The sequence below is a fragment of the Leptospira paudalimensis genome (genome assembly GCF_026151345.1).
In the GTDB taxonomy this organism is placed as follows: Bacteria; Spirochaetota; Leptospiria; order Leptospirales; family Leptospiraceae; genus Leptospira_A; species Leptospira_A paudalimensis.
Genome location: NZ_JAMQPR010000001.1, coordinates 1426132 through 1541474, shown reverse-complemented (window position 1 = coordinate 1541474; position 115343 = coordinate 1426132). Strand labels below are relative to the sequence as shown.

118 protein-coding genes, 5 tRNA genes and 1 pseudogene (1 of these 124 running past the window's edge) are annotated in these 115343 nt (G+C 37.7%); 38 read left to right on the top strand and 86 right to left on the bottom strand.

Annotation, left to right across the window (positions count from 1 at the left end; genetic code table 11):
• From ND855_RS07180 to ND855_RS07140, 9 genes are all read left to right on the top strand, one after another.
• Positions 1-1937, top strand: the 3' portion of a protein-coding gene (locus ND855_RS07180) for a type I restriction-modification system subunit M (protein WP_265357776.1). 454 nt of this gene lie to the left of the window's left edge; the window shows 1937 of its 2391 coding nt (coding positions 455-2391); its start codon lies beyond the left edge, outside the window; it ends in the stop codon at positions 1935-1937.
• Positions 1934-3199: a restriction endonuclease subunit S gene (locus ND855_RS07175; RefSeq protein WP_265357775.1), complete on the top strand. Its 1266-nt coding sequence runs from the start codon at positions 1934-1936 to the stop codon at positions 3197-3199. The genes ND855_RS07180 and ND855_RS07175 overlap by 4 nt, the downstream gene beginning before the upstream one ends.
• Positions 3200-3212: 13 nt before the next feature.
• A complete protein-coding gene (locus ND855_RS07170) occupies positions 3213-3740 on the top strand; it encodes a hypothetical protein (RefSeq protein WP_265357774.1) in 528 nt (175 codons plus the stop codon).
• Positions 3741-3837: 97 nt separating this feature from the next.
• On the top strand, positions 3838-5322 hold the full coding sequence (locus ND855_RS07165) for a PIN domain-containing protein (protein WP_265357773.1): 1485 nt from the start codon (positions 3838-3840) through the stop codon (positions 5320-5322).
• Positions 5300-5692 carry an ASCH domain-containing protein gene (locus ND855_RS07160; protein WP_265357772.1) on the top strand — a complete coding sequence of 131 codons (393 nt, stop codon included), beginning with the start codon at positions 5300-5302 and terminating at the stop codon, positions 5690-5692. The genes ND855_RS07165 and ND855_RS07160 overlap by 23 nt, the downstream gene beginning before the upstream one ends.
• 8 nt (positions 5693-5700) lie before the next feature.
• On the top strand, positions 5701-6567 hold the full coding sequence (locus ND855_RS07155; RefSeq protein ID WP_265357771.1) for a GIY-YIG nuclease family protein: 867 nt from the start codon (positions 5701-5703) through the stop codon (positions 6565-6567).
• 95 nt (positions 6568-6662) lie between these two features.
• Positions 6663-9692, top strand: a complete 3030-nt coding sequence (locus ND855_RS07150) for a type I restriction endonuclease subunit R (RefSeq protein ID WP_265357770.1) — start codon at positions 6663-6665, stop codon at positions 9690-9692.
• Positions 9667-10398 carry a M48 family metallopeptidase gene (locus ND855_RS07145; protein WP_265357769.1) on the top strand — a complete coding sequence of 244 codons (732 nt, stop codon included), beginning with the start codon at positions 9667-9669 and terminating at the stop codon, positions 10396-10398. The genes ND855_RS07150 and ND855_RS07145 overlap by 26 nt, the downstream gene beginning before the upstream one ends.
• A 476-nt stretch (positions 10399-10874) precedes the next feature.
• Complete coding sequence (locus tag ND855_RS07140) at positions 10875-13637, top strand: SIR2 family protein (RefSeq protein ID WP_265357768.1); 2763 nt, start codon at positions 10875-10877, stop codon at positions 13635-13637.
• A gap of 89 nt (positions 13638-13726) precedes the next feature.
• Here the strand turns inward: ND855_RS07140 and ND855_RS07135 are convergent, their stop codons facing one another.
• Genes ND855_RS07135 through ND855_RS07120 form a run of 4 tightly spaced genes read right to left on the bottom strand, consistent with a single transcriptional unit; the run spans position 13727 to position 18647 of the window.
• Positions 13727-14128, bottom strand: a complete 402-nt coding sequence (locus tag ND855_RS07135; protein ID WP_265357767.1) for a C40 family peptidase — start codon at positions 14126-14128, stop codon at positions 13727-13729.
• Positions 14129-14179: 51 nt separating this feature from the next.
• Complete coding sequence (locus tag ND855_RS07130; RefSeq protein WP_265357766.1) at positions 14180-15271, bottom strand: patatin-like phospholipase family protein; 1092 nt, start codon at positions 15269-15271, stop codon at positions 14180-14182.
• Positions 15272-15280: 9 nt separating this feature from the next.
• Positions 15281-17506 carry a ThiF family adenylyltransferase gene (locus ND855_RS07125; protein WP_265357765.1) on the bottom strand — a complete coding sequence of 742 codons (2226 nt, stop codon included), beginning with the start codon at positions 17504-17506 and terminating at the stop codon, positions 15281-15283.
• Positions 17507-17510: 4 nt separating this feature from the next.
• Positions 17511-18647: a hypothetical protein gene (locus tag ND855_RS07120; RefSeq protein WP_265357764.1), complete on the bottom strand. Its 1137-nt coding sequence runs from the start codon at positions 18645-18647 to the stop codon at positions 17511-17513.
• A gap of 102 nt (positions 18648-18749) precedes the next feature.
• Between ND855_RS07120 and ND855_RS07115 the strand changes: the two genes are divergently transcribed.
• Positions 18750-19151 carry a helix-turn-helix transcriptional regulator gene (locus tag ND855_RS07115; RefSeq protein ID WP_265357763.1) on the top strand — a complete coding sequence of 134 codons (402 nt, stop codon included), beginning with the start codon at positions 18750-18752 and terminating at the stop codon, positions 19149-19151.
• Positions 19132-19737, top strand: a complete 606-nt coding sequence (locus ND855_RS07110) for an ImmA/IrrE family metallo-endopeptidase (RefSeq protein ID WP_265357762.1) — start codon at positions 19132-19134, stop codon at positions 19735-19737. Before ND855_RS07115 ends, ND855_RS07110 begins: the two co-directional genes overlap by 20 nt.
• A gap of 313 nt (positions 19738-20050) precedes the next feature.
• On the opposite strand, the gene ND855_RS07105 is transcribed toward ND855_RS07110, so the two are convergent.
• The 6 genes from ND855_RS07105 to ND855_RS07080 form a co-directional block, all read right to left on the bottom strand.
• A complete protein-coding gene (locus ND855_RS07105) occupies positions 20051-20866 on the bottom strand; it encodes a tyrosine-type recombinase/integrase (protein WP_265357761.1) in 816 nt (271 codons plus the stop codon).
• 89 nt (positions 20867-20955) lie between these two features.
• Positions 20956-23118 (bottom strand): bifunctional DNA primase/polymerase, encoded by a 2163-nt coding sequence (locus ND855_RS07100; RefSeq protein WP_265357760.1) that lies wholly within the window; start codon positions 23116-23118, stop codon positions 20956-20958.
• 1361 nt (positions 23119-24479) lie between these two features.
• The gene (locus ND855_RS07095; RefSeq protein ID WP_265357759.1) at positions 24480-24764 is read right to left on the bottom strand and encodes a hypothetical protein; all 285 of its coding nucleotides are present in this window, start codon (positions 24762-24764) and stop codon (positions 24480-24482) included.
• A 306-nt stretch (positions 24765-25070) separates the two neighbouring features.
• On the bottom strand, positions 25071-26231 hold the full coding sequence (locus ND855_RS07090) for a hypothetical protein (protein ID WP_265357758.1): 1161 nt from the start codon (positions 26229-26231) through the stop codon (positions 25071-25073).
• Positions 26232-26242: 11 nt separating this feature from the next.
• The gene (locus tag ND855_RS07085) at positions 26243-26554 is read right to left on the bottom strand and encodes a DUF2085 domain-containing protein (protein ID WP_265359357.1); all 312 of its coding nucleotides are present in this window, start codon (positions 26552-26554) and stop codon (positions 26243-26245) included.
• Between the two features lie 54 nt (positions 26555-26608).
• Positions 26609-26962, bottom strand: coding sequence for a hypothetical protein (locus ND855_RS07080; protein ID WP_265357757.1), 354 nt, complete (start codon positions 26960-26962; stop codon positions 26609-26611).
• Positions 26963-27065: 103 nt separating this feature from the next.
• Here ND855_RS07080 and ND855_RS07075 point away from each other — a divergent pair, with 103 nt between their 5' ends.
• The gene (locus tag ND855_RS07075) at positions 27066-27284 is read left to right on the top strand and encodes a helix-turn-helix domain-containing protein (protein WP_265357756.1); all 219 of its coding nucleotides are present in this window, start codon (positions 27066-27068) and stop codon (positions 27282-27284) included.
• Positions 27285-27449: 165 nt separating this feature from the next.
• A pseudogene (locus ND855_RS18875) lies at positions 27450-28174 on the top strand (IS481 family transposase); the annotation flags it as partial.
• Between the two features lie 23 nt (positions 28175-28197).
• On the opposite strand, the gene ND855_RS07070 reads toward ND855_RS18875, so the two are convergent.
• Together ND855_RS07070 and ND855_RS07065 are read right to left on the bottom strand one after the other, a co-directional pair.
• Positions 28198-28776 (bottom strand): hypothetical protein, encoded by a 579-nt coding sequence (locus ND855_RS07070; RefSeq protein ID WP_265357755.1) that lies wholly within the window; start codon positions 28774-28776, stop codon positions 28198-28200.
• A gap of 364 nt (positions 28777-29140) precedes the next feature.
• Positions 29141-36025: an RHS repeat-associated core domain-containing protein gene (locus ND855_RS07065; RefSeq protein ID WP_265357754.1), complete on the bottom strand. Its 6885-nt coding sequence runs from the start codon at positions 36023-36025 to the stop codon at positions 29141-29143.
• An 81-nt stretch (positions 36026-36106) separates the two neighbouring features.
• Between ND855_RS07065 and ND855_RS07060 the strand changes: the two genes are divergently transcribed.
• Genes ND855_RS07060 through ND855_RS07050 form a run of 3 tightly spaced genes read left to right on the top strand, consistent with a single transcriptional unit; the run spans position 36107 to position 38965 of the window.
• Entirely contained in the window at positions 36107-37015 is a 909-nt protein-coding gene (locus tag ND855_RS07060) for an LA_3334 family protein (RefSeq protein WP_265357753.1), read from the top strand.
• Entirely contained in the window at positions 37015-38385 is a 1371-nt protein-coding gene (locus ND855_RS07055; protein ID WP_265357752.1) for a kelch repeat-containing protein, read from the top strand. The genes ND855_RS07060 and ND855_RS07055 overlap by 1 nt, the downstream gene beginning before the upstream one ends.
• 10 nt (positions 38386-38395) lie before the next feature.
• A complete protein-coding gene (locus ND855_RS07050) occupies positions 38396-38965 on the top strand; it encodes a hypothetical protein (RefSeq protein WP_265357751.1) in 570 nt (189 codons plus the stop codon).
• A gap of 1502 nt (positions 38966-40467) precedes the next feature.
• Here ND855_RS07050 and ND855_RS07045 read toward each other — a convergent pair.
• The 4 genes from ND855_RS07045 to ND855_RS07030 form a co-directional block, all read right to left on the bottom strand.
• Positions 40468-40743 carry a hypothetical protein gene (locus ND855_RS07045; RefSeq protein ID WP_265357750.1) on the bottom strand — a complete coding sequence of 92 codons (276 nt, stop codon included), beginning with the start codon at positions 40741-40743 and terminating at the stop codon, positions 40468-40470.
• A gap of 48 nt (positions 40744-40791) precedes the next feature.
• Complete coding sequence (locus ND855_RS07040) at positions 40792-41712, bottom strand: hypothetical protein (RefSeq protein WP_265357749.1); 921 nt, start codon at positions 41710-41712, stop codon at positions 40792-40794.
• A gap of 76 nt (positions 41713-41788) precedes the next feature.
• Positions 41789-42289, bottom strand: coding sequence for a hypothetical protein (locus ND855_RS07035; protein WP_265357748.1), 501 nt, complete (start codon positions 42287-42289; stop codon positions 41789-41791).
• Positions 42290-43522: 1233 nt separating this feature from the next.
• A tRNA-Leu gene (locus ND855_RS07030) sits at positions 43523-43604 on the bottom strand.
• A gap of 105 nt (positions 43605-43709) precedes the next feature.
• Here ND855_RS07030 and ND855_RS07025 point away from each other — a divergent pair.
• Positions 43710-44348 carry a hypothetical protein gene (locus tag ND855_RS07025; RefSeq protein WP_265357747.1) on the top strand — a complete coding sequence of 213 codons (639 nt, stop codon included), beginning with the start codon at positions 43710-43712 and terminating at the stop codon, positions 44346-44348.
• Between the two features lie 10 nt (positions 44349-44358).
• Positions 44359-45843 carry a lysine--tRNA ligase gene (lysS, locus tag ND855_RS07020; RefSeq protein ID WP_265359356.1) on the top strand — a complete coding sequence of 495 codons (1485 nt, stop codon included), beginning with the start codon at positions 44359-44361 and terminating at the stop codon, positions 45841-45843.
• Between the two features lie 123 nt (positions 45844-45966).
• On the opposite strand, the gene ND855_RS07015 is transcribed toward lysS, so the two are convergent.
• Positions 45967-46371, bottom strand: coding sequence for a hypothetical protein (locus ND855_RS07015; protein ID WP_265357746.1), 405 nt, complete (start codon positions 46369-46371; stop codon positions 45967-45969).
• 201 nt (positions 46372-46572) lie between these two features.
• On the opposite strand from ND855_RS07015, the gene serA reads away from it, so the two are divergent.
• From serA to ND855_RS06950, 13 genes are all read left to right on the top strand, one after another.
• Positions 46573-47796 (top strand): phosphoglycerate dehydrogenase, encoded by a 1224-nt coding sequence (gene serA / locus ND855_RS07010; protein WP_265357745.1) that lies wholly within the window; start codon positions 46573-46575, stop codon positions 47794-47796.
• A gap of 24 nt (positions 47797-47820) precedes the next feature.
• Entirely contained in the window at positions 47821-48597 is a 777-nt protein-coding gene (locus ND855_RS07005) for an MBL fold metallo-hydrolase (RefSeq protein ID WP_265357744.1), read from the top strand.
• A 45-nt stretch (positions 48598-48642) separates the two neighbouring features.
• On the top strand, positions 48643-49035 hold the full coding sequence (locus ND855_RS07000; RefSeq protein WP_265357743.1) for an MAPEG family protein: 393 nt from the start codon (positions 48643-48645) through the stop codon (positions 49033-49035).
• A gap of 17 nt (positions 49036-49052) precedes the next feature.
• A complete protein-coding gene (locus ND855_RS06995) occupies positions 49053-49823 on the top strand; it encodes an endonuclease (protein WP_407658702.1) in 771 nt (256 codons plus the stop codon).
• A 101-nt stretch (positions 49824-49924) separates the two neighbouring features.
• Positions 49925-51310 (top strand): dihydrolipoyl dehydrogenase, encoded by a 1386-nt coding sequence (locus ND855_RS06990; RefSeq protein ID WP_265357742.1) that lies wholly within the window; start codon positions 49925-49927, stop codon positions 51308-51310.
• Positions 51307-52338, top strand: coding sequence for an oxygen-dependent tRNA uridine(34) hydroxylase TrhO (gene trhO / locus ND855_RS06985; RefSeq protein ID WP_265357741.1), 1032 nt, complete (start codon positions 51307-51309; stop codon positions 52336-52338). Before ND855_RS06990 ends, trhO begins: the two co-directional genes overlap by 4 nt.
• On the top strand, positions 52339-53256 hold the full coding sequence (locus ND855_RS06980; RefSeq protein ID WP_265357740.1) for an ABC transporter ATP-binding protein: 918 nt from the start codon (positions 52339-52341) through the stop codon (positions 53254-53256).
• A gap of 2 nt (positions 53257-53258) precedes the next feature.
• Complete coding sequence (locus ND855_RS06975; protein ID WP_265357739.1) at positions 53259-54029, top strand: ABC transporter permease; 771 nt, start codon at positions 53259-53261, stop codon at positions 54027-54029.
• Positions 54013-54297 (top strand): BolA family protein, encoded by a 285-nt coding sequence (locus ND855_RS06970; RefSeq protein WP_265357738.1) that lies wholly within the window; start codon positions 54013-54015, stop codon positions 54295-54297. Before ND855_RS06975 ends, ND855_RS06970 begins: the two co-directional genes overlap by 17 nt.
• Before the next feature lie 13 nt (positions 54298-54310).
• Positions 54311-54982 carry a glutathione S-transferase family protein gene (locus tag ND855_RS06965; RefSeq protein WP_265357737.1) on the top strand — a complete coding sequence of 224 codons (672 nt, stop codon included), beginning with the start codon at positions 54311-54313 and terminating at the stop codon, positions 54980-54982.
• 1 nt (position 54983) lies between these two features.
• Positions 54984-55208 (top strand): BolA/IbaG family iron-sulfur metabolism protein, encoded by a 225-nt coding sequence (locus ND855_RS06960; RefSeq protein ID WP_100727861.1) that lies wholly within the window; start codon positions 54984-54986, stop codon positions 55206-55208.
• A gap of 2 nt (positions 55209-55210) precedes the next feature.
• The gene (grxD, locus tag ND855_RS06955) at positions 55211-55519 is read left to right on the top strand and encodes a Grx4 family monothiol glutaredoxin (RefSeq protein WP_015678202.1); all 309 of its coding nucleotides are present in this window, start codon (positions 55211-55213) and stop codon (positions 55517-55519) included.
• A gap of 4 nt (positions 55520-55523) precedes the next feature.
• Entirely contained in the window at positions 55524-55766 is a 243-nt protein-coding gene (locus tag ND855_RS06950) for a glutathione S-transferase N-terminal domain-containing protein (protein ID WP_265357736.1), read from the top strand.
• Here ND855_RS06950 and gshAB read toward each other — a convergent pair.
• The 18 genes from gshAB to ND855_RS06860 form a co-directional block, all read right to left on the bottom strand.
• Positions 55759-56766 carry a bifunctional glutamate--cysteine ligase GshA/glutathione synthetase GshB gene (gene gshAB / locus ND855_RS06945; protein WP_265357735.1) on the bottom strand — a complete coding sequence of 336 codons (1008 nt, stop codon included), beginning with the start codon at positions 56764-56766 and terminating at the stop codon, positions 55759-55761. The genes ND855_RS06950 and gshAB overlap by 8 nt on opposite strands.
• A gap of 1 nt (position 56767) precedes the next feature.
• Complete coding sequence (gene gshA / locus ND855_RS06940) at positions 56768-58369, bottom strand: glutamate--cysteine ligase (RefSeq protein ID WP_265357734.1); 1602 nt, start codon at positions 58367-58369, stop codon at positions 56768-56770.
• Between the two features lie 3 nt (positions 58370-58372).
• Entirely contained in the window at positions 58373-60145 is a 1773-nt protein-coding gene (gene ggt / locus ND855_RS06935; protein WP_265357733.1) for a gamma-glutamyltransferase, read from the bottom strand.
• The gene (locus ND855_RS06930) at positions 60142-60465 is read right to left on the bottom strand and encodes a metal-sulfur cluster assembly factor (RefSeq protein ID WP_135604126.1); all 324 of its coding nucleotides are present in this window, start codon (positions 60463-60465) and stop codon (positions 60142-60144) included. Before ND855_RS06930 ends, ggt begins: the two co-directional genes overlap by 4 nt.
• Entirely contained in the window at positions 60449-60886 is a 438-nt protein-coding gene (locus tag ND855_RS06925) for an iron-sulfur cluster assembly scaffold protein (protein ID WP_265357732.1), read from the bottom strand. Before ND855_RS06925 ends, ND855_RS06930 begins: the two co-directional genes overlap by 17 nt.
• Positions 60870-62114, bottom strand: coding sequence for a cysteine desulfurase (locus ND855_RS06920; RefSeq protein ID WP_265357731.1), 1245 nt, complete (start codon positions 62112-62114; stop codon positions 60870-60872). Before ND855_RS06920 ends, ND855_RS06925 begins: the two co-directional genes overlap by 17 nt.
• A complete protein-coding gene (locus tag ND855_RS06915) occupies positions 62111-62425 on the bottom strand; it encodes a Rieske (2Fe-2S) protein (protein ID WP_265359354.1) in 315 nt (104 codons plus the stop codon). The genes ND855_RS06920 and ND855_RS06915 overlap by 4 nt, the downstream gene beginning before the upstream one ends.
• Positions 62425-63588 carry a SufB/SufD family protein gene (locus ND855_RS06910; protein ID WP_265357730.1) on the bottom strand — a complete coding sequence of 388 codons (1164 nt, stop codon included), beginning with the start codon at positions 63586-63588 and terminating at the stop codon, positions 62425-62427. Before ND855_RS06910 ends, ND855_RS06915 begins: the two co-directional genes overlap by 1 nt.
• Entirely contained in the window at positions 63585-64337 is a 753-nt protein-coding gene (gene sufC, locus ND855_RS06905) for a Fe-S cluster assembly ATPase SufC (protein ID WP_108958640.1), read from the bottom strand. Before sufC ends, ND855_RS06910 begins: the two co-directional genes overlap by 4 nt.
• A 93-nt stretch (positions 64338-64430) precedes the next feature.
• Positions 64431-65669, bottom strand: a complete 1239-nt coding sequence (locus ND855_RS06900; protein WP_108958639.1) for an EAL domain-containing protein — start codon at positions 65667-65669, stop codon at positions 64431-64433.
• Between the two features lie 117 nt (positions 65670-65786).
• Positions 65787-67070 (bottom strand): sugar phosphate nucleotidyltransferase, encoded by a 1284-nt coding sequence (locus ND855_RS06895; protein WP_265357729.1) that lies wholly within the window; start codon positions 67068-67070, stop codon positions 65787-65789.
• Positions 67071-67124: 54 nt separating this feature from the next.
• Positions 67125-67772 (bottom strand): phosphoribosylformylglycinamidine synthase subunit PurQ, encoded by a 648-nt coding sequence (gene purQ, locus ND855_RS06890; RefSeq protein WP_265357728.1) that lies wholly within the window; start codon positions 67770-67772, stop codon positions 67125-67127.
• Positions 67769-68017, bottom strand: coding sequence for a phosphoribosylformylglycinamidine synthase subunit PurS (gene purS / locus ND855_RS06885; protein WP_135592245.1), 249 nt, complete (start codon positions 68015-68017; stop codon positions 67769-67771). The genes purQ and purS overlap by 4 nt, the downstream gene beginning before the upstream one ends.
• A complete protein-coding gene (locus ND855_RS06880) occupies positions 67999-68856 on the bottom strand; it encodes a phosphoribosylaminoimidazolesuccinocarboxamide synthase (RefSeq protein WP_265357727.1) in 858 nt (285 codons plus the stop codon). The genes purS and ND855_RS06880 overlap by 19 nt, the downstream gene beginning before the upstream one ends.
• A complete protein-coding gene (locus ND855_RS06875) occupies positions 68853-69980 on the bottom strand; it encodes a PP2C family protein-serine/threonine phosphatase (RefSeq protein WP_265357726.1) in 1128 nt (375 codons plus the stop codon). The genes ND855_RS06880 and ND855_RS06875 overlap by 4 nt, the downstream gene beginning before the upstream one ends.
• A 7-nt stretch (positions 69981-69987) precedes the next feature.
• Positions 69988-70686 (bottom strand): cytochrome c biogenesis protein CcsA, encoded by a 699-nt coding sequence (gene ccsA, locus ND855_RS06870; RefSeq protein WP_265357725.1) that lies wholly within the window; start codon positions 70684-70686, stop codon positions 69988-69990.
• Between the two features lie 54 nt (positions 70687-70740).
• On the bottom strand, positions 70741-71400 hold the full coding sequence (locus ND855_RS06865; RefSeq protein ID WP_265357724.1) for a heme exporter protein CcmB: 660 nt from the start codon (positions 71398-71400) through the stop codon (positions 70741-70743).
• Positions 71384-71992, bottom strand: coding sequence for an ABC transporter ATP-binding protein (locus ND855_RS06860; protein ID WP_322113559.1), 609 nt, complete (start codon positions 71990-71992; stop codon positions 71384-71386). Before ND855_RS06860 ends, ND855_RS06865 begins: the two co-directional genes overlap by 17 nt.
• A 9-nt stretch (positions 71993-72001) precedes the next feature.
• On the opposite strand from ND855_RS06860, the gene ND855_RS06855 reads away from it, so the two are divergent.
• The gene (locus ND855_RS06855; RefSeq protein WP_265357722.1) at positions 72002-73018 is read left to right on the top strand and encodes a tetratricopeptide repeat protein; all 1017 of its coding nucleotides are present in this window, start codon (positions 72002-72004) and stop codon (positions 73016-73018) included.
• Here ND855_RS06855 and ND855_RS06850 read toward each other — a convergent pair.
• Complete coding sequence (locus ND855_RS06850; protein ID WP_265357721.1) at positions 72973-73761, bottom strand: ABC transporter ATP-binding protein; 789 nt, start codon at positions 73759-73761, stop codon at positions 72973-72975. The two genes, ND855_RS06855 and ND855_RS06850, sit on opposite strands and share 46 nt — an antisense overlap.
• A gap of 76 nt (positions 73762-73837) precedes the next feature.
• On the opposite strand from ND855_RS06850, the gene ND855_RS06845 reads away from it, so the two are divergent.
• Entirely contained in the window at positions 73838-74737 is a 900-nt protein-coding gene (locus ND855_RS06845) for a hydroxymethylglutaryl-CoA lyase (protein WP_265357720.1), read from the top strand.
• Entirely contained in the window at positions 74727-75623 is an 897-nt protein-coding gene (locus tag ND855_RS06840; RefSeq protein ID WP_265359353.1) for a TIGR02757 family protein, read from the top strand. Before ND855_RS06845 ends, ND855_RS06840 begins: the two co-directional genes overlap by 11 nt.
• Here ND855_RS06840 and ND855_RS06835 read toward each other — a convergent pair.
• The 4 genes from ND855_RS06835 to ND855_RS06820 all read right to left on the bottom strand — a co-directional run bounded on the left by ND855_RS06835 (position 75583) and on the right by ND855_RS06820 (position 78156).
• Positions 75583-75657: transfer RNA gene (locus ND855_RS06835), tRNA-Glu, on the bottom strand. The genes ND855_RS06840 and ND855_RS06835 overlap by 41 nt on opposite strands.
• Before the next feature lie 39 nt (positions 75658-75696).
• Positions 75697-75769: transfer RNA gene (locus tag ND855_RS06830), tRNA-Lys, on the bottom strand.
• A gap of 79 nt (positions 75770-75848) precedes the next feature.
• Positions 75849-77123, bottom strand: coding sequence for an adenylosuccinate synthase (locus ND855_RS06825; protein ID WP_265357719.1), 1275 nt, complete (start codon positions 77121-77123; stop codon positions 75849-75851).
• A gap of 7 nt (positions 77124-77130) precedes the next feature.
• The gene (locus ND855_RS06820; RefSeq protein WP_265357718.1) at positions 77131-78156 is read right to left on the bottom strand and encodes an ATP phosphoribosyltransferase regulatory subunit; all 1026 of its coding nucleotides are present in this window, start codon (positions 78154-78156) and stop codon (positions 77131-77133) included.
• A 122-nt stretch (positions 78157-78278) separates the two neighbouring features.
• Between ND855_RS06820 and ND855_RS06815 the strand changes: the two genes are divergently transcribed.
• Positions 78279-80297, top strand: a complete 2019-nt coding sequence (locus ND855_RS06815; RefSeq protein WP_265357717.1) for a 1-acyl-sn-glycerol-3-phosphate acyltransferase — start codon at positions 78279-78281, stop codon at positions 80295-80297.
• Here ND855_RS06815 and ND855_RS06810 read toward each other — a convergent pair.
• From ND855_RS06810 to ND855_RS06590, 45 genes are all read right to left on the bottom strand, one after another.
• The gene (locus tag ND855_RS06810; RefSeq protein WP_265357716.1) at positions 80287-82107 is read right to left on the bottom strand and encodes a PAS domain-containing sensor histidine kinase; all 1821 of its coding nucleotides are present in this window, start codon (positions 82105-82107) and stop codon (positions 80287-80289) included. The two genes, ND855_RS06815 and ND855_RS06810, sit on opposite strands and share 11 nt — an antisense overlap.
• A 114-nt stretch (positions 82108-82221) precedes the next feature.
• Positions 82222-82740 (bottom strand): 50S ribosomal protein L17, encoded by a 519-nt coding sequence (rplQ, locus tag ND855_RS06805; RefSeq protein WP_100727885.1) that lies wholly within the window; start codon positions 82738-82740, stop codon positions 82222-82224.
• A 1-nt stretch (position 82741) separates the two neighbouring features.
• Entirely contained in the window at positions 82742-83719 is a 978-nt protein-coding gene (locus tag ND855_RS06800) for a DNA-directed RNA polymerase subunit alpha (protein WP_002974165.1), read from the bottom strand.
• A gap of 25 nt (positions 83720-83744) precedes the next feature.
• Positions 83745-84377 carry a 30S ribosomal protein S4 gene (gene rpsD, locus ND855_RS06795; RefSeq protein ID WP_100727886.1) on the bottom strand — a complete coding sequence of 211 codons (633 nt, stop codon included), beginning with the start codon at positions 84375-84377 and terminating at the stop codon, positions 83745-83747.
• A gap of 9 nt (positions 84378-84386) precedes the next feature.
• Positions 84387-84800 (bottom strand): 30S ribosomal protein S11, encoded by a 414-nt coding sequence (gene rpsK / locus ND855_RS06790; protein WP_004783964.1) that lies wholly within the window; start codon positions 84798-84800, stop codon positions 84387-84389.
• A gap of 11 nt (positions 84801-84811) precedes the next feature.
• On the bottom strand, positions 84812-85189 hold the full coding sequence (rpsM, locus tag ND855_RS06785) for a 30S ribosomal protein S13 (protein WP_035983662.1): 378 nt from the start codon (positions 85187-85189) through the stop codon (positions 84812-84814).
• 6 nt (positions 85190-85195) lie between these two features.
• Positions 85196-85309 carry a 50S ribosomal protein L36 gene (gene rpmJ, locus ND855_RS06780; RefSeq protein ID WP_002974084.1) on the bottom strand — a complete coding sequence of 38 codons (114 nt, stop codon included), beginning with the start codon at positions 85307-85309 and terminating at the stop codon, positions 85196-85198.
• A gap of 9 nt (positions 85310-85318) precedes the next feature.
• Positions 85319-85537 (bottom strand): translation initiation factor IF-1, encoded by a 219-nt coding sequence (infA, locus tag ND855_RS06775; protein WP_012476295.1) that lies wholly within the window; start codon positions 85535-85537, stop codon positions 85319-85321.
• Positions 85538-85547: 10 nt separating this feature from the next.
• A complete protein-coding gene (locus ND855_RS06770; protein WP_039928997.1) occupies positions 85548-86111 on the bottom strand; it encodes an adenylate kinase in 564 nt (187 codons plus the stop codon).
• A 3-nt stretch (positions 86112-86114) separates the two neighbouring features.
• Complete coding sequence (gene secY, locus ND855_RS06765; protein WP_015678147.1) at positions 86115-87494, bottom strand: preprotein translocase subunit SecY; 1380 nt, start codon at positions 87492-87494, stop codon at positions 86115-86117.
• 7 nt (positions 87495-87501) lie between these two features.
• Positions 87502-88035: a 50S ribosomal protein L15 gene (rplO, locus tag ND855_RS06760; RefSeq protein ID WP_265357715.1), complete on the bottom strand. Its 534-nt coding sequence runs from the start codon at positions 88033-88035 to the stop codon at positions 87502-87504.
• Positions 88036-88039: 4 nt separating this feature from the next.
• Positions 88040-88219 carry a 50S ribosomal protein L30 gene (gene rpmD / locus ND855_RS06755; protein ID WP_002974048.1) on the bottom strand — a complete coding sequence of 60 codons (180 nt, stop codon included), beginning with the start codon at positions 88217-88219 and terminating at the stop codon, positions 88040-88042.
• Positions 88220-88232: 13 nt separating this feature from the next.
• Entirely contained in the window at positions 88233-88736 is a 504-nt protein-coding gene (gene rpsE / locus ND855_RS06750) for a 30S ribosomal protein S5 (protein WP_002973816.1), read from the bottom strand.
• A 3-nt stretch (positions 88737-88739) separates the two neighbouring features.
• A complete protein-coding gene (gene rplR / locus ND855_RS06745) occupies positions 88740-89108 on the bottom strand; it encodes a 50S ribosomal protein L18 (protein ID WP_265357714.1) in 369 nt (122 codons plus the stop codon).
• Positions 89109-89114: 6 nt separating this feature from the next.
• Positions 89115-89654 carry a 50S ribosomal protein L6 gene (rplF, locus tag ND855_RS06740; protein ID WP_265357713.1) on the bottom strand — a complete coding sequence of 180 codons (540 nt, stop codon included), beginning with the start codon at positions 89652-89654 and terminating at the stop codon, positions 89115-89117.
• A 14-nt stretch (positions 89655-89668) separates the two neighbouring features.
• Complete coding sequence (gene rpsH / locus ND855_RS06735) at positions 89669-90067, bottom strand: 30S ribosomal protein S8 (RefSeq protein ID WP_002973604.1); 399 nt, start codon at positions 90065-90067, stop codon at positions 89669-89671.
• A gap of 17 nt (positions 90068-90084) precedes the next feature.
• Positions 90085-90270, bottom strand: a complete 186-nt coding sequence (locus ND855_RS06730) for a type Z 30S ribosomal protein S14 (RefSeq protein ID WP_012476296.1) — start codon at positions 90268-90270, stop codon at positions 90085-90087.
• Between the two features lie 10 nt (positions 90271-90280).
• Positions 90281-90832 carry a 50S ribosomal protein L5 gene (rplE, locus tag ND855_RS06725; RefSeq protein ID WP_100721710.1) on the bottom strand — a complete coding sequence of 184 codons (552 nt, stop codon included), beginning with the start codon at positions 90830-90832 and terminating at the stop codon, positions 90281-90283.
• A gap of 2 nt (positions 90833-90834) precedes the next feature.
• Entirely contained in the window at positions 90835-91218 is a 384-nt protein-coding gene (rplX, locus tag ND855_RS06720; protein WP_012388931.1) for a 50S ribosomal protein L24, read from the bottom strand.
• Position 91219: 1 nt separating this feature from the next.
• Positions 91220-91612 carry a 50S ribosomal protein L14 gene (rplN, locus tag ND855_RS06715; protein WP_002974152.1) on the bottom strand — a complete coding sequence of 131 codons (393 nt, stop codon included), beginning with the start codon at positions 91610-91612 and terminating at the stop codon, positions 91220-91222.
• Entirely contained in the window at positions 91609-91878 is a 270-nt protein-coding gene (gene rpsQ / locus ND855_RS06710; RefSeq protein WP_012388932.1) for a 30S ribosomal protein S17, read from the bottom strand. The genes rplN and rpsQ overlap by 4 nt, the downstream gene beginning before the upstream one ends.
• A gap of 3 nt (positions 91879-91881) precedes the next feature.
• On the bottom strand, positions 91882-92154 hold the full coding sequence (gene rpmC / locus ND855_RS06705) for a 50S ribosomal protein L29 (protein WP_100721558.1): 273 nt from the start codon (positions 92152-92154) through the stop codon (positions 91882-91884).
• A complete protein-coding gene (gene rplP / locus ND855_RS06700; RefSeq protein WP_015678382.1) occupies positions 92151-92564 on the bottom strand; it encodes a 50S ribosomal protein L16 in 414 nt (137 codons plus the stop codon). The genes rpmC and rplP overlap by 4 nt, the downstream gene beginning before the upstream one ends.
• A gap of 22 nt (positions 92565-92586) precedes the next feature.
• The gene (gene rpsC / locus ND855_RS06695) at positions 92587-93264 is read right to left on the bottom strand and encodes a 30S ribosomal protein S3 (protein ID WP_100721560.1); all 678 of its coding nucleotides are present in this window, start codon (positions 93262-93264) and stop codon (positions 92587-92589) included.
• A 3-nt stretch (positions 93265-93267) separates the two neighbouring features.
• A complete protein-coding gene (gene rplV / locus ND855_RS06690; protein ID WP_100721562.1) occupies positions 93268-93618 on the bottom strand; it encodes a 50S ribosomal protein L22 in 351 nt (116 codons plus the stop codon).
• Between the two features lie 8 nt (positions 93619-93626).
• Positions 93627-93905, bottom strand: coding sequence for a 30S ribosomal protein S19 (gene rpsS, locus ND855_RS06685; RefSeq protein WP_002974021.1), 279 nt, complete (start codon positions 93903-93905; stop codon positions 93627-93629).
• A gap of 13 nt (positions 93906-93918) precedes the next feature.
• Complete coding sequence (rplB, locus tag ND855_RS06680) at positions 93919-94755, bottom strand: 50S ribosomal protein L2 (RefSeq protein ID WP_135702096.1); 837 nt, start codon at positions 94753-94755, stop codon at positions 93919-93921.
• Between the two features lie 2 nt (positions 94756-94757).
• Entirely contained in the window at positions 94758-95063 is a 306-nt protein-coding gene (locus ND855_RS06675; protein WP_265357712.1) for a 50S ribosomal protein L23, read from the bottom strand.
• A 4-nt stretch (positions 95064-95067) separates the two neighbouring features.
• Entirely contained in the window at positions 95068-95703 is a 636-nt protein-coding gene (gene rplD / locus ND855_RS06670) for a 50S ribosomal protein L4 (protein ID WP_100727889.1), read from the bottom strand.
• A gap of 11 nt (positions 95704-95714) precedes the next feature.
• On the bottom strand, positions 95715-96338 hold the full coding sequence (rplC, locus tag ND855_RS06665; RefSeq protein ID WP_100727890.1) for a 50S ribosomal protein L3: 624 nt from the start codon (positions 96336-96338) through the stop codon (positions 95715-95717).
• An 11-nt stretch (positions 96339-96349) separates the two neighbouring features.
• A complete protein-coding gene (rpsJ, locus tag ND855_RS06660; RefSeq protein WP_002974412.1) occupies positions 96350-96658 on the bottom strand; it encodes a 30S ribosomal protein S10 in 309 nt (102 codons plus the stop codon).
• Positions 96659-96663: 5 nt separating this feature from the next.
• The gene (gene tuf / locus ND855_RS06655; protein WP_100721764.1) at positions 96664-97869 is read right to left on the bottom strand and encodes an elongation factor Tu; all 1206 of its coding nucleotides are present in this window, start codon (positions 97867-97869) and stop codon (positions 96664-96666) included.
• 49 nt (positions 97870-97918) lie between these two features.
• Positions 97919-99859 (bottom strand): elongation factor G-like protein, encoded by a 1941-nt coding sequence (locus tag ND855_RS06650; protein WP_322113558.1) that lies wholly within the window; start codon positions 99857-99859, stop codon positions 97919-97921.
• Between the two features lie 78 nt (positions 99860-99937).
• On the bottom strand, positions 99938-100411 hold the full coding sequence (gene rpsG, locus ND855_RS06645) for a 30S ribosomal protein S7 (protein ID WP_015678186.1): 474 nt from the start codon (positions 100409-100411) through the stop codon (positions 99938-99940).
• Between the two features lie 14 nt (positions 100412-100425).
• Positions 100426-100800: a 30S ribosomal protein S12 gene (gene rpsL / locus ND855_RS06640; protein WP_004783543.1), complete on the bottom strand. Its 375-nt coding sequence runs from the start codon at positions 100798-100800 to the stop codon at positions 100426-100428.
• A 146-nt stretch (positions 100801-100946) separates the two neighbouring features.
• Positions 100947-105248 (bottom strand): DNA-directed RNA polymerase subunit beta', encoded by a 4302-nt coding sequence (gene rpoC, locus ND855_RS06635; RefSeq protein WP_265357710.1) that lies wholly within the window; start codon positions 105246-105248, stop codon positions 100947-100949.
• Positions 105249-105262: 14 nt separating this feature from the next.
• The gene (rpoB, locus tag ND855_RS06630; RefSeq protein ID WP_265357709.1) at positions 105263-108949 is read right to left on the bottom strand and encodes a DNA-directed RNA polymerase subunit beta; all 3687 of its coding nucleotides are present in this window, start codon (positions 108947-108949) and stop codon (positions 105263-105265) included.
• A 125-nt stretch (positions 108950-109074) separates the two neighbouring features.
• Positions 109075-109458: a 50S ribosomal protein L7/L12 gene (rplL, locus tag ND855_RS06625; protein WP_012388946.1), complete on the bottom strand. Its 384-nt coding sequence runs from the start codon at positions 109456-109458 to the stop codon at positions 109075-109077.
• 35 nt (positions 109459-109493) lie between these two features.
• Positions 109494-110027, bottom strand: coding sequence for a 50S ribosomal protein L10 (gene rplJ, locus ND855_RS06620; protein WP_135663107.1), 534 nt, complete (start codon positions 110025-110027; stop codon positions 109494-109496).
• Between the two features lie 12 nt (positions 110028-110039).
• Positions 110040-110732, bottom strand: coding sequence for a 50S ribosomal protein L1 (gene rplA / locus ND855_RS06615; RefSeq protein ID WP_100721691.1), 693 nt, complete (start codon positions 110730-110732; stop codon positions 110040-110042).
• Positions 110733-110757: 25 nt separating this feature from the next.
• Entirely contained in the window at positions 110758-111183 is a 426-nt protein-coding gene (gene rplK / locus ND855_RS06610; RefSeq protein ID WP_135604106.1) for a 50S ribosomal protein L11, read from the bottom strand.
• 39 nt (positions 111184-111222) lie between these two features.
• Positions 111223-111777 (bottom strand): transcription termination/antitermination protein NusG, encoded by a 555-nt coding sequence (gene nusG / locus ND855_RS06605; protein WP_012388950.1) that lies wholly within the window; start codon positions 111775-111777, stop codon positions 111223-111225.
• 8 nt (positions 111778-111785) lie between these two features.
• Positions 111786-111974 carry a preprotein translocase subunit SecE gene (gene secE, locus ND855_RS06600; RefSeq protein ID WP_002973751.1) on the bottom strand — a complete coding sequence of 63 codons (189 nt, stop codon included), beginning with the start codon at positions 111972-111974 and terminating at the stop codon, positions 111786-111788.
• 39 nt (positions 111975-112013) lie between these two features.
• Positions 112014-112087: transfer RNA gene (locus tag ND855_RS06595), tRNA-Trp, on the bottom strand.
• Between the two features lie 5 nt (positions 112088-112092).
• Positions 112093-112164: transfer RNA gene (locus ND855_RS06590), tRNA-Thr, on the bottom strand.
• A gap of 213 nt (positions 112165-112377) precedes the next feature.
• Here ND855_RS06590 and ND855_RS06585 point away from each other — a divergent pair.
• From ND855_RS06585 to ND855_RS06575, 3 genes are all read left to right on the top strand, one after another.
• Positions 112378-113070: a histidine kinase gene (locus ND855_RS06585; protein ID WP_100728582.1), complete on the top strand. Its 693-nt coding sequence runs from the start codon at positions 112378-112380 to the stop codon at positions 113068-113070.
• Between the two features lie 72 nt (positions 113071-113142).
• Positions 113143-113910, top strand: coding sequence for an SDR family NAD(P)-dependent oxidoreductase (locus ND855_RS06580; RefSeq protein ID WP_265357708.1), 768 nt, complete (start codon positions 113143-113145; stop codon positions 113908-113910).
• Positions 113911-114058: 148 nt separating this feature from the next.
• Positions 114059-114358 (top strand): ArsR/SmtB family transcription factor, encoded by a 300-nt coding sequence (locus tag ND855_RS06575; protein ID WP_012388953.1) that lies wholly within the window; start codon positions 114059-114061, stop codon positions 114356-114358.
• A gap of 3 nt (positions 114359-114361) precedes the next feature.
• On the opposite strand, the gene rfaD is transcribed toward ND855_RS06575, so the two are convergent.
• On the bottom strand, positions 114362-115333 hold the full coding sequence (gene rfaD, locus ND855_RS06570; RefSeq protein ID WP_265357707.1) for an ADP-glyceromanno-heptose 6-epimerase: 972 nt from the start codon (positions 115331-115333) through the stop codon (positions 114362-114364).
• Between the last annotated feature and the right edge of the window lie 10 nt (positions 115334-115343).

The following is a 115343-nucleotide window of genomic DNA, read 5'->3' as shown; positions in this document are numbered from 1 at the left end:
AAAGTGGTAAGAGTAAGGGTCAGTTTTATACACCTGCGGAAGTGAGTAGGATTATGGCAAAAATCATCCATGTGTCCTCTGCTGATAAATCTAGCAAAACTGCTTATGACCCCACATGCGGATCGGGTTCGCTCCTACTCAAAGTGTCTGCTGAGGCAGGTAAAATCACTCTCTATGGGCAGGAGATGGACGTGGCAACGTCTTCACTTGCCAGAATGAATATGATCCTCCATGACAATCCTACAGCAGAGATCAAACAAGGGAACACACTTGCCAATCCTTTATATGTAACAGACAAAGGGGAACTCAAACAATTTGATTTCTTTGTCGCCAATCCACCGTTTTCCTTTAAGGCATGGAGCAATGGTCTTGATCCCTTAAACGACCGTTATGGGAGATTTCAGGATTTTGGAATTCCCCCTCAGAAGAATGGAGACTTTGCCTTTTTACTCCATGCCATTCGGAGTTTGAAAAGCAATGGTAAGGGTGCGATCATTCTCCCCCATGGTGTTTTGTTTCGGGGGAATGCAGAAGCCGAGATTCGTAAAAAACTGATCCAAAAGGGTTATATCGAAGGGATCATTGGACTTCCTGCCAACTTGTTTTATGGAACTGGGATTCCTGCTTGTATCCTTGTAATCAACAAAGAAGACGCTGAGTCTAGAAAAGACCTCTTCATTGTGGATGCTTCCAAGGGATTTGAAAAAGACGGAAACAAAAATCGACTTCGGGAACAAGACATTCATAAGATTGTGGATGTCTTTACCAATTGCATCGAAATTCCAAAATACAGCCGTAAGGTGAGTCTGAAAGAGATTGCTGAGAAAGAATACAATCTAAATATCCCTCGTTATATTGATAGCAGTGAACCTGAAGACATCCAAAACATAGAAGCCCATTTGCAAGGTGGGATTCCTGAAATGGATGTGGATGCCCTATCTCCTTTTTGGGAAGTCTATAAAGGTCTAAAAGAGACCTTATTTGTTCCCCATGCACGGAAAGGCTTTTATAATCTAAAGTGTAGTAAGGAAGAGATCAAAACAAAAATCTACGAACATCCTGAGTTTGTAAAGTTTGGAAACCAAATTGAAACTACCTTTACCAAGTGGAAGAAGGAACAGGAAAGTCTTTGTCATTCTATTAGAAAGAATACCAAACCAAAAGAGTTTATCCATAACTTTAGTGAAAGTCTACTTTCTGCTTTTTCTAAAACACCTCTTGTGGATGCGTATGATATCTACCAACACCTAATGACATATTGGTTGGATACCATGCAAGACGATGTGTATCTCCTCGTGGACGCAGGATGGAAGGTTGGAAAGGAAACAGAATCCCTTGGCAAGTCCAAAGAGTTGGAAGGAAAACTGATTCCTAAATCAATTCTATTAGATGTGTATTTTGGAAAGGAAAAAGAGGCAATTGAAACTTGGGAGTCGGAACGAGATAGTCTCAATTTGCAATTGGATGATCTAGCAGAAGAACATGGTGGCGATGAGGGACTCTTGTCTGAGGCAAAAACCGACAAAGACACGATCACACCTAAGTCAGTGCAGGCTCGCTTGAAACAAATTCAATCGGACAAAGAAGCCAAGGAAGAAATCGAACTCCTCAACCAATATCTATCGGTGGCAAACCAAGTCTCTGAACTGAATTCCAAAATCAAACAAGCCCAATCTAATTTGCAAGCGAAACTACAAGATCGTTACCAAAGCTTAAAAGAAACCGAAATCAAATCCCTTGTGGTCGATTCCAAATGGTTTGCCAAACTTAAGGAAGATGTCCACTCCGAACGAAATCGCATCAGCCAAACACTGTCCAAACGAATCAAAGAACTTGCGGAACGGTATGAACAACCCTTGCAGGATTTGGAGAAAACAACTAAAGACCTAGAAGCAAAGGTGAAAGGTCATTTGGCTAAGATGGGGTTTGGCATATGAATGAGAAGATTAAAGAAACGGAGGTTGGTTTGATTCCCGATGAATGGGATATCGCAACTTTAAACGAAGTTTGTAAATTAATCAATGGACGCGGGTTTAAACCGAATGAATGGAGAGCCGAAGGTATTCCAATAATTAGAATACAAAATCTTAATGGCTCTGAAGATTATAATTATTATCAAGGAACATATGATAAAAAAATTGAAGTTGAGAAACACCAACTTTTGTTTGCTTGGTCAGGAAGCAGGGGAACTTCATTCGGTCCACACTTATGGAATAATATAAAGGGGTTACTGAATTATCATACCTGGAAGATAATAGTATACGAACAAAAAGTAAATAAAATGTTCTTCTTCTATTCTTTAAAAAAATTAACTAGACAGATAGAAGAAAAAGCTCATGGAGCATCAGCTTTAGTTCATACCCAAAAATGGGAAATGGAAAAATACCCAATCCCCCTTCCACGCACTATAGCCGAACAAGAAGCCATTGCGACTGTGCTATCCGACACCGATGCATGGATTGAATCCCTCGAAGCCCAAATTGAAAAGAAAAAACTGATCAAACAAGGAACCATGCAAGAGCTGTTAACGGGGAAACGCCGTCTGCCTGGGTTTGGTGCAGGGAAAGATTGGAAAGACAGTGAGGTTGGACAGATTCCAGTAGATTGGGAAGTGAAACGGTTGGGGGATATTATAAGCGAAAATCCCAAGTATGGAATTAACGCACCAGCAATTGAACATGACGATAGGTATTTCAACTACTTAAGAATCACTGATATTGATGAGAATGGAAGAATTAATCTTAAAAATCTAAGTTCGGTGGCTCACCCTTTTTCTAGAAATTACATTTTAAAAAACAATGAAATAGTTTTTGCAAGAACAGGTGCAAGCGTTGGTAAATCTTATATACATTCCGATAAGAATGGAACTTATGTTTATGCAGGATTTTTGATTAAAATAAATATAAATACAAATATTGCAAATCCACATTTAATTTTCCTTCATTTACACACTAAAAATTATAAAGATTGGATAGAAACCAATTCAGCTAGGAGTGGACAACCAGGTATAAATGGAAATCAGATAAAAGAATTCTCTTTTCCTCTTTCTAACATAATAGATGAGCAAGAAGCCATTGCGAAAGTTCTGTCCGAGATGGATGATGAGATAAAGGCTTTAGAACAGAAGGTAGAGAAAGCGAAGGGTATCAAACAAGGTTTGATGCAGGTGCTACTAACGGGGAAGATACGGTTGGTGTGAGGGGGGAATGGGGATGAAACTTTCAAATGAAGATGAGGAAAGTTTATCTTATATCTATGTCCTTTCAAATATCCTAATAGAAGCTATTCGTGCATATTCCATCGAGAAGAGCCAATTGAATATATTGAATGTTAATAACTGGCTAATGGCTTTATTTGAACTTTTTGGTGATATTTCCAAATATTTTCCTTCAATACTTCAAAAAAGTAGATTGGAAGGAAATACCTTTGGTGAATTTGAGAACAATTATACTCTCAGAAATCTAAATGTATCGATAAGACAAGACTTCCAATTAAAACTTATTCGAGACAAATCCTTTCATGGTTTGCAAAACCGATTCAAGAATAAAAAAAACTACAATCATTTATCCTGGATTTTATTAGGAAGAACTTTATCAAAAGATGCATACTTTCTAGAACTTATTGATTCAACAATATTAGATGTTCTTCCTTTCATTGAGAAACTTAAAGCAGAAATATGCAATGTCCTTGGTTATGATTTTTCAAGCAGACTCAAATCAGTAAATGAAGAAAAATTATAAGAATAGTTGGAGAAGATGAAGGGGATAAAAAAGGAATTGATGCAGGTTACATTAACGGTGAAGATATGGTAGGTGTTAGGAGGGATGGAAGAGATTTATGAGAATCCTAATCGATACAAATATACTCATCCACTTTGAAGATCACAAACATGTCTCGGAAGAATTTTATCGATTTTATAAACATGCCATTAAAAATCATTGTAGACTATTGGTGCACCCATCAGTATCTGAAGACCTAAGTAACGACTCCAATCTTGACCGACAGAAAATCATCACAGCGAAATTAGAAAAATATGAAAAGCTCGAAAACCCAGCCGAGCCTGATCAAGAATTCTACAATTTATATAAACCAAAGAATTCACATGATAAGATAGATGCAAAATTAATTTATCAAGCTGTAAAGGGTTATATAGAACTTTTAATCACAGAAGATACAAGAATTTTAAAGACTGCAAAAAACTTTAAAATTGAGAGCCGTGTAAAAAACATAAAAGAGGGATTAGATTTTTTAATTGAAACATTTCGATTTGACATACCTACACATCCTATCCTTTCGCATGGAAGTGTAAGAGAAATCATCGAAAGAAAAAATGAGACATTTTTTGATTCATTAAGGCAAGGTTATAAAAAATTCGATCTATGGCTAGATGAATGTGCAAAGCAAGATAGATTGGCATATTATCTAATCATTGAAGAAAAACTGTCTGCACTTCTGATCTACAAAAAGGAAACACCGTTTGATCATAAAATCAAAGATATATATGAAGATGTTTTAAAAATATGCACATTCAAAGTAGGTGAAACTAATTTTGGAAATAAAATTGGTGAACTTTTTCTAAGTAAAATGTTTGCATTTTGCATTGAAGCAAAGATCAATTACCTCTATTTAACAGTGTATCCCGAACATGATCGCTTAATTAGGCTTTTAGAGCTATATGGTTTTGTGAACTCCCATAGCAATGGAAACGGTGAATTTATTATGATTAGGGAAATGAAAAAGCCAGAAAATACTGAATCCTCCAATGAAAATTCATCCATTCAACATCCATACTATTCTGACAACTTCAGGTATTCGAAATTCATTGTTCCAATAGAAGAAATCTATTCAGAATCACTTTTTAAAGATTCTAGACTAAGAGAAGCAAAGTTATTTGATAAAGAGTCAATCAATGAAATTCAAGGAAATACCATCCAAAAAGCATATATCTGCAATTCTAGAGTCAAATTAGAAAAGAAAGATTTGATATTTTTCTACATATCTAGAACAATAAAAAAGGCGTCTCCCATAGGTATTGTAGACTCCTATCATCGTGTTTCAGAGATGAGTGAATTAGCAAGTTTAGTAACCAAAAGAACTGTTTATCCTATAAATGATTTACAAAGACAACTTGAAGAAAAGAAAACTTTAACTGTCATTCTTTTTCGCTTAATTACTTATATGAAAACTCCACTCCCTTACCAAGAATTGAAAAGCTTAAATTCGTGCAGAAACAATTTAACAACTATAACTAGACTTACTGAAGAAGATTACTCTAAGATCAAGAACAAAGGATTTTTCGATGAACGCTATATTATCAATTAAACCAGAATATGCTTGGGCAATAATGGAAGGCAAAAAAAAAGTCGAATTTCGGAAGAATATATTTAAGAAAAAAATAAAAAATGTCTTAATCTATTCATCTTCACCAGATCAAAGATTCATCGGCTATTTTTCAATAAAAGAAATAGATATAGATTCACCGAATAAACTTTGGAAAAAATATTCTAAAGAAGGCTGTATTTCTAAAGAAAAGTTTTTTCTTTACTATTCTAATAAAGTTGAAGGTACATCCATTATCATAGAAAAAGTAGTGAGATTTCGTTCACCTCTAGAACCAAAAAGCATATTCAAAACATTTACACCTCCTCAATCATTCATATATTGTGAAATGGATTTATCAAAGTTAAAGTAAGTCTGATCATGAAACCGTTCCCTAAAAAAATCACCTTATTCCTAATTGATGGAGATGCCAGTGGGAGGATATCTGCGGAACTTTCCAATTGGAATGGAATCACGTATAAAATCCCAAGGACTTTGATCAAAGAATCTGTGAACCGAGAGGATTTATATTCGACTGGTGTATATTTTCTTTTTGGAAAGAATCCAGAAAACGAAGAGAAAGACCTAGTTTATATCGGAGAAGCAGAAAGCATACTCGATCGGTTGAAACAACATCTAGGGACAAAAGAATATTGGATCGAAGCCGTTTGCGTCTTTAGCAAAAATTTAAACAAAGCACATGTGAAATACTTAGAAAAACGATTATTCGATTTAGCCAAAGAAGCAAATCGTTACGAACTCGAAAATGCAACGATTCCTGCAAAAACCAGTATCTCAGAGGCAGACCAAGCGGAGATGGAAGAGTTTTTAGAGAATGTAAAACTGACTATCCATACCTTAGGTTTTAAACTGTTTGAAAAAATCAATAAACGACAAACGCAAAGCATCCCTTCCCAATCCCAAGATTATACCATTTCAACCAAAGGAATCAAAGCGACAGGCTTTCTCACAAGCGAGGGATTTGTCGTAAAACAAGGGAGCCAGGCTTTATCCGTACTTGCACCCTCTATGGAAAAGTGGGCTAAAGGTTATGTTCGGCTAAGAGAAAAACTCATCGCAGAGAACATCCTAAAGAAAGAAGGTGAAAATTACATCTTTACGTCTGACCAACTTTTCTCCTCTCCGTCGTCAGGTGCTGTGATTGTCATGGGTAGAAATGCGAACGGGATGACAGAATGGAAAGACGAGAAAGGACAGTCTCTAGCGGAGAATGAAACGATTGAATAGCAAAAAAAAACTATTAAAACAAAACGGGAATTAAGCGATTGTCTATTAATGTTTGACGATTTTTTATAATAATTACGATTAAAGTATAACAGAATATGAGAATTGGCGATATCGAAAGAAAAACCCAGGAGCGGGTCATTGATCTCTTCCAAAAGGAATTAGGTTATGATTTTCTTGGAAATTGGAAGGATCTATCGAACAAAAACATTGTCCCAAACCTACTCGCCAATTTTCTTTCCAAACGAGGAATCTCGGATTTCAAAATCGCACGAACTTTAGACCTTCTCCACCAGACAAACAACCAGTATGGCAAATCTCTATACGAACGAAACAAGGAGGTCTACTCTCTACTCCGTTATGGAATCCCTGTAAAAGAATCTGCAAGTGAAAATGCCGAAACCATTGCACTATTTGATTGGGAACATCCAGACAAAAATCACTTCGCCATAGCCGAAGAAGTGACAGTCATGGGAAAATCAGAAAAACGCCCTGATCTTGTTTTGTATGTCAATGGAATAGCTCTTGCCGTTATAGAGTTAAAAAAAGCAACCACCTCAGTTTCAGAAGGAATTCGACAAAACATTCGTAACCAAAGTAAGGAAGCAATCGAAGACTTCTTTACAACCATTCAAATGGTTCTTGCAGGAAATGATACTGAAGGTCTCCGTTATGGAACAATTGGAACTGGTGAAAAATTCTTTTTAAACTGGAAAGAAGATATAGATGATCATTCTCGAAACCTTCTAGATAAATACCTCTTAAAAATATGTAACAAACAAAGATTCCTCGAAATCATTTATGACTTCGTTTTGTTTGATGGTGGAATTAAAAAACTACCAAGATACCACCAATACTTTGGAATTAAGTCTGCCCAAGATTTCGTAGAAAGAAAAGAAAGTGGGATCATCTGGCATACCCAAGGAAGCGGAAAATCACTTGTAATGGTGTTACTTGCTCGATGGATTTTAGAAAACAATCCCAATGCAAGAGTTGCCGTCATTACTGACCGAGATGAACTCGATACACAAATCGAAAGAGTTTTCAAACAATCGGGAGAAACCATCTATAGAACCCGAAGTGGAAAAGACCTGATCTCTCAGCTAACCAATGCCACACCAAGACTATTATGTTCACTCATTCATAAGTTTGGAAAAAATAACGTAGAAGACTTTGATGCCTATCTAGAAAGCATCAAATCCAATCCTCCCCAAACCAAAGGAGAAATCTTCTTATTTATAGACGAAGCCCATAGAACCCAATCAGGGAAACTCCACAGGTTGATGAAGGCAATTTTAAAAGATGCAACCTTTATTGGATTCACAGGAACACCTCTTCTTAGAAAGGACAAACAAACTTCTGAGGATGTGTTCGGACGTTACATCCACCAATATCGTTTTAATGAAGCTGTTCGGGATGAAGTTGTTTTGGATTTGATGTATGAAGCGAGGGACATTGACCAACGCCTATCCTCTCCTGAAAAGGTAGATGAATGGTTCAATGCCAAAACCAAAGGTCTCAACGATTATCAAAGAAAGGAACTAAAGAAAAAATGGGGAACCATGCAAAAGGTTCTCAGTTCCAAATCACGAATGGAAAAGATCGTCTCAGACATCTTACTCGATTTTTCGAATAGACCTGCACTCAGCAGTCAATACGGAAATGCAATGCTTGTTGCAGGTAGCATTTATGAAGCTTGTAAATATTATAAACTCTTCCAAGACACAAGTCTTCGTGGAAAATGTGCGGTCATCACTTCCTATGCACCAAAGAAAGGCGATATCCGAACAGAAGATATTGGCGAAGGAACAGACACTGAGAAAGAATTTGTATATAATACTTACCTCTCTATGCTAGGAGACAAAGATGCAGACCAATTCGAGGAAGAAGTAAAAAAAGCATTCATCGAAACTCCAGCTCTTATGAAACTCATCATCGTAGTCGATAAACTCCTTACTGGTTTCGATGCACCTGCTTGCACGGTTCTCTATATAGACAAGAATATGCAAGATCATGGACTCTTCCAAGCCATCTGTCGAGTGAACAGATTAAACGGAGAAACAAAACCTTTTGGATATATAGTAGATTACAAAGACTTATTCAAAAAGGTAGAAAATGCAATAGAAGTTTATACTTCGGAACTTGCGAATGATGAAACGCAATCTAGTCATGAAGATGGTTCCATTACAGTAAAAGATAGACTGAAAACTGCCAGAGAAAAACTAGAAGAGCATCTAGAAGCTTTAGAAACACTTTGTGAACCAGTAGAGCCACCGAAAGACAGTTTGGCATATAGACGATATTTCTGTGGGAATACAGAAAAACAAGAGGATTTAGAGGATACTGAATTCCTAAGGATTAACTTGTATAAGCTTACTGCCACCTTTGTTCGATCTTTTGCCAACATTGCAAATGAGTTTGAAGAAGCAAATTTTACGAAGAAAGAAGAAAACTATTATAAATCAAAATTCGAGTTTTATGTAAAGTTACGCCAAGAAATAAAAATCTCATCTGGTGACGTCATCGATCTGAAATCTTATGAAGCGGATATGAGACATTTGATCGACCATTACATCCAGGCAGACGAGTCCAAAATTGTTTCCATGTTTGAAAATCTCCCGCTTTTGGAATTGGTAAAGAGCCTAAGCAGTTTAAAAGATGAAAGTGCAAATACACCCAGAAATCGGGAAGCATCTGCCGAAACCATTGAAAACAACATCAGACAAAAAATCATTAGAGACCACCTACTCGATCCAGCCTTCTATAATAAAATGAGTGAACTCCTCCAGGAAATCATCATGGAAAGAAAAAAGGGAGCCACGTCATACAAAAACTACCTCAAAAGGGTGATGGAACTGGCTAAGAAACTCAGTCAAGGAAACCGATCAGATGCACCGACCGAGCTGAAAACACAAGGTCAGGTAGCCCTTTATAACAATCTGAATCAAAACTTAGAACTTGCCCTAAAACTTCATGAGGCAATCAATTTTAACCGTCCTGATGACTGGTATGGAAACCCTACTAAAGAAAATGTATTAAAAAAAACCATCTATGATTTAGTGGATAAGAATATCGAAGAAGTAGAGAGAATTTTCAAAATCATTGCGGAACAACCAGAATACAGATAAGTTTTCCCTACAGAACATTCAGATTTCTGTAACCTATAAAGAAATTAAAAACATACACCTTTCCGTTTATCCACCTAACGGGGAAGTCATGATCTCTGCCCCACTCCACATGCGAAAAGACATCATAAGGGTGTATACAATTTCCAAACTCAGTTGGATCAAAAAACAAAGGGAAAAGTTTCAAAAACAGGAACGGGAACCAAAAAGAGAATTTTTGGATAAGGAATCCCATTACTTGTTTGGCAAACGATATTTACTTAAAGTTGTTACTACAACGGGAAAACCATCCATTCAAGTAAAGGCATCCTCACTTATACTAAGTGTTCCCAAGAATACATCGAAACCGAAGATTAAGAAACTATTCGATGAATGGTATAAAGAAGAGTTACAATCAAAGACCGACAAAATAATCTACTCTGCACAAAAGAAAATGGGACTGTCAGATATCTCCCATGGGATAAGAAAAATGAAAACTAGATGGGGTTCCTATATCCCTGGCAAAAAGAAAGTCTGGCTAAACACTGAACTCGCAAAAAAACCAATAGATTGCATTGAATATATCATCTATCATGAACTCACACATTCCTTTGAAAAAACTCATAGTGCAAAATTTAAGTCGATCTTGTCGCATTTTTTACCTAATTGGAAAGAGCTTCGGAAAAAACTAAACGAGTTACCCACAGCTCATGTTGATTGGGAGTATTGAATCTCTAACACTCATTTATATATCTGAAATACGGTTTAGCAATTTCCCTCATATTTCTTCAAGATTTATTATAGTAAAATAGATTGTAAGTTAATTCAGACAATAAATTTAGATTCTCCATTAATAGTTGATTGAAGCCTTTCTAAAAAGCTTTTATACTTTTAATTTATTAGAATTTTCCAAGAATTATCATCGTGTAGTTCGGAATGCTCTGGCAACTTATTATTCAGTCACCCTCTGCAATCAAATATTAATCAGGAATCCATAATATTTTCTTGCAAATTTTTTACTAGTAAACAAATTAAAGTAATGCGTGTTACAGTATATTACGACTATTCTGGTAAGCTTTAAATTGCCCCAAAATAAGTAATATTTAAAATACTGCTTTTTTTGATTAAATCCTTTGATAATCATGTTTCTTTGGAAAGAAAAAATTTTGTGGATAATAATGGTAAAAATTGCTCCATTCTTTAATAATGAAAACAGATAGAAAATATATTGAGACAATTGTTTCGGCAAACAACGATAACAGTTTGGCAATTTTTGTTGGCTCCGGAATCTCTAAAAGTTCTGAATCTAAAGGAATCAAATTACCTTCTTGGGCAGATTTGATTGAAGAGTTTAAAGTCGAATTAGAAATTGACAATGAAAGTGATTTTCTGAAAATCGCTCAACTCTATCATTTGGCATTCGGAGAGTATACATACTATCAAAAAATAAAAAGTTACTTTCCTGATCACATACCTCCTTCTGTTATACATAAACTAATATTCGATATTTACCCTCATGTAATTATTACCACTAACTGGGACAATCTTTTAGAAAAAACAATTCAAGAGAATACCTACTTATATGATGTGATTTCTTCAGACAATGATTTGGTAAAATCATCTTTGCAGAATAAATTAATTAAGATGCATGGTGATTTCAAAAATCATAATATTGTTTTTAGAGAAGATGATTATATAAATTATAACCGACAATTCCCTTTGATTGAAAATTATGTAAAAAGCATTCTTTCGACTCACACTGTTCTATTTCTTGGTTACTCATACAATGATATAAATTTAAAACATATTGTAAAATGGATTCGAAACTACTCTACGGTAAAGCCACCAATGTATCTAGTGACATATAATCGTAACGATAACCAAATTAAATACTTGGAAAATCATGGAATTACAACACTAATTTTAGAAGAAATTGATTATAATAAAATACCTGAAAATTTGGCTTCAGATGATTATTCAAAAAAAATGTTAACATTTCTTTCAAGAATACTAACCAAAGATGAAATGAATGTAGCAAAAAATTTGGATGAAATTATAAATTATTTACTAGAGAAGCTTAATACTTTAAACGAGCTTGAAGGAATACTTGTAGAGCAGATACAAAATGCTTTAACAAATTGCGGCTTTTTTATTGAGTCTGATTCCTTACCTATTTTAGAATTCTATGGTGAGCCACATTTTGATGAAAATAGTAAATGGGTCAGAGAGATGTACGCTCAATTCATAGAATTCCTTAAAGAATCTTTAGCCCAAAAAAGAAAAATACCTGATAAAGTTCTTCAAATATTTGAAATCCTTAGAAAAGCCAGAATTAAAGGAATAATGATTCCACAAAAGGATAGCGAATCACACGAGAAAAAATATCTTAAATTTGGAGATTTCTTAGCTTTAGAAGACTCGAATAATAAAAATGATTATTTGAATTTTGACTTTAAAACTTCAATAGCTAATCCTGAAAATCTTGATGAAATGTTTGAGTCTGCCTATAAGCTTTACAATTTAGATAAAGTAGAAGATTCCTTTGCATTGATTGAGAAGGTAATAAAAATCTGCATGAAGCAGAGAAATTATGCAAAACTTTTTATTGCAATGCTTAACCGAGACATCTTATTGCAGAATTTGAAATTCGGTATTTATTCTTATGATAAAAATGAAAAATATAAAAAAATCGAAAAATATAATTTGAAAGAATTGTATTATAATCTACCTAAAGATATGAAATTTGCTTTAGAGCCGATATACGAATTTGTAAATTTTTCATTCATTTATAGATATGCCTATAGTATTTCAAAAGAAAGCAAATCACTAGATTCTAAGCAAATATTGTTCGACAATAATATTGACCAAATGTCCTCTAAACACGAAAATCTTGTAAATTTTGTTTTAATGAATAAAATCATGATAGAAAATTTCGACGAATATAAATCAATTAATGCATCTTTCGTTAAGATAGCATTGGAAAAATATTCGAAAAAAGAAATTTTCACACTATCTAAGACAGAGTTATATACTTGTATTAAGTGCATTGAATATAAGGAATTGCGTTTACTTCTAACAGATTTTTACAAAAAAGATTCCCCCAAAATAGGAAAACTAGTAATTAGTGAACCACATAAAGAATGGTTGATAAAAACTGTACTCGAGAACATTACCACTCATTTTATTAATTCAAATCACGGCAATATATTCGAAAAATATATTCAAAATACTACATTCATCTTGTCACTTTTAAAAAATGAGGTTGAAGACTCAAAGAATATATTAACGGCAATAAATAAAATTCTAAAGGAAGGGAAGAATACGCTCATTATTTTTGAATCTATCAATTTTTATCTGGGTATACAGCATAATCTTTTTAATCTTGAAATAGATAAAGAGTTTCTAATAAGTATGATAGAGACTCTCATTGAGAAATTGGTTTGCAAGAATTTAACGGGACTCGAACACATAGCTTTAACACGAAATGAACTTTCAAATCTTTATGGCTATGCGATAATGAAGGAAGTGGTTTTCGAAAATGAAGGCTTAATTGAGAAGTTAATTTCAGAAGTGAAAACCTATTCTACGAAAGATAAAATTGAAATCACGCAAAATTTCATTTTAAGAATCTATGAAATCTCGAACGTTGCAATAAAAGAAAAAATCAAGGAGTTCGCATTATCCATAGATACTTTTGAGGAAGTAGAAGTGGAGAATCGTATTCTATTCGAGAATACTTTAGTAATATATAATTTTAAATCTTTTTCAGCTGAATTGAAAAAGGTTATAGAAGTTTATTTGGAGCAATATAAGGATGGAAGAAGATTCTCCTCGCTTCTATTTTCACTAGACAGTCAAATAGACTTTTTGATTTCTAATGTAAAAGAAAAAGGTTTAGAAGATATATCAGAAATACTTAAATCTGCAATCAACCAATACTTAGAAAGTAAAAGAAGTTTGATGTTTTAATTTTCAGTTCAAAAAGATTCTCCTGGACAAAAGTCTGAACGGAGAACCTCGTTTTTGAAAAAGGGTCAGGCTTTATGTTTTTCTAAAGATTAAGAAGTCAAATTTAGTTTATTCATAAAATATGTGATACCTGCAAATGCGGCTATCGTAAGTAATCCTTTGACTGCAGATGATGATTCAAATCCATCCACAATTGAACTGCTAAAATGCTGGCAATTAAAGGTTGTCAGATTATATCTTTTGGTTTCATTTAATGCCAGCTTCATATTTTGAATGACTTCTCTAATAGGAAGACTTGGTTTGCGAATTTGAAAGATTTGTTCCCCGCCTAGAAACTCATTTAAAGTTACAATTTCAACATTATTGCGTTGATGATTATGAAGAATAAGTATGTTTCCAAAGATATCTTTTCCATATACTACACCTGTATGTCTAAATCCGAATTCCTTCGCTCTTGATATCTCCCAACCTATGTGCCAATCTATATTCATAGAATTTTTCTCCCTATTTATTTATCAGTTCTATTTAACTATCATTAAGTTTTATAATTTTAGTATTGCTTTTGCTGTTTCATATCCTTGCATCTCTATTTCTGTAAATTCTATTACTTTCATTTGAGATAATGAGGTAGGATAAAATGCGACTTTCATTCTGGATTTGTTCGTTAGAATAGAATAACCCTCTTCATTCTCATTCATCGAATAGGAGCCTATATAGACATATGCACCTCTTTGAGTTCTATCGATGAAATTCACGAATGATCTTACTCTCAGCGACCTGGTTTGATCCAATGCTAAGTTAAACAAACGATAGAACCTCAAAGGATTAAGAAATCCTGGGATTGAAGTTTTCTCGAGGGGCAATCCAGCATCTGAGACAATTAAAAAATCGATTGGTTCATTTCCCTGTAATTTTAATTCCTGTCGTCCGCAATCAAAGAGTGGTTCAATTCCTAAATTGTCATATACTCCACCATCATATAAATTGATTGTCTCATTATTTGTGATCGTTACATCTTCTTCACTTGAATCCCAACTATTTCTCTTTTGCCAATAGAAACTATTCTTTCGTAACTCTAGTGGACCAATCCCACCTGGAAAAGCAGCTGAGACTGCCATTGCATGACTCAATGGAAAATTACTTGCATCGGCATAACCTAAAGTATATTCTCCCATCTTTTGACCTTTGAATCGGAATCTTTTGCCAGTTTCAGCTGTCGTTGCATTAATAGACCATACTGGAATTGAAGGTATATCCTTAAGCTTTCCTTTAATACCCCAACATTTTTCTAAAGCCTCTGCCAATACGAAGGCTCTAGAAAAAAAATGAATCCAGTTTTGGATATTAAAAAATAGGCTCAAAAATGCAGTTTTCTGCAATGATTTACTTGTTAGAGTAGTTTTCAATTCAGTTGATATACGATCCAAATAATCTTTAGAAGTGGGAAATTTATTATTATTAAGTGAATACATTAACCCGATCAATAAACTTCCGCCAGATACCGTTGATAAATTAGTTACTTGTTCTAACTTTCCTTTCTCAGCTAAATATCGCAACAAACCCGCATGGAATGTCGCAGCCCTAACTCCTCCTCCCGATAAAGCCAAACTTATTTTCCCAATTTCTCTCGACATACTTATACTCTATTTTATATAAAATCTTATATCTTCACTGACAATAATCATTAATATTGGCATTCCTTCTGAATTCATTACTTTCGCAAATTCGTTCAACGATGTTAAATCTGTTAGGCTGGCTTCTGAAGAATGTCCTGCTGGATGAGAATGCCAATCTCCAATATAATCACAATTTTCAGACGTTCTTTTTTTTACTTTATCAAGATACTCTTTTAAGCCCTCGCAACCACGCTCGAATCCAGAAGTCGAAGACCTACTATCTCGAGGTTCATTTGTTATATCAACAATATATATGGACTTTGTTTTCTGATCTGTGTATCCTATTACGACTCCGCCAGTCTCTTTTGGTAGATTTGAAGCTCTTAACCGTTTTAATTTGTCTTCAATAAAGCTATCATAAAAAATATTCCATCCGTTAATTTCAATACTCTTTGGGCTAAAGAGTTCGACCTCATAAGTGTCCATATGCCCAGTCTCAGAATTTAATTTTAAAATACAAAGTCTTGCATTATTAGATTTAAGTTTTAAGCGAAGCAAATTTGACAGTGAAGATGAAAGTAAAATTACCCTTTCATATGATAGAACCACTGAAAGGTCACTACAACTTGCACCTACCCTTTGCATTGGAATATTATTTTGAAGAAAATTTTCACCCCATTCTTCAGTTATTAATGCTCTTAAGTAGGAGGCTTCTATAAAATCTAACCTTTTTGATCTTTCGATATCCTCTAAAAATAATACTCCACCCGTACCGATCTGATTAAAAAACAAGGAACAAGCTCGAGGAAGTTCATTTGAAAATGAGATATCTCGAAGTAAAAAGCTTGATGCACTTGCATCCACGATCAGATCAATAGATTTATTATCAGACAAAGTTTCTGCCAATATAGTTGGACTAAACCTCTTGGGAGTATAAGTAACTAATGGATTACCTGGTGAATAATTCTGGTTCATTAATTCTGCAACAAGCTCTGCTTTTTTTCTCCCAATATCCTTTTCTTTCGCCAAATGCCGAAAAACATTGTGAGGTGCTATAGAATCGTTATCAAATAAAGACCATCTTCCCCATCCTGACTTTGACCAAATTTCCGCTAGTGTGCTACCCAAAGAACCTACGCCAATTAATACTCCATCAAACGAAGCTTCGGTGAACTCAATGCCTGACATCATAGTGGCAAAATTTTGAGTTAATGGTTTAACAATCTCTACAGGTAAAATACCAATTTCGGATAATTTATCATTATTCGAAATATTTTCGATTCCAAGTAGATCAATCTTATAGTATTTATTTGGGTCTGTTGGGGAAATACTTAAAATTCCAAGCAGGTGACCCAACTCACCTATTGCTTTAGGAATATAGAATGCAAAAAAATCAGGTTTCGCTAATAAATTCCCTGAACTATCATATCTCTTAAATTTTAATAGTATAAAAGTTTGTTTGATATTTTCTTGAATTGGAAATCCAGATGAAGGAGTTCTCAATAAAATTTCCTTTTTTAGAATATCAATAACGGAGGAAGACCTTTTTTGAAATTGTTCTTCGAGCAGCTTAAGATTCGATGGTGCAGGGAATACCCTAGTATGCTCTATTGGCTTAACTTCAAGAGTTAAGAAATTGCAATTTCCAAAATTATTTGTATTTGAAATTCTTATTACTTTGGATGTCTTATCAATATTAGCAAAAGCGAATGATTTTTCTTCTTCATAGTATGTTGGAAGTAGTAGCTTATACTCACTTATAAAATATGGTCGTTCTAATTCCTGCTCATTTGAATGTAATTTGTCTTCTGAAGTTTTTATAAACCACCAACAAATTCTATTCAGAAATTTTTGTGGAGTCCAAGATCGCTCTACTTCATCCCAAGATTCTAAATACAGACATAAAGTTTTGGGAATTATTTCAAATGGGAAATTCATGTGTAAAACATCTTCTGGGAAGTTTTCTCGTATTGGTACCACTCGGAATTGATGTTCATTTAAGCCTTTAATATAAATTATTGCCAAAGGTTCTCTATTTAATATACCTATTGAATTTTTGCTTTTGATCGACGGACATTTTACGTCAACCAAAAGTATTTCTATTATTAATTCTTGGAATTGAAAAATTCGAGTCTCGTTTAAGTCAAATTCTTTGAATTCATAGATTACATTAATTAAACTATTAACTTCTTTAGAATGCTCAGAAAGTCGATTGTCTGGAGATATAATTCTAGATTTTTCAATTATTATCATAAAATTATCCAGCTTTATAATTTTTGCTTATAGCGATATTTGAAGCAGATATTTTTTTCTCCTCCTTCGCTATTCCTGCTTCATCAATGATGAACTTAATGGGCTGTGGATTACTGGTATCGGATTCCTCCATAGTCACCAAGAACATACATCCTTTTACTTTATTTAAATATTTTTCATAGCATTTCTTTGCCTGAATATGAGGTGGTTGTATCTGTTCGTAAGCATCTTTGTTATCTGGAATAGCGTGACTTGAACTTATAAGAAACGATCCTTCCTTCCCGTACAATAGTAATTCTTCAATTTTGTCCTTAGGATAAGTTATTTCTTTACCTTTTTCATCACTAAGGGCTAAATAACTTGAATGATGGGGAACGTTAAAAATATCCCATTTTAGTCTGTCTTCATTTTTCCTCTTTTGCGACTTCGTGACAATATCCTCTAAAATATCCCACTTTGAATCTCCAATAGCAAGATAATCATAAATTTCAGCTCCAATTTTAATTCTAATATTAAATATTAAAGAAGCTTCATTGCGAAATTCTTCATTCTCATCGACATGCTTTACAAATGGAGAATGACAAAAGAATTCGATGCCATCACTATCTAAAGAAAAATCAGGGACTAATTGACCCGCATCTGTGATCAGATGTTTTCTATCATCAATCGAAAGGTCATTTTCTTTAAGCCATTCCTTTAATCGATCTGGTTTTGAAAATACCCGAATACCCTCTCCCTTTTTCAAACGGTAGCGTGCTTCTTGTCTCCATATAACAAATTCATCACTTTGATTCTCGCTAGGTGCTTGTTCAAGAATCATAGAAGCTGGAACCCAAAGTGTATTAATTTTTATCCTTCCTTCACCTTGATATTTGGAAGCATGAGATAATTCAAAAAATTCGGTACTATTTTTAATGTGATCTTCATCGCCATGAGTAAAAGCCACAACGTCAAAATAATCTCTGTTAGCATCAGCCAATTCTTTACCTAACGCTTTTTTAAGATTTATTTCTGGTCCTCCATTTTCCTCCTCTGACTTTTTGATATGCCGAAAATCCATTAAAATACGCTTTTTGTTGTCTAGAATAATCTGGCTAGTATCACCATTTCCGACTGGGTAAAAAATAATTTCATGTTTCATGATAATACCTTCTATGTGAAATATTTTCCTATTTTAGGATAGATGCATTATGTCGTCAAGTAAAAGAGTTGAAATATTTTCCTATTTTAGTATATTTTACCTGTGAGCATAAATGAAATAGTTGCCCTTAAAATCCGAGAACTGCGAGAATCTAGCTTTTCTGGAAAAGGAATCTCGCAGACTGAATTAGCAAAAAAGTTAAATAAAACTCCAAATACCATTTCCAGATGGGAAACGGGAGAGTATAAACCGAAAATTGAAGATTTATATGAGTTAGCTAAGTTTTTTAAAGTCTCAATCCTTACATTCCTACCTGGAGACACTGTAGGAACAGATAAAGATCAAAAAATTGATATGATGTTCAGGGGGATGGCAGGACTTTCAGACAATGAGTTAGCCGAAGTTTCAAATTATTTGGAGTTCTATTTCGCAAAAAAGCAGTTAAACGCAATGCAAAAAAAATCTCCAGGGAGAAAGCGAAAAGATGAGTCAATCACGATTTGAATATTATGAATCCTTAAAGGTGGGAGCAAATAAATTACGGGAAAAGTACGAAATTAAATTACCAAGAGTATTACCTGGTGAGATTAAAAAAATAATGAAGTCAGAAGGTATTAAAGAGATAAATTATTGGAAAGATTTTCGTGACTTAAGAGGGGCATATATAGTAGATGATGGGATTCCACACGTTGTAGTTAACAAAAATCTTCGAAGGGATCAAAAAACATTTACTTTGGCACATGAGTTAAAACACCATTTATTTGATCGAAATCTCGGTAGCTTATATTGCACTAATGCAAATATAAATGAACAAGTTGAAATTGGTGCCGAAGTTTTTGCAGCCGAGCTTCTTTTCCCTGATCAACTTTATTTATATCATTTAAATGAGATGGGAGTTACACGAAATAATTTCACACCTGCCCATTTAGTTTTGTTGAAAAATGCAACAGATACTACTTTAAGTTATGCTGGTTTGGCGAAGAAAGCAGAATTTCTTCAGATTGCTGAAAAAGGTAGCTTGTGTAAAATTAAATGGCTAAAACTACGAGATGAAATTTTGGGTGAAAGAATATATAGAAGAAGTGCATAAATTTAATGAAATCCATTCTAAATTTTTCTTAATCAATTGAATACAAAGTGATAATTTTTTTAAGAAAAAAACAAGATTTATCCCATAATGAACTGAATGGCATATATGACAGACAGAAAAAGTCCAAGGCTATTGATTCAGATTTAATGAAATTATCGAATTGAGTTCTTCAATGATTAAGATTCTAAGCCAGCTCATAATTTTATTTTCTAAATACAGTGAATTCTTCTCTAAGTTTTTTTTTAGAAACTTTACCAATTAGAACTCTCGTTCAACTTTGCAAGATTTTACCTTACCTCCTATTAATATTTACTTAAATAATACCCGAATTTAAAATTTCTTTCGCTTCTAGATTGTTCTGCCCATACACCTTCGCCGTGAACGAAGGATCAAAATGGTTTGCAAACCTAGATACTGCGTCCAAGGGTTTCCCCTGCCGTAAAAGATGACTGATTCGACTGTGGCGGGTCTGATGCGGGTATACTCTGCGTTCCAATGCACTTAGTCCAACATCTTTGAAATTCCTGTGCACTAATTGCCTGGTATACGGTTTTCCTGTCGCAGAGTTCTCAAATAGATACTCTTTTCCACAGAAAACCTTCCCTATTCTTTCAAAGAGGTCTTTTGATATAATCAATACATGTTCTTTTCCCCCCTTACCAATCACTTTGGATTCAGTGTGGGTTTTCAAATTCTTACAGTTTGCAATCCTGATCGATAATACCTCACTTACTCGGGCACCCGTTCCATATAATACCTGTAAAATCAAGGAATACTTAAGAGGAAGCTTCCTAACTAAAAGCTTAAGGTCCCTATCACTAAGGAGTTTTGAATCACTGACCGTTACATTTGGCTTTGGAACCTTTATTTCACGAAATAAAGCCTGAATTCCGTTTCTGAAGTTTAGCTCATTTCTTTTGGAGTGAGTCTTTAATATCCAGAGTTTAATTGAAGTCTTTGCTAACCTAACTGACGCAGGAGACATGAAGGAACCTAAATATTTGAAATACTCCCTTAGTGTTTCTTCGTTGATTGGACGATTTCCAATCCAAGTAAGGAATCGATTAACACAAACCCGATATTGAGGTTTACTCGGAAGACTTACTGAACCTTTTAAAATTGCTGCCATGAAGGACAATTTTGATAATTCCTGAAAATCTGTCAAAGGACCTAGGTTACAAAATTACTACTTGTGTAACCCTAGTCTCATTATTTCTATTACATCACTGATTCCGTTTCTGGTAGCTTTTTCAAAATATCCAAACTTTGATGAATCTGAAACAATGGCTCGGCGGGATCAAATTTGAAAATATAATAAGGGTCATACTCCGTTTCTTGAGTAAAATTCGACATTAAATCTAAAAGCTTACTTCGTAATTGTATTATCTCTTCTTTACTAACTACAAAGCGGTTAAGTATTTCCATATTAAGGTCATTTATCTTGTTTACTTTTTTTTGCACCTTCCATGATTTCTTAACATGCATTAAACGCTCAAATTGTTTATCAATGGGATCAGAGATCAACTTCCTCTTCCTTTCGATATTCTCGGTTTCTATAATTTTTACGCAATCCGACATTGGTTTATCGGACACAGACAAAGTTGCATTTGAATTCAAAACAAGGAATCCATAGTCCCATAAAAGTTTTACCCTCCTCTTTATCACCTTGATCTTGTTCTTATTAGTTATATTCGGCAAAATTGAATAAATATCAGAAGCCTTCACTTCACCAATTGATTTTATCCTTAGATATATCTCTTCTCCAGTTTTGCCGACACCTTTAAGTTTGTGCAAGGGAATTCTCGATTCGATTGTAAAGGGTGTCAATATTCCTCGACTGTCTTTATCACATAACTCAAGTAACTTAGTTTCCAGTTCATCTTTACTCAAAAGCCTCACTTGATTAATATATTGATTTTTTCCATCCTTCTTTGCATAACTAACATGAATAACTTCACTCTCTATAAGCCTGCGAAAAGCCTTGCGAACGGTTTTCTCAGATATGACTACCCTGGAAGCAATCGACAATATTCCATTTGAAAGAAACTTTAATTTATAATTAGAATTTAGTATCCCCAAAGAATACAACGATTCCAATACTATCCGACACGAAGATTGGGAACCACCGAATAATCTTTTTAGATCAAACTGATGAATCAATTGAATGGATTCATACAAATCCATATCTATTCCAGAATAAACTTCTTTTCCATCCTCTAACTTATCGTAAAAAGATTCAATAAAGGAAGGATCGGAATATGAATGTGTATATATATTGAAATTGTCTCTAGCAAATTTTACTATAGATTTTCGGCTTACGCCAAAAAAGAAAAGCTTCCTTATCCAACTGCATTCAACTGGAGTCCTTCTTCCTCCGCATCCTTCCTTCAATTCTGCTTCGCTAAGTGACTTGTTCGTTAAAACTTCGAATTCTCTTGATATAACCAATCCATTATCCTGCCAACCTTGCAATAACCTAAGATGACTAATGAATTTGATTTCTCGATCATATGTTTCCAATTCAGCATCAGTTAACTCATACCATTTTCGTGAATGCAATTTGATTGCTACTTTCGAACCTAACGAGTTTTCTAATTTAATTTTTTTAATTTTAGGTGTAGGTTCTTTAAGTTTTTTAACTCGATCTCTCTTCTCTTCCTTTTTTTTCACCCCATTAAAAAATAGAAGCAACGCACCAAACTCTTCAATGGTTAGCTTTTTTACTTCGAAATTATTTTCGATAGAGTAAGATTTTCTTTTTCCTGTTATTGGGTCTTCGATAACCGAAAATGGTAGCAAAACCAATTGTTTTCCTATAAGGAAATCCGTATCGATTACGGAGGGGTTTGCTCCTCCTATTATACTTTCATATTCAGAAATTAGGTTTTGATTCCCATCCAAGTGCTCAGCTACTAATATGTTCTTTTTAAGGCTTCTCTTATACTCGCCTACCCCCTCGAATAAAAAGTAGTGATGTCTTCCACCAGATTGACTCTTAATTGTGTAGGTTTGAGAAATTAACTCTTTATATTTTTCATATTTATCAGCAAAAGATTTGGAAATTTTTGATAGAGTTTCTAGTTTCCTAATAGTCAGGTCATAATTGTCTATATCAATTACAAAGAGATTCTCACATCTACCGATGACTAACCCCCAATTTTGAACCTCGGCTCCTTCAACCATCTCGAGTATTTGCCCTTGGTCGAGGTCCGATACCCTCTTACCTTCACCAAACCTACCAGAAGCTTCCCAATTGGCTAGAAAGTGGTGTTTTGCCTCATTCTTTACTGGCACAAAAAGAAGTTTGTCCTTTATTTTTGCTAGCTCACCTATGTATGGGCTTAAATCTCCATTCTGAGTTAATTCTTCTTGAAACGTCATTTTTTTATCCTACAAATAGTTAGTGAGGGGATATTACCCTCCCAATTCCTAATATACTCTTTTTGGGAGATTCTATAGTTTTCTTAGAATTTTTTTTTCAAAAAAAAATAGCCTACTGCAGTAGGCTATTGCTTGGGGGATTGTAAGTTTTATTGAATTAAAAATAAAAAAAATTGGTTTAAAACCTTACAAATTACCCACTGATTCGATATTATATGTGGAATTTGTAAGGTTTTAAATACTTTCTTTTCTTCAATAGGAATATCCTCGGGGTAAACCTCGGGGATAAAAGATTTGAAGTATCATTCTTTTATTTAAATAAAGTAATCAACCTAATACTCCCAGCTGTAGAGTTGGTTTACCAACTCAAAGCAAAAAAAAATATCTCTTCTTCTCTCCTATATAGTATTTTAATAAACAAATACGAAAAAATCAGAGTACTTAATAAAAAGGTTAGGTCACGTTACTTAAAAAAAATGTATCCCCTAACTCTAAAAAATTGTATGTTTAGCTCATGAACTAATGGAAAAAAGAAAAATTAAAAAAAAAGATTTTTGAAAGGTCCCAGTGTAAGTTCAGTCGGAGTCCAAGGAGTCTAGACAAGAAGGAAACTTCTGTAGAAACACTAACGACTTTTAAGACTCGATCAACATCTAAAAGAGCATCCTATAGATTTAAATGAAAATTAAATAAAGCTACTTGAGAAATTCAATCCTAAATACCGAGATAGACACTTTCAGGCAGATTTTAGAGGAGATTTGGAGGCGATGGATACTTTTATTATATGAAACTTGAAAAAAATAGGAAGAGTCTATCTGCAGACAGTTATTGACTGTCATTCCAAATAGACGTAGAGAACTCTTCACACATCCAAAATGCCGATAACTGCATTACAAACTTTGAATAATAAAAAACCTCCACTCTTTGAAGTACACAATGTTCCAATTAAAACAATTATTAGAGATTAAGGACGAAAAAATATTTTCGGAAAGAAGACCGTCATCCGTATGAATTATTCCTTCAATAAAAAGTCATCGAAAACAAAATCACGAAAGTCAGAAGAACACTAAACAATAAATATATGAAAGTGCTTCATCGAACATTCCTAGAGGAACATTTTAAAGCCGCAGCAGGTAGAACAAAATTTTATAAAATTTTCGATGAGATGGAAAACGATTTTCAGGTTTATCTAAATTTTCTATAACAACGAAATACCATACCAAGGCAGAAATTTGAATGAACGAACTCACAATCAAGTTTTTACTAAGGGAATCCAAGAATTAAAAAAAGGAAGAGATCAATAATCTAAATTAAGTTAGAGGATTGTGTATGGCGAATACCGTATCTGTACAAATCAGAATTCAGTTTAATTTTGAAGATTTCTGAAGCCTTGATTGAATCTTCATAGAGAGATCGTGATCTCTTTGTCTGTCATCATCATTATGAATGATGTGGAGATTAGTGTACAGACAAACTTCTCCAAATTTCATTTTAAGTTGTATTAATTTAAAATCTGGGCGACGGTGAATTAGCAATCGTAAAAGGCGATCTAGATAAATTGTAATTTCCGAAAAATTTGATTCCACGCCACTGAATCCTTGTTCAATGGCATGACTATATTTAGAATTAAGTTCATCTACTGTCATGTATATAAATATCTCCCTGTCTAAAACTACCACCTTGTTTGCAGTTCCACGGCACAATTCAAGCAAGCCAACCAAATATCTGCCTTAACCCAGACATTTACAAAACTTTTAGAAAAAGATCACTTTTGATCCAAAAAAGCCTTTTTGGATTAGTTACAACTGTTTCGCCCCTAGAAAAAGAAAAACCACTTTTTAATATGAAAGTTCAAATAATTGCTTATGCCTCATTATATAGCTCTAAGTGGTTGATGCTAAGCTCAAATAGCCGTGCTTTCAAACTTTACATTCATTACTTAAAATAAAATCCTATTTCTTCCAATAAGAATCGATTATCTCTTCCGAAGAGTCATAAATTCTATAATTCAAAACCTTTAATTTAAATTGTTTAAATCGAATTACTTGCTCTTTAATGAAAGGAAGACCTTCGCTGTAATTAACTTTATATTTTTCAAAATTTTCTTTATTTAATATTCCACTGAATTTTGTGGATGAATATGCAGTCTCCGATTGAGTGTATACTTCATATTCCGCAATACAGACAACTTTATCATATTTCATTTCCTCATATTTTTCAATTTCCATACTGACAAAGATAGGTGGTGAATAGAATCGCTTAAATCCACCTGTGTATTCATCATGAATATCTAGTAAAAAACCTCGATTTTTAATATCGTATGGATTTTTTTTGAAATCAGTTTCAAAAACTAAATACTTTTTAGTTTTAAGTTTATCACTTTCTTTTATTTTTTTCTCATAATCTGAAAGCTTCATATCTAGATATTTATGTGTTAGCGTAAAAAAGAAATTGGGATTATCTATTTCATTTTGGTGAACCAGAATAAAGTTTAAATTGTCTTCGGAGCGTAAATCTATAATTTGTTCTATAGGAATACCTCTAACCAACCTCTGTGCATCCTCTTCCATTTGCGTATCTCGAATTACAATAGCCTCTTTGAATTTATTCAAATTCTCATCACCAATAATGAAATATATTGTTTGAAAAAGAGACAATCCATCTTTATCCAAAAACTTTACAATAGGTGCTACATCAAACCATGGATTATTAAGATTTACATAATTCAATTTGAAATCTACCAAAGAAACATACGGTCGTATAGTATAAGGAACACTATCTTTTTTAATTTTCGAATCATAATTAATGTATTTTTTTAAATCAAAATTATAATTCCCATTTTTGCAGACTAAGTAAATCTTATCGAGTTGATCATCAACATTCCATTGATTACAATGGGAAAGTGATGGAATATCAGTTTGAAATTTTCCATCTAGGGCGAGAAGAAAATGATAATATTTTTTTATTTCTTTAGTAGATAATATATATATTGGTATTCCAACTACAGTTGAAAGCTTATCTTTTGATGTTTTTAATTTCTCTATATTAGTTTGACAATTCGAAAAGATAAAAACTATTGAGAAAAGCAAAGCAAAAGTATTTTTATTCTTCATTTAAAAATTCCTCAATTTTTTTTAAAATTAAAAGCGAAAGAAACTAAGACTACACATGTCATTACATATCCAAAGCCTAAAAATGATCCAGTTACAATCCTACGAAAATTATTCGATTTAATTTGAATAAATTCTTGAAGTGACCAATCAATCAATGCAGGAAGCATTAACGATATGTAAGCTATGAACCCAAACCTTATTGGCTGAATAATTATACTTAATAGAGCAAATATTTGCCCTATAATTACTCCAGTGCATCTGGCACATACAGGGAATTGCGAACCTTTATAGTAAAAGCTCCTTTCTGAAAGTTGGTGACACATAAATGGAAACTCTGCCAAGGATATCCTACTAATATCGAGTAAATTCCTTAACATTTACTTACGTATAACAGTCGTTTTTGTCTTTCCGCTTCCGCAAAATCCACATAACAATCCGAAAGGACCTGCCAGGAAAAATCCAATACATGCTTTAATAAATCCAAATCCTTTCGTTTCGCTTTTAACAATAATAGTATCTGGACTTTTAACCTCTGACTTTTGAGAGGTAATAGAGTCTGAACTCATCGGCACCTTTTCAGGGAGGGATTTAAGCTGTTCCAGAGTAGTCAATTTTTCAATGGTAGCACGCTGGAAACAGTTAACACAAACTTTAACACCATCGAATTTCATTAACGATGTGTTTAGAAATCTTAATTCCGTTCCACAACTTGGGCATGAAGGATTACTCATTAGTTACCTTTTTACTGTTCAAAATTGGCAGATTTCCAAAAAATTTGCCTAACCCACATTATACTGCGTTCACTTAATGTCAACTAAGACGCAATATAATGTGGTGAAGTTTGAAGATTTTTTGATAAAAATTGGAAGTAATATTCGAGAGCTAAGGCTCCAAAAAGGTTTTAATCAGGAAGATTTAGATTCTGGAGATTATCCAGTTCCAGTAAGGACTTTACAGGAAATTGAGGCTGGAAGGGCTAATTTAACCATGAAATCGGTATATAAAATTGCAAAACATCTTAAAGTCCAACCTAAAGATATTATTGATGTATGATAACCTTTTTAAAAAACATTCACTTTATTGTGCTAGTATGGAATTAACTTTTATACTTAGTAAAGATATAGTGGTCACATATCCTCTCATTAGAAAAATAATTTTACCACAAAGTTATTTCTTGGTAGGGAAAATGCAAGATTTTGCAAATGAACTTAGCGTTTTTGTAAGATCATAGGCTATTCTAGATAGCAGATCAGAAGAAACTACCAAACGTTTGGTTCAGAAGAATTGATAGACAGAACTTCTGGAGCAAACTACCCTAATCAAAACTGATTGTACGAAGAACTCGAAAGCCTGGATAATAGCCTCATCAATCCAACAAAAGGATAGATAAGTGTAGCTTAACAATTGAATTTGAAAGGTTACAGTGTCAGTTCAGGAGGAGTTCGAGGTGTCTGGACATGAACAAAACTTCTTACGAAACACCAACGACTTTTAAGACTCGATCAACATCTTAAAGAACATCATATAGAATTGAATGAAATTCAATCCTAAATACCGAGATAGGCACATTCAGGCTGATTTTACAGGGGATTTAGTGGCTATGGATACATTTATGGTAGGAACCTTGAAAGAAATAGGAAGAGTCTATCTGCAATCAGTTATAGATTGCCATTCCAAATAGGCGTGGGGGTAATCTTCACACATCCAAAATGCCGATTACTGCCGTCCAAACATTGAATAATGAAGTCTTTCCTTTTTTCGAAGACCACAATGTTCCAATTAAAACGATTCTTACAGATAATCGATAAGAATACTGTGGCAGAAAAGACCAACATCCGTTTGAATTTTGCCTTCATATTGAAAATTTCGAAAAAAGAACCACGAAAGTTGGAAGGCGACAAAGCAACAGATATATTGAAAGACTTCATATTACCTATCTCGATATACAGCCTTGCTTTTTAGTACACTAAATTTTAGGTGAGACTATTTTCATCGAACTTCTTTCGTCCGAAAAATCGATAAAACCATTATCATATATAAAAAAATATTCAAGATTTGTGTTGCTTGCAGTCAAAACCCGAAAATAATTTTTACCTTTCCTTACTAAAGTCTCTTCAGTGAACAAGAGAGTTCTCACACAAGTTAGGAAGTCATCACCAGTCCTTATAGTTTTTTCATTTTGCCTGTAAGGATCATAAAAGTATAGAGGTTTGAATTTTAACAAAGAGGTACCCTTTTTTTCATAAGAATAGGGATAAATATATGAAATTACTTCATTAATTTTATTTTTATTTAGATAAAAATTATATTTCGATATATCGATTATAGGGTCAAATTTTTTGTTCTTATCGAAACAATTTTCAAATAGGATAATAATTTTACTCTGAACATCCAAATCTTCTTTCAACTTTGATGGATTACTTAATACAAAATTATTAATATCGTTAGCTACTAATAACCAATTCTCCTTATCTATATAGTAAGCCGAATTCTGATAGTAAATCCTACCGTAAAAAACTGCTTCGTCAAAATGATAATCGGTCATTGTGTACAGCTTATGGTTCGAGTTAATTCCTGGAGAAATTAAGGTCAATGAACAAGAAGACTGACTACATAAAATAAAAATTATGACTACAATATTAGTAATCTTATTAAAAATACTTCTTTTGAAAATGCTAATCACAACTTGAATCAATTCTTATTATACTTCTACAAGAAAGTACTAATGGCAATTTTTCGGAATCTGTTGCAGAATTTGCCAATAATAGACATCCCTGCAATTTCTTTTTTTGTTCAGAACAGTCACTATTCCCTGTAGATACTGACACCGAACAATTTATGATTAAGAATAGAATGAAAATAAACTTTAATTTCATAAAAATAATATCCTCCACTTTAAAAAATTATTATTAACTATTAGGACATGTTGGCTTTTCTGGATCATCTTCTTTGCATTCCTGCTGACCAAAGTTAAATCCTATCCATCTCCCTTTTTTCCCAAGATGTAATCTTACTCCAACAGAAAACTCAGCTTTAAATTGTATATCTAATTTTCCAGAATCGTCAATTTTAACATTAAAGCTTACATCTGCATCCATGGGCACTTCAAACTTTATGTAGTATGATGTTGCACTATCTATTGCTTTACTGATATCCCAATTTTGGTAAGCATGTCTACTGTTTCTATCATTTGCACGTCCTTTTCTATATGCATGATAAATAAACGCTAATTTTTGAAAAGCATGTTGATAGCCTGGATTATCTTTAACAAAAAAATATGCCGCAATTGCAAAAGCCCATGATTGACTTAGTCTATTACCACTTTTGTCCACCGACTTCAAAGGATTCCCTTCTACATACATCATCCTGTTCATCCCTTGATGTTTATCTGGGAATACCATGCTGTCGTTACTCGCAAACCTACCTAAAGCCGCATCGTAATAACGTGCCTTATAATAATACAATCCACTTTCTTGATCTTCTTCTTGTCCCGTATATTTGAATTTAGTAATGTCTGGACCATAAGAGTCAGTTCTAAGAATTTCTCCATATGGTTTGTAAGTAATATGACTTTTACCGCCCCTTTCACCACCTGCAAGAACATTGCCATTCCCATCGGTGATCATCGTAATACTTCCCAAATGATCTGGGTGGAAAAAATACATCCCAGTAACTCTCGCATTCCCTGTAGAAGAACCACCGCCCCCACCACCTTGACCAGGAGGCTCATCACCTACTGATTGCGTATCGCTAGGTATATTCCCAAGTCCTAACATCCAAATCGGAGTTCCTGATTCACCTTCAGCACCGCCGAGTAACAATGGAAAACATCCTGCCGTTGTGGTAAATGAAAATAGAACTACAAATAATGCGGTTCCATAACGAGGAATTTGTCTATGGATTCGGTATGTCAAATTAGGTAGAATAGAAATTCTAAATAAGTCAAAGGATTGATTTTTAGTATTTGTTTCTTCCCTTTGGTCTTTTGTTTTGTATACCACCCAGAATAGAAATCCCAGTAATACTAGCCATGGTAATGCTCTGTGCCCTTCTCCGATCTTTCCATCCTTATAAATATTGGTATCTTCAAGGAATGTATTTAAGACAAAGCCAACTTTGTTTTTCCAGTAAGTTTCACACTCTATATTTACATCTTTACAAAATGGATTAACTAACCATTCGTTTGAAGCCATCTGATTAAGTAGAATAACATCCCCTCGGCTATACTGGGCAACCATATCCCCTTCCGCACCAATCACATACAACGTATGTTTCTCTTGTGCTCCTGGAGATCGGTGGATTTCATAAAAGTTTCCAAAGCTATAAGTCGTCGTATTCGAATTTTGTATGGATTTTTTAATCCTCATCCCCGAATGGTCATATGTGTATTCGAACTTGTCTCCACCATTCGTCTCAATTCGTTGCAGTTTGTTTTGTGCATTATATACAAGTGTATCACCGTTACGACCTATCATATTGCCCATAGCATCATAGGTGTAGCCAACAATACCTGTATTCGGACTATTCACTCTTGTCACTGCATGAATATGATTTACATTGTCATAGGTATAAGTAAATGCTCCCTTATTTAATAAGTTTCCATTCCTGTGGTAATTGTAGTTTTCCTCTCCATACTTACCAATTGCTTTCTTCACTCGATTCAAATGGTCGTATTCAAAACTTTGGTTACGAGATTCATTCATTAAATCAGTAATCGCAGATATATTGCCTCGTTTGTCGTAATCATACTTGATACTTTGTTCGACAGAATTATCTTTCAGGTAAGTAACAAGGCTTTGTGGTCTCATCCGTAATGGATCATAGCCAATTTTAGTAACTATCCCATTACCTGTTTTTCGTTCTATATAATATTTATCATCTGCAATTTTGGGACCCTCATAGCTCACGACTGTATGATTCAAGCTATTACCATCATGGGAGTCCATCGTCAAAAAAGCTAGTTGACCAGTGCCTGTATAGTGATTGCGGACGAGTGTTCCATCAGGATACGTGACAGTTTTTACACGACCATAATCATCATAGCTTCTCTGAAAAAGAACTTGTAGATCATCAATGGTTCGCTTCTCGCCAATTAAATTTCCCTTTCTATCATAAGCCAATTCTATGACTCCAGAACTATCTGTAACTTTGGTTAATTTCCCAATTACATAGGTGCTTGCTATGGAATTTCCAGAATCGTATTCGTAGACGGTAGGTGTCTCGTTTCCAGGCATCACTCTAGTTATCCTTCCCATTCCATCCACTTCCTTGCGTACAACTATCCCTCGTGCATCAGTCTGAGTGAGCAAATCGCCTGCTACATTGTATGTGTAAGTTATGGTTCCTGAATTGGAATCACTATACCTAGTTTTTCTCCCACCAATATCATAATTAATTTCGGTAATTCCATTCCCTGGATCAGAGATTTGAACCATACGATCTGCATTATCATATTGGTATTCTAATGTTTCCCCTTGGACAGTTTTTGTAATAAGTCTTCCCAAATTGTCTAGGACTTGTGTTTCCGTTCGGATCACTTCTGATTGGTTTGTGGTTGTTACTGTGGTTGTTCGAAGTCCATATACAATCCTGGAAATCTCGCCTGTAGCAGCGATTGTTTCCTTAGCTCGTTCAAGTGAATCTTCCGCTTGTGTATAATAGTAGGTATAAGCCCAACGAGGAGACTCGCCAGTAAAATAAGAGTTAGATTTCTGTATCTCTCTCCCCATATCATCGTATTTTGTATCTACAGTAGAAACAATTCCATCCACAACTAGGGATTCTTTTTTAACAATTTTACCCAGTAAATCCTTTGTTTCCCTTGTCCAAACTTCGCCTTCTTCAGAATGAGTAGTTTGTTTAGTTACAAAATTAGTGCCATCAAATGAATACTCATTAGATTCCTGTTTTTCACCGTTGAAGAAACTCGCAATTTTTCTACCATATTCATCGTATTCAAAAGTAACTACATTGCCATTTGCATCTTCATTAATAGTCTCAACGTTTAACTTCGAATCATAAGTTTTCTTGCTTGTTTGACCTAACGCATTCCTTGTGACTGTTGGTTTACTACGTGTGATATCGCCATATTCATATGTCAATGTCCTGCCGAGAGAATCAGTTGAACTTGAAACATTACCAATCGCATCATAGGAATAATATATTGAATACCATTGACCTGAACTAACTAATTTACTCTCGGAAGATAAATCAGCTCCATTAAATGCCCATTTTTTATGTTCAACCAAACTTCCATTTACAGTCTTTTTTGATTCAATTGGTAATACCAAGATGTTCATGGCAGAATTATTTGAATAACTCATTTCTAATCGTGTAACTCGACCATTGAAATCTTCTACGGCAACCGATTGTGAACATGCAAAGGCTTGATCATAAGAAATAGAACTTGTGATTTGATCTTTTAATTGTCCGTTTTCATACACTTCCTTGGTGGTTAAGTTTGGAAGCCGTAACCTGGTTCCTGTATGTGGGTGAAAAACTGAATAAGCATAGGCATTTCTTTCCATTAAAGAATTATTTTCAGTATATGTTTCTGAATTAGATAGAAGACCCGCACCTGTCCCGCTTTGTATGTAAGTTGAGATATTTCTATTTTTTAAATCACCATTGATTAAATTTCGCTCGGTAATAGTTTCAAATCCCAGGTTCTGACTAGTTTCCAGATCGCCTGGCTTAAAACGAGAATTGGTGTAAGAGTATTCTGATTTATATTCCGCATAACCTAGACCTGCCTTTGTTGAAATTGAAGACACCAATAATTGAGGAGAACCATTTGGTAAAGATGTCGAATAACTCCCTGTTCCTTTTTGAACAGCACCTGGAATATTCTTTTTCCAAGCATATTCTACCTTTGTTTCAGCTCCATTGACATTATTAATGATCTTACTAAGCCTACCACCAGTAGCACTTGGTGAAGATGAGGAAATCTGACGAGTGATCAAATTTTTTCCATATTGGTAATAAAAATCGGGAATACCATCTTCATTTCTATCTTCAAACCTTGCTGAAGCAATTTCACTAGATTCTACAGAAAAATCGCTCGTACGACTGAAACCTCCGTTCCCATTTCCTGAATAAACATGATATGCTACCGTATTGAATTCTTTAACGATAAAATCCAAATTCCCGTCTTCGTCTAAATCAGTAAAATCAAAGCTTGAAACTACAGAAATGTTTGGATCGTTTTTTTCTGCAAATCTATCTGGTTTAATGACAGTCGGCAAACTAGAAGTGATAATGTTTCCAAAATCAAAACCATCTCCAGTGTTAAATATCACATGAACTTGAGATGAAAAATTATATGGATTTTCAGTCCATCTGTCATATGGATTAAAATGACTATTTGCATTGGTTACTGATACATAATCTGGTAATCCATCTTTGTTAATATCAACTAGCCAATTTTTACCATTATATCCTACAGAATAACGTGGCATATTCTGTGCAGTCTGAATCATAGTATTTTGATTTAAATTTATTTTAGTTATAATAATTTGATACTGCGAATAATCTAAATTTACATTTCTTATTCTATTTACTTCAATATCTAGCTCATTGGCTTGCCTTTCTAAAAGTTCTCGATATCGAACTTCAAAAAATTGTTGGTCTATAGCTTTAGTTAAGTTTTCGATTTCCGAAGCTGTAGCAGTACCTGGTCTCCCTAACAATTCCCAATACAACCATCGCCAATCAGCGTAAATCGAGCCTTCAATGTATCTAACATGAAAAAAATCTCCATAGGCACCGTTGATTAAACTTAACATTTCACTTTTAAAATACGATACTTCTGCTTGAGCATTTGCTTGCTCTTGTTTGTGCCTTTCTTTTACTGCAAGCAACATCGCCTGCTCTGGAGGTGGATTCACATTTAATACTTGAATATGTTCAGGAATTCCATCTCCATCAATATCAGAAAATTGATTCATTCGATGTGCAATAAATGGATTCGTATCTAGTGTTTCTTGGACTAAACTTCTATTTCCTCCATACCATATTACTTTCTCTGCTTGAAATCCTCTACCTGTTGAAATATAAATTGCCATTTTATCAGGGTATAAATGGATAAAATCTGTCCTCCCATCTCTGTTGATATCAACTGCATAATCTAGAGGATTATAGTTTTGAGTTAATCGATAATTTTGTGATGTTGGCTGAAGTTTTACATGGGGAAAAGCAACGGCTGATTCTAGCCCGTTTCCATTCGAATATGAAACATAAAGCATTGCATTATGTTCATAAATTACATCTGTTTTTCCATCACCATCCATATCAGCAACATCAATGTAAGTATTATATTTGATTGGATATGTAGGTGATGTTACTGTTCTCCCGTTTTTCTGATCATCCGTTTTTACATAGATTTGATTTCCATCCATCCTGCCCAAAAATCGAGAGAATTCAGATATGCCATCCCCATCAATATCAGTTGGCAAAACCATACGGTTCGGAGAAATTACACCATTATTGCATCCATCGGCTGAGAAGTATAAATATTCTCCACACATACTGAAAGCAAAATCGGGACATCCAGGAAAGGCAGTACATAAACAAGCAAGAACACCTATATCACAGGTTTGTCGATTTTGGTTACCGATAGGATATCTACCTACCATTTCTACATCTGGATTATATAAATTCTGATCTACTTTTAAAGCATTAAAATCAAATCCATCACCTGTACCTCCCCCAGTCTTTGCTATTCCAGGTGGCGTAATTTTATTTTGAAGTTTATTAAGAGCAGTCTTAGATTTTGGAGGTTGACTTGCTTTCATTGTGAAAACAGCGTAAATAATATTTTTTAATAATAATAATCCCCTATCTTCTAAATCTATCTCCGAACCGTAACCATTGGAAACCTGAGATGGAGATGTATTTAATTTTGATCCAATTCCTTCATGACTTGGCGTATAAATAAATTCTAAAGGTAAATGGGTAGAGAGAGAAAAGAAGTTATCTTTTTCAAATTGTATTTTTGTTAGCAAACTATCTTTTGTTTTAGAATCATTTGAATAGCTAAATTCATAAGAATGAACATGAGAATTATCAGAATAAAACCTTATTCGGCTTATTAACCAATCTCTAGTCGTTAATGTCTTTTCAGAATAATCGGTCTCAACATCTTCTCTAGTTGTGTATTCAATACGAACTTCTCTTACGCCACCTGCGTAGGAAATCCTAGTTAAATATATCTCTCCTTTACGCACTTCCCATTCATAATTTATAGTCTCGCCATGTGGTTCACGTTTTTCACGTAATGCCCAAGTCCTAACTGCTCCATTTGGGTGTATTAACTGAGCACCATTGCCACCATAACTATACCTATTACCATCCTTATCATAAGCTATAAACTCAGTAGGTCCTCTTCCTGAATCTCCTTGCGGAAAAAAACTAACGAAACTCTCTTCTTTTGTATAATATACTGATTTATTAGCATTTGAGTCTACTAATTGACCATATTCTGAACTGTAATAGCTATCGTTGGAATTATAATTAATTCCATAGGAAATATCTCTTTTTATATAAGGAATTCCAGATAATTCATATCCTTTCCCCAATAATCCATTCCCACCACTAGAAGAATATGAAATGCTTAACTCTGGGGTTAAATCACCAGTCCCATCTGGCACTTCTAAGGGAAAATTGAAAGAGGCATTCCCAAATTGATCTGCATTTACTTCAGGCATTTGCAGGGGAAGTCTTTGCCCACCCAAAAAAGACAAGAACGAAAATATAGAAACTAGAACTAAAACAATTTTAATAATATTTTGTCGCATAACCTGAATACATTTTATAGGAATAATTCTTGTCATCTAACATAGTTATAAAATTAATGTCAACTATTCCGCATAACATTAATGAATTCTTTAAAATATTTTCAACTAACAACAATTGTTTGTTTTTTCTTTTCAACAATCAGTATCTCATTAAACGCAGCTGAGCTTAGATTTCCAAATGGAGATGGCTTCTATGCTGAATTCGTATATGAAGATGAACGAATGCTCGTTGTCCGTTTCAAAGATAAAGAATACAAAATTCCCAAGAAAGAACTCGAGTATTATGATTTATCTAACAAGGGACAACTGAATAATTCTTACAAAATTACAATTTTATCACTAAAAAATGGAAGTGTGATAAAAGGAACAATCGCAGAACGAAAAAAAGATGAAATCATAATCAAATCTGAGTTAGGGTTTTTGACAATAAGTAGGGACGAGATCAAGAACAGTAATTCAGAAACTGACGAACATCCAGAATTTCCAGTTGTTTATCTAGCAAATGATAAACTAGATAACTTAACAAGAGTTGGAGGAAGTTTTTCTTTTTTGCCATTACTTGCTCCACTTGGCACTCAAACACCTCCATTATATGGTGTTTCGCTTTTTACAGAACCTGCTTTCTTAAGATTTAAGAATACTTATCAGTTAGGATTCAAATATGAATATCTACAGTCCATAGGACCAGTTAAGGAAATTAGTATAAATTCAGGATATACTTACCTATACCAATCTAAGGTTTTCAATTCGAATCCACTTCTAGATTTTTATGGCATTGTTGGCTTAGGGATATCCGCAGTTAACTATAAGTATGATCAAAGTAACTCTAAAGTTGGGTCAAATCCTTCTGCTTATATTGAACTCGGTTGGCAAGGATTAAGATATGGGTCTTCGTTTTATCGATTTGGATGGAAGAATCAATGTTACTTCGAAATAGAAAAAACACATTGTGGCTCTGGTCTTGAAATTACTGGAGGAATGAATTTCTGATGAAACTTATTTTTATTATTTTAGTTCCAGCATTCTTCTTTATTTCAAATTGCTCAAACACCCTAACCGATGGTGGGAATGCTAATAATGCAAAAATTGAATGGCAAGTAGTTACAAATATTACCACAAATTCCGCAATTGTTAGTTGGAAATGTTCTGGTAAACTTCCAGGATTCCTAATCACTTCAGGACCAAATTACAGTAATTTGGATACTTCATTTCTAGAAAATGAGGTACACGCAGTCGCACTTTCAAATTTGATCACAGACACAGAGTATCGATTCGTTCCTTCTTGTGGCACTAAAGAAGGTGGATTAGGAATCCCTTCTACATTCAGGACTTTATCTGATAATGCTACAATATATCGAAGAGGCATTTGGATTCTAGGTGGCATAGGATCAGACAAAAATGCAGTAAGTGAAGTTGATTTTTTCGACCCTGTGGATAACAGATGGTATCCAGCAATTACAAATGTACCTACCCCAAGATTAAATGCTCAAATTGTCTCCTTTAAAAACAAAATCTATGTAATTGGAGGAATAGTTAAAAATGGTGCTTCCTATACAATGAGTAGAATAGTTGAAGCATATGATCCCATTGCTAATACTTGGAATCGAAATCTTTCAGATATTCCATCTACTCTTCAAGGCGGTGTAGCTGGTTCATTTGATGAAGAAATCGTTATACTAGGTGGAACTACAACCACTGATATGACGACTGGAACAATATTTAATACTATATATAAGTTTTATCCAAATCTAGGAACCAGTGGCACTTGGGTAAGCTTATTATCCAGCACCAATATTTTTCCAAGAATTGATATGGCTGGATGTACTTACAATGGGAGTTTAATTTTCACTGGTGGTAGATTTTATTCAGACGGATTAGCTTATGCAACGACAGATGCGTATTCACCTTCTCTAAATTCTACTTCAGGAAAAATTGAAGCTTCTATTTCACTTGCTCGACATGGTTCAGGATACGCTTGTTATCAACCAATTTCAAGTGATCCTTTCCCTACTGACACTCCTGCCATTTTTATAGCTGGAGGTTCTACAGGAACGAACATATCTCAGCCAGTAACTGCTGTTACTAATTCAAACCGATTTGAATATTCATTTCTAGGAACAGCCGCTAATTCATTCGTCACTGGTTCAAATATACCAGTAGCACTTTATTACCCTGCAATGGAAATCTCCTATGAAAAAAGGAAACTTTATCTCTTTGGAGGTGCTTCTGAGTTTAATTTACCTGTTGATCAGGTATATACATTAGATTTGGCTAATCCAGGTGGAAATCCATGGGTTTTAGATTCACTCAATATGCCTAGAAGTCGTTTTGGTCACAAAGCAGTAATTTTAAGTAGATAAAAGTGAAATCATGAAAAGAATTACTTATACAATCTTACTTTTACTATGTTTATCCTTAAGTGCAGAATCTATTTCTGAAGAAGATATATTCTTATTTAGATACTCTTTGAAAAATAAACAATTTGAAGAAGCCAATGATCTTCTCAGCAAATTCCAACTGGCAAAAATAGACCAAGCCAAATATGAACTTTTGGAAACGGAATATTGGATATCTAAAGGTGAAGACTTATACCAGCAGAAAAAATACAAATCATCCTTTGAATTTTACAATAAAGCCCATTCTCGATGGAGAACAAATCCACTTATAAAAGAAAGATATACTGAAATGTCTGGGAAAATACTTCATGATGAGGAAGAACAAAAAACACCGATTCCAACAATAATTCCAAGAAAAATACAGGAAAAAGAAAAGGAAATCATCTACGTTAATTCTAATGCCGATTCTTATTTTCTAATTAATAGCTTTCGAATCAGTGAAATTGAAGAACAAACGAAATTGATATATGCTTTGCTTGGATCAATTGCCACTCTCTTTCTGATTCAGGTCATAATAAACTTGATACTATTGATTAGAAAATGACCAAAGAAAAGAGGTAAAACTATTTACTTCAGATGAAACTTTCAAATCAAACTTTAGTCGATTTAACATAATAATTATATTAAACAACAAAATAAATTTCTAATTCGCCCAAACCTATTTCATTTATATTTATTATCCTAAATAATTGAATTCACCAAATCAATCCCACTTTTGAAATAACTTTAAATTTTTTTATAAATTTCAACTTACTAGGTAAAGGGAAATTATCATCAAATTAACAATTCTAAATTTTCTTTCACATTATTAAACTCAAAGAATATCCCATTATCAGCATAACAGATATATAAATTCTAACAAAAGCCAGGAATACTTCGAGACAATATCTTATAAGTTCAAATGAAATGATTTCTATCCTTATATATCTATGACAAAAAAAATTTATTACCGAATGGCTTGTTAGAATGGCAGAAGAGTGTCGCTTTACATTAAGTATGAAAGTATATTAACTTTTAGTCCAAGCGTAAAGAATTACATAAAAATAATAACAATCAACATGTAAAAAAGAGCCAATAGTCTAACTATTTAGACTATTATCAATTATTTCCTTTGCTGTATAAATCAAATCAATTTTAAGTTCACTTTTATTCTTTATTTTCCCAAATTTAAATTTATATTGAACAGAATCTTTTTCATCAATCCTATAGACGTAAACAACTCCACCGATCACATAAGTCTTTGTAATAGATAGTTTTTTCCTTTATAATTTTCCGAATAGATTTCCAACATATACCTTTTTTAGAATTTTATTTCTTAAATTAATCTTCATAAACTAACAGACGTCAAAGCTTATCCAAAGAATTCAAAAAAGTGACTCTTGATGTTTTTCGAAAAAAATAGTAACAAAGATTTTAGTGGATTAAAAATTGGTTTATTTTTTGTAAACCTATTATGTCCTACTTGACAATTATACCCAGTATAATATATTTATGGGTGTAAATCCTCCAGAACCGCATCCCGTCTCAAAGTTGGCGATTCCGAAGGCTTTCGTTAAATCCTAATTCTGGCTCATTTTGAACAGTGAGTTAGAATTAGGTTGATTATTTGAATCGCAAGTGTGACTATTTTCGTAGCGACTTCCACTACACGACCAAAATTCTCATTTTGAAAATTCTTTTTCGGTAATCGACCCATTCTCGCACCTCCTTAAAAATTGTTGGATATAAGACATAATGGGATACAACTAAATGCTCAACATCCATTTTTTAGAGGTAATAGGTGGGTTTTTCCAACTTTTTATAAAAAAATTAATTTTAGTCAAAAAAAAAGATCAGGGAAAAGATCAGGCATACTTTTTTTGAAAATACTTATGTTTACAAATATCACAAAAGTTATGATCTACTTCTTTGATGTAATAAGTTAACTCAACTTCATTAAAAAATATATTTTTAAGATTCTTCTTTGAGTAGTCAGGGAAAGAATTTAAACCACAAAAAGAACGTAGCCTCCCCTCCTCTATAAGATTGTAAAGATGGTAATGGCTCTTATACGGGAGTAAATGAATTTCCATTATCTCGAATAAAAAAACTAGTGTATTCTTTGTTATAATTAATTGAATCTATAGATTCCAAAAATCCTATATCAACTCGATCAAATTTTCCAAATAAACTCTTGTTAGCTTCTATGCATTCAAGAATTAATCCAGGATTAAATAGAATTATATGTAATTCATCTTTATAAGCTTTAGAAAAGATCAACTTTACAATTGCCATTCCTTGACTTGATTTTTCTATGTTACCATAAAATTCAGCTATATCCATTTTTCTTCTTATGATTCATCATAGATGGTAACTGCCCTTGTTTTCTAATTACTTTATATACTGTAACTTTTCAATGAGTACTAGTAATTCATTGTCTGTAATTGGATTACGAGCTTCCTCAAATTTAACTGGGGATTGAAGCAGATTTTTTGTTCTAGTAAAATGCCCAATATAATTTTTATCATCGTCTCTTTTGAAAATGTCAAAATCGAATTTCCCAGACCCTAAATTATAAATATAATAGTCTTTATCATCTTTTGGCAATTCCTTCAAAATTGAATTTTCTACACTTAACTTAGTTTGTAAGTTAACTATATATAAATCATTACTTAACTTAAGAAAAATTTCCCCAAAAAGAGGATACCCCTTTTCTAAAAATCTAATAAAGTTTTTATCTTTATTATAAGATACCAAATCACCTACGCTAAGTGAAACATTAGATAAGGCAGGTCGCAAATCGCCGATTCCTTGATTATACTTTTTAACTTGATTAATCAAATTTTTAAGTATTACATTGGAATTTTGAGTTAAATTCTCAATTCTTTCTTTTAAAATTGAGTTTTCCCTTTGATAAAATCCAACTTTTGAATCTAAATTTGCTCTTTCACTAAAATTATCAATTAATGAAATAAAGTAATCCCTCCCTCTTTGAGACAATCTGTAAATTACATCTCCTAGTTTATGAAAAACATTAGGAATTATTATCATAATGAAAACGGGAATCCAAAATTTGAAACTATCTGCATTAAAACTACTTACAAATATCTCAATGGCATCAATCTTATCTTCTGTAAATTCTTCGCCTAGACCAATTATAAGCTTAGCTATATCCTCGAAGTTATAGAACAAGAACGAGAAAATGAAAGTACCAATATATGGATGATTCAATCTATCACTTAGAAAACCAAATAACACTTTTTTCGGTTCTTCTGTTTCTACAGTTTTATTAGGCTCATTTTGTTTGCTCATTCAAAACCTCTCTGGACTTAAAAAAGCGAGGGGTTCAATCCTCGCTCTCTATCAGCTAACTCGGAGTTAATTCTGTCTAGTTATTATTATAGTATACTCCAAGCTGGTTCTCTAAAGTTTCCGCTTCAGATTTTCGAACCTTCTTTTCAAGTTTGAAAACCATACTCGGATAATTCTTCGAAAAGGAAGTAACGAGGAAAGGGATGGAATCAATGAAGATTTCCTGTCTTTTTTCAAGGAAAACCTCTCCGAAGTATACAGTCTGATTTTTGTCAGTGATTCCGACATTGAGCTTATGACAATATCCTCCTAGTAGGCTCTCAGCCTTGGCAGTTTCAAGACCTAAGTCAATCAGGAGAGACGGGTTAGTCTTGACCCTTGTCCAGCCATACTTCTGTGCTTTCGCTTCGAATACTTTTGACAATGGAGCGAAGTCATACCCTTCACGATAAACAAAATCATAGGTCTGATTGACTCTGAAGTCCTCCACTCCATAGGAGGAAATCTCAGTTTTGACAGTAGTTTGGCAGTTCAAGAAGAGGAGGAAAAGGAAAAGTGTAAGAATTTTTTGGCTCATATAAGTAACATCTGTAAGTGTACCACCTAGCTAATTGCAGCTTTTTTGGTCCTTATCAAATGTTTACCTATTTAATTATAGTTGACCCACATTCTGAATTTAAGTTTTGATCGTTATTATGTCCCAACCAGAAACCCGAAAAAGACAGATTCCCCAGGTTGCTACAGGGGAGCGGACAAAAAACCTCAAAAACCCAAGCCGAACCTCACCTTTCCCCACAAAACCCCCTTCAACCACCTCCTCAAATAACCTCTTAGACCACCCTACCTTTTCCAAACTCTTCCAACTCAGAACCCTCACTATCTTACAAACTCTTTACCCCAAGTCTTGCAAATGTGATTACCCTAACTTACTTTTCCTCCACGTAAAAAACAGACCTACAGTTGGAAGATGTTCAAACTGTCATTATCAAGTATCCATAACAGCTAAGACTCCATTCCAGAACTACAAATCCAATCTTGCATATATAAGCTTCATCATCTGGGATATGATCAATCAATATCCGAAGGTAATGACTTCTAAGGAGATAAGTAGAAAACTTAATCTATCTGTAAAATCTAGTTTCTATTTGAAGAAAAGAATCCAAGTGATCTTCTCACAGCTCAATGAATCACTGAGAGAGAAACTATTCAAAGAGTTAGAGAATCCTGAATTTGCTAAGGATAAAATTGCAGTAGCAGACTCAGTTATACTTTACTCAAGCTCTGTTCGCAGTAATAAATATAGGTCTAGAAGATACAAGGGAGGATCGGGTTCTATCTACTTAAGTAACTCAATTGGAGGGGAACAGAAAGGAATCTTATGTCATACAACGGGTGTTAACGGAGGTATGACCTTCTACAAATCAATACCTCTGAACAACCAACACTTCCTAGAGAAAGACTTAGATGAGAAGTTTCCAAAGAATGTGACCCTGTATACAGATGAAGGCTATACATGGGTATGGGACAGACCCAACCACAAAATGGTCAACCATTCTCGCAAGAGTAATGACCCAAGATACAACATGTCTAAAGAACGATGGGTCACTAAGGACGGTGTCTCTTCCAATGGAGCTGAGGCTCGGAACAACGTCTTGAAGCAATCCTTCAGGAGTTATGGATATATTACCCCTAAGTATTCACAGCTTTATCTAGAGGAGATTAGTTTTCTTGGGAACGTGAGATTTTCTTCTGAATTGAGAAATCTTCTAAGTTTTGGGGAAATTGATGTGTGGGGTAAGGTGATTACCACTGCTCGAAGGGGGACTCGAACCCCCACACCTTGCGGCACTACCACCTCAAAGTAGCGTGTCTACCAATTCCACCATCCGAGCGGGTGTGTATGTGGACAGGTTAGGAAAACGGGTTCTTTCGTCAAGGAGATGAATTTTCTCTTGTCACTTGCCCTTAGTTCTCAGTAGGTTGTAGGGGTCATCAGTATGCAAGTTTCCGATTTAACCTTTCGCTTTAAACTACTCTTTCTTGGCTTTCTTTCGCCCATCTTTCTTTGTTTGGGTTTGTTACTTTCAAGCCCATATTGGTTAGGAACAAATGATCCATACCAAAAATCAGACGTAGCCGTATTGGAACTCACAGACGTTTTGCCGAACAGAAAACAATTAAAGGCACTCACAAACTTGTATTCCAAGTCAGATTTCAAAAAACTAATCCTTGTTAGTAAAGAAGACAAATCACAAAACCAATTGGTCGGACCTTTTGAAATAGACCAAAAAGTGAAAGAATTCCTTATTTCAAACGGTATCCCAAGTTCTCAAATCATGACTCTTGTTATCCCGGCTTCCAAAATGGGTGACACAGACGAGGCATCCAAAAACCTATTAAAATTAGCTGTTTCTGACAATTTAGGGTCAATATTACTCCTAACACGAGAGTTTGAAAAACGTCGTGTTTTGAATATTTACAAAAAAACATTAACCAGTTTGCCCGTAAAAGTCACAGCGTATAGTTTTCCATCTGAAATTTCGGGTTCGAATTGGTTTTTATCAGAATCAGGTACGAAAGAAGTTTCCGTAGAATTCGTACGTTATATCTATTCTTACATCAGAGGTATCCTTTAACATGGATGAAATAAAAGATTCAAACGAACTCATCGAACAAAGAATTCAAAAGATAAATGATTTAAAATCAAAAGGAATCAATCCTTACCCACTTCGTTTTTTTCCAAATTCAGATTCCAAAACATTATTATCTAGTTTTGATCCTAGCCAATCTGAGAAAAAATCTTTCAAACTCGGTGGACGTCTGCATGCAAAACGTGTTATGGGGAAAGCAAGTTTTGCCCATTTAAAAGATGCAGAAGGTCTCATCCAATTGTATGCTACTCGGGATGACCTAGGCGAAGAAAATTATTCATTATTTAAGTCTTTAGACTTAGGTGATTGGATTGGCATTGAAGGTTGGTTATTCCAAACACAAAAAGGAGAAACCACCCTTCACTTAACAAATGTTCAATTGCTAGCAAAATGTATACGACCACTTCCCGTTGTAAAAGAAAAAGACGGTGTAGTGTATGATGCTTTTTCCGACGTAGAACAACGATATAGAATGCGTTATGTGGACCTTGTCGTTAACGAAAACGTTCGCGAAACATTCAAAATGCGCTCCCGCATCATCTCAGAAATTCGTAAGTTTTTAACAAATGAAGGATTTTTAGAAGTAGAAACTCCTATGATGCAACCGATTGCGGGAGGTGCGGCAGCAAGACCGTTTGTCACCCACCACAATACTCTTGATATGGAACTTTTCCTTCGAATTGCACCAGAACTTTATTTAAAACGACTCATTGTGGGTGGAATGGACCGAGTGTTTGAACTCAACCGTAACTTTCGTAACGAAGGGATCTCCACAAAACACAATCCAGAATTTACCATGATGGAAGCGTATATGGCATTTGGTGATATGGAAACTATGTTATCCCTTACCGAAAGGATGATCGTTTCCGTCGCACAATCCATTGGAAAAGGTTTAAAATTTGCTTATGGCAAAGACCAGATTGACCTCACTCCTCCTTGGAAACGAGTCAAATACATTGATATCATTAAAGATTATTCGGGAATTGATTTTAGCCAAATCTCCGATGTAAAAGAAGCCATTGAAAAAGCAAAATCGAAAGGAGTTGATTCTTCTGATTCAGTATCGATTTGGAAAGTATGTGATGATGTGTTTAGTTCACTTGTAGAACCTCACCTCATCCAACCTATCTTTATCACTGACTTTCCAAAAGAACTCTCACCTCTTGCAAAATCAAGAGAAGATGATCCTAAGTATGTGGAAAGATTTGAACCATATGTGGCTGGAAGAGAGATTGGGAACGCCTTTACTGAGTTAAACGATCCTTTCGACCAAAGGGAACGTTTTGAAGAACAAGTAAAACAAAGGGAAGCCGGAGATGACGAAGCCTTTATGATGGATGATGATTATATCCGTGCCCTCGAATATGGTCTTCCGCCAACTGGTGGGCTTGGGATTGGAATTGATCGATTGGTCATGTTACTCACTGATTCACATTCCATTCGGGATACAATTTTATTTCCACTGATGCGCCCAGAGTAGAATCCTCAGACATCTTCACTAGGGATAAAAAAACCTCTCCTAAACACTTAAGTTTTGGAGAGGTTTTTTATTGAAAGAGAGGTTTCTAAAACCTTACGGTATTAAAAATTGCCTGATTGATTCTTAACGTTTGTTAATATTGAGTTTTGGTTCCGATTCAATCACACGGATGAGTTTAGAGAGATTGGATTGGAATTTTGCCGTTTGGTCTCCATTCAATTGGTAATTGATGGTTTCCTTTCGATTTGTGTAACTGATGGTAATGTTTTGGTTTTCACCAATTTTTGGTAACATGTCTTGTGTGAGTGCCGAAGTGACAATGATGGTATCAGAATAATCAGTATTGGTCTTTTTTAAATTGTACCAAGTTTCTCCCAACTTTAATGATACACCAATGGGGATATCCACATCAAAGGTTCCAATTTCGTACAAAAGAAAATAATTGATTGCCCCAGTGCCATTATCTCGTTCTGCCTTAAAGTACACACAAGGGCGTTTTCCTGAGAATAACCATAGGTATTTTTGCATACAAATGTCTTTGGAAATCGCGGTTTGTTGCTCCAAGGTCGGTTCTGGGGTGACGACGAAGGCCTTACTCCCGGAACAGGAAACGAGGACCAAAAAAAGGAGGAAAATCGAGGAAATTCGGGTGAGTGAGAAGATTCTTTCCATGATACACCCAACCTTTTTCGAGATGCAAGGTTTGGCAAAGGAAAAAATCCTGTTCCTATGGTATCTTATCCCAAAGGAAAAATAAAAGTCCTACTTCTGGAAAACATCCACAAGGATGCATATGAACTTTTCCACCGAGATGGTTTTGATGTAACTCTCATCAAAGATGCGATGGAAGAAGACGAACTCATCCAAAAAATCTCTGATGTCCATATCCTTGGTATTCGAAGCAAAACAAACGTCACAAAAAAAGCATTAGAGAATGCGAAAAAATTAATGACGATCGGTTGTTTTTGTATCGGAACCAACCAAGTGGAATTGGAAGAAGCAGAAAAAAGAGCAGTTCCTGTATTTAATGCTCCATACAGTAACACAAGGTCAGTGGCAGAACTTGTTATCGCTGAAATCATCATGCTTGCAAGAAAAGCGTCTGACCAATCAAGGGATGTCCACCTTGGCAAATGGAATAAAATCGCAAAAGGTTGTTTTGAAGTGAGAGGGAAAACTCTCGGTATCATTGGCTATGGTCATATCGGAACCCAAGTATCGGTCCTTGCTGAATCCATGGGAATGCGAGTGGTATTTTATGATATCATCTCCAAACTCCCACTTGGTAATGCAACTGCCGCACATAGTTATGAAGAACTTCTGAAACAATCTGATTTCATTTCTTTCCATGTTCCCGAAACAGAAGATACCAAAAACCTATTCCGTAAGGAACACTTACCTCTCCTCAAAAATGGGGCTTATGTTTTAAACTTATCTCGTGGAAAGGTTCTCGAAATTGATGCACTTGTAGAAGGAATCAAATCGGGAAAAATTGCAGGAGCTGGTGTTGACGTATTCCCAGAAGAACCAAAATCAAATGATGATCCATTCGTAAGTCCACTCCAAGGACTTCCCAATGTGATTCTCACTCCGCACATTGGTGGTTCTACAGAAGAAGCGCAAAAAAACATTGGAACGGAAGTTGCCGAAAAATTATTAAAATTCATGAATAATGGTTCCACCACTTTTTCTGTGAACTTTCCAAACATTGAGTTGGGGAATTTAAAATCTGGTTACCACAGAATTCTGAATATCCACCAAAACCAACCAGGTTTCCTAAGGGACATTAACTCCATTATCTCCGATATGGGAGGAAATATCCTGACTCAAAACTTAAGCACCTCCGCAAACATTGGTTACTTGAGTATGGAAATCGATAAAAATTTGGGTGATGAACTAAAAGACAAAATCAAAGCACACAAACATTCGATACGCACTCGAATCCTTTACTAAACCAAAGGGAAGGATGAAATCAAAATGATTGAAATCCTTCCCATCTTTACGAACTCTCCCCTTTGCAACTTCACATATCTCATTTATTCCAACCGAACTGGTGAAGCATACTCTGTAGATCCCTATCATGCTCCACTCATCTTGGCACAGATTAAAAAAATGGGTCTAAAACTAAAAGGAATTTTGAATACACATGAACATGGTGATCATACAGAAGGAAATTTAGAATTAAAAGAAGAAACCAAATGTCTCATCTATGGGCACAAAAATGCCAAAGGAAAAATCCCTGGACTCGACGAAACATTAGCAGAAGGACAAATTTGTTTTTCAGTGGAAGGGGAATCCATTGAAGTTTGGGACACTCCCGGTCATACATTTTCTCATTTAAGTTTTGTACATAAAAATCCTAAAATCATACTTGGAATTTTTTCAGGTGATACATTATTCAATGTAGGTGTGGGCAATTGTTTCCGTGGTGGAGATCCAAATGCCTTGTATGAAACCATAAACAACCGTTATGCCAATTTACCTGACTCATGTCGTTTGTATCCAGGCCATGATTATTGGGAGAATAATCTGGCCTTTTCTAAACATATTGAACCCATTCACGAAGAGAGAGAATTGTTCCAAAAAACACTTACTCCTCATATGGTCTCAACCATCGGACTTGAAAAAAAATTAAGCCCATTCTTTCGACGTGATTCAAAATCCATAAAGGACCGACTAACAGAAATGGGAGAAACGGTCACAGATGATCGTTCTGTATTCTTACTCTTACGGAAACTGAGAGACCATTGGTAAAATTTTCATTTTACAAAAGGGAATCGACATTTTACTTTTAGTCAAATGACAATTCTTATCATCTGCCTCCTCGTTTCCATATTTCAAATTTATTTAGCTAAAGCTGTTGTTGCCGTTGCCATGTCCCGCGAAAGGAAAGGATATGACAACCACCATCCAAGGTTACAACAATCAAAACTCACTGGATGGGGTGGACGAGCTTATGGTGCACACCAAAATGGATTCGAAGCATTCCCAATATTTGCGATTGCCATCCTTCTCAATTTAATCGTTGAAGTAGATTTTTATTTCGCTGAAATCCTCGCACTCAGTTTTGTTTCCTTACGTTTTTTATACATTTACCTTTACGTTGCTGATTTTTCTTTTGCACGTTCTACCACATGGACACTTGCATTTCTTTGTAATATTGGATTGTATATCTTACCATTAGTGTATTAAGTTACTCTCATAAACCATTGAAACGAATTTCCATATTATTTCTACTTACGTTGGTATTTGGGTTTGGTTATGTACTTTTTTCTGAATCGTATGAAGCAGAAACGAGTGGTAAAAACCGAATCACCGATTTTCAAAAAGCAAAACGTGTTTTAAAACGGTTTTATGCAAAAGTGGGAAAGGATTTTTATTGTGGATGTGAGTTCGAAAAAGATGAAGAGGAACTCGGACGTTTTAGAATCAAACAAGATTCTTGTGGATTACAAGCAAGGAAAGATTCCAAACGACAATCCTACATCGAATGGGAACACATTGTTCCTGCTTATAGTTTTGGAAAAACAAGAGAGTGTTGGACCAAATCCAATTGTGAAGTTGGTGGAAAACTTTTAAAAGGAAGGAAGTGTTGTGGTGCAACAGATCCTGAATTTAATCTCATCGAAGCCGACCTCCACAACATCGTTCCCGTACCTGGCGAAATTAACGCTGACCGAGGCATTTTTCCTTTTGGAGAAATGGATGGAGAACCCAGGGAGTATGGACTTTGTGATTTTGAAGTGAACTTTAAAGAATCCATTGCCGAACCAAAACCAGACATCAGAGGAGACATTGCCAGGATTTACTTTTATATGGAATGGCGGTACCAAATTCCCATCCCGGAGGGAAAACGTAAACTCTACCAAACCTGGCACGAGAATGACCCACCAGATACCTTTGAGATCCGCAAAAATGAGATCGTAGAAAGACTCCAGAAGGTAAAAAATCCCTTCGTCGAAGGAGAAACTCCTAATTGAACCACCGAGTGGAAGTTTTGGTTTCAGAAAGGATGTTAATTTTGCCAAATCAAAGATAGCTTCATTTACAGAATTCAGGTGCTTTGGAGTCTGGAACCATTATGAAAGAATATGACATTTTGGTGGTAGGAGCTGGTGCTGGAACCAAACTTGTGACCCCTCCTTCTCTCATTGGCAAACGAGTGGTTGTCTTTGAAAAAGAGACGCCAGGGGGAACTTGCCTCAATCGAGGATGTATCCCTTCCAAAATGATCATTTATCCTTCTGAGCTGATCAGACTCCGAAACGAAGGAGAACGATTTGGGATCAATTTCCCAAAACCAACAACGGTTCCAGTCGAATCCATATTCCAAAGAGTGAACCAAACCGTAAAAGCCGATTCCGATTCCATTCCAATTGCGTATGAAAAAAATCCCAATATAGATTACATCCCTAAAAAAGTTTGGTTTAAGTCATCTAAAGTTCTCACAGATGGAGAAAACGATTACACCGCAAAACACATATTCATTGTTACTGGCACAAGACCCAAAATCCCAAACATTCAAGGATTGGAAAATACTCCCTATTGGACTTCTAGAGAAGCACTCTCCCCTCCTAAATTTCCAAAATCTTTACTCATTATCGGAGCTGGTTTTATCTCACTCGAACTTGGTGCTGCTTACCAAGCATACGGGTGCCAAGTAACAGGGATCACTCGAGGGGAAATCCTCCGGCATGTCGATGGTGATGTCAAAACCGAGTTAAGTAAACACTTACCCTTTCCGATCCACACTGATTTTCAATTCGAATCGGTTTCTTACCAAAACCAAAAATTCAAAGTCAGTGGAAAAACGAAAGAGGGAAATTTTTCCCAGTTCGAAGCAGATGAACTCCTCGTTGCCACAGGTATCAAACCCAATACAGAGGAATTACACTTAGAAAATACAAACATACAAGTTAACGAAGAAGGTTTTATCCAGGTGGATGGTACCTTACAAACTGGTGAACCAGGTGTTTATGCTTTTGGCGATGTGATCGGAAAGTATTTTTTCCGGCACAGTGCTAACTTTGAAGGAGAATACCTCTTTGAACATTTATTTGGTAATAAAAAAGACCAACCAGTTGTCTACCCTCCCATCCCTGAAGCTATTTTTACAAACCCACAAATTGCAAGTGTGGGAAAAACAGAGGAATCATTGATAAAGGAAGGGATCCCGTATTACAAAGGAATCAATCCCTATTCTTCCAGTGCGACAGGCATGGCAAGATTATCTAATTTAGGTTTTGTAAAGGTTTTAGTTTCAAAGGAAACCGAACAAGTACTTGGTGCCCATATCATTGGAGAGGAAGCATCCAATCTCATCCACCAAATACTGATGGGAATGTTTTTAAATGCTAAACTCGAAGACTATTTAGGAATGGTTTATATCCATCCAGCCATTTCAGAAATTACAAGGAATGCATTTCGGAAAGTTCGCGAACAAAAAATGAAAGAGGGAAAATCATGAAAAAATTTTTATTCAATCGTTTTGATAAGGATACCCTTAAGAAAAAAGTTTTGTTGGATACAAGAGAAAGACGGGTCATATCATTTTATCGTTATGTTAAAATTGAAAATCCATTGGAATTTCGGAATTTACTCTATGATTCTTTTGAAGACTTAGGAATCCTAGGAAGAATTTATTTAGCAAACGAAGGAATTAATGCACAATTTTCAATTCCAATTGAGAATGTCGAAAAATTACGTTCCTTTGTCGATTCGGTTCCGGAACTTAACAATATATATTTTAATGATGCAGTGGAAGATAAAAAGGAAAGTTTTATCAAACTAGCAATCAAAGTCAGAAAAAAAATTGTCGCTGACGGATTAGATGACTCTCAATTTGATCCTTCCAATGTGGGAACCCATCTTTCACCTCTTGAATTTCATAATGCATTGGATGAAGAAGGAGTCATTGTTGTTGACCTCCGAAACAATTATGAATCAGAAGTGGGTCATTTCGAAAATGCAATTTTACCAGATGTCGGAACTTTCCGAGAAGAATTACCTTTGGTCGAAAAAATTCTAGAGAATGATAAAGATAAAAAAATCTTACTTTATTGTACTGGAGGAATCCGGTGTGAAAAAGCAAGTGCTTACTTAAAATACAAAGGTTTTGAAAAAGTCCATCAGTTACGTGGAGGAATCATCAATTATGCGAAAGTTGTCCAAGACAATGGATTACAATCAAAATTCAAAGGCAAAAACTTTGTGTTTGATGACAGATTGGGAGAAAGGATTACTGATGATGTTTTAACCGTTTGTTATACTTGTGGCAAACCATCTGACCGTCACACTAACTGTGCTAATATAGGATGCCATGTCCTCATTGTACAATGTGAATCTTGTTCTGAGTCTTTACTTGGTTGTTGTTCCGACGAATGCAAAAACATTGTATCTCTTCCCGAAGAGGAACAAAAAAGACTAAGACAAGAACAAAGAAAACAACAGAAATACCCAACCCATCACCTAACAAGAAAATTAGTAGGAAAATAAATGAATCCCTTTGCGATTGAATTAAACGGACTTGAGAAAACATACAAAAACGGAGTGAAAGCACTTCGATCGATCGATTTAAAAGTCGAAACAGGAGATTTTTTTGCCCTACTTGGACCCAATGGTGCAGGAAAGTCTACCACCATCGGAATCTTAAGTTCCTTGGTGAATAAAACCAATGGCAAAGTTAAAATCTTTGGAGTGGATATAGATGAAAATCCAAATCTTGCAAAAACATTCATCGGAATTGTCCCGCAAGAATTCAACTTTGGGATTTTTGAAGCTGTAGAACAGATCCTCATCAACCAAGCAGGTTTTTATGGGATGCCACTGAGAGAGGCCAAAGACAAAGTAAAGTACTATCTAGATAAACTCTCACTTTATGACAAACGTAAATCAGCCGCCGGTACATTAAGTGGTGGAATGAAACGTAGGTTGATGATTGCAAGAGCTCTCATTCATGATCCAAAATTACTAATATTGGATGAGCCAACAGCAGGTGTGGACATTGAAATTAGAAGGTCCATGTGGGATTTTTTAAAAGAACTCAACAAAGAAGGTAAAACAATCATCCTTACCACACATTACCTAGAAGAAGCAGAATCCCTTTGTAAAAATATAGCAATCATTGATAAGGGAGAAATTGTCGAAAATACATCGATGAAAAAACTCTTACAAAGATTGGACAAAGAAACCTTCATCATCGATTTAAAAAAATCTTTTAAAACAAAATCAAACTCTAAACGTTTCAACTGGCTTTGGTTAGATGACCATAGTCTAGAAGTTCAATTGGACAAAAAAACCTCAGTAAATGATTTATTTGCCGAACTGACAAAACATAAGATGGAAGTTTTAAGTTTGAGAAATAAATCAAATCGTTTAGAAGAATTGTTTTTATCACTTACAGGAAAAAACTAATCATGTGGAAAGAAAACTTAACGGCACTTAAAACCATCGTTCGAAGAGAATGGATTCGAATCATTAGAATCTGGGTCCAAACCTTAATCCCACCCGTGATCACAATGGCACTTTATTTCCTTATTTTTGGGGAACTTGTTGGTAGACAAATTGGCAAAATCGGAAATTTTACTTACATCGAATTCATTGTTCCCGGACTTATCATGATGAGTGTCATAACCAATTCCTATAACAATGTTGTTTCTTCCTTTTTTTCCAGTAAGTTCCAAAAAAATATCGAAGAACTTTTGGTATCACCCACATCTCCTTATACCATTGTTTTAGGTTATACGTTTGGTGGAGTGGTGCGAGGTCTTTTTGTCGGAATTTTGGTAACTCTCACTTCCTTATTTTTTACAAATCTTCAATTCCAACATCCCATCATCATCTTTTTTACAGTCATCCTAACATCGATTTTATTTTCACTTGGAGGATTTTTTAATGCTCTTTTTGCAAAAAAATTTGATGATGTTACAATCATTCCCACTTTTATCCTCACTCCATTAACTTACTTAGGTGGTGTGTTTTATTCTGTCAAAAATTTACCTGAATTTTGGCAAACCGTCTCATATCTAAATCCGATTTTGTATATGGTGAATCTTTTCCGATATGGATTTATCGGGATAACGGATGTAAATTTAATTTTTTCTCTTAGTTTTATCCTATTTCTTTGTGCTCTTTTATTTTTACTCAATGTTAGGTTAATGAAAATTGGTTATGGAATTAGAAACTAAACAAACTAGAAAAGATCGAATGGAACAAGTTTTGAAGGAGTTTTTCCTTCCCACAGAACTTTCTGTACTCGATGTATCATGGGAACATGCGGGTCACCCTGGTATGACCAAGGATTCCAAGGAAACCCACTTTCGGATCAAAATGGTATCACCCAAATTCCACGGAAAGTCAACGGTGGAACAACACCGAGAAGTTTATTCGCTACTCGGACCTGAATTTAAAAAAGGCCTCCATGCTCTAGAAATGGATCTATCCTCGCCCAATTAGGAGTCTAATTTGTATGGTAAAACCAACACTCATCAGCTTCAAACTTTGTCCGTATGTGCAACGCTCAGTGATTAACCTATTAGAAAAAAAAGTAGATTATGAAATCAAATACATTGATTTAGCAAATAAACCAGATTGGTTTTTAAAAATTTCACCTTTTGGTCGGGTTCCGGTGCTTGTAGTGGGAGACGAAGTGTTGTTTGAATCTGCGGTGATTAACGAATATTTGGATGAAACAAACCTTCCGAGCCTCCATCCAAAAGACCCATTGGTAAAAGCAAAACATAGAGCTTGGGCAGAATTTGCAAGTGCCTTACTGGTTGACCAATATTTATGGACCATGTCAAAAGATGAGGCAGAATCCAACAAAAAAAGGGACGAAATTCTTTCGAAATTTAAAATCTTAGAACCAGTTTTACCCAACCCAAAAGATGGAAAGTTATTCTTTGCAGGTGATTCCATGCACTTGGTTGATACTGCCTATGCACCTTTTTTTATGCGTTTGGATTTTCTAAAATCAAAGGGAGCCGAATATGATCTAGTAAGTGGATTTCCAAAAATTCAAATTTGGAGTGATACACTACTTTCTTTACCATCAGTAAAGAATTCTGTTTTACCAGAAGTGCCAAAAGAATACATTGAATTTATCAAAGCCCACAACTCATGGTTGGGAGGAAAATTGTAGGATGACCATTCCAGAAATCCAAAAAAAAATCGAAGAGGGTTTGCCAGGTTGTACTGTCGAAATTTTAGATCCTTACCGTGACGGCGTACATATCAAAGCGGTTGTCACTTACAAAGGATTTAATGGTAAGGGTCTTATTGAACAACACCGTATGGTGTATGCTACTTTAAAAGAAGAATTAAAAGAAGAAATCCATGCATTAGCATTGGAAACAAGGAGTGAATAATAATGGAACAAGAGTTAAAAGATAAAATTGAATCGTTAATCAAATCGGAAAAGGTTTTTCTTTTTATGAAAGGAACCCCTGAAATGCCACAATGCGGATTTTCTGCAGGTGTGGTGTCAACCTTAAAACAACAAGGGATTCCATTTGGTTCTTTTAATGTTCTTTCCGACATGAAAGTCAGAGAAGGAATTAAAGAATACACCAATTGGCCAACCATCCCTCAACTTTATATCAATGGTGAATTTGTTGGTGGTCATGACATCACGGTGCAAATGGCTCAATCTGGGGAACTCAAAAAAAAAGTAGGTTAATCCCATGATCCGTCTCTACCAATATGACTCCTGTCCTTATTGTTACCGTGTTAGGCAAGCCATACACACACTAGGTTTGACAGAAGGTAAGGACTATATTTTGGTAGAGGCAAGGTATGGCACACAAGGCAGGGACGAAGTCATCAAGTTAGGTGGCATTTCACAAGTCCCTTTCCTTGTTGACGGAGAGACAAAAATGTATGAATCTCTCGACATCATCGACTACCTTCGAAACAAATTTACGTAAATCCTAATAAATCGAGAATTTTATCACCAACAGCTCTTGGTGTTCCTGCGTATGGAAATTCATGGATGTACAACACAGGATTAAAATTAATTTCTAATACCGCATAATGTTCCGGATTTGGTTTTTCCGTAATCGCACTGGAGATGATATCAATCCCACAAATCACCGCAGAAGCTGCCTTTGCTGCATTTAAAGCAATAGTTTTAAACTCTGGGTGAACCAAATCAGTTACATCGATAGAATCACCACCAGTTGATATATTGGAATTTTTTCTTAAAAATACTTGTTCCCCTTTTTTCGGAACCGAGTCGAATGTTAATCCATAATCAGAAATAACTAAACTTTCCGTTTCTGACATTTGGATTTTTTCTAAAGCAGTGATATGACCTTCCCCACGTCTAGGATCTTTGTTTTTTGTTTCAATGAGTTCCTTAATGGTATGAATACCATCCCCTACCACATTCGCAGGAACGCGGTTACAAACCGCCACCACTTCATCACCTAATACTAAAAAGCGGTATTCAGGACCTTCTATAAATTCTTCAACAATGATTGAATTCGAAAATGAAAAGGCTTGTTTGACAAAAAAAGTGAATTTTTCCAAAGAATCATTTGGATTCGATATACCAATTCCAATTCCAAAATTGGTTGTGACAGGTTTTATCACTTTTTTTTTAGATAAAAAAACCGGATAATCCAACAAGGCGTCTTCAACTCGGGAATAATCTTTGCCAATAGGAACTCTAACTTGGCTTTCACTTAACACTAGTTTGGAAGCAATTTTATTTTCCATGACCAAATAAGTCATCAAACTATCCAAACGTGTTTTGCTAGCTTCTTTTACAAATTCTGAATGATTGCCTTTGACCAAACGTAAAAAATTTTCCTTACGATCGATTACTTCTACTCCGATTCCTCTACTGATTGCATCACGTATGATGATTTGAGTCGATATTTCTAAGTCTTCCCAACCTGGTAATAATGGTTTTGGTTCTGTCACGTTAAACCTCACTACAAAGTTTTAGCGGTTTAATTTGTATGGGTTTTTGGTTTTTTTTAAGGTGGCTTCCTTCTAAGGTTTCGATTTTTTTCTGTTCATATATCGATTGTTCACTTAGGTCTTCGTAATATTTGATACGATTGGGAGAAAGACCCACTTGTAAAAGTTCAGCTTTATGTGATTTGGCAAGTGCCAGACCAAATTCTCGGAAACTCGTTTTATGGATCTTCAAATCCAACTCAGACATGGTTGCACCAAGGAAGGAAGGATCATCCCATTTTTCCCATTGTGTTTCCCAAGACCGACTAAAAGGTCCATTCGCATTATTATCATCTAAAAGGTCAGCGATCGGTTGTAAGTCGACAAAAAGTTGGTGTACCATGTCTCGAAGGAGAATCTCTTTTCCAAATAAAAAAACCTTTGTCTCTGGTTTTCGGCCGAACCAAGTTGTGAGTTCTTGGTTTTTTCTCCAATTTGCCATTTCAATCGCATCAGCTTTTGGAGAATCGTTTAACATACAGTATAGGAGAACCATATGAAGGAAATAAAGTCTTGTTTCTTCTACACCAATCGCTGAAAAAGGATCCAAATCAAGAAGTCTTAATTCCAGGTATTCGACTCCACGTTCCATCAGTGCATCTACAACTCTTTCCTCACCTTTTGGAACTTGTTTTGGCCTAACCAGTGAGTAATATTCATTTTCCAATTGTAAAACAAAGTCATTCAATTGATTGGTTGGTTTGGTGTTAAATTTTTTGTAAGGTGCGTATGATTTAGAAACAACTTGACACATGTCCGATGCATATTCCTTTAAGGAATTCACGGAAATTGGGTATTTGCCTTGCACTTTACTAGTATAACCTATATTCGATAACCGTAAAGTAGTGGAATATGGAGCATTTAATGTTTTTGAATCTAACTTGCGTAAGTTTTTGAATGCACTCGGAGAGTCAATGAATGTAGAATCTGTTAAACTAGAAGATCCAAACAAATACAAAAGTGCTGGTGAAATCCGATAAAAATTACGAATGGTATCAAAATAAATTTGTGATTTTGTTTCTTTGGTCAGTGGTTTTTGAAATCTTTTTTCAGAAACTACTGACAACATACAAGTATCAAAGGATACGTTGTAATGGACTCCCGAAATGGTTTGCATTTTTTTTCCGTATCGATGCCCCAATCCATTTCGATAAATTGTTTTTTTTCGCCCTTCATTTGAAGTTCCGTACTGACCAACTTCAATTTTATTCTCTTTAGGCAAAACAGGTGGCATACTAAATGGCCACAGGTATTCGTTTCCTAAATTTTTAGCTGTAAATGCATGGAGTTCAGTGAGTTCATTCAGGGCATCGGGAATGGTTTTATGTATGTTAGTTGCATATTCAATTTGAGCCTCTGCAAAATCGGTTTTAATGAGAGGATGAGTTAAACTAGAACCTAACGATTTTGGATGAGGTGATTGTGAAAAAAATGCTTTTTCATCTACTCGCACACTTTCTCTTTCTAAACCATGTTTGGCACTGAGTAGACAATCTTTGTATTCCTTTGAAAAAAGGGAAACAGTTGAATTTTTCTGTTTTGATTTTAATAATTTTGCTTTCATCGACTAAAAACCTAATGGAACACCTTCCCCTTTCGGGTCAGAAACACCTATGAGTTTTTCTCCTTCTTTTGACACAACAAATACTTTCGCACGGTGCCTACCATATTGGACTTGGTAAAAGAGAAGTTCCGTTTCAGGAAACGTTCCTTTTAATTCAGGATCCAAAAATAATGTATCAGGTTGGTATTGGTGGTGGATGCGTGGAAAAGAAACACTTTCATATAAGTTTCGTTTTTGAATCAAATAATGATACAAAGTGTTAAAAATGGAGGTTGGAATTTGAGACCCACCTGGAGCACCAATGACTAACTTTGTATTTCCATTTGGTTCCATTAGAATGGTTGGGCTCATACTCGAAAGAGGTGTTTTTCCTGGGCTTATCGCATTTGCTTTCGAACCAACAAGTCCATATAGATTTGGAACTCCAGGTGCAATGGAAAAATCATCCATCGTATTATTCAAAACAAGACCAGTTCCAGGAACCATTTGGATGGCACCAAAAATTCCATTGATGGATTGTGTGGAAGAAACGGCATTCCCTTCCTTGTCCATCACAGAGATATGAGTGGTATTATAAGAATCCTTTGGTTCAACCGGTTTTTGAATGGTTTTCCAATTTCCAGACACTACCTTTTTTTCGATTTCATTCACTTCTTCTTGGATATAAGGTAAGGAGATTAGTTTCGTAACAGGCACTTCTGTAAAATTTGGATCTCCACCTAACTCAGCTCTGTCTCTGTAGGCAACACGCATTGCTTCCGTGATTTGAATCATTTCTCCCACTTGGCCTTTGGGAAAGGATTGGCGTTTTGCCATCTCCGTTTTTAATAACATCAATGTAACCAAATGTACACCAGAACTAGGAGGGGGCATAGTCAACATTTGGTATCCCCAAACAGAACTACTCAACGGTTCCAGCTGTTTGACTTGGTATTCTTTCCAATCTTCTTCACTGATGAATCCATCGAATTCTTTGTAATATTCAGTGACTAACCTTGTTGTTTCACCATCGATCCATTCTTTCTCTTCATTTTCAGCAATCCGGCTTAACGTTTGGAACAAATCAGTTTGAACCAAAAGTTCCCCTTCCCGAATGGGACGGTTGTCTATCCCAAAAACCTTTTGCATCGATGGATTCATATTTGGCCAAACTTTAGCGATTACATTGGCTAAATCTCCATACACGGCAAAACCATTTTTCGCATAACGCATAGCAGGTGCGAGTACATCTGTGATGGGAAGTTTTCCATGTTGTTTTTGGATTTTCAGAATTCCTTGAACATTTCCAGGAACTCCGGCACTAAATGGACCTTTGCTAATTTTTTCAATATCGGCAGATCCATCAGATTTTGTATAAAAAGAAGCAATTCCTTTCTTTGGAGAACGTTCTCGGAAATCATAGGCCCATTTCCCTTTTTTGGGTAGGTATACAATTGCAAATCCGCCGCCAAGTAACCCAGTCGATTGTGGTCTTAAAACGGAGATGGCAAAACTTGCGGCAGCAAAAACATCCACAACATTTCCACCTTGTTTCCATACTTCAACCCCAGCTTGGGAAGCAAGAGGATGGTCGGTTGCTATCATAAACTCACGACCAATCAATTCATAACGATCTCTTTTAAGTGAGGCACCTTGGATCTGAGGCAAGGAAGAAGATAACTCATCGGTTTTCTCTTTGGTATCTAAAAACGTTTGGATCGTTTCACAGCTACCTAAGGATAAAACTCCGCAGAACAGAAAGAGATAGAATCTCTTTTTGCCAAAAAATAAACTCAATCGAATATCCCCATTTGCATTTTCGCTTCTTCACTTGCCATAGATCTTGGTTCCCATTTTGGGTTCCAGACAACATGTACAACCACTTCTGAAATTCCTTCCACGCGTAGTGCATGATTTTCAATGTCTTGTTTCATTTGTGGACCAGCTGGGCATGCAAGAGAAGTATATGTCATTGTGACTTCTGCTTTTTCCCCTTCCACTTTTACATCATAAATCAATCCAAGTTCAACAAGAGAAATGCCAATCTCAGGGTCTTCGACAGATCGAATACTATGATAAACTTCCCACTCTTTTTCTGTTTCAGGATCTCGGATCATGGTTTACCTCAATGATTTTTAATAGAGTTTGCCAGGGCAAAAGGGCACAACGATAACGACTTGGGTGAGTTTTCACATTCCGAAAGAATGTTATCTCTTCTAAATCTCCAAACAAGGAAGTTTCATCTCCCTCTAAAAAATTTTTACGTTCACTCAAGTAAGAAAGGAACTTATCTTTTTGCAATTCAGTTTGGTGTTTGAATAAAAAACCAATAGAAGCCGAACAAATCGAACAGGATTCACCAGATACACCTAAAATTCTGATACTATCCTTACCTTCTTCTCGGTAATACAATTTCACTTCATCCCCACATAAGGGATTCAATGACGAAACTTCTAAAACAGTTTCCTTTGGTTTCTGCCACAGAGCATAGGATTTCCATTTTAGAAAATCTTGGTATGTATTATTTTCTGACGACACGACCAAATATTGATTTTACCTTCTCAATGGATTTTATGAGAACATCAATGTCTTCTTTTGTATTATAAAAATAAAACGATGCCCGACAGGTTCCAGGGATTTGCAGCTGTTTCATGAGAGGTTGGCAACAGTGGTGTCCCACACGGATGGCCACTCCTTCTTCATCTAAGATGGACCCAACGTCATGTGGGTGGATTCCTTCCAAGGTGAAGGAAATAACACCACCACGTTTGTCCAAATCCTCTGTGCCGTAAAGGGTAAGACCACCAATCTTTTGAAACCGTTCCAAAGCATATTCGGTTAACATCCGTTCGTGGTTTTTGATATTTTGCATTCCTACTTTTTGTAAATAATCCAAGGCATGAGAAAAACCAATCACACCAGCTATGTTTGGAGTACCTGCTTCTAATTTAGCAGGAAGTGCTGCGTAAGTAGAACTTTCCAATTCCACAGACTCAATCATATCACCCCCACCTAACCAAGGTGGCATGGCTTCTAAAATTTCTTCTTTCCCAAACAGTACACCAACTCCAGTAGGACCAAGCATCTTGTGGGCAGAAAAAGCATAAAAATCCACATCTAAATCCACTAAGTGAATGGGCATATGACAAGCCGCCTGCGCACCATCAACGAGTACTTTGGCGCCAACTTGCCTTGCCCGATCAATGATCTTTCGTAGATCATGAACTGTTCCAGTCACATTTGACATTTGACTAATTGCCACAATTTTTGTTCGTTTAGTGATGATTTCACTTAACTTTGATAAGTCGTAGGTTGTATCAGGTAGGATTGGAATGAATTTTAAAAATGCTTTTTTTTCACGAGCCAACATTTGCCAAGGAACTAAATTGGAATGGTGTTCTTGGACAGATAAAACAATCTCATCCCCTTCAGAGACATTGACCCGTCCATAAGTTTGTGCCACTAAATTGATGGCATCTGTTGTTCCCCGGGTGAAAATAATAGCCTTTGCACATTGTGCTTGGAAAAAATGGGATGTTTTGATCCTTGTTCGTTCAAAAAGTTCAGTGGCATGTTGGGAAAGATAATACACACCCCGATGGATGTTTGCATTTTCTTTCACATAATAGTCATTTGTTGCCTGAATGACACTGAGCGGTTTTTGCGAAGTTGCTCCATTGTCTAAGTAAACAAGAGGTTTCCCGTTCGGCATTGCCTGAGAAAGGATCGGAAAATCTTTTCGAAGTTGGTAAGGGTCCAAACTCATACAGACTCCAAATCCACTTCTAAGTCTTCTCCATTCACCTTCGTCGGGAATATAGTGAGTGGTTCTGTGGCTGGGAGAGCCAAAACACTCCCATTTCTGATATCAAATTTTGCAAAATGGCGAGGGCATGTGATGACACAACCTTCCAACTTTCCGCAGGAAATTTCTTCACCATCGTGAGTACAAGAATCTTCAAAGGCATAGTATTCGTTTTCCCATTTTGTGATCACAACGGAAAAATGTCGGGTTTTGATGACAGTTAACTTACCTTCTTCAATTTCCCCAATGGAAACTAATTTTTTAAAAGCCATCATTTCCCTCCCACGAGAATGGTATGAATGGAAGATTCCAAATCCAGTTTTACATCCTCTTGAAATCCAATTGAATGTATGGTCTCTCCATAAAAGGCAGTCACAAGTAGTGATTTAGATTCTTCAGGAGTCAATCCTCTCGATAATAAATAAAAGTATTGTTCTTCATCAATGTCACCAACGGTGGCCCCATGGGTACAAGAAACATCTTCTGCGAGTACTTCCAATTTTGGATTTGCTTCTGCTCTAGCTTTTTTGTTTAAAGAAAGATTAAATGATTCCTGGTGAGCCACTACCTTTTTTAAGTTAGGTGGAATGATCAGATTTCCTGTAAATACATGATGGGAACGATCAGTCACGATAGCCTTATAAGTAATTTTACTTGTAGTATGGTCTGCATGGTGGTGCATTTCCATATCCAAATCCTTTAAGTTTCTCTTCCCTAAAGCAGAAACCCCATCCACAGTCACTTCTGCACCTTTGCCTAATAAATGAGAGTGTAATAATAATTTAGAACGGAATCCACCAAATGGAAAATGATGGTATTTGACTGATGTATTATCTTTAGATAGTAAAAGCACAGTTCGAAATTGGACTAAGTCTTCATCATAATTCTCTTCATCCAAAATCTCAACTTGTGAATCTTTGTCTGAAATAAAAACGTCAATTCCTGTTTGCAAATGGAGTGAATCTGACTTGTGGTTTGATTGTGTTTTTAAATGGATTTGTGAAAATTTCCCTTTGGGAACATAAAAAATTCGGAATGAAAATTTTGGTTCATCACCTAATGATGAATCAATTGGAGTTACTAAGCCATCTTCACAAATGAAAAACTCAATGCCTGGTGATTGTAAAACAGAGAGATAACTAAAATAATCCTTTGGTAAGTATTGTTGTATCAATGCGAAAATTTCATCAAGGATCGTTTCACTCACCAAATCCTTTTCAACGGAATTTGAGGAATCCTCAATCTTTGTCTTTTTCTCTTGGGGGTCAAATCCCAGTTCCTTCCAATCTAGAGCACTGATCGGAAATTTACGATAGGATTCCTCTTTTTCAGTGGGAAGAGATAATGTTTCCCAAGTTTGTATGAGAGAACGACAAAACTGATTTCGCTTTTTTGGATCGATGGTAAACTGTTGTTTATTGAGTAAGGAATTCATTTGACCCCTTCTCTCTCCAATATCCAATCATAACCTACTTCTTCTAATTTGAGTGATAGGTCTTTTCCACCTGTTTCCAATATCCTTCCATCAGCAAACACATGGACAAAATCAGGCACAATGTAGTTCAACATCCTTTGGTAATGTGTGATGAGTAAAATCGATCTCTCTGGATTTCTGTTTGCATTGATCCCTTCAGATACAATTCTAAGGGCATCGATATCTAAGCCAGAATCAGTTTCATCTAAAATCGATAACACAGGTTTTAGTAAACTCATCTGTAAAATTTCAGCTCGTTTTTTCTCTCCACCAGAGAATCCATCGTTCACATAACGTCCGATAAACGACTGAGGGACTTCCAAAAGATCCATTGCAGTTTTTAATTCTTGTTTGAATTCTTTGACAGGGAGTTCTTTTCCCCGATGTGCTTTTAAAATGGATTTTAAAAAATTCCCGATGGTGACACCTGGAAGTGCTGTTGGGTATTGGAACGATAAAAATAAACCTAATCTTGCCCTTTCGTCTGTAGAAAGTTTTAAGATCGATTCTCCTCGAAAGAGGATGTCCCCTGAAGTAACATTGTATTTTGGATGGCCGAGGATCACATTGGAAAGGGTACTTTTCCCGGAACCATTGGGCCCCATGATGGCATGGACTTCTCCTGCTCCGATGGTTAAATTGACCCCTCGGAGGATCTGTTTGTCTCCGACATTGGCATGTAGAGATTTGATTTCGAGAATTGCGGACAAGGTGGTATCCTGTTTTTTTATATTTAGAATGATTCTATATTATAGACGAATCCCTACTACCAGGAAAATCGACCACTCAAAAAAAACAAGATTCTATTCCGACCAACTCACCTGTGCCACAAGGATCTTCCCTGCCATGAGAGAAAAGGTAAAGATAACATACTGATTCTGGTTGTTGATGTCATAAAGAGGGTATGTCACTCCCCATTTTTTGCGAAACCGCTCCGATTCCTCTTTGTGTTTCAAAAAATAAGGTTTCCAAGCGTAGTTGTTTCCAATTTGCCTAGACCGTTCCAAATACCCACCATTCATCCGATCCAAATCATAGGTTGGTGTGATTTGGTATCCTTCCCCGTCACAGACAAATACCTTTAAAATCTCTCGTGGAAGGGAACCAAGGATTTGTCCAAACCGGTAGGGGAAATCTTCTTCACTCGAATCAGAGAGTTCATAAAACAAGTCTTGTAATTGGTCGATGATCTTTTGTTCTCGGATTCCCTTTTCCCGAAGTTCACGAGAACGAACACTGGAAAAGTTTTCGAGGACAGTTTTCATCTTGTCGGAGAACGTATTGCGGTTGAGAAAATGTGGGTTCGGAGTTGAAAAATAAAACCCTTGGAGGAGATTGGCACCCATGGAAAGGGCAAGGTTCACCTCTTCCTCTGTTTCAATCCCTTCAAATAGGAGTTGGCTTCCTAATTTCTGGGACATCTCTGAGATGGCTCCGAGAACTTGTTTGAAAGAGTTTTTATTTAAACTTTCCCTCATGATGCGGATGTCCACTTTCATGATGTCGGGGTGCAAATACCCAATGCGTTCTAAATTGGAAAAACCAGTCCCCAAATCATCGATGGCAATTTTTAACCCATAATCCCTGAAAATTTGGACAATTTGAATGAGCCTTTCGATCGAACCATCAAATTCGTCTTCCGTGATTTCAATCACCACCTGGTTACGATCAATCCCATACTTTTCGATGAGTTGGATGATATGGAAATTTTCTGCAAATAAATCAGTATGGTGCACCCGAGAGAGGAAATTGGGCATCATATTGAAGAATAGTTTCGTGCGAAGGTTACTTTCCTTTAGGGTTTGGACCGCCTTCTCTCGCAAAATCCTGTCAATATTGTAAATCGGAACTGGGTCATGTTCTCGGTTATGGAAAAGCCCACCTAAAGAATGGTAGGTGTTCTCTTCTGGGTTGAACTGGCGGCCGAGGACTTCGTAGGCTGAAATGGAGCGATTGATGGCATTGACGATGGGTTGGAAATGTGGGACAAAGTATGTCTCGTTCCAAAACTGGTTTCCTTCCGTTGATTCCGTTGTGAACATGGTTCCCTTTCTTCCAACTTAGAACTAAGTTCAAAACTGGCAAGAAAAATTCCACATTTTTGGAACCATTTAGACCTATTTTAGGCAAACTAAATCCATATTTGTGTCATTTTTGACTCAAATAGAATACCCATCCGGGATGGCAGAGTGCCTTGGGACTACGATGATCCCATCACGGATCCGGATGTAATCATCTTCGTACTCTTGTAAGTTTTGTTCGTTTAACAGCCGAACGTTGGCACCGATCGCACAATCCTTATCGACAATTGTCCGTCGTATTTCACAGTTAGGTCCAATCCCAATAGGGATTTTTCCTGATTTACGATCAAAGTACCCGTAATGGTCAAGACCCATAATGATGGAATCGTAGATTTTTGTCCCAGAAGCAATGAGCTGCCTCACCCCAATGATGGATCTGTGCACCTCACATTGGTTAAGGATGGTACCTTCCGAAATGAGGGCCTGGTTTACCACCGCCTGATTGATCTTTGACGGTGGAAGTGCCCTCGCCCTTGTATAAATCGGGGTTTTCTCTAAATACAAATTGAATTTAGGGATATGATCGGTTAACATCAAATTGGCTTCATAGAATGCTTTGATGGTTCCGATGTCCTCCCAATAACCGTCGTAAGTATACGCTTTTACTTTTCGTTCTTTTATCGCCTTTGGTAAAATTTCCTTACCAAAATCTGCCATATTACGGTCTTCCAATACATCGATTAACGTGGATGTGTTGAAGATATAAATTCCCATGTTTGCAAGGAAGGCACCGTTTTCCGTACGGCAAGATTCTACCTGAGAAAGGTCCTGCGGTTTTTCAATGAATTCCTGGATGGTACCACCAACCCCGGCTTTGACAATGCCCAGCCCATAAATTTGGTCTTCCGGGATTGCATTGGTTGCCACAGAAATTTGGGTTTCCGGATCCATCAAATGGCTCTGCATAAAATCCGCAAGGTCCATATTGTAAAGTTGGTCACCAGAAAGGATGAGGACATACTTTGGTTTTTGTTCTCGAATGTAAGGTAATACCTTTCTTACGGCATCGGCAGTACCTTCGAACCAATTGGCACTTGATACGGTTTGTTCCGCAGCAATGATTTCTACAAAACTTTTTTGGTGGATATTGTTAGTGGCATACGTTCTGTTAATATGGCGGTTCAACGAATACGAGTTAAACTGTGTTAGGATAAATATCTTTTCGAATCCACTGTTCAGGGAATTGGAGATGGGAATGTCTATGAGTCTATACTTTCCACCAAAACTCACGGCGGGTTTTGATCGTTTTTCAGTTAAAGGCAGTAACCTTGTTCCCTTTCCCCCACCGAGAATAATTGTGAGGACTTCATCTTTTTTGAGAATAAAATCAACACAGTCTATTGAGTCTTCTTGGAATCGCATACCAATCCTTATAATTGTATTTGACGAAAAAGCAAGAAAAGGAAACGAAAGATTCTAATTTTTTAATAGAGCTTCTAAGATTTGTTTGCCGTCCATTTTTCCAGTAAAAGGATTCATTGCTCTTTCAGGATGAGGCATCATTCCTAATACATTTCCTTTTTCATTACAGATCCCAGCGATGTCATGTAAGGATCCATTTGGGTTTTCCCTGTAACGAAACACAACTTGTCCATTTTTTTCTAATCGTTCTAAAGTTTCTGCATCAGCAAAGTATGCACCTTCTCCATGAGCAATTGGGATGGAAAGATTCCCTTGGAAATGTTTTGCAAAACCATTTTCTTGTACTGGAACAAGTTCCACATCTTTGCATATGTATTTTAAAGTTCGATTGTGTAAAAGTGCACCAGGAAGTAGTCCCGATTCGGTAAGGATTTGAAACCCGTTACAAACTCCAAGAACCTTTCCCCCTTTGTTCGCATACTTCACAACCGATTCCATGGATGAACTGAATTTTGCCATAGCACCGCAGCGTAAGTAATCTCCAAAGGAAAACCCTCCAGGTAAAACAACCAAATCAGGAACGTCATCAAAGGATTCTTTGTACCAGGTATAATTGACATCTGCCTGGAAATAGTCATGTAATACGGATCCAACATCTTTATCACAATTGGAACCAGGAAAGGTGACTACTCGAACTTTCATTGGGATTCAACCACCAGTTTGTATGTCTCAATCACTTGGTTTACAAGGACTGATTCACAAATTTCCTTCGCGATGGACTCGGCTTCTTTTAAGGAAGAGGCATTGAGTTTGAGTTCAATGTATTTTCCCACACGTAAGTCCTGGACTTGCCCTTTTCCTTGGTCATGAAGGGTACGGAGCACTGTTTGGCCTTGGGGATCAAGGACGGATTCTTTGAGGGTGACATTTATTTTTGCGACAAACATATATTGATTTTATCTTCCAATTCCAAGTATTTTTTACGTAGTTCCTGAATCAAGGATTCGGGGAGTTTAGGGGGTGGTGGATTTTTATCCCAAGAGGTGGATTCGAGCCAATTTCGTAGGATTTGTTTATCAAAACTGGCTGGAGTTTTCCCAAGGGCATAGGTTGACGCATCCCAATACCGGGATGAGTCAGGTGTCAAAATTTCATCGATGAGAACTGGTTCCCCCTCAATCAGGCCAAATTCAAATTTGGTATCACAAAGAAGGATCCCTTGTTTTGCCATCAATTGGTGGGCTTTTTCGTAAAGGTGGAGGGAGATCGTTTTTACTTTTTGGAATAAATCGGAACCCACTTCTTTTTCCATTGTGCTCTCACTGACATTTTCATCATGGCCAGAATCATTTTTCCTCGCGGGAGTGAAAATGGGTGTGGGAAATTGGTAGGATTCTTGCAAACCCTTGGGGTAAGCTGTCTCGGCAATGGTTCCCAATTGTAGGTATTCCTTCCAAGCAGAACCTGTAAGGTATCCACGAACCACACATTCAAAATCAATTCGTTTTGCTTTTTTCACAAGGACAGAACGACCAATCAGGTTTGGTTCATCTTGATAAGGTTTTGGAAAACGGGAAACATCATCTGTGATCAGATGGTTGTTTATATCCGAAAAATAACGAAACCATTGGGTGGAAATTCGAGTGAGGACCTTTCCTTTGTCTTCTACTGGTTCGGAAAATACAACATCAAAGGCAGAAATTCGATCCGTTGCTACAAGTAGTAACTCAGAGCCAAGATCATAAACATCTCTCACCTTTCCTTTGTAATGGGGAGTCGGGATCATAATTGTATACACACCATTGCCATATCGTCATTTGGAGTGGAAGTTCCACAAAACTCTAATATTTGATTTTGAACCGTGGGAAGGATATCCCCACCAATACTAACAGATTTTTGAAAAATATCACGCATGCCCTCTTCCGTGATGTATTCCATTTTGGAATTCATTGCTTCACTTGCCCCATCCGTATACATAAAAAACTTGGATCCTTGTTTTAAAGCGATCGATTGCACTTCGTCATTAGTAATCATATTGATTCCCATAATCATAGGACTCATCCCCTTTAATAATTTGGTTTCACCATCCATGTAAATGATGGGTGCTGGATGACCACCGTTGATATAGGAAAGTTTTAAGTCTTGATCAATGATCGCATAACAAAAAGTAATAGCATAATCTTCTGGAAGTACAAGTTCCATATTCTTACGAAGGTGAGAAACACGTTCTTTCAATCCCATATTGGGAACTAAGTTGAACAATTGCATTTTGAACATAGCACCAATAAGAGCTGCACTTGGACCATGCCCTGAACAGTCAGCAATCACAATATGAAGTTTTTTTTCTTCAATCCAAGTATCGACAAAATCCCCACCAATTTGTAAATATGGATGGAAAAGTGTCTGGGCTTTGATTCCGTTCCAAATAAAACTTTTTTCCGGGATCAGTTGGTCTTGCACACGCCTTGCCGTTTGCAGTTCTTTTTCGTATCTACTTTTTTGTTGGTAAAGTTCGTCCTGTAAATCTTTCAAACGGATCACAGAATGAATTTTTGCAACTAACTCTCGTTTATTGAAAGGTTTATTTATAAAATCATCACCACCATTTTTCATGGCTTCCTGGAATCCAACTTCACGATCGATAGAAGTGATAAAAAGAATGGGCAAAAGTTTAAACTGATCCATCTCCCGAAGTTCACGACAAAAGGAAAAGCCATCCTGTTCTGGCATATTGACATCTAATAATAAAGTATCAATGCGAGTATTGAGTAAAACCAAACGTGCTTCTTCTGCTGAATAGGCTGTATATGTCTTAAAACCTTCTTGGGATAAAAGGTATTTGAGAAGTTCCACATTTTCAGGAACATCATCAACAATGAGAATAGTATGTTGTGACTCTTTTGTTTCCATTTTTCAATTAATTGAATTCGGACCGTAGGTGATTTTTAATTTCTTGGATTTTTTCGTTTCGATTCGAAAGGAAAAATAGAAACAAAAACAAAAAATGGTAAGCAAGAACACCAAGCCACATCGTTTGTTTCATATCCGAATCCATTCCACCCTTTCCAAGCACACTTCCTGGATGGTTTCCTGGATTTTCAATCCAACGAATAGCACCCCAGGTTAAAACCGCACTTAAAGCACAAAGAACAGAAAGATAAGCCGATAAAATCGCCTTTTTTTTGCGAGATGGAACCAAATATCGAAAGATAAAATAACTCAATAGAGAAAGGCATAAAATAAAGAATGATTGTAACCTAGCATCTGTTTTATCCCAAGGAACTCCCCATGCACTATATGCCCAAATGGGTCCAGAGAATAAAACTCCTAAGGCAAAAAGAAAAGCAAGTTGGTTTGCAGTGAATGCGAGGCGATCCCAAATAAGGTCTTTTTTAATGAAATAAATCAGAGAAAAAACAAACGATAACAGTGGGCCGTATAATGCAACCCAGGCGACTGGAACATGTAAGTAAAAAATTCTGTGGCTAAGACCTTGTTCCAAAATGACATTGGGATACAGGATCGAAACAAAAACAGCGATTACCAAAGAGATACAGACTACGATGTAAAAGGCAAAATCCAAAGCCGGGTGGATCAGTTTGATCTTACGTTCCATTTTTTTCCAAATTTTCAGAATGGAAAAGAAATTCTAGGAGAAAATACAAATCCTCTACTCATTCTGTAAGGTTTCTACCATAATGGAACCAAGAGTTCCGTAAAATAATAGGAAAAACAAAAGTAATCCAATCGAAGGTAAATACAATCCAGGTTCCATCCAGTATCGATTTTCAGCTTCCAATCCAAACAAAAACAATGGAATCGAAAATGGGAGTTGTAAAAGAGGGATGATGATCTCTTTTAGTCGGCTTTCAAATGCAACCACTCCAAGGGATACACCCAAAAACACCAAACACCCACTCCCTAAGTTTGCAAATAACCACTCTCCCAAATAACGTTCCAAAACCATATTTTGGAAAAAGATCGATAATACGAGGATAAGGAGTGCATTCACGAGGATGGTACAAAACCAAATTGTAATCGATTTACTTAAGTAAAGATAAGTAGGACTGACATAACTGGAACTAGCTTCCCATCCCATTGACTCTCTTTCTTCCCATAAACTTTGGCTAACAATGACAAAGTTAAGAATGAAGATAATCGCCCACTTCAGACCACGGATGCTCCTAGCAGATAACATTTCGTTCACTTCAATGGATGTATAAAAAATGAATACGACAGAAACACTCAGAGTAAAAAGTGAAACCACTCCACCTAGTGAACGCCCAATCAAATAAAAATCTTTTTTTAATAGATTAAGAAACAAAGACATTCCCCTGGCGAATTAAAATTTGACCTGTACACTCAAGTTCACTTGGGATCGAGTGGAGCACCGTAAGAATGAGTCTCGATTTTTTTTCTTCATTTAAAATCGAACTTAAAACCGAAGAAGATTCAAAATCAAGTCCCGTAAATGGTTCATCAAATAAAATGATTTCTGCTGATGAAAGTAATACTCTCATAATGGCAACTTTCTGTTTCATTCCTCTGGAAAAAAAATGGATGGGATCCCATATCCTTTTTTCCAATCGAAAGAGTTTTAATAACTCTATCCTTCTCTCCATGGAATGATTACCATCCAAAGAGGCAAAGTAGTCCAAATTTTCTTCCAAACTAAGAGAGGAATAATAACCAAGCTCATGGCCCAAATAAGCAATTTTTCGTTTTCCAAGGGGCCAAGTCCAGGAAGCAGACGTTAAGGAATCATGAAAGATTTTCTTAAGTAATGTTGATTTTCCAGCTCCATTTTCCCCAAGGACAGCGAGTAACCCTCTCTCAAAAAAACTGAGATTCACCTCTCTCAATATGGTTTTTTCGCCGACAGTAATAGTGAGCCCTTTTGTCTCCAAAAGCATACGGTTCATTCTAACACCATGTTCCATCGACTGTTTACATTCGCACTTCTGTTTTTGTTTCCAAGCCTAGTCTTTGCACAAAAACTCATCGGGAATAAGGAATACCCAGAGCTTTTATGGGGAAAAGACGAAGAGTTTGATACCCGTGACTTTCCGAATGGATCTTTTATCTACCACAGAGATGATTTTATCCTAACACGTGGAAAACTATATACCGGCGAGCCACCCAAATCCAATGGAAGTTTTTCCTACGGAACAGAAACCATCACAAATTCTGGTAAATGGAATAATGATACCATTGAACTTCTCTTAAATGGAAAGGCAAACCAAAGAGGTGAAGTCATCAAACGTTTGGAAGCCGGAGTTCGATTTGACCCTCAATTTTTCCCTTTCCGATATAATTTAGGCAGATTGTATTCGTTGGAAATGAAATATGAAAAAGCACTAGTTGAATTTGAATACGCAAAAGCAGAAATGCCAGAGTATTACAAAACATATTTGCATATCGGTATCCTTTCTGAAATCACAAGACAAACCTATTATGCCATCATGAACTACAAATTGGCAGTTGAAAAAAATCCATACGATACAGAAGCACTCATCCGACTTGCAGATCATTATTTGGCAACTGGACTTAAGAACAGAGCACTATTGTATCTAAACAAAGCTCTGAAAATCGAAGAGGAAAGTCCAAATGTAAAACTTGGATTTGCAAGACTTGAAATGGAGAAGGGAAATTATCATATTGCCTATAAGATTTTCAATCGAACGAGTTTAACCACTGGTGAAGGAAAACAAAAGTCATATGATAAAAAGTTTCATTATTATTTTGCTGAGACAGCTTCAAAAGTCACAGATTATGAAACTGCAGAAGAACAATATACAAAGATGCTGAGTTTTACAAATGATCCGTTTTTTGCGACCGTTTCCTCAAAAGTAATCGCACGTAGAAGGGATATCGCGAAAAAATTTGCGGAAGCAAAACGAACTCAATTGGATAATTCGGAAGAAGAAGTTACACCTCCAAACGAATGATTTCTGGCAAAAACCAATTCTTGTAATAGTTTTGATTTTGGATGTTTTAGAAGTTGTTTTGGATTTCCAAATTCAGTGATACTTCCCTCTTCCAATACAAATATTTGATCACACATATAAGATAAAAATCCAAGGTCGTGTGAAACAATCAACATTCCGAGCGAATCCTTTTGGTTGATTTCCTTTAATTCTTCAGCAATTTTCTTTTGCACAAGAACATCAAGGGCTGTTACTGGTTCATCTAACAAAAGGTATTCTGGATTCACAAGTAAGGCTCTGAGGATTGCAAATCGTTGTAACTGACCACCACTTAACTCTTGTTTTGTTTTTTTTAATAAAGACACTGGTAATTCAAATCGATTACAATAATTTTCAATTCTTGTGTTTTCCTTATCGATCATATCTTGGTTTAAGACTAATTGTTTCTGAACCTTAAGTGGTTCCAATAATAATTCGCCAATTGTATGATAAGGTGAAAAACTCCCAAAGGGATCTTGGAAAACAGGTTGGATTTTGGGACAATGTTGTTTTCCTAACATTTCGCCATTCCACTCCAATTCGCCTGTCCATTCATATCCCTCAGACTTTGGAAGTAAACCCAGTGCCAATCGAAATAAAGTAGATTTACCAGATCCCGATTTCCCAATGAGGCCAGTGATTTCTTTGGGTTTTGCCTCTAATGATACATCGTTTAAGATGGTTCGTCTCCCTATATGAACGGAAAGATTTTTGATTTTAAACATAATACCTTGCAGATAAAATCATTGCATTCTCTCTCTCAATAAACAATCTAAAGAGGATAAATAGGAGTGAATCGTTTTGGAGAAAGTAAAAATCACTGAAGTAGGACCAAGAGACGGATTACAAAACGAAAAAACCATTCTCTCAACTCAGGATAAATTTGAATTCGTAAAACGTCTAGTAGAATCTGGGACAAAACACATCGAGCTCACTTCATTTGTCAGAAAAGATAGAATACCCCAAATGGGTGATGCAATCGAACTATCTGCACTCGTGTTACCAAAATTTGCAAATGATGTTGAATTTTCCTGTCTGACACCCAACACCAAAGGATATGAAGCCGCAAAAGAAGCAGGTTTCAAAGAAGTGGCAGTGTTTACAGCGACTTCTGAATCTTTTACGAAGAAAAACATCAACATGACAGTTTTGGAAAGTTTTACTTCCTTCCAACCTATTTTTGAACAAGCCAAACAAGATGGAATCAAAGTCAGAGGTTATATTTCAACAGTGATTGCCTGTCCCTATGAAGGAAAAATAACACCTGATAAAACATTAGATGTCGCATTGCGACTATTAGATGCTGGTGCCTATGAAATTTCCTTAGGGGAAACAATCGGTGTAGCTGTTCCGGATGAGGTTGAAAAATTATTAGATGTCTTACTTAAAAAAATTCCAATCTCTTATCTCAATTGTCATTTCCATGATACTTATGGTATGGCAATTGCGAATACAAAACAAGCTCTCTCTATGGGGATACGAAGTTTTGACAGTTCTGCCGGAGGTTTAGGAGGTTGCCCCTATGCAAAAGGAGCCGCTGGGAATGTGGCAACAGAAGATTTGGTTTATTTTTTAACAAGAGAAGGATATGATACAGGGATTCAACTGGATTCACTAGTAAGAGTGAGTCAATTTATGGAAACAAAACTAGATCGTCAATTTAGTTCCAGAACCTTCATTGCTAAAAAAAATGCCAGCTGATGCCATCTTACTAAAGAAAAAATTAGAGAATCTAAAAAACAAATATGAAAGTGTATCCTATTTGGATACAGATCCCATTTGTTTCCCCAAACAATTCACAGATCCACTGGATATCGAAATTATATCGCTCGTTGCTTGTTTATTTGCATATGGGTCAGTCAAAAACATTCAGAATTTTTTAAATCCTATCGTTTCGGCAATGGGACCTTCTCCTTATCTTTTCTTAAGACAAAAACAGAGTTCGTTTGATCCATTTCTAAAGACAATCAATGGGTATCGTTTCCAAACCAAAGAGGATCTAATTGTTTTCTTTGTAACCTTACAAAGGATCATACAAAATCACAAACTTAAGGATCCGATCTTTGAATCCATTTTTTTAAGTGGAGGAAAATACTTCCGAAAGGAAACGTCGATACAGAATTTCCAATCCTATATGGAACAAGAATTCAAAATTACCTTGGGCAACAAACCACTTACTTATGGTTTACAATTCTTAATTGGTAAGTGGAAATCCAAATCACCTAAAAAAAGAATTTCCCTTTTTTTACGTTGGATGGTACGAAACCAGTATCCTGATTTTGGAATCTACAAACAAATCCTTCCGAGTGAAATACCCTATCCCATGGATGTTCACATCCAAAAATTGAGTAAGGTATTAGGAATTCGTGACAAAAAACAAGTGAAGTTAGATGATGCGTTCCTTCTTACTGAGTATTTTAGTTTACTGAATCCCACAGATCCCTTGTTATACGATTTTTATTTAACAAGGGTAGGAATCATTGAAAAATGCAAAGGTAGTTATGTAGAGGAAATTTGTAAGGTGTGTGAATTGAGGGAGGTTTGTTTGGTAGTGCCACGGGGAATTGAACCCCGATTGCAAGGATGAAAACCTTGTGTCCTAACCATTAGACGATGGCACCGTTTGAGAACGTTTTCTAAGAGTATCAAACTCTTATGTTTGAGTCGTCGGGGATTCGAACCCCGGACCCATTCCTTAAAAGGGAATTGCTCTACCAGCTGAGCTAACGACTCGTTCTGTAGCCAAGAATATCGAACCACCTTTCTCGGTCAACAACTACTTAAAAAAAAGATTCAGAACTATCTATTTTTTTTAATCCATGATGATCGTATGTTCACGATCAGGTCCAGTCGATACAATTCCAATTTTTGTATTCACTAAGTCTTGTAACGACTTGATATAAGATTGGCACAATGGTGGTAATTTCGAAAATGAATTGATACCAGAGATATCATCTTTCCACCCTTTAAACTCGGCAAACAACGGTTTAACGCTCTCAAGTCCTTGTGATGGGAAAAAATCTAATTTTTTTCCTTTGTATTCATATCCAACCACTACAGGGATAGAATCATAATGACTAAGAACATCAATTTTCGTTAGAACAAGTGAGTTAATCCCATTCACTGTGACTGCATGTTTGATCATCTGTACATCAAACCATCCACATCGCCTTGGTCTTCCTGTAGTGGATCCGTATTCCCCACCTAACTTACGAAGAACGTCTCCTGCTTCACCTAAAATTTCGGATGGGAAAGGTCCCTCTCCAACTCTAGTTGCATAAGCTTTTGTGATCCCAATTACATCTTTTAAATAACGGAAACTTACTCCGGAACCAGCAAGAGCTCCCCCTGTGGTTGGATTGGAACTGGTCACATAAGGATACGTTCCGAAGTCAATATCTAGTCCAGTCCCTTGTGCACCTTCTAGAAGTACACGTTTGCCTTTTTCCAATTCGCTATTGAGATAATACACTGTATTTACAATGTTTTTTCCCATTTTATCAGCAAAATCTAAAAGGAAATCATACATCTCTGTTGGATTCACTGGTTCTAAATCATAGTATTTTACAAGTTCTTGGTTTTTTACTTCCAGAATATGATTGAGTTTTGATTTTAAAAGGTCTTTATCGAGTAAGTCTCCTGCACGGACTCCATTACGTAACATTTTGTCCGCATAACACATACCAATGCCTTTTTTTGTGGTTCCAATTTTTCGTTCTGGGGAAGAACCAGCTTCTCTTGCCTCATCGATCAATCGATGATACGGTAGGAGGATGTGGCAAGAATCACTGATAAGGACTTTATCTTTGACGCGAAATCCATGTGCTTCTAAATCAGCACATTCTTTTAGAAAGTATTCAGGATCTAAAACAACCCCATTCCCAATCACACACGTAGTATTGTCATAAATGATCCCAGAAGGAACTAAATGGAAAATGTATTTTTTACCACCAACAACGACAGTATGGCCCGCATTTGCGCCACCTTGGTAACGTACGATGATATCTGTATCTTTTGAAAGGTAATCAATAACTTTTGCTTTTCCTTCATCACCCCATTGGGCTCCAACGACTAAATTTGCAGGCATAAATCCCTCATTTTTCCTTATTTAACAAAACTTCAATAGAATCCAAATGCAGTGCAAATCCACATGCATCCTTTTGTATCCCTGTAAAACTTTCATATAAATCATTATACACACCACCAGCAAAAACTGGCTCAGGGTCATGTTCTACATACCCTTGAAACATAAAACCCGTGTAATACGATAAATCTCGAACAAGAGAAGGATCCCATATACAGGATACACCTTGCATCTGCTTGTTCCAAACGTCAAAAAAAGATGTGATCGAATCCAAATCGTTTTTTAGTAAATGCAATTCTTCTTCGGATAAATTAGATTCCAAATCTTTCTTAAAATCAGCCATTCCATTTACAGGGATCGGTTTGAGTAATAACTGAATGATTTTCATATGAGAATCTTTCGTATTTGTTCTTGCAGCAAGAGACACTAATTCTGGGATATTCTTCGTGTATAAAAATTGTCGTAAAACTTTTGTTTGTTCTTCATTCCAACCTAGAATTTCTAACAAATTTCGAAAAAAAGAAGAATGACCAAACACAATCGTAAATGTTTTGTTAGGAATCGTTTTGTCCCAAAGTTTTTTCAAAATTTTGATTTGGGAAATCAATTGGTTTGTATCACTTTTTCCTAAACTCTCGACTCCGATTTGTAAAATCTCTCGTCTGGAAGCGTTTCGTTTTTTATGGTCTCTTATCTTTTTGGCAAAATAATAGATGTTTTGGTTTTCTTCCCAATGGGATCTAGCTGCCATCCCTTTCACAACCTGTAATGTTAGGTCCACACCGGGAGAGAGTTCATTTCCATCCCAGTCCTTCGTGACGAGTAAACTCTCAACACCTTCATGCAATTGGGAACGAAAGGAATTGGAATAATCAAAACTAGGTAGAGTGATTTCAGAATACCCTTCTCTTTCAAAGAGTTCCGAAAACGATTGTAGTAAATTTCGCCGGTTTCTGCTTTCTTCCGGTCCTAAAAAATGAAATCCATCGGGTATCCATTTCTGTTCCGAGGAAATTGATTTGTTTTTTTGATTCATACCGGGATCTCGATCACCCAAGAAGTCAGGTTAGAGAAATCCTGGATTTACGCAATCAATTGTAAAAATCGAATAGACAAATCGAAACTTTTCAGTACGCTGATGTCGGTTTAGAGGCATACATGACAGAAAAAGAAGCCACTTTGGGACGTTGGCACAAAGAATTTTTTGAGAACATTCACTTATTTGTAAAATCCGGTCTTTCGGAACAAGAAGCAAAGTCCATTTTAGAAGAATTTTTAGTTCTATCACAAGCAACTCCTAAACCCAAGGTCATGGAAATTTTCCAAGAGCCCGAACGATTAGAAGAGATTGGTGTCTACACAGACATCAGACCCGAGCCTCGCGATTTTATGCTCAAATTCCTAGACCCCATCATGAAGAAGTTTAAGGTGGAAGGAACAGAGAATTTAAAACTCCTCGATGGCATCATTGGCAAATACCCAGTCACTCTTATCTCTAACCACTTAAGTCATTTAGATGCTCCTGCCATTTTTACTCTACTTTACAATTCGGGGCCAGAAGGTAGAAAGATCGCAGAGTCTCTTGTTTTCATTGCGGGAAGACTTGCCTTTGAACCTGATTTTACACGCCTAGGTCTTTATATGTTTGGTACTCTCCTTGTTTGTTCCAAAAAAGATATGGCGGATAACCCTTCTCTTTCTGATGTCATGACGAAAATCAATATGCGTGCTTTTCGTAATTCACAAAAATTACAATCAGATGGAAAGGTAATCTCCATTTTCCCGGAAGGAACTCGCTCTCGTGATGGAAGGCTCATGCCATTTGTGGACACAGTGTACCATTATGTAGCTAACAAAGTCATTTTGCCAATCTCTCTCGAAGGTACTGAAAAAATTCTACCGATTGAAGGATTACTCTTCAACCAAGCCGTTGGAAAACTTGTGATCGGTAAACCTGTACTTGTTGGAGAACTGACAAAACGAGAAATGGAATCGTTTCCATCTCATATCGAACAAATTTCGTTTCCAGGAAGTGGTGACAAAAAACAATTTATCATTGATAACCTTGCCCTTCTTGTGGGAAGTAATCTCAACAAACACAAACATGGAACATATCGAAACCTTTACCGAGGTGACGTTAGAGAAACGAACCAACTCATTTCACTTCCCAAAAAACCAGACGAACACGTAGTCATCATTGGTTCATCCAATATGTCTGTCGCCTTTGCTTGCATCCTAGCCAATAAAAATGTCAAAGTGACGATCTACCATCCAGATTCAGAAATGGTGGCTCGTAGTAACGAAGAAAGACGTGACATTATCCATTACCCAATTTACAAGCTACCACCAAACATAGATTTTTCGGATAAACCAGAAGTGTTAGAATCAGCAACATTATTTGTCCAAGGAACAAATCCTTGGGAATTTGATGCTGTTTACTCCAAAATCAGAACCTATTTACAAAAAAATAAATCACCTATGGTGAATGTAATCAAAGGTTTCACTGGATCTAAAAAGGGGCTCATCCTCGAAGACTTAAACGAACTTCTCCTCATTGAAAGGGATCGATTGGCAGTCGTATCTGGTGCATGTTACCCAGACCAAATTATGGAACGAAAAATTTCTGGATTTGAAATTTCTGCCTTTGAGGATTCCTTGATTCCAAAACTCAAAGAACTTCTCACCAATAATTATGTATTCACTAGAACCGCTATCAATTCCAGAGATACAAAAGGGGTTCAGCTTGGTGGTGCTTTAAAAACTATTTATGCACTTGCAATGGGACTAGTAGAAGGATACTTCAAACGCGAATTAGGTGGGAATGTCGACAATACTCTATTCCATTTGAGTAACCGATTTTTTAATGAAATGGTCTCAATTGGTGTATTACTCGGAGGAGATCCCACTACGTTTAATGGATTATCTGGAATGACTGATTTTATGTTAGCATGTTTTGGATCTGACACGAGAGACCGCAAGTATGGTTATGATCTGGCGAATGGAACAAGACCAGAAAAAATCACTAATGGTTTTTATGGTCTAAAAGTGTTACCAAACCTCATCCAACTAGATGAAAAAAGACATCCAATTGTTGCTTCTGCTTATAAAACAGTGATCCAAAACGAAGATTTTGATATAGTTGCGGAAGAATTACAAAAACAGTTAGCTAGAGTTTAGGGATAGAAACGATAAAAACAGTTTGGCCTGGTTCGGAAAATAACCGGATCTGGCCTTTGTGCCTTTCTTCTACGGATTGTTTAACGATCCCAAGACCAAGCCCGGTTCCTTCTCCTTTTTCCTTCGTTGTATAAAAGGGCTCAAAAATACGTTTTTGCATAGTCTGTGGAATTCCAGGACCATCGTCCTTAATGGATACTTCAACATCGGTATTTGTTTCTTCCACCTGCACCGTCAACTTACCTTTGAAGTGCATTGCTTGTAAGGAATTATAAATCAAATTGGTCCAGATTTGGATGAGTTCGTCTGGATAACCCATGATCACAGGATTTGCGTTGTACAATCGAATGCATTCAATACCTGATTTCATTTTGTTCTGATACAAAGTAAGGACAGTTTCGATTGTATCTATGATATTGGTTTGGATTTTAGCAGAACCTCTGTCCATCCTTCCATAATTTTTTAAACTATAAACGATTTTCGATGTGCGTTCCACTGCTAAACGAATCGATTCAATACTACGTAACGCATTTAATTCATTTAAGATGATACTCAGTATGGGAGTATTTTTTAGTTTTTCCACAAAACTTGTATTTTCTAAAATATAATCAGATACACCCAAATCTACAATACGATCAGCCAAATCATAAGGGGATTCAATATTGGCAGTAACAAACAGTGATTCTAAATTCTTTTTGATTTTCCTTGTCTCAGAAAAACTATAAGTTTTTGGTTTTACTTGGAATAGTTCAGTGATCCAACGAATGATTTCCAGAGCATCCTTGTCTGTATATTTCCCCATACAATTCCGAATCTCAAGTAACCTAGATCCAAAATCTCCTAATCGGTTTTGTAATTGTTCGCTAAAAGCAGAGATAGCCGCCAAAGGGTTGTTAATTTCATGTGCCACACTTGCTACGAGTTGGCCAAGTGTAGCCATTTTTTCGGATAAAATCAATTGGTCTTGAGTTTTCTGTAAATCTTCTAAGATACGGTTGAGTTCTTTTGTCCTTTCTTTGACAGCAAACTCAAGAGCTTCTTTATTTTGTTTGGATTCAGTGATATCAATGAGAATCGCAAGTAAAGTGGAACGACCATCATGATTGAGAATTGTATTCCCAGAAACCACATGTCGTATTTCCCCCGATTTAGTTCGAACACTTGCTTCCATACCAGTGCTCCAACCTTTTTTTTGAACTTCTGCGAGTAACCTTGCTCGGTCTACCTTTGTAATCCAAATATTCAAATCATGTGATGTTTTGCCGATGATTTCTTCTCTATTAAAACCAATGAGACGACAATATGCCTCATTCACATCATCGTATCTACCTGTTTCTGCATTTGATAAACTAACAGCCGCAGGATTTAACCTAAAAACACTTTCAAACAAATCCTTACTTAACTTTAATTCTTTTTGCAGTGCATTTGCAAGTTTCTCTTTCTCTTTTAAAGCGGTTATATTTTGCCCCGCACTGAGTAAGTACCGACCATTCTCTACAATTTTCCCACTAAAAAGAATGGTTACAGTTTCATTCGTCTTTGTCAAAAGGGGAACTTCAAAGTTAAGTACAAAGCCATCTATCTTTAATTTGGTTAAAATGAGATCCCGGTCTGCCAGATTTGAATAAATTCCTAAATCAATTGTGGTTCTTCCGACAACCTCCTCTCTCTTACGACCAAGCCAATTACAATAAACTTCATTTGCTTCTACATACAGTCCTGTTTGCAAGTCGGTAATCGCCATACCAATGGGGCTTTCTGCAAAACTGGTATGCCAAATTCGATCAGTGATGGGTAAAGAGGAGTCCATAGTTTTCGGAGGTTAAAAGGTAGCGGAATCCACAGGTCTGGCAATAAAAAAACCTACTTAAGAATGTTCTCAAGTAGGTTTTTCACCAAGGAATCCGTGTTAGCGGATAAGAAGTTACTTAGAAGCAGCTACTTTTTCTTTTTTCGCCTTTTTAGGTTTCTCTTCTTTTTTAGCAGGTTTTTTCTCTTCGCGTTTTGCTTTCGCTTCTGCTTTGAGTTCGTCTTGTGTTTTTCTATCTACAAGTTCTAAAATTCCCATCGCAGTGTTGTCTGAAGGACGGTTTACCAATCGAATGATTCTCGTATACCCGCCCACTCGTTCTGCATAACGATTTGCTAAATCCTTCAAAAGTTTATTCACGATCTCTTGGTCACCAAGGTGGCTATAAAGATACCTTGTATTGTGCAAAATCGCTGCATTTTTCTTTTGTTCGTCTAGGTTTGCTAAATTTGCATCTAGATTTTTTTTCGCTCTTGTGATGATTCGTTCTGCATAAGAACGAGCCACCTTTAACTTCGCTACAGAAGATTCAATTCTTTCGTGGCGAAGTAGAGAGATTACCATATTTTGGATCATAGCTTTTCTATGATCTGCTGATCTATTGAGTTGTTTAACTTTATTACGTTTGTTCATCTTAAAAATCTCTCATACCGAAAGAAAGTCCCATAGAGGAAAGTTTTGCTTTCAACTCTTGTAAACTTTGTTCGCTGAAATGTTTTGATTTCGTCATTTCGTCTTCTGATCTCTTTACGAGTTCACCAATGAAGTCAATTTCCAAACTGCGAAGAACGTTAGTCGAACGAACAGAAAGTTCTAATTCTTCTACGTGTTTCGATAATGCTGCTTTGAGTTTTTCATCAGCTTCATCTAACTCTTCTTCTTCCTCTTCAATTTCTTCTTCAAAATTGATGAATACAGTGAGATGGTCTTTTAGAATTTTAGCTGCTTGTGCAACTGCATCTTCAGGGGACACAGATCCATCAGTCCAAACTTCCATTGTTAGTTTTTCGTAATCAGATCTTTGTGCAACACGAGTTTCTGATACTTCAAACAATACTTTTTGGATTGGAGAAAAGATCGAATCGATTGGGATCGTTCCCAATACTTCGATATCTTTCTTTTTGTCTTCTGCAGGAACGTAACCACGTCCTCTTTGGATTTCCAAATCCATAATCAAATTAGCATCCTCATTGAGGGTAGCAATATGAAGATCAGGATTCATGATTTCAATAGAAGAATCTACAGCAAGGTCAGCAGCACGAAAGTAACCAGCACCTTTGAGTTCCAAGTGGATCACTTTACTTGCTTCTTTGTCTTCTGGCTCGTATTTGATTCGAACTTGTTTTAAGTTAAGAATGATACGAGTGACGTCTTCTGCAACACCTTCGATGTAGGAGAATTCGTGAGAAACTCCTTCAATGCGAATGGCAGAAATTGCTGCTCCTTCGATAGAAGACATGAGTGTACGACGAAGGGAGTTACCGATCGTTGTACCAATTCCTCTTTCGAAAGGTTCTGCAACAAACTTACCGTAGTTTGGTGTATTCACATCGGTAGTGAATTCGATTTTTTTGGGTCTTTTAAAACCTTTTAATAAATTCTTTGGAGACAATGTCGTATCCTTCTTCTCTAAATTCTTACTTCGAGTACAACTCTACGATTACCTGTTCTTTCACAGGGATATCAATATGCTCTCTTGTTGGAAGTGAAGTCACTTCTCCTGAGAACTTGGCATAATCCACACTCACCCAAGAAGCAGTACGATTGATTGCTTGGGCTAGTTTGATATTTTCTTCGATAAACGCGGATTTTTGGAACTTCTCACGAATTTCGATTTTATCACCAACATTCACACGATAAGAACAAATATCAACTCGGTGGCCATTCACTAAAATGTGTCTGTGAGCCACAAAGTTACGAGCTTGTCTTCTAGTAACAGCAAAACCCATACGATAAAGAACGTTATCCAATCTTCTTTCAAGGAATTGGAGTAAGTTCTCACCAGGAATCCCCGGAGTGTGAGAAGCTTCTTCAAAGTATCTACGGAATTGTTTTTCTAACACACCATAAGCGCGTTTTACTTTTTGTTTTTCACGTAGCTGTGCGCCGTATTCTGTTACCTTCCCTTTTTTCTTTGGAGGAAGACCTGGTGGGTACTTTCTCTTTTCAAGGGAAGATTTTTCTTTATGTAATGTATGACTATTTTTGAGAAAGAGGTTAAGCCCCTCTCTTCTCATCAATTTAACAACTGGACCTCGGTAACGTGCCATATCTAATTCCTACACCCTTCTTCTTTTTCGTGGTCGGCACCCATTGTGAGGGAGCGGAGTTACGTCTTTAATGAGTTTGATTGCAATCCCTTTTGTGGTCAAAGACCGAATGGCAGATTCACGTCCAATTCCAGGACCTGAAACCATTACATCCACTTCGGAAAGACCAGCAGCTTCAATTGCTTTCTCAGCAGCATTGGTAGCAGCTACTTGTGCTGCGTAAGGAGTGGATTTTTTGGACCCACGAAATCCCATCATTCCGGAAGAAGACCAAGAAAGAACGTTTCCAGCCATATCAGTAATCGATACGATTGTATTGTTAAACGAAGCTTGGATATAAACCTTACCCCGTGGAACGTTTTTCTTTTCTTTTTTCTTAACCTTTTTGGTATCTTTTTTATTCTTTGCGTCTTTTTCAGCCATGGACTGGTCCTCTACTTAGTAGCCTTTTTCTTATTGGCTACAGTCTTCTTGACTCCCTTACGGGTTCTTGCGTTGGTTCTTGTTCTTTGTCCGTTAACTGGAAGTCCACGTCTGTGACGGAAACCTCTGTAACAGCCCACATCCATCAATCGTTTGATGTTGAGGTTGACTTCGGAACGAAGATCCCCTTCTACCTGGTATGATTCTTCAATGACTCGTCGGATCGCGGCTTCTTGTTCGTCCGAGAGGTCCTTCACCCTGATAGATTCGTCAATTCCTGCTTTTTTCAGGATATTTTGAGAGGATGTCTTACCAATACCAAATACGTATGTAAGACCGATCACTATTCTTTTGTTTGATGGTAAATCAACACCCGCGATACGTGCCATATCTTCCTATCTTTGCCTTTGTTTGTGTTTTGGGTTCGTGCAAATCACTCGGATTACACCTTTTCTGCGAATGACTTTGCATTCTGGACAGATTTTTTTGACTGATGCTCTAACTTTCATTATAGTTTCCTATTTCTTTCTGTAAGTGATACGGCCCTTGGTTAAGTCATAAGGAGAAAGTTCCACAGTGACTTTATCTCCAGGTAGAATACGAATGTAGTGCATACGCATCTTTCCTGAAATGTGCGCTAAAACCTTGTGACCATTCTCTAGTTCCACACGGAACATTGCATTTGGTAACGGTTCTAAAACGGTTCCGTCAATGGTGATTGCTTCTTCCTTAGCCAGGGTCTATCTCCTACTGGATTGATTTTAAAATAGTGTTAGTGATTTCTTCCATACTTCCCAACCCATTGATTTGCCGAAGGATCCCCGTGCCTTTATAAAAGTCAATCAGGGGCAACGTCTTGGTGTTGTAAGTATGCAGACGGTTTTTGATGGTCTCTTCGTTGTCATCCGAGCGTCCTTCTTTGATCGCTCTACCTAGCAAACGTTTGACGAGTTCTTCATCAGGAACGTCTAGGTTGACAACGGAGTCGAGCTCCATGTGAAGCTCTTTGAGGATTTCCGAGAGAGCCTTTGCTTGCTCCACCGTCCTTGGAAATCCATCCAATATGAATCCATTTGCACAATCAGCTTCGACCAATCGGTCGCGAATTATGCCTATAACGACAGCATCTGGAACAAGGTCTCCAGCGTCCATAAATTTTTTTGCTTCAATCCCCATAGCAGTGCCATTTTTTACTGCGGCACGGAGGATATCGCCTGTGGAAATCTGAGGGATCTTGTATTTCTCTTTGATGATGTCAGCTTGTGTTCCCTTACCAGCACCTGGAGGGCCCATAAATATGAGTCTCTTCATTCGTTACACTCTTCCCTTGATTTTAGTCTTTTTCATGAAACCTTCGTAGTTTCTCATGAGGAGTTGGGCTTCGATTTGTTTTAAGGTTTCGAGTGCCACACCCACCATAATGAGAAGAGAAGTTCCTCCGAATGTATACACTAAAGTTCCACCACCTGTATTGGATCCCAGGTTTAAGAATTTAATGATGAGATACGGAGCAAGAGCAAGACCAGCAAGGAAAAGAGCACCCGGTAAGGTGATTCGATTCAAAATTTTCTCGATCATTTCTTTTGTTTGGCTTCCTGGACGAACACCTGGGATAAACCCACCGTATTTTTTTAAGTTATCAGCGAGTTCCTGTGGATTGAACTGAATTGCCGTATAAAAATAAGCAAAGAAGATGATGAGAGAAGTATAAATCACATAGTAAAATAAAGCATGGTACCAGATTTGTGAGAATGGGTTAAAATAATCCATAATCACAGCCCAACCAGCCCACTGTCCCCCTTTGGAAGACAACCACTGAACAATTGTTTGTGGAAATAGAATGAGGGAAGATGCAAAGATAATTGGCATTACGTTTGCACTGTTCACTTTGAAAGGAATGGATTGGCTACGAGCCTGTACCATCTTTCTACCCACCATCTGTTTTCCGTAATTCAGTGGAACCCGGCGAACCCCTTGGGTTAAAATCACCGTGAGTGAAATGAGAACAATAAAGATGATAATTAGGATCAGGATACTGAGAGCATCTGAAGTATCAGAAGTAAACATCGCAATGAGTGCTTCTGGCATACGACCAATGATACCCGCAAAGATAATGAGAGAAATTCCATTACCAATCCCACGTTCGGTGATTTGTTCCCCGAGCCAAATGAGAAGCACTGTTCCTGTTGTGATGGATAACATGGCAATCGGTAAAAAATACCCTTCGACGGAAGGATTGATTAGACCTGGGTATTTAGCCTGCGCAGTTCCCGATCCAGTGGACCAAGAATTGGCAAGTTGGATCACAGCAAGAGACTGAATTGCACAAAGAATGAGCGTTCCGTACTTCGTGTACTGTTGGATCTTTTTCCTACCCTCTTCCCCTTCTTTTTGCATTTTTTGCAAACTAGGAATGAGAACCATCACAAGTTGCATAATGATCGAAGAAGAGATATAAGGCATAATCCCAAGTGCAAAAATAGAAAATTTGAGAAGAGCACCACCAGCAAACAAATCTACCATTCCAAGGAAACCTTCACTTGGATCGGCAGTAATGCCCGTCACAATCAAACTGTTGATACCAGGAATGGTCACGTGAGTTCCCATTCTAAAAAGTAACAACATACCGATCGTAAATAGGATTTTAGATCTTAATTCCGGGATTCGAAAGATGTTAGCGATGGTTTGAAACATGGGTTATTTAGTTTTTTTTCTCTTCTTTTTTCTTTTCTCTGATGATGACTTTGCCACCTGCTTTTTCAATTTTCTCTTTTGCAGAAGCTGAAAATGCATCAACCGTAATGGTAATCGCAACAGTCACTTCACCAGTTCCGAGTAATTTAATCGGTCCTAGTTCGGATTTGATTAGTGCCTTTGCTTTCAAAATCGCAGGAGTCACTTCTCCCGAAAGACCAGCTTTCGTAAGAGAAATCAAATTCACTGGTTGGAATACTTCAGAGAAGATATTAGTAAAACCACGTTTTGGTAAACGTCTGTGAAGAGGGAGCTGTCCACCTTCAAATCCACGTCTCATGGATGCTGCACGAGCTCTTTGTCCTTTGGATCCACGAGTGGAAGTTTTTCCCATCCCTGATCCTGGACCTTGGCCCACTCGTTTCGGAGAGGTTTTTGCGCCTTCCGGAACGGGAACCAAGTTTTTGTTTCCGAGAGATGTGGATTTTTTAGCGCGTTTTGCACCAAACCCACGACCTTGTTCGATTCTTTCTTGTGCCATATGATTATACCTTTTCCACTTTCAACAAGTATCCTACTTGTCGTAACATCCCTTTCAATTGGGGAGTCATTTTGTGTTTTTTGGATTGACCTTTCTTTTTAAGGCCGAGAGCAATCAAAGTTTTTTTGTGCATTGGGATGATACCAATGGAACTTCTTTCTTGCGTTACGATCACTTCTTCCATAGTCAGTACCCTTTTATAGATCTTGCCCAAACAAGTGTTTGAGGCTAACACCACGTCGTTTCACCGCCATAGACGGAGTTTCCAACTGTTGTAATGCATCCATAGTCGCCTTTACAATGTTCATCGGGTTTGAAGATCCCCAAGATTTTGTTAGAACATCTTGGATCCCTGCTCTTTCCAATACGGAACGAACAGAAGCTCCCGCGATGATCCCAGTTCCAGGTGAAGCTGGTTTCAAAATCACACGTGCTGATTTGAATTGTCCAACCACATCGTGAGGAACGGTGTGACCAATATAATGAATGGATTTTAAATTCTTTTTTGCCGATTCAATGGACTTACGGATTGCATCTGGAACTTCATTTGCTTTTCCAAATCCAATGCCTACTTTTCCTTTGGAGTCACCTACAACGGAAAGAGCATTAAAAGAGAAACGACGTCCCCCTTTTACTACTTTGGCGACGCGGTCGATTTTAACGACTTTCTCAGTAAATTCTTTTGTTTCTTCTTCTAACATCATTTAGAACTCCAATCCACCTTCACGGGCAGAATCAGCAAACGCAGCGATTCTTCCATGGTAAACCATCCCAGAACGGTCTAGTACCACTTGGGAAACACCCGCTTTTTTCGCCTTATCAGCGACTACTTTACCGAGTTCGGTTGCAGCCGATTTACTCTTCTTAGAATTTTCATGTTTCGGAAAATCTTTCTCGAGAGTGGTTGCGTAAACTAGTGTTACACCTTTTGCATCATCAATGATTTGTGCAGTCAGGTAACGGTTTGTTTTGTTAAACACTAACCGAGGTCTATCCGATGTTTGGCGGAGTTTGTAACGAACTCTCTCCGCTCTTCTCAATCTTTTACTATTTTTAGCTGTCTTGTTGATCATGACGTTCTACTTCTTACCGGTTTTTCCGGCCTTTCTACGGATGTATTCGTTCTGATATTTGATCCCTTTCCCTTTGTAAGGCTCTGGAGGTCTTTTGGAACGAATGTCAGCCGCAACTTGTCCAACCAGTTGTCGGTCAATGCCCGATACTTTGATTTTGAGCTGATCTGCGACTTCAATTTTGATGCCATTTGGCTCAGGGAAAACCACTTCGTGAGAATAACCAAGTGCCATCACAAGATCCTTACCACGTTTTTGCGCACGGTAACCGACCCCAGTGATTTCTAGGTTTTTTTCCCATCCAGTTGTGACACCCTTTACACAGTTCATCGCAAGGGAACGAACGAGACCGTGGAGAGCCACTGTCTTTTGGTCTTCACTTTTTCTTGTGAACACCAATTCGCCGTTTTCAACGTTTGCTCCGACACCTTCGTAAAGTGGAGTTTTTAATTCCCCTAACGGCCCTTTGATTGTAAGGACTTCTGCATCTGCTTTAACTTCTACCTTTGCAGGCAATTTGATGATACTTTTTCCAACTCGAGACATGGTGTTATCGTTCTCTAGAATACCTTACAGAGAACTTCCCCTCCTACTCTGAGTTTACGAGCGCGTTTTCCCGTCATCACACCTTTCGAAGTCGAAAGGATGAGTGTTCCGATGTTATTTCGGAAAGGACGGATTTCACCAGACTGGATATATACCCGTCGTCCTGGTGTGGAAACACGTTCAATCATACGGATCACAGGTTTTTTCTCTGTGTCGTATTTCAATTTTACTTGGAAGTCATCAAAACTTCCATTTTTTACAGTTTGGACATCATCTACAAAACCTTCTTCTTTGAGAAGATCTAGGATGGACTTTTTGATTTTGCTACCAGGAATCACACAAAGCTCATGTTTAGCTTGTTGTGCGTTTCTAATTCTTGTTAGCATATCTGCGATTGGATCTGAAAGACTCATATCTTACCTTAACCTAATTACCAGGAGGACTTTTTCACACCGGGGATCTGAGCCTTGCTAGCAAGGTCCCGGAAGCAAAGACGACACATATCAAAGCGGCGCAAATAAGCGCGTGATCGACCACAAAGAGGGCAACGATTGTACTCTCTCACTTTGAATTTTTGCTCTTTGGCGTGGCGTTCCATCATTGATTTTTTCGCCATGAGTAATCTCCTACTTACCTGCCGCTCGGTAAGGCATACCGAAGGCTTGGAATAATTCGAACGCTTCTTTGTCCACTTCCGTGTTCGTTACGAAAGTGATATTGATTCCATAGATCGTATTGATTTTATCAAATTGGATCTCTGGGAAAATGATCTGTTCTCTAACAGAAAGGTTATAATTCCCTCTGCCATCAAATCCCTTCGGGCTAACACCACGAAAGTCACGAACCCTTGGAAGGGCTACGTTGATGAAACGATCAAGGAACTCATACATATGATGTCCACGTAGAGTCACTTTGCAACCGAGAACCATTCCTTCTCTCACTTTGAAACCCGCGATGGATTTTTTAGCGAAAGTTTTCACAGGTCTTTGTCCAGTGATTTGGCCAATTTCCACAAGACATGCTTCCATTGCCTTAGGGTTTGTGTGAGCTTCACCCATCCCTACGTTGATTACGATTTTCTCTAATTTAGGAACTCGCATCACACTTTGAAAGCCGAGTGACTTTTGGAGTGTAGGACGAATTTCCTTTTCGTATTTTGATTTAAGCCTAGGTACCATATCTATACTTCTTTCCCTTCAGGTCGAGTCACTCGTACGGATTTACCATCCTTCTTGGCAAAGCCCAAGCGTACAGCCTTAATTTTCTTCTTTGGCTTCGCTTTGTTCTCTGCTTTTGCGTCGTGAAACATCACATTGGAAATATGGATTGGGAATTCGATCTCAATCGCACCACCACCAGGGTTTTCTTGGGTTGGGCGAACGAATCTTTTTCTTTTGTTCACACCTTCGATGTAAACACGGTCTTTGCGTTTATCAACAGCAAGAACCTTCCCTTTTTTTCCTTTTTCTTTTCCAGAAATCACAAGAACTTCGTCGTCCTTTTTGATTTTTGTTTTTTTGAATTTAGTAGGCTCGGAACCTCTATATGCTAACTTAGTCGCCATTTTAGAGAACCTCCGGAGCTAGAGATATAATTTTCATGTATTTTTTATCACGTAGTTCGCGAGCAACAGGTCCGAAGATCCTTGTTCCTTTTGGATTCCCTTTATCATCGATAATGGCAACCGCATTGTCATCAAAACGGATGTAAGTTCCATCTGGACGACGAACTTCTTTTTTCGTTCTTACGACAACGGCTCTTTGAACCGCTTTGTTATGCACTTTTTTTCCTTGCCCGTCACGAAGTCCGTATGCAGGTTGTGCTTCTTTCACAGCGACGATGATTTCGTCACCAAGCGTTGCGTAGCGTTTTTTGGAACCGCCAAGCACTTTAACGCACATGACTTTTTTCACACCCGAGTTATCGGCTACTTGTAAAATAGTTTCTTGTTGGATCATACTAATTTCGCCTTCTCAATTACCTTTACAAGTTTATGGTGTTTCTGTTTAGAAAGTGGTCTTGTTTCCACAGCGATGACTCGATCACCAACTTGACACTCGTTCTTCTCATCGTGAATTTTCACACGAGAAGTTCTGGTCATAATTTTCTTAAACCGTGGGTGCACTTTTCTAGTGATGATTTCGATCACTACAGTTTTATCCATAGCATCACTCACAACTACACCTTGAATGGTTAAAGATTTTTTAGAGTTTTTATCTTCCATAACCTACTTCTTCTTACCTTTGCTTGTTTTAGCGACTTTTGGAGCCGAACCAGCTTTCGGTGCGATTTGTTTGAGTTTGCCTTTTGCAGCTAGTTCCTTCTCACGAAGCACAGTTAACGCTTGGGCAATTCTCTTCTTATGATTGCGGATTACTTTCGGGTTTTCAAGAGATCTTGTAACACCAAATTGGAATCTTGCTTTTCTGACTTCTTCGGAAGAGGAAAGAATTTCTTTCTTCAAATCTTCTGGAGAAAGTGATTTGAAATCGTCTTTCATAGAACGTTCCTCTTAACAAATGAAGTTTCAACTGGCAGTTTAAATGCTGCTAGGTGGAGTGCTTTTCTAGCTGTATCTTCATCTACACCAGCCATTTCAAAAAGAACTCGTCCTGGTCGGATTTCAGCAATCCAGAACTCAGGGTTACCTTTACCTTTACCCATACGAGTTTCGGCAGGTTTTTTAGTGATTGGTAAATGAGGGAAGATCCTGATCCATAATTTCCCACCTCGTTTGACTTGGCGGTTGATAGTGATCCTTGCTGCCTCAATTTGTCGCGCAGTGATACGACCGGAAGAGATGGCTTTTAAACCAAACTCACCGAACGCAACGTAAGAACCTCTTTCGTCCTTACCTTTTAAGCGCCCTCTTTGGCGTTTTCTAAATTTTACTCGTTTAGGTGCTAACATGATGGTTTCTCTTTAGTACTTCTTAACTCGTTCTACGTTTTACAGCGTATTTATCTTCATCGGATTCTTCCTTCGTTGGGAAATAATCACCTGTATAAGTCCATACTTTCACACCGATTTGTCCGAAAGTCGTGAGAGCTTCTTTGAATCCAAAATCAATTTTGGCACGAAGAGTATGAAGAGGAACTCGTCCTTCCATATACTTTTCAGTTCTTGCCATATCCGCCCCATTGAGACGTCCAGAGATTTGGATTTTCACACCTTCCACTCCACCGCGCATCGCACGACGAAGCTCCGCTTTCATGACGCGACGGAAAGGCATCCTTTGTTCGATTTGAAGGGCAACCGTTTCAGCAATCGCTTGTGCGATGATCTCTGGTTTTTTCACTTCGATGATGTTCATCCCAATCGGTTTATCAGCGTATTTTTTTAGCTCTTGTTTTACCGCTTCGATGTTTTGGCCTTTTTGACCAATCACCATACCTGGTTTAGAAGTATGGAGGTTCACGTTGATTTTTTCAGGGAATCTTTCGATCACGATTTTCACAACGGATGCGTTTTTGAATTTCTTCTGAAGGAATCTACGGATCTTGATATCTTCGTGAAGATTTTTGATGTAATCTTGTTTGGAAAACCAAACCGAATCCCAGTTACGTGTGATTCCGATTCGTAGTCCGATTGGATTTACTTTCTGACCCATAAATTAGCTAACCTTCTTTTCGATTTCAGATACAACAACAGTGATGTGGCTTAGGCGTTTACGGATCCGAGACGCACGACCTCGTGCTCTTGGGCGGAAACGTTTCATGATTGGGCCGTCATCCACATAGATTTTTTTAACATAAAGTGAGCTAGGATCTAAACTTTCATTCATCTGAATGGCATTTGCCACTGCAGAGTTGAGAAGGTTAATGATCATTGAACTTGCAGATTTGTTTGTAAATCGCAAGATATCTATCGCTTCTTTGTAATCGTATCCACGAACTTCATCAGCAACCAGGCGAGCTTTTCTGGCAGAAATTCTGAGGTGTTTTCCTACTGCTTTTGCTTCCATCACTCTACCTATTTCTTCGCTACTTTTTTGTCTCCACCATGACCTTTGAAGGTTCTAGTGGGAGCAAATTCACCGAGTTTGTGTCCAATCATGTTTTCATTCACATAAACAGGAACAAACGCTTTGCCATTATGAATCATGACTGTATGACCAATCATATCTGGATAAATGGTACTTCTTCTGGACCAAGACTTGAAGGGAGTTTTTTTCCCTTCAGAGTTTAACTTGGTGATTTTTTTCATGAGGTGGTCGTCGATGAACGGACCTTTTTTTAAGCTTCTAGCCATGAGTATCTAGATCCTACCTATTCCTGTTTTTCTTACGTCTTTGGACAATAAAACGATCAGACGGTCTAGTCTTACGTGTTTTAAATCCTTTCGTAGGTTTACCCCAAGGAGTCACTGGGTGACGACCTCCGGAAGTTCTACCTTCACCACCACCGAGTGGGTGGTCCACAGGGTTCATAACGACCCCTCTTACCTTCGGTCTTTTTCCTAACCAACGGTTACGACCGGCTTTTCCTATGATCACTAAGTTGTGGTCTTTGTTGGAAAGTTCTCCAACAGTCGCCAAACACTCTTTACGTACCTTTCGGATTTCCGAAGAAGGAAGTTTGAGTGAAACGTAGTCACCGTCTTTTGCAGAGATCACAGCGAAGGAACCTGCTGTTCTTGCAATCTGACCACCTTTTCCAATATGGAGTTCGATGTTGTGAACGTTTGTTCCTGCAGGGATTTTATCCAATGGAAGTGTATTTCCAAGTTTAATCTCTGCGTTTGGACCAGACTCAATTTTATCCCCAACTTTAAGACCGTTTGGAGCTAAAATGTATCGGTATTCCCCATCCGCATAACAGACAAGAGCAATGAATGCTGAACGGTTTGGATCGTATTCAATTGTTTTTACTGTAGCAGGGATCCCAAATTTATTACGTTTGAAATCGATGATACGAAACTTTCTTTTGTTACGTCCACCTTTGCGTCTAACAGCAATACGTCCCTTATTGTCACGACCAGCTTTGTATGAAAAATTGGCAGTGAGAGGTTTATAAGGAACCACTTCTGTGATTTCTTTGAAATCTAATACCGAATAATACCGGCTAGACTGTGTTGTGGGTTTAAGTTTTCTAATTCCCATAATTAAACCTTAGCAAAATCCAAATTTGCTCCGTCAGCAAAGGTCACTACTGCTTTTTTGTAGTGAGGTCTTGGGGACGGCATGTTTCTAAAACGTTTCATTTTTCCACGATAAACGGCTACGTTTATAGCAGTCGGAACGACGTTATACATTTGTTTCAGGGCTTGTTTGATCAAAGTTTTGTTCGCATCCGGGTGGACTTTGAACGTATACTTGACAGTTCTTTTTCCCATACGTTCTCCAATTGTTTGCAGGTCTTGCGACTTTTCTGTAACAACTGGTGATAAGATTACATTCTCTAGGTTCACTGTCTTATCCTTTCTTAGAATACTGAGCCTGAAGCTCTTTTAAAGCGCTTTCAGAGATTACTAAATTGTTATTATAGAGGATGTCTCGGCAAACGACTCGTTTGCTGTTCACATATTTGAGGTTCTCTATATTGCGAGTGGATCTTTTTAGGAATTGGTTTTCACCAGCTACTACAAATCCCACGTTACCCTTCTCTGCAATGTCCATGTTCTTCAAAATGTTGTAGATGGACTTTGTGGAGTAAGAAGAAGGTTCTACGTCTTCTATGATCGCGATTCTGTTTTCTTCTGCCTTTTTGTTAAGGATGGAGAGAACAGCTTTCTTCTTAACGCTGCGTGACAAGTTAGAGGAATAATCTCTTGGTTTTGGTCCATGAATGATACCACCACCAACGAAATGTGGAGCTCTGATGGATCCTTGTCTTGCACGACCAGTTCCTTTTTGAGCCCAAGGTTTGATTCCCCCACCGCGAACTTCGGAACGATCTTTAGTCGAATGTGTTCCTTGTCTGTTGTTCGCATTTTCAGCTTTAACCGCATCATAGATGGCTCCAAGCGAAATGCCGGTAGCAAATAATTCTGCCGGAAGTTCAACTTCGCTTACGAATACGCCTTCTTTATTGTATTTACGCGCTTTCATGTTCTACCTATCTATCCGATTTTTTCTATCGTAACGATACCGCGTTCCCTTCCTGGAACCGGACCGGATACAAATACCAAGTTAGCATCTGCATCAATTTTTACTACTTTCAGGTTTCGAACAGTTGTCTGCTCAGAACCCATTCTTCCACCCATCTTCAAACCCTTGAACACACGTCCAGGAGTTGTGTTCGATCCAATCGAACCAGGGTGTCTTTGGAAACGAGAACCGTGCCCAGCAGGACCACCAGCAAAACCATGGCGTTTTACAACACCTTGTGTTCCCTTCCCTTTAGAAGTTCCGGTCACTTTTACTGTATCATTCAAAGCAAAAACATCAGCGAGTTTCAATTCTGAACCCACTGCAACGCCTTCAAATCCTTTGAATTCAACCAAAGTTTTTTTAGGAGAAGCGATATTCGCTTTTTTAATGTGTCCAACTTCGGCCTTTGTTAAGTGTTTTTCTTTGGCATCACCGAATGCTAATTGAACAGCTTCATAGCCATCATTAGCAGATGTTTTTACCTGGGACACAAAACAAGGACCCACGCGTAAAACAGTAACAGTTACCATCTTACCGTCGTTATTGAATATGTGGGCCATGCCCAATTTTTCGCCGATTAAACCTTTAGCCATGGATCCTATCCTTAGGATTTAATATCTACGGAAACTCCAGCAGGGAGTTGAAGCTTCATTAGGGCTTCTACCGTATCTTCATTCGTATTTAAAATATCGATGAGTCTCTTGTGAGTTCTCATTTCAAATTGTTCTCTAGCTTTTTTATTCACGTGCGGAGAACGTAATACCGTGTAGATTTCTTTTTTCGTTGGAAGTGGGATAGGACCGGAGACAGTAGCTCCAGTCCTTTTCGCAGTTGCAACGATTTCAAAGGTTGATTGGTCAATCAACCGATGATCGAAAGCTTTTAACTTAACGCGAATTCTTTGTCCAGCCATTGCGATTACTCAACGATCTCCGCAACAACACCAGAACCAATTGTTCTTCCACCCTCACGGATCGCGAACTTCAAACCTTGGTCCATAGCAATTGGGTGGATAAGTTCGATAGACATCGTAACGTTATCACCTGGCATAACCATTTCCATTCCACCAGGTAAGTTACAAACACCAGTGATGTCAGTAGTTCTGAAGTAGAATTGTGGACGGTAGTTGTTAAAGAATGGAGTGTGACGTCCACCTTCGTCTTTTGTAAGAACGTAAACTTCCGCTTTAAACTTTCTGTGTGGAGTGATGGTACCTGGTTTCGCAAGAACTTGACCTCTTTCGATGTCTTCTTTTTTTGTTCCGCGAAGAAGAGCACCAATGTTGTCTCCAGCTTCAGCTTGGTCGAGTAGTTTACGGAACATCTCAATACCAGTAACAACTGATTTAGATGTATCACGGATACCAACGATTTCGATTTCGTCGTTGATCTTAAGAACTCCTTGCTCAACACGACCAGTTGCAACAGTTCCACGACCAGTGATAGAGAATACGTCCTCTACTGGCATTAAGAAAGGTTTGTCAACTACACGTGTAGGGTTTGGAACGTAAGTATCAACAGCTTCCATCAATTTCAAAATGGATTTCATTCCTAAGTCGGAATCTTCACCTTCTAGAGCTTTTAAAGCAGATCCAGAGATGAAAGGTGTTTTGTCACCTGGGAAGTTGTATTTGTTAAGAAGGTCTTTGATTTCCTCTTTAACCATCTCAATCATGTCTTCTCTTTCATCAGCAGCAAGCATGTCTGCTTTGTTAAGATAAACAACGATGTAAGGAACACCAACTTGGCGAGCAAGAAGGATGTGTTCTTTGGTTTGTGGCATAGCACCGTCAGTTGCAGAAACTACGAGGATCGCAGCGTCCATCTGAGCAGCACCAGTAATCATGTTTTTAACATAGTCCGCGTGACCTGGACAATCTACGTGTGCATAGTGACGGTTAGGAGTTTCATATTCCTGGTGAGAGGTTGCAATAGTAATCCCACGAGCCTTTTCTTCTGGCGCGTTGTCGATTTGGTCATAAGCAACAGCTTTATTCTTACCACCGATCGCTTTTGCAAGGGTTGTAGTGATAGCCGCTGTTAGCGTAGTTTTACCGTGGTCAACGTGACCAATAGTTCCGATGTTTAAGTGTGGTTTTGAGCGGTCAAATTTTTCTTTAGCCATTGTTAGAATCTACTCCTCAATCGTGGTGCAAGACCCGATATTCGGTTCTTTACTCCTTTAGAACTGCATAAAATTCAGAGGTAAAAGCAGTCCTTTCCCAAGAAATGCCAATCCCTTTGGTCATGTTTCTAAGAGCCCCTGAAAAGCCAAGCAGGTTTTCTGCCGATGCATTGGCTTTTAAGTGACTCTTCCCTGCCACAGCCTCATAGGTGGATACCACCTTTGCGTTCCTGCGACTTAGATCAGAAAGAACTACACCTAAATGGTTTGCGTCTACCATCACTTCGATCTCAGTGAGTGGACCAACCAAATATGTGTTTGACGGAAAACATTCCTTCACTCCTGCAAGTATCGCTACTTTGAGTAATGTGAGAGTTGTTTGTAAATCCCCCGGAGGCATCTCATAGGAGAGGACTCTTAGTCTCAGGCCACAAACTTCCTCACCGTAAAACCCGTGTAAGCAGGCTTCCATAAAGGACGTTTCTATCGAATGTTTTACTTCTTCCGGAAGACTTACCTCGAAGGCAATTTGCTTCGAAAAATCGGCAGTATCTTCCAGGACTGCGATGAGCGCGCCGCTTGACTTTTGGTCTTCAAAGGCACGATGCTCTAGGGCAACCTTATGAGACATTTTTTTAAAAAGCTCTAATTTGGCAATGTTTATCGAACTAAATGAGAGTTTTTTTTCCGTTTTCTCAGAAATCCTTCGGATTCCAATTTCCAAATGGAGTTCCCCTCTACCAAAGAGAACAATTTGTCCCGTTTCTGCTTTCAGTTCCAGGTGGTAACCGGGATCCTCCCAAATGAGTTCCTGTAAGCGACATAACCAAAACTCTTTTTCGGAACTAATCTCCGGCTCTAAAACCACAGAAAACGGACTGAGTTCTGAAGGTGGGAGTTTGGATGATAAAGGATCTGGAACATTTCCGAGATAAAGAATGGGACTCCCCGGGTCCATTTGGAAAGATTCATTTGCCAACACAAATCCAAGTTTTCCCTTTGTGAGGGAACCTACCCGATCCAATGTTTCAGCTGATAAAAAGGAGAGAGTGGGGTTCGTTCCCCCTTCCCCGTGGATGGTTCTTTCAATTTTGTTTTGGCCTTGTGTTTCCTTTGTGAAAAGGAGGATCTCCATCACTTCTTCGGTTGGTAATGTCATCGTGGGGCAAACTACCGCATAACGACCAATTTGTGGGTCGGTCCTCCTAGAAAGAACTAAGAGAGGAGAATGGGAAATTGGTTTTATTTCCTTTGGATTTGTCCACAACACAAGATCCAGGAGCTCCCGTACACCTTCGCCAGTTTTGGCGGAACCACCATACACAGGGTAAAGTTTCCCCTCCCCTGTCCCCTTTTGTAAGATACGTTTCGGAAGCTCAGAAGTTTCGTTTTCTTCCTTCCAGTAAGTTAACAGTGATTCTTCATCACATGCGAGTAATTCTTCCTTTGTGCTTTTGGCAAAAACTCTTTCGTTTTCCAAATAATATTCCCAACCATTTTCTCCTTTTTGGAATAAGGAAACAGGAGCGATTTGTAAGATCTCTTCCAAGGAAACAAGTGTATCGAGGTAGTCCTCTGCAAACCTGTCCAATTTGTTGATGAAAAAAACGATGGGGATCTTTGCCTTTCGTAACTCTTCAATCACTAACCTTGCTTGTGATTGTACAACTGTGCCCGCTTCCAAAATGACAATGGCTGTTTCCATTGCGGGGAGAAGGTCGGTCACTTGGTTTCTAAAATCAATATGACCAGGTGTATCGATGAGTTGGATTTCAAATGTTCCAAAACTTGTAGTCCAAGGGACAACATGGAATGTAGTCCGGATGGAGATCCCTCTTTCAATCTCTTCTTGGAGTTGGTCCGATTCAGTGTTCCCATCTTCAATGGTACCAACTGCAGAAATTTTACCAACCTCGAATAAGATTCGTTCGGTGAGGGTAGTTTTCCCAGAATCGATGTGAGCAAAAATGCCAACTGTGCGGTAGTTCATGGTGTATGGAAAGAGTGCAAAAATAAAAAAGCCAGGCATGAACCTGGCTTATCAAGGTTTGGAATCGAATAAAAAGGATTACCAGCGGTAATGAGAGAATGCCTTGTTGGCATCTGCCATCTTTCTGATGTCTTCTTTTTTCTTAATCGCAGATCCTGTGCCTTTTTGTGCTTCCATGAATTCTGCAGCCAATTTGTTTTTCATCGATTTTTCGTTTCTACCACGGCTATATTTAATCAGCCATCTGATTCCAAGCGCTAGACGTCTTTCTGGACGAACTTCGATTGGAACTTGGTAAGTCACACCACCCACTCGGCGGGACTTTACTTCCACTTGTGGTTTTGCGTTTTCCAATGCTTCTTGGAACACAGCAAACGGATCTTGTCCTGTTTTTTTCGCAATGACTTCTAATGCATCGTAGAACACAGCTTCAGCGACACTTTTTTTACCATCTACCATTAGGCAGTTGATAAACTTTGAAATCACTTTGTCGTTGTATTTTGGATCGCCTTCGATGTGGCGCGGTTCAACTTTTCCTCTTCTTCTAGACATATACCTTTCTCCGATTACGCTTTAGGACGCTTCGCGCCGTATTTAGAACGTCCTTTGCGACGTTTGTCCACACCGAGTGTATCCAGTGTTCCACGAATGATATGATAACGAACCCCTGGTAAATCTTTTACCCTTCCCCCACGGATGAGAACCACGTTGTGTTCTTGGAGGTTATGGCCTTCGCCTGGGATATAAGCAGTAACTTCAATTCCTGTTGTCAAACGAACCCTTGCTACTTTACGAAGAGCAGAGTTAGGTTTTTTAGGAGTGAAAGTCATCACTCTTGTGCAAACTCCACGTCTTTGTGGGCATGCCTTTAGAGCGGGAGATTTAGTTCTTTTCTTTTGGTCTTCTCTTCCAATGCGGATGAGCTGGTTAATTGTAGGCATTCGATTCCTTCTTCTATTTCTCTTTTTAAAAAAATAATGACGTTTTCGTCCAAAATTCCAGATAGGGACATTTTGTAAACGAAAACATGATTTTTGTCCCTAGAAACCATCCAAATTGGATGATTTCTAGAAGTTCTTCTTAGTGACTAATCGTCATCGTCCTCATCATCAGAGTCGTCCGATTCTTCTTCCAATTCGTCCTCATCTTCGTCTTCTTCTGCTACAAGTCTTGAGAGTGTAGCAGTCGAAACTGGAGCTGATTCTGAAAGTTCGGAAAGTTCTTCTTCCTCTTCTTCTGATTCCAAGTCCCAATCCAAATCCCCAGGCATTTCTTTGAAAACTTCAATGTCACGGTATTTTTTCATACCTGTTCCTGCAGGGATCATGTGACCAATGATTACGTTTTCTTTCAGACCCATTAGGTTGTCTGTTTTTCCTTTGATCGCCGCATCTGTTAGAACCTTTGTGGTTTCTTGGAAAGATGCTGCTGAGAAATAAGACTCCGTATTAAGGGATGCTTTAGTAAGACCTAGGAGTACCGGTGTTCCTTGTGCAGGAGATCCACCCTCTTGTTCCACTCTGTCGTTTTCTTCATCAAATAGGAATTTATCCACTTGTTGTTGGTTCACGAACGATGTGTCTCCACTATCAGTGATGATCACCTTTCGAAGCATGGAACGAACCACAACTTCAATGTGTTTATCATTGATATGAACCCCTTGTAAACGGTATACCTCTTGCACTTCGGATACTAAGTATTCATGAAGGGCACTTGGTCCTTTGATCGCAAGGATATCATGTGGATCAAAGTTTCCTTCATCCAACTGGTCTCCTCGTTTCACAAAGTCACCTTGGCGAACACGAATTTGTTTTCCAACAGGGATGGCTACTTTTACTTTTTCTTGTTCTGCTGTTTCCGGGATGATATAGAGAATTCGTTTTTCTTTTACGATTTCACCCTTATCTTCGATTTTACCGTCAATTTCTGCAAGTGTGCAGGCATCTTTTGGACGACGAGCTTCGAAAAGTTCATCTACCCTTGGAAGACCACCCGTGATATCACGAGTCTTTTCAGCAACCGATGGGATTTTGAAGATGATATCCCCTTCTCGTACTTTGTCTCCATTTTGGAATTGGAGAAGAGCATCCACTGGAACTGAATAACTATCAGAACCAACAACTACTTTTGGAACGAGACGGTCTTTTTTCTGTTCTACTACTTTTAAAATGATATTGGAAGTCTTAGGGTCAACATCACGACGAACGTTTTTCCCAATTTCCAAATCTTCCCATTGGATCGTTCCAGAAGTTTCCGAAACAGCCACTTCGTTAAAAGGGTCAAACTCAGCGAGTGCTTTGTTTTCTTCTACGATAATGCCTTCTTCTGCTTTTAAGATGGTTCCGATTTTCACTGGAATGACAATGTCATCACCTAATATTCTTAACGTTGTTCCGACTAGGGATACAATACCTGCTTGGTCAGAAGTGATCCGTTGTTCTGTGGAATCACTTACTTGTGTTGCAAACACTTCCCCTTTTTCAAGGCGTTGTTCATCCGCAACTCGCACACTAGATAAAGACTCAGTATTGAACTCTTGGATGAGTCGGTTTACGATGATGGTTCCGCGACGAGCAAATACTTTTGCACCATTTGCATTTGTCACCAAACGACCATTAATGGATTTTACCAAAGAGCGGAACGGTACTTTGTGTTCCTTCTCTTGGATCGTAGCAGATGCAGCACCACCCACGTGGAAGGTTCTCATTGTTAACTGTGTTCCCGGTTGGCCGATCGATTGAGCGGCAATGGTTCCCACTGCTTCCCCAATCTCAGCAGGGACAAGGCGAGCCATGTCCATACCGTAACATTTTGTACAAATACCGTGGCGTGAACGGCAAGTGAGTGGAGATCTAACTTTGATTTTATCATAACCAAGGTTTTCAATCTGTTGGCCAAGAGCTCTTGTGATGAGAGTATCTTTTGGAAATACCACTTTTTCAGTCACAGGGTCTACTAGGTCTTCAGCTGTGTAACGACCGAACACTCTGTCCGCAAGAGAAACAATTACGTTTTCTCCTTCTTTTACGATTCCGAGTGTGATGTTTGCTTTTGTTCCGCAATCATCTTCGGAAACGATCACATCCTGAGAGATATCCACAAGACGACGAGTGAGGTAACCCGCATCGGCTGTTTTTAAGGCAGTATCCGCAAGACCCTTTCTCGCACCATGTGTGGAGATAAAAAATTCTAATACCCCAAGACCTTCGCGGAAGTTGGAGCGAATCGCAAGTTCGATGATTTCACCGGACGGTTTCGCCATTAGGCCCCGCATCCCAGCAAGCTGACGGATCTGTTGTTTTGATCCGCGAGCACCAGAAGCTGCCATGACGTAGACAGGGTTAAATCCCGCTTGGTCTTTTTCGAGTTCCTTAAACATCCCTTCCGTAATGCGGTCATTGGTTTTGGTCCAAATCTCGATTACTTTTTTACGACGTTCTTCGTTTGTGATGATACCTTTACGGTACTCCATATCCGCTTTTTCTACTTCTTTGTTGGCATCGTTTACAAGTCCTTCTTTTTGAGGAGAAACTCGGATGTCATCAATGGAGATAGTTGGAGCAAATACAGTCGCGTAACGGTAACCAAGACGTTTGATTTCATCAAGCATCACAACCGTGATCCCTGGTCCAAACTTCTCGTAAACGTCTGCAATGATTTTGTTTGTTTCTTTATCACCGAGGGTTCTGTTGATGTAAACATACCCTTTTGGCATCACTTGGTTGAAGATAAGTCGACCAGGTGTAGTTTCGATGATTTTCCCTTCGTGTAAAACGGAGATTTTAGAGCGAATTTCAACGGTTTTCGTTTCAATCGCATACATCACTTCTTCAAGACCAGTGAAGAATTTACCTTCACCTTTTGCGTCTTTCACTTCAGAAGTGAGGTAATAAATCCCAAGAACGATGTCTTGTGTTGGTCCACAAATTGGTTGTCCGTTCGCAGGATTCAAAATGTTATGCGGAGATAACATTAGCATCCAAGTTTCCAACTGTGCTTTTGGAGCGAGTGGAACGTGGATGGCCATTTGGTCCCCGTCGAAGTCGGCGTTAAACGCGTGACATACGAGTGGGTGGAGTTTGATTGCTTTTCCTTCTACAAGGACTGGTAAAAATGCTTGGATTCCAAGTCTGTGAAGTGTTGGTGCACGGTTGAGGAGAACCGGGTGTTCTTTCACCACGGTTTCCAAAACATCAAAAACTTCTTTGTCTTCTGCTTCGATTTTTTTCTTCGCAGATTTAATGTTTGGTGCTAATTCCAAATCCACAAGACGTTTCATAATGAACGGTTTGAAAAGTTCCAAAGCCATTTTTTTAGGAAGACCCATTTGGTGGTATTTGAGTTCTGGACCAACGACGATTACGGAACGACCAGAATAATCTACCCGTTTACCGAGAAGGTTTTGGCGGAAACGTCCTTGTTTTCCTTTGAGCATATCGGAGATAGATTTTAAAGGTCTATTTCCTTTTCCTTTCACAGTACGTTTGCGTCGGCTGTTATCAAAAAGAGCATCCACTGCTTCTTGTAACATACGTTTTTCGTTTCGTACGATGATCTCAGGAGCTTTCAGAGCAAGAAGTCGTTTGAGACGATTGTTACGGTTGATCACACGGCGATACAAATCATTGAGGTCGGAAGTTGCAAAACGTCCGCCTTCTAGTTGTACCATCGGGCGAAGTTCTGGTGGGATCACTGGAACTACATCGAGAACCATCCACTCAGGACGGTTTCCAGAATCACGGAATGCTTCGAGAACTTCGAGGCGTTTGAAAATACGTTTGTCGGAGATTTTGTTTTTGTCTTGGATCTTTTGGCGGATCACACGAGCTTCTGCATCCACATCAATGCGTGCGAGAAGTTCCTTGATGGCGTCCCCACCGATACCAGCGATAAACTTATCACCGTATTCATCTAAATAATTGTGGTATTCATCTTCATCGATGAGTTCCCCTCTGTTCCTTCCGGAATCAGCTGGGTCAATGATCACATACTTCTCAAAGTAAAGAACACTTTTGAGTTGGTTGATCGTCATGTCGAGAAGGAGTCCCATACGAGACGGAACCGAACGATAATACCAAATGTGCGAAACAGGCGCCGCAAGTTCGATATGACCCATTCTTTCACGACGAACTTTAGAGTGAGTTACCTCAACACCACATTTGTCGCAAACCACACCTTTGTAACGGATGGATTTGAATTTACCACAGTAACATTCCCAATCCTTTGTGGTTCCAAAGATTTTTTCGCAGAAAAGACCATCTCGTTCCGGTTTTAGGGTACGGTAGTTGATCGTTTCAGGTTTTTTAACTTCCCCGAAAGACCACTCTTTGATCCGCTCGGGTGATGCCAAACGGATCGTAATCGATTCAAAACTATTGTAATTTCTCATACTTTTTCCCTTCCCTAAACGTTTTCAATGGTCTCGAACTTGATTTTCTTTTTGTTTTTCGAGAATTCATCTTCGTAATCAGAGATATCCACTTCCAATCCTTCGGAGTCCTTGATGATGATATCGAGTGCTAAACCTCGGAGTTCTTGCACAAGAACGTTGAATGATTCTGGAATTCCCGGTTTGATCGAGTGGATCCCTTTAACAATCGCTTCGTAAATTCTTGCACGACCTAACATATCATCTGACTTGATGGTGAGTAACTCTTGTAAGGTGTGTGATGCACCATACGCTTCGAGAGCCCAAACTTCCATCTCCCCTAACCTTTGTCCCCCGAACTGCGCCTTACCACCGAGTGGTTGTTGCGTTACAAGTGAGTAAGGTCCAGTAGACCTTGCGTGGATTTTGTCATCCACCAAGTGAGCCAGTTTCAACATGTAGATGTATCCGCAGAAGACTTGGTTGATGAATTTTTCCCCTGTCCTTCCGTCGTATAACTGAAATTTGCTGTTTTCTGGTAAACCTGCTTTTTTGCAGAATTCGTGTACATCACCTTCGGAGGCTCCATCAAATACTGGGGTCTCAAAATTGATCCCAAGTTTTTTAGCAGCGAAACCAAGTTGTGTTTCAAAAATCTGACCAAGGTTCATCCGTGAAGGAACCCCGAGTGGGTTTAGAACGATATCAACTGGAGTTCCGTCTTCCATGTATGGCATATCTTCTTGTGCCATCACACGTGCAACCACCCCTTTGTTTCCGTGACGACCCGCCATCTTATCACCCACGAGGAGTTTACGTTTACGAGCAACATACACTTTCACCATTTCTTCCACGCCAGCAGCGAGTTCATCGCCTGTCTCACGGGAATAACGTTTGATATCGATCACAGTTCCTTCGAAACCGTTTGGCATACGAAGAGAAGAATCTCTTACTTCTTTTGCCTTTTCTCCAAAGATGGAGTGTAATAATTTATATTCTGGAGTGAGGTCTGTTTCACCTTTAGGAGTGACCATACCAACAAGAATGTCACCAGGTTTTACCTCCGCTCCCACACGGATCACACCAGACTCATCCAAATCACGGAACGCTTTGTCCGAAAGGTTTGGAATGTCACGAGTGATTTGTTCTTGTCCAAGTTTTGTTTCCCGAGCTTGGATTTCGAATTCTTCAATGTGAATGGAAGAGAAAACATCGTCTTTGATGATTCGTTCAGAGATCAGAATCGCATCCTCAAAGTTGTAACCTTCCCAAGGCATAAATGCCACAAGAACGTTACGTCCAAGTGCCAAATAACCAGCATCAGTGGATGGACCGTTTGCAAGGACAGTTCCTTTTTGGAGGATTTGTCCGAACTCACCGTATTTTTCCCCTTTGATGATCTGACCAGCAACTGGAGCTCCAATTCCGATATCTTGTCCTTCTTTGACAACTGCTTGGTATTGAACTTCTTCCGATAATACCAATTCGTGGGTTTCCTTTTCACCATTCGGAGTTGTCACTTCGATCCGTTCTTTGGAAACCTTACTCACCTTACCACCAGTTGTGGTATGGAGCATAGACACGTTTGGTTTTTGGTTAAAACATGTACCTTGGTTGGTCTTTTTGAATTTAATGAGTGGGTAGTGGACAATCTCTTTGGATTGGTCTTCTTTGATCCAAACACCTGTTGCATCCACTTTGGAAACAACACCATCTTTTTTCGCAACGATACAAACCCCTGCGTCATATGCAGCACGAGCTTCCATACCAGTTCCCACAAAAGGAGCTTCTTCAGTGAGAAGTGGAACCGCTTGGCGTTGCATGTTTGAACCCATGAGAGCGCGGTTCGCATCATCATGTTCGAGGAATGGAATGAGAGCTGTGGATACAGACACAACTTGTAAAGGTGCAAGGTCCATGTACTGGATCTCAGACGGGCTACGGAATGGGAAGTCCCCTCTATGGCGAGTGGAAATGAGTTTGGAAGTAAATTCTCCCTTCTCATCCACAGTCGAATTCGACTGCGCCATATAGTGGTATTCTTCTTTATCAGCAGTGAGATACTCTACTTGTTTTTGGACTTTTCCATTTTTGACAAGGCGGTATGGAGTTTCAATAAACCCATAATCGTTTACCCTTGCAAAACTAGACATGGAAAGAATGAGACCAATGTTTGGACCTTCCGGTGTTTCAATTGGACACATACGGCCATAGTGAGAATAGTGAACGTCACGAACTTCGAAACCTGCTCTGTCACGAGAAAGACCACCAGGCCCAAGGGCGTTTAACCTACGTTTGTGGGTAAGTTCCGCTAGTGGGTTTGTTTGGTCCATAAACTGAGAAAGTTGAGAAGACCCAAAAAACTCATTGATCACAGCTGTGATTGGTTTGATGGAAATGAGAAGTTGCGGAGTTTGTTGTTCCGGTTCTTGTACGGTCATTCTTTCTTTGATGACACGTTCTACACGAGAGAATCCAAGTTTCAATTGGTTCGCAATGAGCTCTCCAACAGAACGAATCCTTCTGTTTCCTAAGTGGTCAATATCATCTGGGTAGTAGTTTTCTGCCTCAGACATAAGCATCACAAGGTAACGAACCGTTTCAATAATGTCTTGTTTTCTTAAAACGCGATCATCTGCTTTTGAGAATTCTTTTGGATTGTTGAATTCAAATTTGCTATTGATTTTGTAACGACCAACTACACCCAAATCAAATGTTTTGTGTGAGAAAAAGAGTCTTTTGAGTTCCGCTTCCGCGTTTTCAATCGTAGAAGGCTCACCCGGACGCATGATTGTGTGAAATTTTTTCACAGCATCTTCGTAATCATTGACTCCGTCTTTTTCAAGGCAGTTGATGAGAACTGGATTGTCTTTTCCTTTTGGAAATTCAATGACATCCACATCTTTTACCTTCATTTCACGAAGGATGGAGATATTATCCTCATTGATTTTGGAACCAGCATCGAGCATTACCTCGCCTGTTTCCATGTTGATGATATCAGCAATGGTTCTGCGACCAATCAGACGTTTGAGGTCTTTTGGATTGGCACCAGCTATCTTCATTTTGCTTGAACCGTAGAACAAACGTAATACTTCTTCGTTTGTTCCCATTCCCATCGCTTTTACAAGTAAAGTTGCAGGGAATTTTTTCTTACGGTCGATTTTGGCAACAAGGATCCCTTTGTTGTCCATCTCAAATTCCAACCAAGAACCTCGGTAAGGAATCACACGAGCAGAGAATGTATCTCGTACTTGGTCATAAGAAAAGAAAATACCAGGGGATCTGTGTAACTGGCTTACCACTACCCTTTCAGCACCATTGATGATGAAAGTACCGTGGTCTGTCATCACAGGAAGGTCACCCATGTACACAACTTGTTCGCGGATTTCACCAGTGTCTTTGATGATGAGTCGAATGACTGCTTTTAATGGAACCGCATAAGAAGAATCAGTGTCCTTACATTCTTGAGGATCACGTTTTGGTTCCCCTAACACATAATGGCCATATTCCATGACCATATCGTTGTTTGGTGATTCGATTGGAAAAGATTCGCGAAAAACTGCTTCCAACCCTTGGTTTAAACGTTTGGTCGGATCTTTCACTTCCGACTGGAGAAACCAATCAAAGGATTTTTTCTGTACGTAGATAAGATTAGGAAGTAAATTGAGGTCGGTAATTTTACCGAAATTTACCCGGTTTCTAATTTGCATTCGGGTATGCATGGAATACTCTCCCTAGAGACGTCAAAATAATAGATGGTATGATAAACGAAAAAATAGAGGTGGGGACGCCTACGGCCTCCCTGCCTCTAAGTTTTTGAAGACTGGGTTTAAAAATTGGCAACCGATTAACCGGCAGCAGCAACTTCTACTTGAGCCCCAACACCTTCGAGTTTTTTCTTAATATCAGCAGCTTCATCTTTAGAAACCCCTTCTTTCACTGATTTTCCACCAGCTTCTACAAGAGTTTTCGCATCTGCTAATCCAAGACCAGTGATTTCGCGAACGAGTTTAATAACGTCGATCTTTTTGTCACCGTGTGCTTTCAAGATAACATTGAAAGTTGCTGGTTCTTCAGCAGCAGCAGCGCCACCACCTGCACCCGCAACAGCCGCTACCGCAACCGGTGCAGCAGCAGAAATCCCGAATTTCTCCTCCATCTTTTTCACTAGGTCAGCAGCCTGAACTAATGTAAGACTTCCAATTTGTTCTAATAGCGCGTCAACAGACATCTATATTCTCCTTATCCTACTAATCACTATGATTACTAATTGCCGTTTTTCTCGGCTACAGCATTGATGGCGCGAGCCAATGATGCCATGATTTGATTGATTCCAGAAGCAATTTGCGTTGCAGGAGCATTGATCCCACGAGCCACTTGCGCAAGAAGTTCTTGTTTGGACGGAAGTCCAGCAATCGCTTCTACTCCAGATTTACCCAAAACCTCACCGTCCATATAGCCGGTTTTGATTTCGAGTTCCTTCTTATCTTTTGCAAAGTCCTTACAAACTTTCGCTACTGCTGGAAGTGCATCCAGAGAGAAAATCGCTGCAAGTGGTCCTTTGTAAACATCCCCAAAATCGATGGAGTTGTTTTTATGTTCAGAAGACTCTTTTAATGCACGGAGAAAAAGGTTGTTTTTGATTACCTTCATCTCTGATCCTTCTTTGCGAAGTTTCGCACGAAGGTTGGACATATCTTCAACAGTTAAACCGCTGTAAGATGCTAAAATAAAGTTAGGTCGTTTTTCCAAACGACTCTTTAGTTCTGTTACTGCTTCAATTTTAGATGGATTTGCCATTGTTCTTACTCGTTATATGTTCGCGTTTACTAGTTCTTTTACATCGACTTTTACGCCGATTCCCATAGTCGCTGCTACAGAGAAAGACTTGAGGTAATCTCCCTTCGCATCGGAAGGTTTGTCTTTCATAAGTGCTGCAACAACAGCATTGATGTTATCAGAAAGTTTATCATCAGAGAAGGAACATTTCCCAACTCCTAAGTGAACCACTCCCCCTTTGTCAGGACGGTATTCAATACGACCTGCTTTGAGTTCCTTCACTGCTTTTGTTACATCAGTAGTGACAGTTCCTGCCTTTGGTTTTGGCATAAGACCTTTACGACCAAGAACTGGACCCAATTTACCAACTTCCTTCATCATATCAGGAGTTGCCACACAAGCGTCAAAATCAGTCCAACCACCAGAAACTTTTTCAATTAGGTCCATATCACCTACGAAGTCAGCACCAGCCTCTCTCGCTTCGTTTTGTTTGTCTCCTTTGCAGAAAACCAAAACCTTAATTGTTTTTCCAGTTCCGTGAGGAAGAGAAATTGTCCCTCTTACGTTTTGGAGAGATTTATAATTGATTTTAGTAGAGATCTCTAAAGTCCCGTCGAACTTTGAGTAACTGGTCGCTTTCGCTAAACCGACTGCCTCACCAAGGGTATAAGCCTTTGTGCGATCGACTTTCTCTTTGAGTTGGATGTATTTTTTGCCGCGTTTCATGACTTCGGTTCCCGTTTCCTAATGATTACTCGACGTTAACACCCATGGAACGGCAAGTTCCAGCAATGATTTTCACTGCTGCATCTAAGTCGTTCGCATTGAGGTCTTCCATCTTCGTTTTTGCAATTTCTTCTAGTTGTGCGCGTTTGATCGTTCCTACTTTCACTGTGTGAGGAGTAGCAGATCCACCTTGGAGTCCTAGAGCCTTCATGACAAGAAGAGCAGCTGGAGGTGATTTAGTGACGAATGTAAAACTTCTGTCAGAATAAACAGTGATCACAACCGGGAGTTTGAGTCCCATTTGGTTTTTTGATCTCTCATTGAACTGTTTACAAAATTCCATGATATTGAGTCCGGCCTGACCAAGTGCAGGTCCTACCGGAGGAGCTGGGTTTGCTTTCCCTGCTTCTACTTGGAGTTTAATTTGTTTTACTACTTTCTTTGCAGCCATCTCGTTTCAAGTTCCTTACTAAAAGTCAATCTATCAGTTCTATTGTTCCGATTTTACTTGGAGATAATCCAACTCCACTGGAGTGGATCTTCCAAAAATTTCGACTCGGACACGAAGCCTTCCCTTATCAGGGAAAATTTCATCCACAAGCCCTGTGAAATTGGCAAACGGACCATCTATAATTTTCAATGTCTCGCCCACTTTGAAGAGGAAACGTGGTCGTGATACTTCTTCCGATTCCACATTTCCCACATCACTGAAGAGATTTTTGATCTCATCGAGTGAAAGTGGCTCCGGACCTTTTCCTTTTCCGCCTACAAACGTAGACACAGAAGGTAAGTTCTGGATTTTAAACCGAAGGTCATCGGTCATATTCATCTCAACGAGAACATAACCCGGCATGAGTTTTTTCTTCGTGACCTTCTTTTTGCCGTTTTTCATTTCGGCAACTTCCATTGAAGGAATTTTCACCGAAAAGATCTGGTCTTCCAGCTTTTGTTGTTGGACCATCTTTTCAATGTTAGTTTTCACCTTATTCTCATGACCAGAATAAGTCTGAAGCACATACCATTTTTTATCTAAAGAATCGCCCACTTCCCTACCTATGTTCCTAATGCCCAGAACCACTTTAACAGTTTCAAGAAAACAAAATCCGAAGCTGATAAAAATAAGGAAAAGATAAATACTGTAACTAGGACTACAACGGTAGAACTCACCACTTCTTGGCGCGTAGGCCAATGTACTTTTTCAAGTTCTGCTTTACATTCCTGAATGAAACTCGTAGCTTTCATTGATCCTTGTCCTGTTTCTCTAATTCTATATTCCGTAGTTGGCAGGGCTGGAGAGAATCGAACTCCCACCAAGGACTTTGGAGATCCTAGTTCTACCATTAAACTACAGCCCTAAACAAGCCCTCTACCAGGCTTGAACTGGCGACCCCTTCCTTACCATGGAAGTGCTCTACCACTGAGCTAAGAGGGCAAACGTTTCCCACCCAAGCGCGGGTTTCCAAGCGAGGCTAGGTTTTTTACACTATTTTAAATGAGGCTCATTGGTCAATGGAAAATGAGTTTATTTCCTGGAAATGGTAAAAAAACAGGAAATTTGGTGATTTTCCAGTCTGATTTTAGTTGTGGATTTCCCGGTTCGATAATAGAACCATGTGGGAGACACTCACAGTATAAGGAATGATTCGTGGCGAAACCCTTTGTAGAATTAGAAGCACAAATCCCCGATTTAGTAAAGGCAAAATCGAAAATTGTCGTCCGTTCGTCTCGGATGAATCGCCAGTTGGAGCAGTATGTGCTTGGGCTCATCACTCATATCTTAAACGAAGTGGGACAATCTCAATTTGTGGAAATGTTGTATACCATTTCCAAAGAACTCACCATCAATGGAATCAAAGCCAACCAAAAACGAGTTTTTTTTGAAGATGAAGGACTCGACATTACAGACGAAGCAGATTATTTCCAAGGGATCAAAGAGTATTCCAAAAAGTTCTCTGAGAAAATGGCAGATGAATATGGGAAACGATGCCTCGCCCGAGGTGTGTATGTGCAAATTAAATTCCACTACTGTTTGGACGGACTCCTTGTAGAAGTAACAAACAACACTCCCGTCATCAAAACAGAAGAAGTTCGGATGCGAGAAAAAATGAAAAAGTCCATGGGGTATAATGACATCGCTGAATTTTACATGGACAATATGGACAATACAGAAGGTGCGGGACTTGGGATTGCCCTTATCATGATCCTACTTAAAAACGAAGGTGTTGACCCTAACCTATTTCGTATCATCACCCATGAAGACAGAACAGTTGCCAGGGTGGAAATACCATTTAACGACAATTATGTGTCGTTTCGAAGTGCCGAACTAGCAGAAATATAATTCTTTTTTGACCAAATCATTTCGACTGTAATTGTATCGACCTAGTGTCCGCCCTTTTCGAAACTGGTGGACATGGAATTAAAAGGTGCAAACATTCTCGTCACCGGATCTGCCGGTGGACTCGGAAAGGCAATGGCATACCGTTTAGGTAAATCAGGAGCCAATATCATTCTCTCAGACATCCAAAAAGACAAATTGGACGAAACCGTTTCTCTCTTTCAAAAAGAAGGAATCAAAACAACGGGAATCGTTACCAATGTTGCTAAAGAAGAAGATAGTGTCCGACTCATTGAAGAAGCAGCAGCATTTCAAGGAAGCCTTGATGTCGCAATCCTCAATGCAGGGATCTTACGTGATGGCCTTCTCATCCGCGTGGACAAAGAAACAGGTAAGGTCAAAGGTAAAATGGGCATCGACCAATGGCAGTCAGTCATTGATGTCAATTTAACGGGAGTGTTCTTAACTGGTAGAGAAGCAGCTGCTAAAATGGTAGAACAAAAAAAAGGTGTCATCATCCCTATCGCCTCCATCGCGATGCATGGTAATTCTGGACAAACAAATTACAGTGCAGCAAAAGCAGGTGTTGCAGCCATGACAGTAACTTGGTCCAAAGAACTTGCTAAGTTCGGAATCAGAGTGGCAGGTATTGCCCCTGGATTTATTGGAACTGAAATGGTATTAAAAGACATGAACCCAGAAGCATTGGAAAAATGGAAATCGATTATCCCAGTCGGAAGGCTTGGAGAACCAGATGAGATTGCGTCCACTGCTGAGTTTATCATTATGAACGATCTTGTTACAGGTGTGGTTTTGGAAATCTCTGGTGGTGTCCGAATCTAACTTCGATTAATCCTTTTTTGCCTTCTTTTCGTACAAAGGAGGCAAAAGGATTTGTATCCATATTTTGTCATTTTTTTAACAAACGATAAAAATTTCGTAGGTAATTTGGGTATCTTTTCGTCATAAGGATATAACGGAATCCTTACCGATGAAAATAAAAACAGAACTATCGAAACAACAATTGGAACAAGCGATTAAAGGAATTCAAGGGATAGCCCACCCGATTCGTTTGCTCATCCTTTATACTTTGGCAAAAGAAGAAAAAACAGTAGGTCAACTCGTGGAATTACTTGGAACGAGCCAATCAGCTGCCTCTCAACACTTAAGCAAAATGAAAAACAATGGAATCTTGGAATCACGAAAGTCTTCGAACCAAGTGTTCTATCGTTTGAAAGATGCTAAGTTCAAAGATCTAATCCAAACAATCGTAAAAGTGTATAAAAAGTAAGCATTACTTCGCTTCTAATGATAAGAAGCGAACGTATTCCTTTATGGAATCCTGGAGGTTTGTAAAACCAAAAGGATATCCGGCTTTCGTTAACTTTTCCATATCAGCGCAGGTATAATATTGGTATTTGCCTTTTAATGACTCTGGCATTTCCACATATTCAATGTTTATCGGCGCATTCATGGCATTAAATAGAGCAGAAGCCAAGTCATTCCAAGTTTCTGCCTTCCCTCGCCCAACATTGTACAATCCGTATTTTCGTTCACTGAGTAAATAGATGCTAATTTTACTCGCATCCTTCACATACAAAAAATCACGTTTTTGTTCCCCATCTTTGTATTCTGGTTTGTAGGATTTAAATAGTTTAAGTTTGCCTGTGTCTCGAATTTGTTCATACCCTTTAAGAACTAAACTTCGCATATCTCCTTTGTGGGCTTCGCCATAACCAAACACATTAAAGTATTTGAGTCCAATGAGTTTGTCTTCGATCTTTGTTTTTTTTGCATACAAATCAAAAAGGTGTTTTGAATAACCATACATATTGAGGGGTTTTAAAGATTCGATAGGGGCTTTGTCATCATACCCAAACTCACCTTCCCCATAAGTTGCCGCACTCGATGCGTATAAAAAAGGGATGTCTTTGGCAATTGCAAACTGAGCTAACTTCTTCGTATAATGGAAGTTATTCTGAATTAGATAGGTTGCATCTTTTTCAGTTGTGGCAGAACAAGCACCTAAGTGGTAAATTTCGGATATCTCAGACAGAAGGGGATGGCCTGCATCCAAAAATCTTTCAAACTGATCCTTCTCATAATAATCTGTAAAAAAATTCCTTTGGAGATTTTTCCATTTGTCAGTTGTACCCAGATGGTCCACAACCAAAATGTCGGTGTTTCCATTATGGTTTAAGTCTTCAATGATTTGTGAGCCAATGAGACCCGCACCGCCAGTGACTAAAGTAAGTTTTTTTGCCATTTCTCTGATG

Coding starts and splice junctions, on each gene's coding strand:
- ND855_RS07070 (WP_265357755.1), bottom strand. CDS start 28,776: ATGACCGATTATCATTTTGACGAAGCAGTTTTTTACGGTAGGATTTAC.
- rplP (WP_015678382.1), bottom strand. CDS start 92,564: ATGTTAGCACCTAAACGAGTAAAATTTAGAAAACGCCAAAGAGGGCGC.
- ND855_RS06850 (WP_265357721.1), bottom strand. CDS start 73,761: ATGTTTAAAATCAAAAATCTTTCCGTTCATATAGGGAGACGAACCATC.
- rpsS (WP_002974021.1), bottom strand. CDS start 93,905: ATGGCTAGAAGCTTAAAAAAAGGTCCGTTCATCGACGACCACCTCATG.
- rpsG (WP_015678186.1), bottom strand. CDS start 100,411: ATGTCTAGAAGAAGAGGAAAAGTTGAACCGCGCCACATCGAAGGCGAT.
- ND855_RS07120 (WP_265357764.1), bottom strand. CDS start 18,647: ATGAAACATGAAATTATTTTTTACCCAGTCGGAAATGGTGATACTAGC.
- ND855_RS07015 (WP_265357746.1), bottom strand. CDS start 46,371: ATGCAAAAATACCTATGGTTATTCTCAGGAAAACGCCCTTGTGTGTAC.
- rpsQ (WP_012388932.1), bottom strand. CDS start 91,878: ATGGAAGATAAAAACTCTAAAAAATCTTTAACCATTCAAGGTGTAGTT.
- ND855_RS07005 (WP_265357744.1), top strand. CDS start 47,821: ATGATTGAAATCCTTCCCATCTTTACGAACTCTCCCCTTTGCAACTTC.
- rpmD (WP_002974048.1), bottom strand. CDS start 88,219: ATGGAAGAAGTGATCGTAACGCAAGAAAGAAGTTCCATTGGTATCATC.
- ND855_RS07135 (WP_265357767.1), bottom strand. CDS start 14,128: ATGAATATAGATTGGCACATAGGTTGGGAGATATCAAGAGCGAAGGAA.
- ND855_RS07035 (WP_265357748.1), bottom strand. CDS start 42,289: ATGAGCCAAAAAATTCTTACACTTTTCCTTTTCCTCCTCTTCTTGAAC.
- rplL (WP_012388946.1), bottom strand. CDS start 109,458: ATGTCTGTTGACGCGCTATTAGAACAAATTGGAAGTCTTACATTAGTT.
- ND855_RS07095 (WP_265357759.1), bottom strand. CDS start 24,764: ATGACAGTAGATGAACTTAATTCTAAATATAGTCATGCCATTGAACAA.
- ND855_RS07130 (WP_265357766.1), bottom strand. CDS start 15,271: ATGTCGAGAGAAATTGGGAAAATAAGTTTGGCTTTATCGGGAGGAGGA.
- ND855_RS06930 (WP_135604126.1), bottom strand. CDS start 60,465: ATGATCCGAGATCCTGAAACAGAAAAAGAGTGGGAAGTTTATCATAGT.
- rplR (WP_265357714.1), bottom strand. CDS start 89,108: ATGATCAACAAGACAGCTAAAAATAGTAAAAGATTGAGAAGAGCGGAG.
- ND855_RS07160 (WP_265357772.1), top strand. CDS start 5,300: ATGAACGCTATATTATCAATTAAACCAGAATATGCTTGGGCAATAATG.
- rplC (WP_100727890.1), bottom strand. CDS start 96,338: ATGGCTAAAGGTTTAATCGGCGAAAAATTGGGCATGGCCCACATATTC.
- ND855_RS06975 (WP_265357739.1), top strand. CDS start 53,259: ATGTGGAAAGAAAACTTAACGGCACTTAAAACCATCGTTCGAAGAGAA.
- rplN (WP_002974152.1), bottom strand. CDS start 91,612: ATGATCCAACAAGAAACTATTTTACAAGTAGCCGATAACTCGGGTGTG.
- ND855_RS07040 (WP_265357749.1), bottom strand. CDS start 41,712: ATGAGCAAACAAAATGAGCCTAATAAAACTGTAGAAACAGAAGAACCG.
- ND855_RS07110 (WP_265357762.1), top strand. CDS start 19,132: ATGAGTCAATCACGATTTGAATATTATGAATCCTTAAAGGTGGGAGCA.
- ND855_RS07080 (WP_265357757.1), bottom strand. CDS start 26,962: ATGAGTAATCCTTCATGCCCAAGTTGTGGAACGGAATTAAGATTTCTA.
- rplO (WP_265357715.1), bottom strand. CDS start 88,035: ATGGCACAAGAAAGAATCGAACAAGGTCGTGGGTTTGGTGCAAAACGC.
- secY (WP_015678147.1), bottom strand. CDS start 87,494: ATGTTTCAAACCATCGCTAACATCTTTCGAATCCCGGAATTAAGATCT.
- rplJ (WP_135663107.1), bottom strand. CDS start 110,027: ATGGCAAATCCATCTAAAATTGAAGCAGTAACAGAACTAAAGAGTCGT.
- ND855_RS06580 (WP_265357708.1), top strand. CDS start 113,143: ATGGAATTAAAAGGTGCAAACATTCTCGTCACCGGATCTGCCGGTGGA.
- ND855_RS07085 (WP_265359357.1), bottom strand. CDS start 26,554: ATGTGTCACCAACTTTCAGAAAGGAGCTTTTACTATAAAGGTTCGCAA.
- ND855_RS07140 (WP_265357768.1), top strand. CDS start 10,875: ATGAAAACAGATAGAAAATATATTGAGACAATTGTTTCGGCAAACAAC.
- rfaD (WP_265357707.1), bottom strand. CDS start 115,333: ATGGCAAAAAAACTTACTTTAGTCACTGGCGGTGCGGGTCTCATTGGC.
- ND855_RS06860 (WP_322113559.1), bottom strand. CDS start 71,992: ATGAACCGTATGCTTTTGGAGACAAAAGGGCTCACTATTACTGTCGGC.
- rpsD (WP_100727886.1), bottom strand. CDS start 84,377: ATGGCACGTTACCGAGGTCCAGTTGTTAAATTGATGAGAAGAGAGGGG.
- rpsH (WP_002973604.1), bottom strand. CDS start 90,067: ATGAGTCTTTCAGATCCAATCGCAGATATGCTAACAAGAATTAGAAAC.
- rpsC (WP_100721560.1), bottom strand. CDS start 93,264: ATGGGTCAGAAAGTAAATCCAATCGGACTACGAATCGGAATCACACGT.
- ND855_RS07125 (WP_265357765.1), bottom strand. CDS start 17,506: ATGATAATAATTGAAAAATCTAGAATTATATCTCCAGACAATCGACTT.
- rplQ (WP_100727885.1), bottom strand. CDS start 82,740: ATGAACAAACGTAATAAAGTTAAACAACTCAATAGATCAGCAGATCAT.
- ND855_RS07060 (WP_265357753.1), top strand. CDS start 36,107: ATGAATTCTTTAAAATATTTTCAACTAACAACAATTGTTTGTTTTTTC.
- ND855_RS07055 (WP_265357752.1), top strand. CDS start 37,015: ATGAAACTTATTTTTATTATTTTAGTTCCAGCATTCTTCTTTATTTCA.
- ND855_RS07045 (WP_265357750.1), bottom strand. CDS start 40,743: ATGGATATAGCTGAATTTTATGGTAACATAGAAAAATCAAGTCAAGGA.
- serA (WP_265357745.1), top strand. CDS start 46,573: ATGGTATCTTATCCCAAAGGAAAAATAAAAGTCCTACTTCTGGAAAAC.
- ND855_RS06910 (WP_265357730.1), bottom strand. CDS start 63,588: ATGAATTCCTTACTCAATAAACAACAGTTTACCATCGATCCAAAAAAG.
- ND855_RS06820 (WP_265357718.1), bottom strand. CDS start 78,156: ATGAATCAAAAAAACAAATCAATTTCCTCGGAACAGAAATGGATACCC.
- ND855_RS06970 (WP_265357738.1), top strand. CDS start 54,013: ATGGAATTAGAAACTAAACAAACTAGAAAAGATCGAATGGAACAAGTT.
- purS (WP_135592245.1), bottom strand. CDS start 68,017: ATGTTTGTCGCAAAAATAAATGTCACCCTCAAAGAATCCGTCCTTGAT.
- rpsJ (WP_002974412.1), bottom strand. CDS start 96,658: ATGGCTGGACAAAGAATTCGCGTTAAGTTAAAAGCTTTCGATCATCGG.
- ND855_RS06895 (WP_265357729.1), bottom strand. CDS start 67,070: ATGCGATTCCAAGAAGACTCAATAGACTGTGTTGATTTTATTCTCAAA.
- rplK (WP_135604106.1), bottom strand. CDS start 111,183: ATGGCTGCAAAGAAAGTAGTAAAACAAATTAAACTCCAAGTAGAAGCA.
- ND855_RS06950 (WP_265357736.1), top strand. CDS start 55,524: ATGATCCGTCTCTACCAATATGACTCCTGTCCTTATTGTTACCGTGTT.
- rplX (WP_012388931.1), bottom strand. CDS start 91,218: ATGGCGACTAAGTTAGCATATAGAGGTTCCGAGCCTACTAAATTCAAA.
- ND855_RS06900 (WP_108958639.1), bottom strand. CDS start 65,669: ATGTTCACAACGGAATCAACGGAAGGAAACCAGTTTTGGAACGAGACA.
- ND855_RS07000 (WP_265357743.1), top strand. CDS start 48,643: ATGACAATTCTTATCATCTGCCTCCTCGTTTCCATATTTCAAATTTAT.
- ND855_RS06575 (WP_012388953.1), top strand. CDS start 114,059: ATGAAAATAAAAACAGAACTATCGAAACAACAATTGGAACAAGCGATT.
- ND855_RS06855 (WP_265357722.1), top strand. CDS start 72,002: ATGTTCCATCGACTGTTTACATTCGCACTTCTGTTTTTGTTTCCAAGC.
- ND855_RS06865 (WP_265357724.1), bottom strand. CDS start 71,400: ATGTCTTTGTTTCTTAATCTATTAAAAAAAGATTTTTATTTGATTGGG.
- rpsE (WP_002973816.1), bottom strand. CDS start 88,736: ATGTTAGAAGAAGAAACAAAAGAATTTACTGAGAAAGTCGTTAAAATC.
- ND855_RS07155 (WP_265357771.1), top strand. CDS start 5,701: ATGAAACCGTTCCCTAAAAAAATCACCTTATTCCTAATTGATGGAGAT.
- rplV (WP_100721562.1), bottom strand. CDS start 93,618: ATGGAAGCAAAAGCAGTAGGAAAACACCTCAGAATTTCTGCCAGAAAA.
- ND855_RS07170 (WP_265357774.1), top strand. CDS start 3,213: ATGAAACTTTCAAATGAAGATGAGGAAAGTTTATCTTATATCTATGTC.
- gshA (WP_265357734.1), bottom strand. CDS start 58,369: ATGAAAGCAAAATTATTAAAATCAAAACAGAAAAATTCAACTGTTTCC.
- ND855_RS07100 (WP_265357760.1), bottom strand. CDS start 23,118: ATGACGTTTCAAGAAGAATTAACTCAGAATGGAGATTTAAGCCCATAC.
- ND855_RS06650 (WP_322113558.1), bottom strand. CDS start 99,859: ATGAACTACCGCACAGTTGGCATTTTTGCTCACATCGATTCTGGGAAA.
- tuf (WP_100721764.1), bottom strand. CDS start 97,869: ATGGCTAAAGAAAAATTTGACCGCTCAAAACCACACTTAAACATCGGA.
- ND855_RS06965 (WP_265357737.1), top strand. CDS start 54,311: ATGGTAAAACCAACACTCATCAGCTTCAAACTTTGTCCGTATGTGCAA.
- ND855_RS07105 (WP_265357761.1), bottom strand. CDS start 20,866: ATGGCAGCAATTTTAAAAGGTTCAGTAAGTCTTCCGAGTAAACCTCAA.
- ND855_RS06875 (WP_265357726.1), bottom strand. CDS start 69,980: ATGGAAACAAAAGAGTCACAACATACTATTCTCATTGTTGATGATGTT.
- ND855_RS07025 (WP_265357747.1), top strand. CDS start 43,710: ATGCAAGTTTCCGATTTAACCTTTCGCTTTAAACTACTCTTTCTTGGC.
- ND855_RS06920 (WP_265357731.1), bottom strand. CDS start 62,114: ATGAGTTTGGACCCTTACCAACTTCGAAAAGATTTTCCGATCCTTTCT.
- rplD (WP_100727889.1), bottom strand. CDS start 95,703: ATGAAAGCGCGTAAATACAATAAAGAAGGCGTATTCGTAAGCGAAGTT.
- ccsA (WP_265357725.1), bottom strand. CDS start 70,686: ATGGAACGTAAGATCAAACTGATCCACCCGGCTTTGGATTTTGCCTTT.
- ND855_RS07050 (WP_265357751.1), top strand. CDS start 38,396: ATGAAAAGAATTACTTATACAATCTTACTTTTACTATGTTTATCCTTA.
- rpoC (WP_265357710.1), bottom strand. CDS start 105,248: ATGAGAAATTACAATAGTTTTGAATCGATTACGATCCGTTTGGCATCA.
- rpoB (WP_265357709.1), bottom strand. CDS start 108,949: ATGCATACCCGAATGCAAATTAGAAACCGGGTAAATTTCGGTAAAATT.
- rplB (WP_135702096.1), bottom strand. CDS start 94,755: ATGGGAATTAGAAAACTTAAACCCACAACACAGTCTAGCCGGTATTAT.
- purQ (WP_265357728.1), bottom strand. CDS start 67,772: ATGAAAGTTCGAGTAGTCACCTTTCCTGGTTCCAATTGTGATAAAGAT.
- rpmC (WP_100721558.1), bottom strand. CDS start 92,154: ATGAAAGACGATTTCAAATCACTTTCTCCAGAAGATTTGAAGAAAGAA.
- ND855_RS07065 (WP_265357754.1), bottom strand. CDS start 36,025: ATGCGACAAAATATTATTAAAATTGTTTTAGTTCTAGTTTCTATATTT.
- trhO (WP_265357741.1), top strand. CDS start 51,307: ATGAAAAAATTTTTATTCAATCGTTTTGATAAGGATACCCTTAAGAAA.
- ND855_RS06825 (WP_265357719.1), bottom strand. CDS start 77,123: ATGCCTGCAAATTTAGTCGTTGGAGCCCAATGGGGTGATGAAGGAAAA.
- rpsK (WP_004783964.1), bottom strand. CDS start 84,800: ATGGCTGAAAAAGACGCAAAGAATAAAAAAGATACCAAAAAGGTTAAG.
- secE (WP_002973751.1), bottom strand. CDS start 111,974: ATGAAAGCTACGAGTTTCATTCAGGAATGTAAAGCAGAACTTGAAAAA.
- ND855_RS06960 (WP_100727861.1), top strand. CDS start 54,984: ATGACCATTCCAGAAATCCAAAAAAAAATCGAAGAGGGTTTGCCAGGT.
- ND855_RS06730 (WP_012476296.1), bottom strand. CDS start 90,270: ATGGCGAAAAAATCAATGATGGAACGCCACGCCAAAGAGCAAAAATTC.
- rpsL (WP_004783543.1), bottom strand. CDS start 100,800: ATGCCTACAATTAACCAGCTCATCCGCATTGGAAGAGAAGACCAAAAG.
- ND855_RS06810 (WP_265357716.1), bottom strand. CDS start 82,107: ATGGACTCCTCTTTACCCATCACTGATCGAATTTGGCATACCAGTTTT.
- rpmJ (WP_002974084.1), bottom strand. CDS start 85,309: ATGAAAGTTAGAGCATCAGTCAAAAAAATCTGTCCAGAATGCAAAGTC.
- ND855_RS06815 (WP_265357717.1), top strand. CDS start 78,279: ATGACAGAAAAAGAAGCCACTTTGGGACGTTGGCACAAAGAATTTTTT.
- rpsM (WP_035983662.1), bottom strand. CDS start 85,189: ATGGCACGTATCGCGGGTGTTGATTTACCATCAAACAAAAGAATAGTG.
- ND855_RS06840 (WP_265359353.1), top strand. CDS start 74,727: ATGCCAGCTGATGCCATCTTACTAAAGAAAAAATTAGAGAATCTAAAA.
- ND855_RS06990 (WP_265357742.1), top strand. CDS start 49,925: ATGAAAGAATATGACATTTTGGTGGTAGGAGCTGGTGCTGGAACCAAA.
- rplE (WP_100721710.1), bottom strand. CDS start 90,832: ATGGTACCTAGGCTTAAATCAAAATACGAAAAGGAAATTCGTCCTACA.
- ND855_RS06880 (WP_265357727.1), bottom strand. CDS start 68,856: ATGATCCCGACTCCCCATTACAAAGGAAAGGTGAGAGATGTTTATGAT.
- ND855_RS07150 (WP_265357770.1), top strand. CDS start 6,663: ATGAGAATTGGCGATATCGAAAGAAAAACCCAGGAGCGGGTCATTGAT.
- rplA (WP_100721691.1), bottom strand. CDS start 110,732: ATGAAACGCGGCAAAAAATACATCCAACTCAAAGAGAAAGTCGATCGC.
- ND855_RS07175 (WP_265357775.1), top strand. CDS start 1,934: ATGAATGAGAAGATTAAAGAAACGGAGGTTGGTTTGATTCCCGATGAA.
- ND855_RS07090 (WP_265357758.1), bottom strand. CDS start 26,231: ATGAAGAATAAAAATACTTTTGCTTTGCTTTTCTCAATAGTTTTTATC.
- ND855_RS06770 (WP_039928997.1), bottom strand. CDS start 86,111: ATGAAGAGACTCATATTTATGGGCCCTCCAGGTGCTGGTAAGGGAACA.
- rplF (WP_265357713.1), bottom strand. CDS start 89,654: ATGTCTCGAGTTGGAAAAAGTATCATCAAATTGCCTGCAAAGGTAGAA.
- grxD (WP_015678202.1), top strand. CDS start 55,211: ATGGAACAAGAGTTAAAAGATAAAATTGAATCGTTAATCAAATCGGAA.
- ND855_RS06915 (WP_265359354.1), bottom strand. CDS start 62,425: ATGGCTTTTAAAAAATTAGTTTCCATTGGGGAAATTGAAGAAGGTAAG.
- ND855_RS07165 (WP_265357773.1), top strand. CDS start 3,838: ATGAGAATCCTAATCGATACAAATATACTCATCCACTTTGAAGATCAC.
- ND855_RS06980 (WP_265357740.1), top strand. CDS start 52,339: ATGAATCCCTTTGCGATTGAATTAAACGGACTTGAGAAAACATACAAA.